The 85,090-nt window shown below is 54.8% G+C and carries 81 protein-coding genes, 1 other RNA gene and 1 pseudogene (1 of these 83 cut by a window edge); 37 read left to right on the forward strand and 46 right to left on the reverse strand.

Translation table 11 applies throughout. The annotated features are described in order from the left end of the window. From murC to rnpB, 12 genes are all read right to left on the reverse strand, one after another. A protein-coding gene (gene murC, locus NTH01S_RS02380; RefSeq protein WP_068168844.1) for a UDP-N-acetylmuramate--L-alanine ligase crosses the window boundary here: on the reverse strand, positions 1–376 show its start. 1,058 nt of this gene lie to the left of the window's left edge; the window shows 376 of its 1,434 coding nt (coding positions 1–376); the start codon lies at positions 374–376; its stop codon lies beyond the left edge, outside the window. 53 nt (positions 377–429) lie between these two features. Further along, the gene (gene murG / locus NTH01S_RS02385) at positions 430–1,527 is read right to left on the reverse strand and encodes an undecaprenyldiphospho-muramoylpentapeptide beta-N-acetylglucosaminyltransferase (protein ID WP_068168847.1); all 1,098 of its coding nucleotides are present in this window, start codon (positions 1,525–1,527) and stop codon (positions 430–432) included. Next, positions 1,524–2,735 carry an FtsW/RodA/SpoVE family cell cycle protein gene (locus NTH01S_RS02390; RefSeq protein ID WP_068168849.1) on the reverse strand — a complete coding sequence of 404 codons (1,212 nt, stop codon included), beginning with the start codon at positions 2,733–2,735 and terminating at the stop codon, positions 1,524–1,526. The genes murG and NTH01S_RS02390 overlap by 4 nt, the downstream gene beginning before the upstream one ends. A gap of 3 nt (positions 2,736–2,738) precedes the next feature. Further along, positions 2,739–4,079, reverse strand: a complete 1,341-nt coding sequence (gene murD, locus NTH01S_RS02395; protein ID WP_068168853.1) for a UDP-N-acetylmuramoyl-L-alanine--D-glutamate ligase — start codon at positions 4,077–4,079, stop codon at positions 2,739–2,741. Then, positions 4,076–5,167, reverse strand: a complete 1,092-nt coding sequence (mraY, locus tag NTH01S_RS02400) for a phospho-N-acetylmuramoyl-pentapeptide-transferase (protein WP_068168857.1) — start codon at positions 5,165–5,167, stop codon at positions 4,076–4,078. Before mraY ends, murD begins: the two co-directional genes overlap by 4 nt. 17 nt (positions 5,168–5,184) lie before the next feature. Next, positions 5,185–6,546: a UDP-N-acetylmuramoyl-tripeptide--D-alanyl-D-alanine ligase gene (locus NTH01S_RS02405; protein ID WP_068168859.1), complete on the reverse strand. Its 1,362-nt coding sequence runs from the start codon at positions 6,544–6,546 to the stop codon at positions 5,185–5,187. Beyond that, a complete protein-coding gene (locus tag NTH01S_RS02410) occupies positions 6,543–8,042 on the reverse strand; it encodes a UDP-N-acetylmuramoyl-L-alanyl-D-glutamate--2,6-diaminopimelate ligase (protein ID WP_068168862.1) in 1,500 nt (499 codons plus the stop codon). Before NTH01S_RS02410 ends, NTH01S_RS02405 begins: the two co-directional genes overlap by 4 nt. Positions 8,043–8,051: 9 nt before the next feature. Then, positions 8,052–9,998 (reverse strand): peptidoglycan D,D-transpeptidase FtsI family protein, encoded by a 1,947-nt coding sequence (locus tag NTH01S_RS02415; protein WP_068168864.1) that lies wholly within the window; start codon positions 9,996–9,998, stop codon positions 8,052–8,054. 82 nt (positions 9,999–10,080) lie between these two features. Next, on the reverse strand, positions 10,081–10,848 hold the full coding sequence (ftsL, locus tag NTH01S_RS02420) for a cell division protein FtsL (RefSeq protein WP_068168867.1): 768 nt from the start codon (positions 10,846–10,848) through the stop codon (positions 10,081–10,083). After that, positions 10,845–11,819: a 16S rRNA (cytosine(1402)-N(4))-methyltransferase RsmH gene (rsmH, locus tag NTH01S_RS02425; RefSeq protein ID WP_068168869.1), complete on the reverse strand. Its 975-nt coding sequence runs from the start codon at positions 11,817–11,819 to the stop codon at positions 10,845–10,847. Before rsmH ends, ftsL begins: the two co-directional genes overlap by 4 nt. Next, on the reverse strand, positions 11,816–12,286 hold the full coding sequence (gene mraZ, locus NTH01S_RS02430; protein WP_068168873.1) for a division/cell wall cluster transcriptional repressor MraZ: 471 nt from the start codon (positions 12,284–12,286) through the stop codon (positions 11,816–11,818). The genes rsmH and mraZ overlap by 4 nt, the downstream gene beginning before the upstream one ends. Positions 12,287–12,619: 333 nt before the next feature. After that, positions 12,620–13,026, reverse strand: an RNA gene (gene rnpB / locus NTH01S_RS02435) — RNase P RNA component class A. Positions 13,027–13,100: 74 nt separating this feature from the next. On the opposite strand from rnpB, the gene NTH01S_RS02440 reads away from it, so the two are divergent. Then, a complete protein-coding gene (locus NTH01S_RS02440; RefSeq protein WP_068168876.1) occupies positions 13,101–14,075 on the forward strand; it encodes an alpha/beta hydrolase in 975 nt (324 codons plus the stop codon). Positions 14,076–14,096: 21 nt separating this feature from the next. On the opposite strand, the gene NTH01S_RS02445 is transcribed toward NTH01S_RS02440, so the two are convergent. Together NTH01S_RS02445 and zwf are read right to left on the reverse strand one after the other, a co-directional pair. Continuing rightward, entirely contained in the window at positions 14,097–14,570 is a 474-nt protein-coding gene (locus NTH01S_RS02445) for a hypothetical protein (RefSeq protein ID WP_245642075.1), read from the reverse strand. After that, positions 14,567–16,030 carry a glucose-6-phosphate dehydrogenase gene (gene zwf, locus NTH01S_RS02450; protein WP_068168879.1) on the reverse strand — a complete coding sequence of 488 codons (1,464 nt, stop codon included), beginning with the start codon at positions 16,028–16,030 and terminating at the stop codon, positions 14,567–14,569. Before zwf ends, NTH01S_RS02445 begins: the two co-directional genes overlap by 4 nt. 287 nt (positions 16,031–16,317) lie before the next feature. Between zwf and NTH01S_RS02455 the strand changes: the two genes are divergently transcribed. Both NTH01S_RS02455 and NTH01S_RS02460 read left to right on the forward strand, forming a co-directional pair. Continuing rightward, positions 16,318–16,584, forward strand: coding sequence for a DUF2312 domain-containing protein (locus tag NTH01S_RS02455; protein ID WP_068169112.1), 267 nt, complete (start codon positions 16,318–16,320; stop codon positions 16,582–16,584). Positions 16,585–16,646: 62 nt separating this feature from the next. Beyond that, complete coding sequence (locus tag NTH01S_RS02460) at positions 16,647–17,021, forward strand: hypothetical protein (RefSeq protein WP_068168882.1); 375 nt, start codon at positions 16,647–16,649, stop codon at positions 17,019–17,021. Between the two features lie 47 nt (positions 17,022–17,068). Here the strand turns inward: NTH01S_RS02460 and NTH01S_RS02465 are convergent, their stop codons facing one another. From NTH01S_RS02465 to greA, 3 genes are all read right to left on the reverse strand, one after another. Continuing rightward, on the reverse strand, positions 17,069–19,513 hold the full coding sequence (locus NTH01S_RS02465) for a TonB-dependent receptor (protein ID WP_068168884.1): 2,445 nt from the start codon (positions 19,511–19,513) through the stop codon (positions 17,069–17,071). Positions 19,514–19,680: 167 nt separating this feature from the next. After that, on the reverse strand, positions 19,681–20,907 hold the full coding sequence (locus NTH01S_RS02470) for a threonine ammonia-lyase (protein ID WP_068168886.1): 1,227 nt from the start codon (positions 20,905–20,907) through the stop codon (positions 19,681–19,683). After that, positions 20,907–21,380, reverse strand: coding sequence for a transcription elongation factor GreA (gene greA, locus NTH01S_RS02475; RefSeq protein WP_068168889.1), 474 nt, complete (start codon positions 21,378–21,380; stop codon positions 20,907–20,909). Before greA ends, NTH01S_RS02470 begins: the two co-directional genes overlap by 1 nt. Before the next feature lie 180 nt (positions 21,381–21,560). Here greA and NTH01S_RS02480 point away from each other — a divergent pair, with 180 nt between their 5' ends. The 3 genes from NTH01S_RS02480 (at position 21,561) to NTH01S_RS02490 (ending at position 22,935) form a co-directional block, all read left to right on the forward strand. Next, complete coding sequence (locus NTH01S_RS02480) at positions 21,561–22,025, forward strand: TM2 domain-containing protein (protein WP_068168891.1); 465 nt, start codon at positions 21,561–21,563, stop codon at positions 22,023–22,025. A 152-nt stretch (positions 22,026–22,177) separates the two neighbouring features. Further along, complete coding sequence (locus NTH01S_RS02485) at positions 22,178–22,726, forward strand: hypothetical protein (RefSeq protein ID WP_068168895.1); 549 nt, start codon at positions 22,178–22,180, stop codon at positions 22,724–22,726. Beyond that, positions 22,726–22,935 carry a helix-turn-helix domain-containing protein gene (locus NTH01S_RS02490; protein ID WP_068168898.1) on the forward strand — a complete coding sequence of 70 codons (210 nt, stop codon included), beginning with the start codon at positions 22,726–22,728 and terminating at the stop codon, positions 22,933–22,935. Before NTH01S_RS02485 ends, NTH01S_RS02490 begins: the two co-directional genes overlap by 1 nt. A 65-nt stretch (positions 22,936–23,000) precedes the next feature. Here the strand turns inward: NTH01S_RS02490 and carB are convergent, their stop codons facing one another. Together carB and carA are read right to left on the reverse strand one after the other, a co-directional pair. Then, positions 23,001–26,255 (reverse strand): carbamoyl-phosphate synthase large subunit, encoded by a 3,255-nt coding sequence (carB, locus tag NTH01S_RS02495; protein ID WP_068168900.1) that lies wholly within the window; start codon positions 26,253–26,255, stop codon positions 23,001–23,003. Between the two features lie 3 nt (positions 26,256–26,258). Continuing rightward, positions 26,259–27,641, reverse strand: a complete 1,383-nt coding sequence (gene carA / locus NTH01S_RS02500) for a glutamine-hydrolyzing carbamoyl-phosphate synthase small subunit (protein WP_068168904.1) — start codon at positions 27,639–27,641, stop codon at positions 26,259–26,261. Positions 27,642–27,855: 214 nt separating this feature from the next. Between carA and NTH01S_RS02505 the strand changes: the two genes are divergently transcribed. The 9 genes from NTH01S_RS02505 (at position 27,856) to NTH01S_RS02545 (ending at position 36,700) form a co-directional block, all read left to right on the forward strand. Next, on the forward strand, positions 27,856–28,311 hold the full coding sequence (locus tag NTH01S_RS02505) for a GatB/YqeY domain-containing protein (RefSeq protein WP_068169114.1): 456 nt from the start codon (positions 27,856–27,858) through the stop codon (positions 28,309–28,311). Between the two features lie 106 nt (positions 28,312–28,417). After that, positions 28,418–29,902, forward strand: coding sequence for a methyl-accepting chemotaxis protein (locus tag NTH01S_RS02510; protein ID WP_084366890.1), 1,485 nt, complete (start codon positions 28,418–28,420; stop codon positions 29,900–29,902). 109 nt (positions 29,903–30,011) lie between these two features. After that, entirely contained in the window at positions 30,012–31,841 is a 1,830-nt protein-coding gene (gene dnaG / locus NTH01S_RS02515) for a DNA primase (RefSeq protein ID WP_068168907.1), read from the forward strand. Between the two features lie 108 nt (positions 31,842–31,949). Then, positions 31,950–33,899: an RNA polymerase sigma factor RpoD gene (rpoD, locus tag NTH01S_RS02520; protein WP_068168910.1), complete on the forward strand. Its 1,950-nt coding sequence runs from the start codon at positions 31,950–31,952 to the stop codon at positions 33,897–33,899. Positions 33,900–33,901: 2 nt separating this feature from the next. Beyond that, positions 33,902–34,486 (forward strand): GNAT family N-acetyltransferase, encoded by a 585-nt coding sequence (locus tag NTH01S_RS02525; RefSeq protein ID WP_084366892.1) that lies wholly within the window; start codon positions 33,902–33,904, stop codon positions 34,484–34,486. A gap of 189 nt (positions 34,487–34,675) precedes the next feature. Continuing rightward, on the forward strand, positions 34,676–35,149 hold the full coding sequence (gene rpsF, locus NTH01S_RS02530) for a 30S ribosomal protein S6 (protein WP_068168914.1): 474 nt from the start codon (positions 34,676–34,678) through the stop codon (positions 35,147–35,149). A 5-nt stretch (positions 35,150–35,154) separates the two neighbouring features. Next, positions 35,155–35,436 carry a 30S ribosomal protein S18 gene (rpsR, locus tag NTH01S_RS02535; protein ID WP_068168917.1) on the forward strand — a complete coding sequence of 94 codons (282 nt, stop codon included), beginning with the start codon at positions 35,155–35,157 and terminating at the stop codon, positions 35,434–35,436. Between the two features lie 10 nt (positions 35,437–35,446). Further along, positions 35,447–36,040 (forward strand): 50S ribosomal protein L9, encoded by a 594-nt coding sequence (rplI, locus tag NTH01S_RS02540; RefSeq protein WP_068168920.1) that lies wholly within the window; start codon positions 35,447–35,449, stop codon positions 36,038–36,040. Between the two features lie 114 nt (positions 36,041–36,154). Further along, entirely contained in the window at positions 36,155–36,700 is a 546-nt protein-coding gene (locus NTH01S_RS02545) for a DinB family protein (protein WP_068168923.1), read from the forward strand. Here NTH01S_RS02545 and NTH01S_RS02550 read toward each other — a convergent pair. The 10 genes from NTH01S_RS02550 to NTH01S_RS02595 all read right to left on the reverse strand — a co-directional run bounded on the left by NTH01S_RS02550 (position 36,697) and on the right by NTH01S_RS02595 (position 46,926). Next, a complete protein-coding gene (locus NTH01S_RS02550) occupies positions 36,697–37,038 on the reverse strand; it encodes a YnfA family protein (RefSeq protein WP_370664292.1) in 342 nt (113 codons plus the stop codon). The genes NTH01S_RS02545 and NTH01S_RS02550 overlap by 4 nt on opposite strands. Then, positions 37,028–37,609, reverse strand: a complete 582-nt coding sequence (locus tag NTH01S_RS02555) for a DNA-3-methyladenine glycosylase I (RefSeq protein WP_068168931.1) — start codon at positions 37,607–37,609, stop codon at positions 37,028–37,030. Before NTH01S_RS02555 ends, NTH01S_RS02550 begins: the two co-directional genes overlap by 11 nt. Next, entirely contained in the window at positions 37,606–38,427 is an 822-nt protein-coding gene (gene rsmA, locus NTH01S_RS02560; RefSeq protein ID WP_068168934.1) for a 16S rRNA (adenine(1518)-N(6)/adenine(1519)-N(6))-dimethyltransferase RsmA, read from the reverse strand. Before rsmA ends, NTH01S_RS02555 begins: the two co-directional genes overlap by 4 nt. 16 nt (positions 38,428–38,443) lie before the next feature. Beyond that, complete coding sequence (locus NTH01S_RS02565; protein WP_068168937.1) at positions 38,444–39,829, reverse strand: peptidylprolyl isomerase; 1,386 nt, start codon at positions 39,827–39,829, stop codon at positions 38,444–38,446. Positions 39,830–39,831: 2 nt separating this feature from the next. Then, entirely contained in the window at positions 39,832–42,138 is a 2,307-nt protein-coding gene (locus tag NTH01S_RS02570; RefSeq protein ID WP_068169120.1) for an LPS-assembly protein LptD, read from the reverse strand. 80 nt (positions 42,139–42,218) lie between these two features. Beyond that, entirely contained in the window at positions 42,219–43,406 is a 1,188-nt protein-coding gene (gene lptG, locus NTH01S_RS02575) for an LPS export ABC transporter permease LptG (RefSeq protein ID WP_084366894.1), read from the reverse strand. After that, a complete protein-coding gene (lptF, locus tag NTH01S_RS02580) occupies positions 43,403–44,548 on the reverse strand; it encodes an LPS export ABC transporter permease LptF (RefSeq protein ID WP_068168941.1) in 1,146 nt (381 codons plus the stop codon). The genes lptG and lptF overlap by 4 nt, the downstream gene beginning before the upstream one ends. 53 nt (positions 44,549–44,601) lie before the next feature. Next, on the reverse strand, positions 44,602–45,108 hold the full coding sequence (locus NTH01S_RS11705; RefSeq protein ID WP_157070836.1) for a hypothetical protein: 507 nt from the start codon (positions 45,106–45,108) through the stop codon (positions 44,602–44,604). Between the two features lie 43 nt (positions 45,109–45,151). Continuing rightward, positions 45,152–46,141, reverse strand: coding sequence for an L-threonylcarbamoyladenylate synthase (locus NTH01S_RS02590; RefSeq protein WP_084366896.1), 990 nt, complete (start codon positions 46,139–46,141; stop codon positions 45,152–45,154). Then, positions 46,138–46,926, reverse strand: coding sequence for a 3'(2'),5'-bisphosphate nucleotidase CysQ family protein (locus NTH01S_RS02595; RefSeq protein ID WP_068168952.1), 789 nt, complete (start codon positions 46,924–46,926; stop codon positions 46,138–46,140). Before NTH01S_RS02595 ends, NTH01S_RS02590 begins: the two co-directional genes overlap by 4 nt. A gap of 160 nt (positions 46,927–47,086) precedes the next feature. Here NTH01S_RS02595 and NTH01S_RS02600 point away from each other — a divergent pair, with 160 nt between their 5' ends. The 10 genes from NTH01S_RS02600 to NTH01S_RS02645 all read left to right on the forward strand — a co-directional run bounded on the left by NTH01S_RS02600 (position 47,087) and on the right by NTH01S_RS02645 (position 56,813). After that, on the forward strand, positions 47,087–48,550 hold the full coding sequence (locus tag NTH01S_RS02600) for a leucyl aminopeptidase (RefSeq protein ID WP_068168953.1): 1,464 nt from the start codon (positions 47,087–47,089) through the stop codon (positions 48,548–48,550). Between the two features lie 2 nt (positions 48,551–48,552). Continuing rightward, on the forward strand, positions 48,553–49,008 hold the full coding sequence (locus NTH01S_RS02605; protein WP_068168959.1) for a DNA polymerase III subunit chi: 456 nt from the start codon (positions 48,553–48,555) through the stop codon (positions 49,006–49,008). Positions 49,009–49,079: 71 nt separating this feature from the next. Beyond that, positions 49,080–49,925, forward strand: coding sequence for an aldo/keto reductase (locus NTH01S_RS02610; RefSeq protein WP_068168964.1), 846 nt, complete (start codon positions 49,080–49,082; stop codon positions 49,923–49,925). A 60-nt stretch (positions 49,926–49,985) separates the two neighbouring features. Beyond that, positions 49,986–51,281, forward strand: a complete 1,296-nt coding sequence (locus tag NTH01S_RS02615; RefSeq protein WP_068168967.1) for a hypothetical protein — start codon at positions 49,986–49,988, stop codon at positions 51,279–51,281. Further along, positions 51,278–52,174, forward strand: coding sequence for a hypothetical protein (locus NTH01S_RS02620; protein WP_068168975.1), 897 nt, complete (start codon positions 51,278–51,280; stop codon positions 52,172–52,174). Before NTH01S_RS02615 ends, NTH01S_RS02620 begins: the two co-directional genes overlap by 4 nt. Beyond that, positions 52,171–52,698: a hypothetical protein gene (locus NTH01S_RS02625; RefSeq protein WP_068168978.1), complete on the forward strand. Its 528-nt coding sequence runs from the start codon at positions 52,171–52,173 to the stop codon at positions 52,696–52,698. Before NTH01S_RS02620 ends, NTH01S_RS02625 begins: the two co-directional genes overlap by 4 nt. Beyond that, the gene (locus NTH01S_RS02630; protein WP_068168983.1) at positions 52,695–53,816 is read left to right on the forward strand and encodes a hypothetical protein; all 1,122 of its coding nucleotides are present in this window, start codon (positions 52,695–52,697) and stop codon (positions 53,814–53,816) included. The genes NTH01S_RS02625 and NTH01S_RS02630 overlap by 4 nt, the downstream gene beginning before the upstream one ends. Beyond that, positions 53,786–55,279, forward strand: coding sequence for an NADH-quinone oxidoreductase subunit D-related protein (locus NTH01S_RS02635; protein WP_245642077.1), 1,494 nt, complete (start codon positions 53,786–53,788; stop codon positions 55,277–55,279). Before NTH01S_RS02630 ends, NTH01S_RS02635 begins: the two co-directional genes overlap by 31 nt. Beyond that, complete coding sequence (locus tag NTH01S_RS02640) at positions 55,276–55,755, forward strand: NADH-quinone oxidoreductase subunit B family protein (protein WP_068168990.1); 480 nt, start codon at positions 55,276–55,278, stop codon at positions 55,753–55,755. The genes NTH01S_RS02635 and NTH01S_RS02640 overlap by 4 nt, the downstream gene beginning before the upstream one ends. Before the next feature lie 122 nt (positions 55,756–55,877). Then, a complete protein-coding gene (locus NTH01S_RS02645; protein WP_068168992.1) occupies positions 55,878–56,813 on the forward strand; it encodes an ROK family protein in 936 nt (311 codons plus the stop codon). Positions 56,814–56,950: 137 nt separating this feature from the next. On the opposite strand, the gene NTH01S_RS02650 is transcribed toward NTH01S_RS02645, so the two are convergent. Genes NTH01S_RS02650 through NTH01S_RS02660 form a run of 3 tightly spaced genes read right to left on the reverse strand, consistent with a single transcriptional unit; the run spans position 56,951 to position 59,279 of the window. Then, a complete protein-coding gene (locus NTH01S_RS02650) occupies positions 56,951–57,820 on the reverse strand; it encodes a CDP-alcohol phosphatidyltransferase family protein (protein WP_370664293.1) in 870 nt (289 codons plus the stop codon). A 23-nt stretch (positions 57,821–57,843) separates the two neighbouring features. After that, positions 57,844–58,521, reverse strand: a complete 678-nt coding sequence (locus tag NTH01S_RS02655) for a phosphatidylserine decarboxylase (protein WP_068169000.1) — start codon at positions 58,519–58,521, stop codon at positions 57,844–57,846. A 32-nt stretch (positions 58,522–58,553) separates the two neighbouring features. Further along, complete coding sequence (locus NTH01S_RS02660; RefSeq protein ID WP_068169003.1) at positions 58,554–59,279, reverse strand: class I SAM-dependent methyltransferase; 726 nt, start codon at positions 59,277–59,279, stop codon at positions 58,554–58,556. Between the two features lie 41 nt (positions 59,280–59,320). Here NTH01S_RS02660 and gloB point away from each other — a divergent pair, with 41 nt between their 5' ends. From gloB to NTH01S_RS02675, 3 genes are all read left to right on the forward strand, one after another. Beyond that, positions 59,321–60,031 carry a hydroxyacylglutathione hydrolase gene (gene gloB, locus NTH01S_RS02665; protein WP_068169005.1) on the forward strand — a complete coding sequence of 237 codons (711 nt, stop codon included), beginning with the start codon at positions 59,321–59,323 and terminating at the stop codon, positions 60,029–60,031. Positions 60,032–60,108: 77 nt separating this feature from the next. Next, positions 60,109–60,528: a hypothetical protein gene (locus NTH01S_RS02670; RefSeq protein WP_068169007.1), complete on the forward strand. Its 420-nt coding sequence runs from the start codon at positions 60,109–60,111 to the stop codon at positions 60,526–60,528. A gap of 157 nt (positions 60,529–60,685) precedes the next feature. Next, positions 60,686–61,105: a hypothetical protein gene (locus tag NTH01S_RS02675; protein WP_157070837.1), complete on the forward strand. Its 420-nt coding sequence runs from the start codon at positions 60,686–60,688 to the stop codon at positions 61,103–61,105. Positions 61,106–61,148: 43 nt separating this feature from the next. Here the strand turns inward: NTH01S_RS02675 and NTH01S_RS11710 are convergent, their stop codons facing one another. The 8 genes from NTH01S_RS11710 to NTH01S_RS02710 all read right to left on the reverse strand — a co-directional run bounded on the left by NTH01S_RS11710 (position 61,149) and on the right by NTH01S_RS02710 (position 68,336). After that, positions 61,149–61,304 carry a DUF2474 domain-containing protein gene (locus tag NTH01S_RS11710; RefSeq protein ID WP_157070838.1) on the reverse strand — a complete coding sequence of 52 codons (156 nt, stop codon included), beginning with the start codon at positions 61,302–61,304 and terminating at the stop codon, positions 61,149–61,151. A gap of 24 nt (positions 61,305–61,328) precedes the next feature. Next, positions 61,329–62,351: a cytochrome d ubiquinol oxidase subunit II gene (gene cydB / locus NTH01S_RS02680; RefSeq protein ID WP_068169040.1), complete on the reverse strand. Its 1,023-nt coding sequence runs from the start codon at positions 62,349–62,351 to the stop codon at positions 61,329–61,331. A gap of 20 nt (positions 62,352–62,371) precedes the next feature. After that, complete coding sequence (locus tag NTH01S_RS02685) at positions 62,372–63,796, reverse strand: cytochrome ubiquinol oxidase subunit I (RefSeq protein WP_068169043.1); 1,425 nt, start codon at positions 63,794–63,796, stop codon at positions 62,372–62,374. Positions 63,797–64,029: 233 nt separating this feature from the next. Beyond that, positions 64,030–65,082: a hypothetical protein gene (locus NTH01S_RS02690; RefSeq protein ID WP_068169046.1), complete on the reverse strand. Its 1,053-nt coding sequence runs from the start codon at positions 65,080–65,082 to the stop codon at positions 64,030–64,032. A gap of 237 nt (positions 65,083–65,319) precedes the next feature. Then, positions 65,320–66,063, reverse strand: a complete 744-nt coding sequence (locus tag NTH01S_RS02695; protein ID WP_068169048.1) for a lysophospholipid acyltransferase family protein — start codon at positions 66,061–66,063, stop codon at positions 65,320–65,322. A 41-nt stretch (positions 66,064–66,104) separates the two neighbouring features. After that, positions 66,105–66,746: a YdcF family protein gene (locus NTH01S_RS02700; RefSeq protein ID WP_068169051.1), complete on the reverse strand. Its 642-nt coding sequence runs from the start codon at positions 66,744–66,746 to the stop codon at positions 66,105–66,107. 10 nt (positions 66,747–66,756) lie between these two features. Next, positions 66,757–67,668 (reverse strand): cell division FtsX domain-containing protein, encoded by a 912-nt coding sequence (locus NTH01S_RS02705; RefSeq protein ID WP_068169053.1) that lies wholly within the window; start codon positions 67,666–67,668, stop codon positions 66,757–66,759. Further along, positions 67,665–68,336 (reverse strand): cell division ATP-binding protein FtsE, encoded by a 672-nt coding sequence (locus NTH01S_RS02710; protein WP_068169057.1) that lies wholly within the window; start codon positions 68,334–68,336, stop codon positions 67,665–67,667. The genes NTH01S_RS02705 and NTH01S_RS02710 overlap by 4 nt, the downstream gene beginning before the upstream one ends. A 164-nt stretch (positions 68,337–68,500) precedes the next feature. Here NTH01S_RS02710 and NTH01S_RS02715 point away from each other — a divergent pair, with 164 nt between their 5' ends. After that, entirely contained in the window at positions 68,501–69,022 is a 522-nt protein-coding gene (locus NTH01S_RS02715; RefSeq protein WP_068169060.1) for a zinc-ribbon domain-containing protein, read from the forward strand. A 39-nt stretch (positions 69,023–69,061) separates the two neighbouring features. On the opposite strand, the gene NTH01S_RS02720 is transcribed toward NTH01S_RS02715, so the two are convergent. After that, positions 69,062–69,481 (reverse strand): hypothetical protein, encoded by a 420-nt coding sequence (locus NTH01S_RS02720; protein WP_068169063.1) that lies wholly within the window; start codon positions 69,479–69,481, stop codon positions 69,062–69,064. A 216-nt stretch (positions 69,482–69,697) separates the two neighbouring features. Between NTH01S_RS02720 and NTH01S_RS02725 the strand changes: the two genes are divergently transcribed. From NTH01S_RS02725 to NTH01S_RS02735, 3 genes are all read left to right on the forward strand, one after another. After that, the gene (locus tag NTH01S_RS02725) at positions 69,698–71,497 is read left to right on the forward strand and encodes an ATP-binding protein (protein WP_068169124.1); all 1,800 of its coding nucleotides are present in this window, start codon (positions 69,698–69,700) and stop codon (positions 71,495–71,497) included. Next, a complete protein-coding gene (locus NTH01S_RS02730) occupies positions 71,494–73,389 on the forward strand; it encodes an ATP-binding response regulator (RefSeq protein WP_068169066.1) in 1,896 nt (631 codons plus the stop codon). Before NTH01S_RS02725 ends, NTH01S_RS02730 begins: the two co-directional genes overlap by 4 nt. 115 nt (positions 73,390–73,504) lie before the next feature. Further along, a complete protein-coding gene (locus NTH01S_RS02735) occupies positions 73,505–73,948 on the forward strand; it encodes a SufE family protein (RefSeq protein ID WP_084366900.1) in 444 nt (147 codons plus the stop codon). Positions 73,949–74,016: 68 nt separating this feature from the next. On the opposite strand, the gene NTH01S_RS12035 is transcribed toward NTH01S_RS02735, so the two are convergent. The 3 genes from NTH01S_RS12035 to NTH01S_RS02750 all read right to left on the reverse strand — a co-directional run bounded on the left by NTH01S_RS12035 (position 74,017) and on the right by NTH01S_RS02750 (position 77,763). Continuing rightward, complete coding sequence (locus NTH01S_RS12035; RefSeq protein WP_174523597.1) at positions 74,017–74,481, reverse strand: hypothetical protein; 465 nt, start codon at positions 74,479–74,481, stop codon at positions 74,017–74,019. 87 nt (positions 74,482–74,568) lie between these two features. Next, the gene (locus NTH01S_RS02745; protein WP_068169070.1) at positions 74,569–75,225 is read right to left on the reverse strand and encodes an energy transducer TonB; all 657 of its coding nucleotides are present in this window, start codon (positions 75,223–75,225) and stop codon (positions 74,569–74,571) included. A 120-nt stretch (positions 75,226–75,345) separates the two neighbouring features. Further along, positions 75,346–77,763, reverse strand: a complete 2,418-nt coding sequence (locus NTH01S_RS02750; protein WP_068169073.1) for a glucose/quinate/shikimate family membrane-bound PQQ-dependent dehydrogenase — start codon at positions 77,761–77,763, stop codon at positions 75,346–75,348. Between the two features lie 347 nt (positions 77,764–78,110). Here NTH01S_RS02750 and rpmI point away from each other — a divergent pair, with 347 nt between their 5' ends. From rpmI to lpxB, 5 genes are all read left to right on the forward strand, one after another. Continuing rightward, on the forward strand, positions 78,111–78,314 hold the full coding sequence (gene rpmI, locus NTH01S_RS02755; RefSeq protein ID WP_068169076.1) for a 50S ribosomal protein L35: 204 nt from the start codon (positions 78,111–78,113) through the stop codon (positions 78,312–78,314). A gap of 14 nt (positions 78,315–78,328) precedes the next feature. Continuing rightward, entirely contained in the window at positions 78,329–78,688 is a 360-nt protein-coding gene (gene rplT, locus NTH01S_RS02760) for a 50S ribosomal protein L20 (RefSeq protein WP_068169079.1), read from the forward strand. Between the two features lie 139 nt (positions 78,689–78,827). Next, positions 78,828–79,898: a phenylalanine--tRNA ligase subunit alpha gene (gene pheS, locus NTH01S_RS02765; protein WP_068169082.1), complete on the forward strand. Its 1,071-nt coding sequence runs from the start codon at positions 78,828–78,830 to the stop codon at positions 79,896–79,898. Position 79,899: 1 nt separating this feature from the next. Beyond that, positions 79,900–82,437, forward strand: a complete 2,538-nt coding sequence (gene pheT, locus NTH01S_RS02770) for a phenylalanine--tRNA ligase subunit beta (RefSeq protein ID WP_068169085.1) — start codon at positions 79,900–79,902, stop codon at positions 82,435–82,437. 43 nt (positions 82,438–82,480) lie between these two features. Beyond that, positions 82,481–83,671 carry a lipid-A-disaccharide synthase gene (lpxB, locus tag NTH01S_RS02775; protein WP_068169088.1) on the forward strand — a complete coding sequence of 397 codons (1,191 nt, stop codon included), beginning with the start codon at positions 82,481–82,483 and terminating at the stop codon, positions 83,669–83,671. A gap of 196 nt (positions 83,672–83,867) precedes the next feature. On the opposite strand, the gene trpS is transcribed toward lpxB, so the two are convergent. Together trpS and NTH01S_RS11845 are read right to left on the reverse strand one after the other, a co-directional pair. Then, a complete protein-coding gene (gene trpS, locus NTH01S_RS02780; RefSeq protein ID WP_068169090.1) occupies positions 83,868–84,857 on the reverse strand; it encodes a tryptophan--tRNA ligase in 990 nt (329 codons plus the stop codon). A 26-nt stretch (positions 84,858–84,883) separates the two neighbouring features. Next, positions 84,884–85,090: pseudogene (locus NTH01S_RS11845) on the reverse strand (c-type cytochrome); the annotation flags it as partial.

Below are 85,090 nucleotides of genomic sequence, written 5' to 3' on the forward strand. Positions count from 1 at the left end.
CAAGACTTGTGGTGGTGGTTTTGCCATGCGTGCCACCAATCGCGATGGACCAGCGTAGGCGCATCAGCTCCGCCAGCATTTCAGCGCGGCGTACAACGGGGATCAGTTTGGCGCGTGCTGCGACGACTTCTGGATTGTCACGTTTTACGGCAGTGGAGGTAACGACGACCTGTGCATCGCCAAGGTTATTGGCATCATGACCAATATGGATGGTGATGCCCGCTTGGCGCAGTCTTTGAACATTGGCGCTTTCTGCAATGTCAGAACCCTGCACTTTATAACCAAGCATGTGCAAAACTTCAGCAATACCGGACATGCCGATACCGCCGATACCGACGAAGTGGAGGGTTCCGATGTTAAGAGGCAGCGCGCGCATGGGAGGCAATACTTTCAGGTCGTCTAAGGGGCGGTGGTCAGGAAGGAAAAATGTTAGGTTGGTAGTGAGGCGATAATGAGGTCAGCAACACGGGCAGCGGCATGGGGCGTGGCAAAAGATTGCGCGGCTTTTGCTGCTGCGCTGAGTTGTTCGGGGTGTGTAAGTAACGTCATTAAACGTTCCGTCAACAGGCTTGGTGTCAGGCTTGGTTGCCGGACCATCCATGCACCGCCTGCGCGTTCAAGGGCTTGGGCGTTCGCGCCTTGTTCGTCGGATGCTGCAATGGGAAGCGGGACAAGGAGGGATGGGCGCCCCGCCATTGCTAATTCGGCCACGGAAGAACCACCAGCCCGACCGATGACCAGATGCGCATCTTTCAGGCGTTCGGGTACGTCATGAAAAAAGGAGGCGACGTGACAGGAGACGCCGGAGTGTGTGTAGAGCGCTTTCACGGTGTCTAAATCGTTCCCTCTGACTTGTTGGGTAACGTGTAGACGGTTGCGGAGTTCGTCTGGCAATGCGGCAATGGCTTGCGGGACGAGCGTTGAGAAGACGGAGGCCCCGAGCGAGCCGCCCCAGACCAGAAGATTAATCTTGTCTGTTGGTGGTGTGTAGGGTGTGCCGAAGAGCGCCTCAATGCCGGGGCGTACCGGCATGCCGGTTTGCTTATGAGTGACATCGGCGGGAAGGCGTGCAACGCTTTCGTAGGATGTGGCAATGACTGGATTAAAGCGTGCGATGAGGGCATTCGCCTGACCTAAAACGGCATTACCTTCATGAATGACCATGACTGGGCGTTTGGAGGCTGGAAGCAGGCGGGCCGCGAGGAGTGGTGGGATGGAGGGATATCCACCGAAGCCGATAACTGCGGCTGCATTCAGAGTGGAGAGGTGTTTACGGGCTGTGATGATGCCGCGCAGTAGGGCTGTGCCGCCACGGATTTTTGCGCCAAGGCCTTTGCCTGCAATGCCTGCGCCATCGAGAACATATTGGGGGCGATCTGCGAACACGCCTGTTTCTCGGCGGCCATGGCGGGCATCCGTCATGAGGATGAGTTCATAACCACGTTCAGCGAGAACCGTGGAGACGGCTTCGGCAGGGAAAAAATGACCGCCAGTTCCACCAGCAGCAATAACGATGGGTCGTGTCATGACCTACGTCCTTCGATCAAAGGGGCCTCTTGGAGAGGTACGTCGTTTAAGGGGGCATTCGCCGTTTGGATGACTTTCCCCTGTTTCGTGTGATGGCGTGTGAGGGCCAGCACCATGCCCAGTGTCAGCGCAACGGATACGGCTGAACTGCCGCCATAGGAAATGAAAGGTAATGTCATGCCTTTGGTAGGGATGAGGTGCAATGTTGAGCCCATATTCACAAAGGCTTGCAGGCCAAATCCCGTTACAAGGCCGGAAGCAGCGATGATGATGAAAGGGTCATCTTCGCGCATGGCTTTGAGCAGGGTGCGTAAAACAATAGTGCCAAAGACGGCGATGATGCCGACACAAAGCACGAGGCCATATTCTTCCCCAGCAACGGCAAACACAAAGTCTGCATGGGCATCTGGCAGCATGTCTTTCACGCGGCCTTCTCCCGGACCGCGCCCTGTGAGGCCACCATTACCGAATGCCCGCAGAGCGGTATCAATTTGGTAATGATCGCCGACATCAGGGTGCAAGAAGCGTTGAACACGTGAGCGAACATGGGGAAAGCTAATATAGGCCATGCCAAAGGCCCCCACCATGGAGGCGACGCAGCTTGTGACCCAATAGAGTGGCAGGCCATCTACAAATAATTGGGTCATGAAGACCATGGTGATGACCGACAGCATGCCGATATCGGGCTGGGATTTGAGCAAGGCCAGAATGATGCCGAAGCCGATAAAGGCCAGCAACATGCCGGGGAATGCGATATTGCCACGGAGGATGATGCGCCGCCGGGCTGAGAGCAGCCATGCGGTAACGACCGCAAAGCAGGGTTTGAGAAATTCAGAAGGTTGGACAGACATGACTGGAAGGGAGATCCACCGCCGGGCCCCTTTAATTTCCATGCCGTGGACAAGGGTCATGGCCGTGGCGCCGAGGGCAAGAAAGCCACCGATAAAGGCGAGGTTGCGTATGGCGCGGCGTGATAGAGTCGAAGTGATCAGAACGATGAAACCTGCGAGCGACAGGAAGGCCACCTGCTTGAATATGAACATATTCCGCGATGCGCCAATACGCGAGGCTACGGCGGGGCTGGCTGCGAGCATAAGAATATAGCCCAAGCCGATGAGAATGCCGACGCAGCCGAGCGTGACCCGGTCTAGGTTGCGCCACCACCGGGTGACAGCGCGGGTATCGATGCGGGACAGCTCCCTTTTCATGGCTTAAATCGCCTTGCCTTCATGCGGGGAGGGAGTGTTTTGCGCGAGTGTTGTGCAGGCTCGCTCGAACTGTGTGCCACGGTCTTCAAAACTGCGAAACTGGTCAAAGCTAGCGCAAGCGGGGGACAGCAAAACGGTTGGGACGCCGTGCTGCCGTGCTGTGGCGTATGCGTCAGGCACAGCACGGTTGAGTGTTTGGCTGATCGTGTAGGGCACGCTGTGCTCATCGAGTGTTTGGGCGAGGAGCGGGGCATCTTGCCCGATGAGAATAGCGTGAGAGACGCGGTTGAACCATGGGCTGAGGCTGCTGATTCCGCCAGACTTTGCCTGACCGCCTGCGATCCAGATCACGCGTGGGTAAGCATCCAATGCTTTGGCGGTGGCTTCGGCATTGGTGGCTTTGCTGTCATTGACGAAGGTCACGCCATGCAGGGTGCGAATAGCCTGTAAGCGATGCGCGAGGCCCGGAAACGTGGCGAGGCCACTGTGGATCAGATCATCACTGAGTTCAAGATGTTTGGCCATAGCCCAGGCCGTGGCGATGTTCTGGCGGTTATGTTGCCCAGGGAGTGCGGGCGCAGAAAAAGGTGGTAATGCTTCTGGTGCGAGGCGATGCGTGGGGATGCCACGTTGTGCAATCTCGTGTGTGATGGTGCGGCAATACGTATCATCTTGGCTGATCACTGCGAGGTCATCAGCGCTCATGCGGTCAAAGATATGCGTTTTTGCGGCGGCATATCCGGCCATGTCCCCGTGGCGGTCCAGATGGTCCGGCGTGAGGTTGAGCAGGCACGCGGTATCAGCGTGGAATGTCTGTAGCCGTTCCAGCATATAAGACGACATTTCAATAACATAGACGCCATCATCGCCGAGCAAAGGCAGAGCGAGAGATGCGGTGCCGAGATTGCCGCCAGCGGCGCACGGACGGCCAGCTTGGGTTAGAATATGGGCGAGCAAAGCCGTCGTCGTGGATTTACCGTTCGTGCCGGTAATGGCGGCGAAACGTGCTTTTGAGCCAGCACGGCGCACCGCTTGGAATAAGAGGTCTGCATCCGACAGAATGGGGATGCCAGCTTCTTGCGCTAAAAGTGCTGCGGGGTGTGGCTGCGGGAGATGATGGGGAATGCCCGGAGAGAGCACAAGTGCCGTGATGCCATCGAGTGACGTGATGGGCGCGACGGTGAGGCGCTCATGTTCCGGCAGGGATGGGTTTTTATCATCCCATGCTTGCACGCTCGCTCCCATAGACAGCAGCGCTGCTGCAACGGCTGCACCGTTACGGCCGAGGCCCAGAATGGCGAATTTCTCGCCCGCGAAGAGGTCGGGGGGGAAGGCGTTGCTCATCGGAGTTTCAATGTGGCCAGGCCGCACAGGCCGAGTACGATGGAGACAATCCAAAAGCGGATCACGATGGTGGGTTCTTGCCAGCCTTTTTTCTCAAAATGGTGGTGCAATGGGGCCATGAGGAAAACGCGGCGGCCCGTACGGCGGAACCAGAAAACCTGAATAACAACGGAGAGCGTTTCCGCAACGAACACACCACCGACAAGGCACAAAACCAATTCATGTTTGACGGCGACGGCGATGGAACCTAAGGCCCCACCGAGGGAGAGTGAGCCCGTATCCCCCATGAAAACAGCCGCTGGGGGAGCGTTGAACCATAGGAAGCCGAGGCCCGCTCCAATCAAGGCTGAGCAGAAGACGGCGAGTTCACCTGTGCCGGGAACGGGGTGTAGTTGCAGGTAATCGGCGAAGACATGATTGCCGACGAGGTAAGCGATCAGCGCGAAAACCAACGATGCGATGACGACGGGAACAATGGCGAGGCCATCAAGCCCATCGGTGAAGTTCACAGCATTACCGAAGCCGGTAATGGTGATCATGGCAAAGAGTGGGAAGGCATATCCCAAAGGTAGTAGGAGGTCTTTTACGAAGGGAAAGGCGACGGCGTTGCGGATTTCCGGCGGTGTTAAATGTTGCAGCCAGATACCCGCTAAAAGAGAGGCGGCAAATTCACAGCCGAGGCGCATGCGTTTGGAGACGCCTTTGGTGTTGCGGCGTGAGAGTTTCAAATAATCATCTGCAAAGCCGACCGCACCGAATGCAGCGGTTGTGAGCATGACGCCCCAGACGAAACCATTGGTGAGGTCGGCCCAAAGCAGGGTCGAGGTGAAGAGAGCAATGAGAATAAGCATGCCGCCCATGGTGGGGGTACCTGCTTTTTCAATGATATGGCGCTCTGGGCCGAGGCTGCGGATGGGCTGGCCACCACGCTGGATGCGTTTGAGTTGGGCGATGAAGGGTTTGCCCAGCACAAGAGAAATGACCAAAGCCGTGAGGCAGGCCCCGCCGGAGCGGAAGGTCAAATAATGGAACAGATTTGCCAGACCGCCATGCGAGGGCGCGTGCGAGGCGATCAAATTAAAGAGCATCGAGCGGGTACCGTTTCTTAAGCGTGGTCAAGGAAAGTGACGAGGTCGCGCATCCGGCTGCCATTACTGCCTTTGACTAATAAAAAGTCACCGGGTTTTAGGTAAGCGCGTAGCAGCGGTGCAAGTTGCCGCGAATCGGGGGCATAATTCCCCTGTAATTCGGGCGGAAGTGCGTCATAAAGGGCGCGCATATGTGGTCCACAGCAGAAGGCGACCGCTTTTGCCGCGATCACGGCTTCGGCCAGTGTGCGGTGTTCGTCTTCTGCAAAAATGCCGAGTTCAAGAATATCGCCGAGGGCGACGACGTGACGCTTGGCAGGCAGGAGGCTGAGTGTTTCTAATGTGGCGCGCATGCTGGTGCTGGAGGCATTATAGCTTTCATCCAGCAGGGTGACGCCGTCCAGAATAGTGCGCCGTGCACCGCGCCCCTCACCGGGGACAAAATCGGTCAGGGCTTGGGCGGCGGGAGTGCGTTCTACACTAAGTGCTGTGACGGCCCCGAGGGCGATTGCGGCGTTGCGTGCCATGTGGCGACCGGGTGCTGTGAGTTGTACAGGGAGGGGCGCCGCTTGTGGGGTTTCGAGCAGGAATGTACTGCCAGCTGCCTTGCAAATGAGGTTCTCAAGCTTGATATCTGCGCTACGAGAGACGCCAGAGCGCCAGAGTTGGCTGCTGTCAGGCACGGCGCTGCGCAGGACATTTTGGCCGGGGCAGTCATCGGGAATAATGGCGGTTCCGCCGGGGAGAAGGGCGCTGAAAAGTGAGGCTTTCTCCCGTGCAATGGCGGCGATACTGCCCATATTGCCCAGATGCGATGAGCCGACGGTCGTGACAATCGCCACATGTGGACGGACCTGATCCGCCAAGGGGCGAATTTCTCCCTCATGGTTCATGCCGATTTCACTAATGCAGAAGGCGGCATCACGCGGGAGGCGGGCGAGGGTGAGCGGCACGCCCCAGTGATTATTAAAGGACGCAACAGCCGCATGGGTTTTCCCAATGGCGGAAAGTGCGGTGCGCAGCATCTCTTTCGTCGTGGTTTTGCCGACGCTACCTGTAATAGCGATCACTTTGCCACCAAAGCGTGCCCGTGCGGCTTTGCCGAGGGCGACCATGCCGTCAAGCGTGTCCTGCACGACCAAGAGGCGCGGGTCTGTGCTGCTCATGCGGTCATGGACCATAACGCAGGCAGCGCCCGCGTTTAGGGCTGTCTCGATATGCGCGTGGCCGTCGCTACGGTCCCCTTTGAGGGCGATGAAGAGGTCCCCTTTTTGTAGGGTGCGCGTATCGATGGAGATACCAGTAACAGCGAGTTCTGCCGTGAGGGTTCCACCTGTCGCGTGACGGAGTTCATCGGAGGTCCAGAGAGGTGACGTCATGACGAACCCTTTTCTGCTGACGCGATGTCTTGCGAGGCGTTTTGAGTGAAACGTGCTGCTAAGTCACGTGTGACGGCACGATCATCAAAAGGCAAGACGGTTTGTCCGATGATTTGCCCTGTTTCGTGGCCTTTGCCTGCGATGACCAAAATATCCCCGGCAGAGAGACTTTCGAGGCCCGTAGCAATGGCGTCATGACGGTCTGCAATTTCGCTGGCATTGGAGGCCGTGGCGAGAATTTCAGCGCGGATTGTCGCGGCGTTTTCGGTGCGGGGGTTATCATCGGTGACGATGACGACGTCAGCATGGCGGGAGGCGGCTTCACCCATGAGTGGGCGCTTGCCGCGATCTCGGTCCCCACCGGCTCCGAAGACGACGATGAGGCGGCCATCGGTATGGGGACGTAGGCTTGTGAGCACGCGGGCGAGCGCATCGGGGGTATGTGCGTAATCCACATATGCGGCGGCGCCATTCGGGAGGGCCGCAACACGCTCACAACGGCCGGGGACACCGGTGAGGCGCGGGAGAAGTGCGAGCAACTCACGCGCTTCGTTTTCATCTTTCCAGATCATCGCGGCCGCGAGGAGCGCGTTTTCAAGCTGGAAGCGCCCGGGGAGTGGGAAGGTCAATTCAGGTAGTTCTTCACCGGAGAGGGCAAGGCGAATGATTTGCCCTTGCGGTGTTGGGCGCGTCTCGATGAGGCGTAATGTTTCCCCGGCTTCCCCAATGGTGCGGAGTTCAAGGCCACGGCTTTGCGCGATGTCACGCAGGGAGGATGCTGTGTCGGCATCCATATCGGCGTTTAGGGCGGCGCGGCCCGTGGTCGGCAGGAGAGTTTTGAAGAGGCGGAGTTTGGCTTCGCGGTAGGCTTCAATCGTGCCGTGATAATCCAGATGATCACGCGTGAGATTGGAGAAGCCGGCGGCGTCAAGTGTTACGCCGTCAAGGCGGTGCTGGATGAGGCCGTGGGAGGACGCTTCGAGTGCGACATGTGTTACGCCAGCTTTTGCCAGTGCGGCTAAGGTTTGTGCGAGCGAGACAGGGTCTGGCGTGGTGAGTGATGGTGGGGGCGGAATATCAACGCTGGTGTTGAGCCCTAAGGTGCCAAGGCTCGCGGCTTTATGGCCTTGAAGTTCCCAGAACTGACGCAGGAACTCTGCGGTACTGCTTTTGCCATTCGTCCCGGTGACGGCGGTAATATGCGCGGGCTGTGGGCCAGCGAGGATTGCGGCGGCTTTGGCGAGTGTATGACGCGCATTCGGATCTACGACATGGGGCAGGTCCGTGATGAGCAGATGGTCGCTGATGATGGCGTAGGCGCCAGCTTGTGTCGCGGCTTGAACGAAAGCGGCTCCATCGTGTTTGACGCCGCGCAGAGCAACAAACACGCTGCCGGGGCGCACGGCGCGGCTATCAGCGGTGATGGCACTGATATTGGTATCTGCGGTAGGTTTGGCCGTGACGTTGCAGAGCCGGAGGAGTTCAGAAAAGCGCATGGGGCAGGCTCAGCGAATTGTTTTGGTTTGGGGAGGGTGGCGGTTTGGATCACCCGGGTCATTGCCGGGGCCAAGCGCACGATAACCGGCGGGAACAGCAGGTTCCATCGCGATGGCCAATGAGGCATCAATGGTCTCTTTATTGGCCAGATCCGGGAATTGATCCAGCATAGGGCCAATACGGGAGATGATTTTCCCCACGGTCGGGGCGGAGTTCCATGCGGCCGTCGTCCAGCCATGTGTGGCTGCGGTGGGGTGCGGGCTATCCAACATGACATAGACTGCGTAGCGTGGGTTGTTCATGGGGAAGACGCTGGTAAAGGCCGCGACGTTGGTGTGCTTCAAGTAGCCACCATGAGCGCCGATTTTTTCAGCCGTACCGGTTTTCCCGCCGACGTAATAGCCCGGAACTTCTGCGGTTTTCCCGCTGCCTTCGGTCACGTCTAAACGCAGCAAACGCCGTAAGAGCGCGGAGGTTTTGGCTGAGAGGACACGTACACCAACGGGTGTTTCTGTGCCGACATCATCTGGCGTGGATGCGTCCAGAGAGGGGGGAAGAGTGCCGCGTGTTACATCTTGAACGATGTTCTGGTCTCGGGCCACGAGTGTAGGTTTGAGCAAGATGCCGCCATTTACGGTAGCGGCTGTGCCACGCACGATGGCGAGTGGCGATTCAGCAACGCCATGCCCGAAGCCTACGGTCATAACCGTGGAAAGGCCCCAATTCTTGTGTGATGGTACGAGTGGGCGGCCTGCTTCAGGCAGCTCAATTGGCACGCGCTTGAAAAAGCCCATGCTGTCCAGCCATTCTTGCTGGCGCTCAGCCCCGACATCAAGCGCAATATGCGCGGCTGCGGGGTTGGAGGAAAACGCCATAACGCCGGGCAGGGAGAGCCACGGGGCGAAATGATCGGATTTCATATCGCTGATGGTGAAGCGACCGACTTTAATGGGGATGGTTGAGAACTTATCCCAAACGTGGATGACGCCGAGTTGTAACCCCATGGCGGCTGTTTGCAGCTTAAAGGTTGAACCGGGTTCATACATGCCGGTGACGGCACGATTGAAGCGGGAGTCATTTGTAGCATGGCCAAAGTCATTGGCATCAAAGTCCGGCAAGCTAACCATAGCAATGACTTCACCGGTGCGGACATCCATGACAATGGCGCTCGCACCAATAGCTTGGAAGGTGGTCATGGCCGTTTGGAGTTCATCGCGCGCGGCGGCTTGAACGCGGACGTCTAAGGAGAGGCGGAGCGGCGTTTTGTCAGAGTTGAGACGATCATTGAAATAGCGTTCAACCCCGGCAATGCCGTGATCATCAATATCCACGCTACCCATGATTTGAGCTGCTGTGCGGCCCAGTGGGTAATGGCGGCGCTCTCCGGCTTCAAAATAGATACCGGGAATCCCAAGATTGTTGATGGCGATTTCTTGGACCGGTGAAATGTCACGCGCGATGTAAACAAATTGCTTTTTGAGCGAGAGGCGGCGGATGGTTTCAGCTTCATCCAGTGCAGGGATGGCATGATGGAGCTTTTTGGCTGCGTCTTGCGGGTCAATAAGTTCCATTGGGTTGGCGTAAACTTGTGCCACGGGGAGGGAGAGCGCAAGAATTTGGCCGTTACGGTCGGTAATGCTGGCGCGTTTGACCGATGGAAGTGAGAAATCACTCGTAAGGGAAGCGTGCGGGTCAATTTGGGGAATGACTGGAACTTGCGGCGCGATTTGCCGCGCTTCAGGCTCCATGGGCATTAGGACTGTTGCTAATGAGGCCTTAAGAGCGACGGCGCCATAAAGGACGAGAAATCCCATGCCAACCCAGAATAGGCGCCCATGTGACTGTTCAGTATCAAAGCTGCCGCGTTTGCGCTTGTCCTTGCGGGACGAGGACGGCTTGTTGCTGGGGGCCTGATCCGCATTCTGTGGCGGTGTTGGCTGCACGTCCTCAGGCATGTGGCGGCGCGATCTCCTGCTGAGATGGTGTGTCGCCCGGGAGTGGTTAAGGGGGATGCTCCCAGGGTGACGTCTTTAATGTTTAGTTAGCTAACGGAGCCGGTGGCGGCAATGTGTCGTTTGCGCTCTCAACAAATTTATGGCGGTTATGCGCGCGAATATCGGCTAAATGCGTCAGGTTAGGTGCCTGAGGTGTAGGGGCGGTGTGCCATGTGGTCGCGATGTTTGAAGCGTGACGTAGGCCATGGAAGCTGGCGAGGCGCACATGTGCCGTTTCCATTACGTTGGAGACTGGGCTGTGCGCGGGCTCGGCACTGGCAAGATCTGTCATGCGGGCATGGGCATGCATAATGCGGTCCGCATGAGAATGTGGAACATTTGCGGCTGAAATGGGAGTGTTTGAGGCCACGCGGAGGGGGGCGGCGATGCTGCGGGCCTCAGTGTGAGTTTCAGGACGTGTTTCAGGGCGGGACACAATGCGCGGTTCCGTTCGGGTTCCGTGTGGTGCTGGAACGTTAAGCGCCAGTGTTGCTTCCGCGTTATGTTCAGGGGCTTTCCCGCCCGGTGCGGGCAAGCGTGCCTCAGCAGCGCTGATCCGTACAAACTGATCCGGTGTCATTGGATGCAGGTTTGGTAAGAAGCGTGTGCTGAGCGTATTCAGGCGATCTGGCTGGTTGAGTAATGCCCATTCCGTACGCAGGGTAGCGGTTTGGGATTGAACCTTTTGCGTGTCACGCACAATTTGCGTGATGCTTTGGTCCAGCATGGTGGTGTTATGCTTCTTTGTGTAGAGAAATAGGCCAGATAGAGCGGCGAGAACAGCGCAGAAGAAGGTGAATGGCCGGGTCATGCGGGTGTTCCTGAGGCTGTCAGGTCGGTTGAAGGGGCGGTGCGGATGAGGGCGCGCAAGCGGGCGCTGCGTGCGCGTGGGTTAAGGCGAATTTCGTCTTCCGTTGCGGCACGTGGGCGCGTGTGCGCAAGGCGGAAGGCGGAAGACGCCTGTTCTTGTGCAATTGGGGCGTAGCGAGAAGGGTTAGAGACCCGCCCCGCATGGAGGGCCATGGCACGTTTGGCGAGGCGATCTTCCAAAGAGTGGAAGGTGACCACGACAAAGATGCCGCCGGGAGCAAGCAATTGCGGCGCGACTTCGAGGGCACGTTCAAGCTCACCAAGCTCGTCATTGACGGCAATGCGCAGGCCTTGGAAGCTGCGCGTTGCAGGGTCAATGCCAGAGCGATCACGCGGGACGCAGCGGCGGATGGTTTCCGCGAGTTGTCCTGTCGTCTCAAAAGGCGTGCTCAGCCGAGCTTGCACGATGGAACGTGCGATGCGGCGTGATAGCCGTTCTTCACCGTAGCGGTAGAGAATATCGGCTAGTTCAGCTTCCGGAAGAGTGTTGACGAGATCGGCAGCCGTTGGGCCTGTATCGCCCATCCGCATATCCAGAGGACCGTCATGGCGGAAGGAGAAGCCGCGCTCACCTTGGTCAATTTGGAAGGAGGAGACGCCGAGGTCCAGCACGATGCCATCAAATGGTGCGTAAGAACCGGCGAGTTCATCCATGGCGCTAAAGGGGCCTTGGTGCAAGAACAAGCGGCCTTCGGCTTCTGCGGCCATAGCCTTGCCGCGTTCAATGGCCGTGGGGTCACGGTCGATGCCATGCACGGTGCAGTCTGCCGCATTCAGGATGGAGCGTGTGTAGCCACCACCGCCAAATGTCCCGTCGAGATAACGTCCGCCATCGCGGGGTTTCAAGCTGTCGAGGACCTCGTTCAGCATGACAGGAAGGTGGCCTTCATGGACCAGAGTGATGGGCTTCATTGTGCGCCTCCTGTGGGGGCGTTTTTCTTGCTGGTCAGACTACGTGCCCGGCTGCGCGCTTGTTGGCGGCGCTCAGCAGCGGCGGCTGGGTTCCAAAGTTGGAACACACGACCTAGCCCCATGAATGCGACGTCATCCGTGAGGTCCGCATGTTGACGCAGCACGTCCGGCAGGATGATCCGGCCTTCTTTGTCACTGTCGAGCGGGTAGGCGTCTGCATAGAGGCTGGTGGCGAGGTCTTCGTGGTCTTCAGAGAACGGGTCGTATTCGTTGAGCGGCTCTGCGAGGGAGGCAAAGCCGGCTGCTGTCCATGCCTCAATGCATGGGTTCAGGTGTGACGGCCGCAGGATCACCAATGGTTCCTGTGGTTTGGCCTGATCCCTTAATGCGGAGCGGAATGGCGCAGGAATGGAGACGCGTCCTTTAGCATCGAAGCGGTTCAGGTGCGTGCCGAGGAAGATACTCACGGATGATGTGCCTCCCTACGCCGCCTTTGGGCTTCTTCAGGTTACGGGAATACTGATTTGGTATAATTTGGGATATCATGGGATTTTATGGGAGGTCAAATATAAAGCTAAGAAAAACCGCAGAAAACTGCGCCTTTTTTTGATGGCGGAACTGTGGCGGCGTTTTTTGCGTTCTTTTAAGCTTTTGGAATTAGAAGCGAAGAATTTGCTTTTATTTGGTCATTATTTGTTCGTGTTTTGTTCTCGTTCGTACTGGGAAAAGGGAACAAAAGGATTCGCTTACCTCGTGGTAAGGCAGCGTTTCGCATTCATGATGAAAAATCGAGTAGGAGAGGAGCCAGACGGCCTGTAAGCCGGGTTCTGTCCGCGATAAGGCGGGACGATCATTCCTCTGGGACCCACATTGCTGTGGGCCTCACGCAACCAACCCGAACAACAGGGTGAGACAGCCCTTGGCCACCGAAATGGCCGGTTGTTCCTATTCGGTTTTGCTCCCGGTAGGGTTTACCGTGTCCGAGACCGTTGCCGGCCTCGCGGTGCGCTTTTACCGCACCGTTTCGCCCTTACCCGCAAGTGACCTTAGAAACTAAGGCCGCTCCGGCGGGCGGTCTGTTTTCTGTGGCACTTTCCCTAGGGTCGCCCCCGCCGGCAGTTAGCCGGTACCGTTGTCCCATGGAGCCCGGACTTTCCTCCCGCATAAGGATCCGCATCCTTATACCAGCGATCGTCCAGCCGTCTGGCTGGCGCAAACTGCGTCTATTGTGCGTGCGCGTCAAGTCGAGACTTTTTGATGCGTATCAGGCATGGTCAGAGAATGAAGCCGACTTTTCTTTTGCGTGTTGTTTTATGTGTGATGGCTTGGCGGCAGCGAGACCGCTCTAGGGGGGCTGTTGATGGGGCCCATCCGGTCATTCCAGAAGTGCCGGGGCCTGTGCCTTCTGCTGTGGCGCTGCGTGATTTGCGCCGGGCGATGGGGCGGCCATGTTTTCCAGTGTGGCTCTCATCTTTGAGCGTGCGCCGTTGGACGGATGTGGTTTTATCTGGAGATGACAGTGCGTTAACCGCACGTGTATTTCGGCCGAAGGGGCGTGTGCGTGGGGTTGTGCTGTTTTTGCATGGTGGGGGCTTTGTGCATTGCGGTATTCGTTCGCATCATGGGATATGCTGCCGTTTAGCCGCAGAATCTGGCGCTCTGGTGGTTTCGGTGGATTATCGTTTGGCGCCCGAGCATCGCTTTCCTGCGGCTATGGATGATGCGCGTTTGGCATTAACTTGGGTGGCGCAGGCATTGCCAGATGTGCCGTTGGCTGTAGCGGGAGATAGTGCGGGGGGCACGTTATCCGCGGGGTTGGCGCAATGGGCGCGTGAGGCTCTGCCGGGGCGGGTAAAAGCGCAGGTGCTGTTCTATCCGGCATTGACTGGGCCTATTGCGCCATCATCGCGCTTTTTGTTCGCGCGGGGCTATATGCTGACGGAAGAGGTGATGAATTGGTATTGTGGCCAGACCTTATCGCAGTATCGAGAATTATTTGATCCACGCTTTGCGCCGGCTTTGGCGGATAATTTGGAAGGTTTGCCTCCGGCATTAACGGTGACGGCGGGTTTTGATCCGTTGCGTGATGAAGGGGGGATGTATACGCGCCTGTTACGGCAGAGCGGCGTAGAAGCGCGGCATGTGCATTACCCGCGTATGATCCATGGTTTTTTGAATGGGTATTCTTTTTTGAAAGATGGGCAACGTGCGCTGCATGTTGGCGGCATGTTCTTGCGTGATATGTTGCGGGGCTGAAAAGATGGCCCCGCAGAAAAATTAAGGTTGGATAGGGTGGAAGCTGCCCGGAGAGCCTGCATCACTTTGGATGGTGTGGGCAGTTCGGTCGATTCGTACAGAAAAGAGCTTCTCTGCGGAGGGTTTGTCCCCCGGGCACTCATGACCGTGGCGGCCATACACCATCATATCAACGATGTTATTGGACACATCACCGTTATCGAGCGCGAATACGAGGCAGTTACGGGGCAGGTCCGTCAGGCCGTCATGTGTCACGACGAGGCGTAAATGCTCCACGAGGGCCGTGTTGTCGAACCAGCTTAGCTCGTTAAAACGGATTTTGTCGTATGAGACATCCAGCCAGCCGGAGCGCATTAAAACGAACATCAGCAGAAACGCGGGCACGATGAACAGAAGGCGGCGCAGGAAATGCTGCTTCAGTGTTCGTGGGGCGCGCCGCCCCCGTCCAAGACGGGGAGCGGCACTGGTAGCGTTATTGGGGGGCTTAACGCTCACACCATATCCTCATGCCAACGGTCGCCGAGTTCAGCCAAGAGTGCCTTGGAGGCATCTGGGCCGTATGAGCCGGCAGTGTATGTGTGCATTGGGGCCTTTTTATCGGCCCATGCATTCAGAATAGACTCGGCCCAACGCCATGCAGCATCAACTTCATCACGACGGATGAAGAGGATGGGGTTTCCACGAACGGCATCCAGAAGGAGGCGCTCATAAGAGTCTGGGAAGGGGCCACCGTCAACCTTGATGGGGGCATCAAGCTTGACGGTTTCGAGTGTATATTCGTCCAGAATGGGGTTCTTGACGTTCAGGTTCAGCTCGACGCCTTCATTTGGCTGTACGCGGATCACCAAGCGGTTGCCGGGAACGGAGCCAAAGAGCGGCTGGGCCGTTTCACGGAATTGAATGACAATCTCACTGACCTTGCGCTTAGAGCGCTTGGCTGTGCGGATATAGAACGGCACATCTTTCCAGCGTGGTGTGTCCACCCATGTCCGGATGGCGGCGTATGTTTCCGTGTTGCTGTCTTGGCCCAGCTCTTCCAGATAGCCCGGAACGGCGTGGTCATCGACGGCGCCTTTGATATATTGCGCACGCACGGTTTCGTTAGCGACGTGATCTTCTTTGATCGGGCGCAGGGCTTGTAGGACCGCAAGTTTCGCATTGCGGACGCAATCAGCTTCCAGCGATTCAGGTTGTTCCATAGCGACCAAACATAGAACCTGTAGAAGGTGATTCTGGATCATGTCACGCAGGGCGCCAGACGTGTCGTAGTAAGAGGCGCGCCCCTCAACGCCGACGACTTCTGCTGCTGTAATCTGCACGCTTTTGATGTGATCGGCAGACCAAATTGCGTTGAGCAGTGGGTTGGCAAAGCGCAGGGCCAGAACGTTCTGGACGGTTTCTTTGCCGAGGTAATGGTCGATACGGTAGATTTGCTTTTCGGGCAGAAATTTACCGACGCCTTCATTGATGGCATCAGCCGTCTCAAGGCTCGTGCCAATGGGCTTTTCCAAAACAACACGTGATTGTTCGGTCAGAATACCTTTGGCATGCAAATTGGAGCAAATCGCTTCGTAGAGCTGAGGCGCTGTTGCGAAGTAGAAGACGCGAATGCGGCCTGCTGGTGATATGCTGAGCTCTGATGCGAGCTCGTCCCAGTTGCTCTCTGCATTTGTGCCATCAAGGGTGACATAGCTCACCATCCCGAGGAAGCGCTCAACGAGCTCCGGGAAGAAGAACTTTGCCGGAATGAAGTGCTGGAGGGCGTCACGGGCGCGCGTGATATAGGCATCACGGTCAAGCGCCGTGCGGGCAGTGCCGATAATGCGGGCATCATCGGGAACTTGGCCGAGGCGTAGCTTGTTGTACAGCGCAGGCAGAAGCTTGCGCATCGTCAGATCGCCGGTGGCGCCAAAAATAATGTAGTCGAATGGCTCGACCTGCTGAACTGATTCCATGTTGACTCTCCGACCTCTGCCCCGCGCCGTTATGCGGGAGTGAAAGGTATTAGGGTTCAGGTCTTCGCGGGCAAGTGGAGTAGTTCAGCCTCAGAGGGCTTTCTGTCAAGATGTTCTGGTATGTTGATCGCTGAGGTGTGAAGAGAGAGGGACGGCAAACAGCGGTGGTGATGTTCATGAAATGTACGTACAAGACCGTTGACCGCGCCTCCTTGAATCACGATAAGCGCGGCGTACATCGCATCTATGTGATGATGGATCGACGTTAAGAAGCAAGGATAATGAACATGGATGCAGATAATCGTCATGAAGACGCCGCAACGGGTGGTATTGCAGCAGACCGTTTGCGCTCTATCATCGAACGGGTTGAGCGCCTTGAAGAAGAGCGTAAGGCACTTGCTGGGGATATTAAGGATATTTTCTCCGAAGCAAAATCAGCTGGTTTTGACGTGAAAGTTATTCGTCAAATTATTAAGTTGCGTAAGCAAGAGCCAGCAGAGGTGGAAGAGCAGGAGACGCTGTTGGACATCTACCGTCGTGCATTAGGGATGTAAGGTTCTCTCACTGTGGGCATGTTCCCGATTAGGGTAGAGTGATGCATTTAAGGTAGACACGTATGTTTGATCTGACGTGGCTGCCTGACTGGCTTCTCGTTTTTGCAGGGCTTCTCATCGCATTAGGGCTGATTGCGTTTGTGCTCATGCCTTTTGCGGTACTGGGGGTGCGTATTCGAATCGCTCGTCTTGAAGAGGAAGTTCGATCTCTTCAGAGGGTGTTGAATAGTCCCGCATTTGCTTCTGTGGAGCGTAGGCCGACTGTGGTGGAGGGGTGGCATGCTCCGCAAGGGCGGGCCGATGTGCCGGATATGCCTTGGGGATGTTCTGAAAAAAACGTAGGGACTGCTGTGGAGCAGCGTTCTGCGGTGAGGGGCGGATTACCGGATGTCCGCTCTCGTGCCGAGCCACGGTTACGGTGGCCGCCTCCGAAATGAAGGCGGGAAGAAAGCCAGGCATAATGCCTGGCTTTCTGTTTTTAGCCTTACTGGAAGTGCTTGCGGATGGTGAAGAAGACCATGCGCGGTGCAGCAGCTTGAAGGGTTGCCAATGTTTGTGTTGGGTCGGCGGGCACGTAGCCGTTGGTCCCCATAGAGGCGACATAACGCTTATCAAACAGGTTGGTGACGTTGATTTGAGCATCAAGGCCACGCAGAACGACGTTCTGGCTGTGGAAGCGATAACCGACGTTGAGGTTGAAGACCGCGTTCGGGTCAATCCACTGATCGTTTGTGTACGTGTAGGTACGACGATCCTGGAATTGCATCAGCACGTTGCCCCAGACGGAGCCGTCGTCATAGCTCAATTGTACGTTTGCAAGGTTGCGCGGCATGGCCACAACGTTCTTGCCTGCGGTGCGGTAGACTGTTCCACCTGTGTTCAGGTCATCATTATAAAATGAATTGTTGAACGCATAAGATGCGTACACTGACCAGTTCGGTGCAAAGTTATAGTTGATAGCCGCATCAATACCACGAGCGGTCACGCTACCGACGTTTGCAATGATGGATTGCAGACCTTGAATACCGACACCTTGTGAAACAGCCAGAAGGCGGTTTTGGAACTCAACATAGTAACCGGTAAGCGAGGCTTGGACGATGGTATTATGGAAGCGGTAGCCCAGTTCTTCCGTATTGGAATGTTCTGGACGAATGTTTTTGGCCGTTGAGTTGAAGACATTTGCATTCATCACGAAGGGGCTCAGGCCCGTTGCGGATGAATCGAAAGCCGCCATGTTGCGGGCGAAATCAGCAAAAATTTCATTGTTATGGTTGATACGGTAGTTCAAGCCAGCTTGAGGCAGGAAGCCGTCAGATGTGCTCAATTTGCCGGTTGGGTATGTTGAAGCAACAGGTTGGCCCATGACGCTGCCGGGCAGCGCGGTGGCAGAGTTGTCTACGATAAGAGACTTGAAACCGTAATTGGCTTTAAGAGACGGCAGGATCTGCCACGTGTCTTGCAGGTGGACTTGATAAGTTTTGGTGTTGTAGCTGTTCTGCCAAGAGGTTTTGAAAGAATTGCCTTGGTACCAGAAGAGGGTGCCTGGCGGATTGTTCTGCGGCAGACCGTAGAAGCGGCGTGCTTGCTCGAAGTTGTTGTTCTCGAACCAGAAACCGCCTTCGATGAGGTGGTTTGCAATTTTGTAGCTCAGGCCACTCAGGAAACCGACACGGTGAATGTCATATTCCGTTGTACGCAGTGAAATTGGTGTGCCGCCTAAGGAGGCGGGTGTGGCTTGGTATGGGGTTGCCCATGCGCCTTCACCGCTATTGGTGTGGCCGTAAACCGTTGCAAAGCCCTTCAGGCGGTCATTGAAACGGAAGTCAAGGCGACCATAGCCGAGAGCATCTTGGCGCAAGCCAGCAGAGTTCCAGTAGGCAAAGTCCTGACAGTCACCATAGTTGGTGATGCCAATGCCGGCTGGGCACTGTGTCGTTGAACCGGCTGCGACTTGCTTAGCAAGGGCGTAATTCTTTGTAATGTTATCGACGTTATAGCCATATTTGTTGATCGTCGCGATGGACAGATCTTGGTAGTCGTTTTCTTTGCGTAGTGACCAGTCACCATAAACGGTCAGCTTGACGTATTCACCCAGAGGCTGAACGAATTTGATATTGGCTTGCTGCTGCTTTTGTTTGCCGTAGCCCTTCCACTTATCGGCATCTTGGTAATCATAAGATGCGTAAAACTTTCCGCCTGTCGGAAGGATGCCGCTATTGATGCGGGCAAAGGTACGCCACGTCGTTGCGGAGCCGATGGTGCCAGCAAGATCTGCGCCGAATTTATCGGTTGGGTCAATCGACGTGAACTGCATGGCGCCACCAAGGTCATTGGAAGCGGCAACGCCGACGGAGCCTGCGCCCTGAGCCAAGGATGATGGGCCGTTATTTTCAATTTGCAATGAACGGTTCGGGGACAGGCCGTTCGTATTGCCGTACGCCATGTTCCCCAAGGGAATGCCGTCCATGGTGTAACCAAGGCGACCTTGGTCAAAGCCGCGTACGAGGATTTGCTGTGACCACTCGTATGACCCAAGCGGATCGGATGAGCTGAACATGACGCCTGGCAGCTTGGACAGGGTCTTCATCGGGTTTGTGCCCGGTGCAACCTCTTGCAGAGCGCGACGAGAGACGGATTGTGTTTCACGTGCGGCACCAGCGCCAAGAACAACCATGGTTTCAGGCTGATTGCTGGCAGCGTTTACAGCGCTTGGCGCGTGTTGGCGAGCAGGGGTAGCAACAGCAACCGGCGTAGCGGCAACCGTGGTTGCTGCGGGTGCGGTGTTGGTTGGCTGTGTTGCTTTTGGAGCTGCCTTCACAGCATGGCGTGCTGTAGCGTGATGACGGGGCTGATGGCCGGACGTCGCGGCGACGGCATGTGTCGCCGCGATCGTGCAAAGGCAGGTCGTCAGCAGAAACGTCTTCTTCATCAGGTGTGCATTCCCTTGGGGTAACTCTAGGGGCTGCCGAAGGTGGCAGCGCGATCGCCCGCAACCTATGAAGAATAGTTTCGATAATCTTGTTATACTTTTATGAAACGGGGTTTAAAATCCCCTGTGTGATAATAAAAGCGCAGTATATATATGACATTTTTATGTCAGTCTCGTCGGGTAATGTAATGTTCGGATAGTTCTTTTTCAATTTCTGTGGCGTGGTGAGTGTCTCGTGCTTCAATCATGACCACGAGTTCTGCTGTTTGTACGGATGGTGCGGCGAATAGCCGATGATGTGACACTTCAATGACATTGCCGCCATGATCACCAATACGTTGCGCAATATCGGCCAATATGCCGGGGCGGTCTGGAATTTGGAAGACAAGGCGCAGAATGCGCCCGTCCCTGAGGAGGGAACGCAAAATGGTATTCGCAAGAATGCGGGCGTTGATATTGCCGCCGGATAAGGGGATGGCAATTTTGCGGCCACGGAAAAAGTCTGGATTGGCGAGTATGGCGGCAAGGCCGGTTGCGCCTGCGCCTTCACAGACTTGTTTGGCTTTTTCAGCGAGTGTGGTTACAGCGCTTTCGACCTGCAATTCACTCACGACCATCACTTGGGAGATATGCTGGCGAAAGCTATCAAGGCAGTGGTTGCCAAGGGTTTGTACGGCGATGCCTTCAGCAATGGTTGTACCGCCGAGGACGGGGCCACCCTCTTGAGGGAAGTTACTGAGGGATGCGTATGCTTCGACCTGAACGCCAATGATTTCGATGTCTGGGCGAAGGGCAGACATGACTGTGGCCATGCCGCCGAGAAGGCCGCCGCCGCCGATAGGCACAACGAGTGTGTCGATATCTGGGGCGTCTTCAAGGAGTTCGAGGGCAACAGTGCCTTGGCCTGCGATGACATCGGGGTCGTTGAAGGGGTGTAGAAGGACGCGTCCTTCTTCTTTCATGATGCGTTGAGCGACTTGGCTGGCTTGAGTAAAATCGTCACCCGCTAGGACGATATGCGCCCCCCAGCTTTTGGTGGCGGCGATTTTGGTGGCGGGCGTATATTTCGGCATGACGATGGTGGCATCAATGCCGAGAAGGCTCGCTTGGCGCGCCACACCTTGCGCGTGGTTTCCGGCTGAAGCAGCGATGACGCCGCGTTTACGCTCTTCCTCTGTGAGGAGGGCCATTTTATTGGCGGCACCTCGTTCTTTGAAGGAGCCAATGGGCTGAAGGTTTTCAAGCTTAAGCGTAATATCTGCGCCGGTAATGTGCGAAAGGGCCGGGCAGTTAATGGTTGGTGTGCGTACAATAGTCGGCGCTATGCGACGACGGGCGTCCTCCACGTCTTGAAGAGTGACGGAAGGGCGGAGCGTCGTCGCAGAGTGTGACATTATTTATAAGTAACCTTCAAGATTTCATAAGTACGGTCCCCGCCAGGGGCCGGAACGGACACGGTGTCACCAACATCTTTGCCAATCAAGGCCTTAGCGAGCGGAGATGAAATGGAAATTAAGCGTTGCTTGATGTCGGCTTCGTGGAGGCCAACAATTTGGTAGTTGATTTCTTTGTCGGTTTCTTCATCCACCAGCTCAACATAAGCGCCGAATTTGATACGGGTGCCAGTAATCGTTGAGGGGTCAATGACTTCGGCGGAAGAGACAATGCTTTCCAGCTCTAAGACGCGGCCTTCAATAAAGGATTGGCGGTCACGCGCGGCATGGTATTCTGCATTTTCCGACAGGTCACCGTGTTCACGTGCTTCGGCGATGGCGCGGATGACGGCAGGACGTTCTTCCGACTTGAGTTGGCGCAACTCGTCCTCGAGACGTTGGAGTCCCGTGGCGGTCATTGGGGTCTTCTGCACTCTATAATGTCCTTGAGAAGCTTACTGTCGGTCTGTAGTGAGCCGATGATTATGATGATTTTTGTTGAAAAAATCAAGTTTTTTATGATTGTGCAGATAGGATGAAAAAAGACTGTATCTACGGAGAAGGGGCGTACATATTGTTAGAGTAACACGATATATCAAAAAAGGTTTTTGACTATGCAAGGAAAAGTACTCGATTATAATCTCATGACGGCTGAGGGTTTGATCAGTGGTGAAGATGGAGAGCGGTATTCTTTTAAGGGAAGTGATATTCGTTCACAGGTTCAGCACATATCTGCAGGGGCTGTTGTCGACTTTAAGAAAAATGATGATCGGGCGGAAGAAATCTTCTTTGTTAAGACCAGCACAGACCTGTTTGCCGGGCAAGTAGGCGAAAAATCTAAGATGGTTGCGGCTCTGTTAGCGTTTTTTCTGGGTTGGCTTGGTATTCATAAATTTTACCTCGGTTATAATACGGCAGGTATTATTATGCTGCTATGTGCCGTCCCGGGGGCGCTGTTGTTTGGTATTCCAACGGCGGTGATTGCTTTGATCGCTTTTATTGAATTTATTATTTATCTGACGAAAAGTGATGAAGATTTTTATCAAACCTATGAGGTGAATAAGCGGGAATGGTTCTGATCCCTCTTGGTCTTATGGTGAAGTAGAGAAAAAGCGCTCCAGAAGGTGGAGCGCTTTTTTTTGTGCTTTAATTTATCGAAAAACGATAATTTTCTTGCGGCGCAACCTCCTGTGTGTTTTTATCGAAAAACAATAAATATGGAGGGTTGAGAGTGTACGTAGAAACAATCGCGCAAAAGCGTATTCGTTGGGCGAGATGGCTTGTTGAGGTATTATATTATTGGGCATGTTTTGTGGGTGCCGTGATGTGCCTTGTGGCAGGTTGTGTCGCTCTGCTGGCTGCTGGTGTGGTGCATTCAATACCGCATGAGGTGCAGAGCTGGCAGGGGGAATGTCGTAAGCTGTTATGGGATGTCCTTTTTTGTCTTCCTGAGGTGATATTAGAATTTTATATGGCAAAAACGCTTCGCTCTTTTGTAAAAGGATTGAAAGTTGAGCGTATTTTTTCGGAAGATCGAAAAATAATTGCTTATAAATACGCAGTTATTTGGGCTATGTCAGTAATATACTCTTTTCTTAAGGGTATTATAGAAGGATTTATCGGGTATAAAGAGAGTTTGTCGTCTTTTCATGTTTCGTTTGATTTCGATGATTCAAGTGACCTTGTTTTGTTTGCTCAAAAAATTATCTTCTTATTGGTTATTTTATTGCTGTACGATGCTGGCGTGCAGTTGCAAAAAGACATGGATGAGGTGATTTAATGCCGGTCTATGTCCATTTAGAAGCTATTCTCAAAGAGCGCGGCATGACGTTAACTGAGCTTTCTGAGCGGCTCGGTTTAACGATGGCTAATCTATCAATTTTGAAAACAGGAAAAGCGAAAGCTATACGTTTTTCAACGCTGGACGCATTATGCCGAGAGCTCAAGTGCCAGCCCGGTGATCTGTTGGCTTATGGTGACGAGGATTAAGCCGGTCGAGTGCGGCAAAGGGGAGGGCGGGTGGTCAGTGAGTATCTGACCACCCGTTTTTTCTCTTAGTATTCGCCGTGGAAGTAAGACTGAAGCGGTGCAACACTCATGTCATCATCGCGCAGAGCGTCAATGGCGTAGGTTGCGGCACGGGCACCGGCGATGGTGGTGTAGTGCGGAATGCCCATCGTCAATGCGCCGCGGCGGATGTCAAAGCTGTCACGCGTTGCTTGACCACCTTGTGAGGTGTTGATGACCATTTGCACATCGCCGGAGCGAATGGAGTCAACGCAGTTCGGGCGCCCTTGCATGACCTTATTGACATGCTTGACGGGGATATTGGCTTCTTCCAAGCGCGCCGCAGTGCCTGAGGTGGCAAGGATGGTGAAGCCCATTTCGACGAGTTTGCGTGCAATGGGTTGAACGTGGCGTTTGTCACTGTCACGAACGGAGAGGAACACCGTACCGCTATTGGGCAGTTTTACGCCCGCAGCAAGTTGAGACTTTGCAAATGCACGCTCGAAGCTGGAATCCAGCCCCATGACTTCACCGGTGGAGCGCATCTCTGGGCCAAGTACCGTGTCTGCATTCGCGAAGCGATGGAATGGGAAGACTGCTTCTTTAACCGCTACGTGTGGGGAGACCGCGCCGCCATCCAGTTGGAATTCTGGCAGCTTGGCACCGGCCATAACGCGTGCACCAATCTTCGCGACAGGAACGCCAGTTGCCTTAGCAACGAACGGCACTGTACGAGATGCGCGTGGGTTTACCTCAAGAACGAAGACTTCATCATCCTTAATGGCGTATTGCACGTTCATCAGGCCGCGAATGCCGAGTTCGCGTGCCATAGCTTCGGTTTGTTCGCGCAGCTCGGTGACCAGAGCGGGTGACAATGTGTAAGGCGGCAAAGAGCAAGCAGAGTCACCAGAGTGAATGCCGGCTTCTTCAATGTGCTCCATCACACCGGCAACATAGACGTTTTCGCCATCAGCAATGCAGTCTACGTCAGCTTCAATAGCGTCATTGAGGTAGTGGTCCAGCAGGACTGGGCCTGTCGATACTTCTGGGCCAGCTGCGGAGAGAACTTCGGTCAGATAGCGCTTGAGGCCAGCGCTGTCATAGACGATTTCCATGGCTCGGCCGCCCAAAACGTAGGATGGGCGCGCAACGACTGGGTAACCGACGTCTTCAGCGATTTTCTGCGCTTCGGCCGGGTTATGTGCGATGCCGTTTTTCGGCTGACGCAGGCCCAGCTTACGTAGCATGGCTTGGAAGCGCTCACGGTCTTCTGCGCGGTCAATCGCATCTGCTGGTGTGCCGAGCAGTGGGATGCCTGCTTCTTCGAGGGCATGGGACAGTTTGAGCGGTGTTTGGCCGCCATACTGCACGATGCAGCCGAGGATCTTGCCGCCTTTTTGCTCCGTACGGATAAGCGCGATGACGTCTTCGGCGGTCAGTGGTTCAAAGTACAGACGGTCTGATGTGTCATAATCCGTCGAAACCGTTTCTGGGTTGCAGTTGACCATGATGGTTTCAAAGCCAGCTTCGCGCAGAGCGTAAGCAGCGTGAACACAGCAATAATCGAACTCAATGCCTTGACCAATACGGTTCGGGCCGCCGCCGAGAATAACGATTTTATCGCGCGCTGTTGGGCGGCTTTCGCATTCTGGTGTGCCGTATCCGCCTTCATAGGTGCTGTACAGATAAGGCGTGTCAGACGCGAATTCTGCGGCGCATGTGTCGATGCGGCGGTAAACGGGGGTGACGTCTGCACTTTGGCGCAGTGTTGCAACGTCAGATGCGCTTTTGCCGCTCAGAACGGCCAAGCGTGCGTCTGAGAAGCCAAGGGCTTTCAGGCGGCGCAGGTTGTATGCGTCGTGTGGTAGGCCGTTGGCTTCGACGTCACGCTCAGCGGCGATGATGTCTTCAAACTGGCGCAGGAACCATGGCTCAAGGCGAGATGCCTCGTAGACTTCTTCAACGGTGAGGCCTGCGCGGAGTGCTTGTGCGGCCAGCAAAATACGCTCTGGGCGCGGTTCCGTGAGGGCTGCGCGGAAGGCATCATGGGAGCCATCGCCTGGTGCTTCGACTGGATCAAGGCCCGTTAGGCCTGTTTCCATGGAGCGCAGGCCCTTTTGGATCGCTTCTGCAAAGGAGCGTCCGACGGACATCGCTTCACCCACGGATTTCATGGATGTGGACAGCAGGGCTGGGGAGCCGGGGAACTTTTCGAACGTGAAGCGGGGGATCTTCGCTACGACGTAGTCAATGGTTGGCTCGAAGCTGGCTGGCGTGGTCCCGGTGATGTCGTTCTTCAACTCATCAAGCGTGTAACCAACGGCCAGCTTGGCCGCGATCTTCGCAATCGGGAAGCCGGTTGCCTTGGATGCGAGTGCGGACGAGCGGGAGACGCGGGGGTTCATCTCAATGACGACCATGCGGCCATCTTTTGGATTAACGCCGAACTGAACGTTCGAACCGCCGGTTTCAACGCCGATCTTACGCAGGCAGGCGATGGAGGCATCGCGCATGCGCTGATATTCTTTATCTGTCAGCGTCAGGGCAGGGGCAACGGTGATCGAGTCACCGGTATGCACGCCCATGGGGTCGATATTCTCAATGGAGCAGATGATGATGCAGTTATCCGCAACGTCACGGACCACTTCCATCTCAAACTCTTTCCAGCCGAGAACGGATTCTTCAATCAGAACTTCGGTTGTCGGGGACGCATCGAGCCCACCCGTGACGATTTGGTCGAATTCTTCACGGTTATAAGCAATGCCGCCGCCAGCGCCGCCCATGGTGAAGGATGGACGGATAATGGCTGGAAGACCAACATCCTTAAGAGCTTCACGAGCTTCTTCGATGGTGTGGGCGATGGTTGAACGCGGGCTTTCAATCCCGATCTCGTCCATAGCTTCACGGAATTGCTGGCGGTCTTCGGCGCGGTCGATGACGTCTGCCTTAGCGCCGATCAATTCAACGCCATGCTTTTCGAGGAAGCCGGAGCGATCCAGGGCCATCGCCGCGTTCAGAGCGGTTTGGCCGCCCATGGTGGGCAGAACAGCGTCGGGCTTTTCCTTGAGGATGATGCGCTCAACGAATTCTGGTGTGATCGGTTCGATATAGGTTGCGTCTGCCAAGCCCGGATCGGTCATGATCGTTGCGGGGTTGGAGTTGATCAGGATGACGCGGTAGCCTTCCTCACGCAGGGCTTTACACGCCTGTGCGCCGGAGTAATCGAACTCACAGGCTTGGCCGATAACAATGGGGCCAGCGCCGATGATGAGGATGGATTTGATATCTGTCCGTTTAGGCATGGCTCAAGCCTCCTTGCTGGCGGCGTTCTGGGTGGCGCGACGGTCCATGACCGCAACGAAACGTTCGAAGAGGTAGAAACTGTCAGACGGGCCGGGGCTGGCTTCTGGGTGGTACTGCACCGAGAAGGCGTCTTTCGTGGTGGACGCAATGCCTTCGTTAGAGCCGTCAAACAGGCTGGTATGTGTGACTTTAACGTCTGCGGGCAGCGATTTTTCATCCACTGCGAATCCGTGGTTCTGGCTTGTGATTTCGACCTTGCCGGTGGTCAGGTCTTTTACGGGTTGGTTAGCGCCACGATGGCCGCGATCCAGTTTGTATGTTTTGCCGCCAAGGGCTTGTGCCAGCAACTGATGGCCTAAGCAGATACCAAAGACAGGGACGTTCGCGTCCAAAACGGCGCGAATGGCCGGGACGGCGTAAGTGCCTGTGGCTGCCGGGTCACCGGGGCCATTGGAGAGGAACACACCTTCAGGGGCGAGTTCGAGAATTTCAGCGCCTGTTGCTGTCGCAGGCAGGACGGTCACGTCACAGCCGGCGGTGACGAGGCAACGGAGAATGTTGTCCTTAGCGCCGTAATCAAGCGCGACAACGCGGCGGCGGTTTTGTGTGCGCTCTGGACGGTTATTTTCCCAAACGCCTTGGGTCCAGCTACGCTTGGGGCGTGTGACCTCTTTTGCGAGGTCCATGCCTTCAAGGCCGGGCCAGCTTTTCGCGCTGTTCAGGAGAGCGGTAGTGTCGATCTGTCCATTCTCTGGGAAGGCCAGAATGGCCGTTTGAGGGCCTTTTTCACGAAGGATGCGTGTGATGGCACGCGTATCGATACCGCTAATGCCAGGACGGTTTTGTGTTTTGAGCCACGCGCTAAAGGGAGCGTGGGAGCGCCAGTTGGCTGGGGTCGTAATGTCTTCTTTAACGACGGCGCCAAGGGCCGCCATAGCGGCAGCTTCATCATCATCGGTATTGGTGCCGACATTCCCGATATGTGGGAATGTGAAGGTGACGATTTGCCCAGCAAAAGAAGGGTCCGTCAGGGTTTCTTGATAGCCCGTCATGCCGGTGGAGAAGCAGAGTTCACCAACGGAGCCATCGGAATAAGCGCCGAATCCGCGTCCCCAAAGGATGGTGCCATCCGCAAGGACAAGGGCGGCGTTTGCGCCGGGAGGGGCGGTGTTGGTCATGTCCATTTCCTTTGGAGTGGCGGTGGGAGGGTTAATATCGGTGAGATCTTGCACGGTAATGCCGGGGACGAGCAACAGGGCAGGCCAGTGCTTGGTGGGGACAGTGCGTGACTGACGCCATTTGCGCACGGCTTCCAGTCCGACGCCGGTGAGAGACGCTATTTTGTCTGCTCCGCCAGCTTTGTCGATAATGGTGTCGATGTCCATGTTGCGGACGTCTCCGGTTTTCATCGGTTGGGATGCTCTACATAGAGCGGATGGAGGTGTTTGGGAAGTTTTTTCCCACTCAAAATTTTCAGCAAATGGGGTGGGAAATTTTTTCTCTTTAAGGGTGTGTCGTTGTTGTCGCAGGTATTTTGTGCGAGTTCAGGGGCATAGCGTTCCGCATGGCTGCGGAATGATAAGATAAAGGAATGAGATGATGGCGCTGCGTACGCAAATTATGAATGATCTGAAGGCTGCTATGAAGGCTGGTCAGTCCGACAAAGTGGCGCAGATCCGTGGGATTACGGCAAAGCTGAAAGATCTGGACGTTAATGCACGCGCGAAGGGTGGTGACGTATCTGAAGCCGAGATCATTGCGACGCTGCGTTCTATGATTAAGTCACGCATTGAAGCTGCTGCGCTGTACCGTAAGGGTGACCGTCCGGAATTGGCGGAGAAGGAAGAGGGTGAGATCGCAACCATTCAAGCTTATTTGCCTCCTGCGTTGGATGAGGCGGCTTTAACGGCTGCACTGGAAGAGGCTGTGGCGGAAGTCGGTGCGACGAGCATGAAGGATATGGGGAAGGTTATGGGTGTCTTGAAGGCACGTTTTGGCGCGGAATTGGATCCTGCTGTGGCAAGTGGCAAGGTGAAGGCGCGTTTATCCGCCTAAGGTTTTTATAAAATACTGGCATTCTTTGCCTTCTGTTAAGAAAGTTTCGCTTAGGCTCCCGAGAATTATCAAGCGGCTACTCTGTCCGCCTCGGGGGCTTTTGACGATGTTAACGTGGTTTAAAAACGATGCGCCAATTCGGCGTAAAATGTGGATTTTTATAAGTTTATTGCTGGTGATCTCGTCTGTGCATTTTGTTGGCGTGGAGATTTTGCAGGCTGTTTTTTTTCAGGGGCGTTCTGCTGAATTATGGGTTCAGTGCGTAGGGCTGCTTGTGCAATGGGCGCTGGGCCTCTTGGTCGGTTATTATACAATCTGTGTCGTGTCAGCGCCGCTCGAAAAAGTGACGCGCCTATTTTCGGATGGGGGGGTTAGTTCTGCGGACTTTGAACTGGCAGAATTGGCGAGGCAGAAGGATTGTGCCGGGCGTTTAGCATCATCGTTACAGTTTGCTCTAAAAATACAAGAAGAGAAGTCGGCTTTGGAGGAGCAGGCTGCGCAGGAATCTGAGGTGGCGCGTAATACAGAGCAGAAACTCATGATCGAGAGTGAACGTCTGCGGAGTTTGCAAGACAGTATTATCGATGAAATTTGCGTGGGTATTTCATTGGTTGCAAAAGGCGATTTAACCTTTCTCTTTGAAAAGCCTTTTGAGGGTCGTTTTGAAGGGTTCCGCGTGAGTTTTAACCAGATGGTGAAGGCTCTTTCAAAAACGACGCAGAATATCTCATCTGCGAGCGCTATGATTGCCAGTGGTACGGCCCAAATTTCGGTGGCATCAGATGATTTGGCTGTACGAACAGCAAAGCAGGCCCAGAGTTTGGCCGATGCAGCCGCCACTATTAATGACATTACAACAACAGTGCAGCAAACAGCGACGGCCTCAGTGGAGGCGCGGAAGGTGGCCTTGGACGCGAATGTTCACGTGTCCGAGGTGTCTCAAACAATGCGGACAGCGAATCAGGCGATGGGGGAATTGAGGACATCGTCTCGGCAGATTGAGTCTATTATTGGTTTGATTGAAGAGATGGCATTTCAAACAAATTTATTGGCGTTGAATGCCGGGATTGAGGCGGCCCGTGCCGGTGAAGCGGGACGAGGGTTTAATGTTGTTGCTGTAGAAATTCGGGCGCTCGCACAGCGTTCAACGCAGTCCGCACGGGAAATACAAGAAATCATCGGTGCGTCTGTGCGCCAGATGGAAGAGGGGGTGGATTTGGTGGGGCGTGCTGATGGAGCAATGCATGTTATTAATCAGCATGTGGACGGCATTTCGAGTGTTTTAGGCGATATTGCAAAGGCCACAGCGAGTGAGGCGGAAAGTCTGGGGGATATCAATGTTGTGATTCGGGATATGGACCAAATGACGCAGCATAATGCGGCGATGGTCGAGGAAGTCACAACAGCATGCCGTAATTTGAAGCAAGAGGCAGCAGATTTAAACCATGAAGCCGGGCGTTTTAAATTTAATCATCATGACGAGCCTCGCATAGAGACGCGTAAGGGGGAAGAGGATGACGCCTATCATCGTCTCACGCGTGATTTAACAACGTCTGATGATGGGTGGGAAGATTTTGCGCGTGTGAGTTAGCGCTCTGTGAATGGCCGAGGGGTATTGCAAAATACGCCGCCCGTATAACATCTAAGGGCGCGCTTGAGGGGCGTTATGGGAATGTCTTGAGGAGTGGTGGTTTGTAATTATGGCGTTTGATACAGCCTTCCTTGATGAAATTCGGAACAGGACACCGCTCGCCTCTCTGATTGGACGGCGTCATAAGCTGGTTCGTTCAGGTCGGAATTGGAAAATTTGTTGCCCCTTTCACGGTGAGAAAACACCATCCTTCTATGTGTATGATGATCACTTCCATTGCTTTGGATGTGGTGCGCATGGGGATGCCATCACGTTTGTGATGCAAAGTGAGGGGCGTAGCTTTCCTGAGGCTGTAGAGCAATTAGCCGGTGAAGCTGGGCTGGAGGTGCCGAAGCAGGACATCCAACAGCAGCAGCGCGCTCAAGAGGCCAAATCTCTCACGGAAGTGCTGGATTTGGTCCAAGCGTCTTATCGCCGGCGTTTGTATCAAGCGGAGGGGCGGCGGGGCTTGGAGTATCTTCGAAAGCGCGGGCTGTCGGATGATACGATTGAGCGTTTTGGGCTTGGATGGTCTGGCGATGGACGCAACTTGGTGGATGAATTGCGCCCGTATAACGTGACGGCTGATATGTTGGTGCGGTCTGGTGTGTTGCGGAGTGATGAGCAGGGGCGGCCGCAGGGAGAGCTGTTTTTTAATCGTGTGACCTTCCCGATACGCGATCGGCGTGGGCGTTTAGTTTCCTTTGGTGGCCGTACGCTGGGAGATGGGCAGCCCAAATACCTCAATGGCCCGGAAACGGCGCTCTTTTCAAAGCGGCGTATGCTGTACAACGTCGATTATGCGCGTGAAGCCGTGCACCGTGGTGAAGAATTGATCGTTGTTGAAGGGTATATGGATGTCATCGCCCTAGATCAGGCAGGTTTCCATGGTGGGGTGGCGCCGCTTGGGACCGCGTTGGGTGATGAGCAATTTATGCTCTTATGGCGCATGGCAGCCTCTCCGATTTTGTGCTTGGACGGTGACGCAGCAGGGGCTCGTGCGGCGTTGCGTTCCTGCGAAGTGGCTTTGCCCTTATTGACGCCAGAGAGGCGGGTGCGCTTTTGCCGTTTGGAGGCAAAAGATGATCCCGATAGTTTGATTCGTCGCGCTGGAGCGGCGGCGATGCAGCATGCTTTGGATGGCGCAACGTCTTTAGCGGAAGAGTTGTTTAATTTGTTGGTTGGGGGGATGAGCTCTCCCGGGCCAGATGAACGTGCCGCACTGCGTGAACGTTTGGTTGCTCTCTCTCAGCTTATTCCAGATCGTAGCTTGGCCAGCGAGTATCGTAGCACATTATTGGATATGTTCTTTGCGCAGTTCCGGCGGCGTGGAGGCAAGGCGTCTGCGCCGGGGCAAAGAGCGCTAGTTTCATCTGCGGGACAGCATGTGGTGCCTGGTGGGGATCAGCGTTTGCGTTTGTTGACGGCGCTTGTGCTGCGATACCCGAACATTTTGCCGGACATTGAGCAGGCTTATAGCGGGCTTGAACTACCTTCAGATTTGGAGGAAATGCGGGCGGCGTTGTTTGACTGGATCTCACAAGATGATGGTGCGTTAACGCATGAGCGCTGTTTGCAAGGGCTGAAGCGGCATGGTTTAGAGCGCGCAGCGCGAGAGCTTTTGGCGCAAAATGGTGTGCGTGCGCGACAGAATCAAAGACCCGGTACTGAGGGGGAAGACCTCGTGCATGAAGAAATTATTGAGCGTTGGTGGCATTTTTATGGGTTTTTGAACTTTGAGGCCTTTGAAAAAGCTGTCACGCATGACATTGAAGCTGCGATTCGTTCAGCATATGCTGAAAACAGTGAAACCGGTGGGACTTTCCCTACGAAGTTACTGGCACGAATGCGAATTTTGGATGCATTGCGCCGTGGAGAGGTCCCTGAGGCTCATGATTGAGATGTGATTTAGTTTTTCTTTTGTAAGTTAATCTTGACTTTAGGCGCGTGATCGACCACCTGCACGCTGCCGAATTGCTTGCAGGCGGTGGGTTTGACGGAGAGACGCATGGCGACGAAAACAGCCTCGAATACGGAACGGAACGCGCAGGAGCAGGAAGGCGATGCTACGCTTCTGGATACGCAGTCCGCAGCCGTTAAGCGGCTGATCGCCAAAGGGCGTGAACGCGGGCATATTACTTTTGACGAACTGAATGCGGTTCTGCCGCAGGACCAGATGTCTTCAGAGCAGATTGAAGACGTTATGGCTGCGCTGTCAGAGTTGGGTATTCAAGTTCTGGATGCAGAAGAGCAGGAAGAGACGGAAACGGCTCGTACTGAAGCTGCGGAAACCGAAGAAGAGACATCTGACGAGCCGCAAGGCGGTAATGTCGATGCGGAAGCAGCGAGCCGTACCGATGATCCGGTGCGGATGTATTTGCGTGAGATGGGCACGGTTGAGCTACTCTCCCGCGAAGGCGAAATTGCGATTGCTAAGCGCATTGAAGCTGGCCGTGATGAAATGATTGGCGGGCTGTGCGAAAGCCCGTTGACCATTCGTGCGATCATTTCATGGCATGATTGCCTGAAAAATGGCGAGATGCTTCTGCGCGATATCGTCGATCTTGAAGCCAGTCAGGCTGGTGGTCCCGGCCCTGAAGTGGAAGAGGGTGAAGAAGGCGAGGAAGCTGCAGAGGACGAAGCGCCAGAGAATGAGGGTGAAGAAGGCGAGCAGCAGGAAGGCAGTGGCCTGTCTTTGTCCGCGCTTGAAGAGAAGCTTCGCCCGGAAATTCTTGAGCGTTTTGAGCTGATCGGGCCGCTTTATGAGAAGCTACGCACCATTCAGGTGCGCCGCCTAGAAGCTTTGGAAGCTGGAGCGGAGCAGTCCGTTGATGCTGAGCAAAGCTATGAAGTACTGCGGAGTGAGTTGGTCAGCATTGTTGAGCAGGTTCATCTGCACAATAATCGTATTGAAGAACTGGTCGCGCAGATTAAGCTGCACGTTCAGCGTTTGAACAGCATCGAAGGGCGGATGTTGCGCCTTGCGGAAAGCTGCAAAATTTCACGTGATGACTTCTTGTTGAAGTACCGTAACCGTGAAATGGACCCAACATGGATTGAATTCATCAGCAAGTTGCCCGGTAAGGGCTGGAAAACGCTGACGACGAAGCATGTTGCGTCGCTTGAGCACCTGCGGAACGAACTGGCGACTTTGCTGCATGAGACGGGTTTGCCGGTTGGTGAGTTCCGTCGTGTTTATGCCACGATTTCACGTGGTGAGCGTGATTCTACGCGTGCTAAGAAGGAAATGATTGAGGCCAATCTGCGTCTCGTTATTTCGATTGCGAAGAAGTACACGAACCGTGGTTTGCAATTCTTGGATCTGATTCAAGAAGGTAATATCGGCTTGATGAAAGCCGTTGATAAGTTTGAGTATCGCCGCGGTTATAAATTCTCCACCTATGCGACGTGGTGGATCCGTCAGGCCATTACACGCTCTATTGCCGATCAGGCGAAGACGATCCGTATTCCGGTGCATATGATCGAAACGATCAACAAGCTGGTTCGTACGTCACGCCAGATGTTGCATGAGATCGGGCGTGAGCCTGCTCCGGAAGAACTGGCTGAAAAGCTGGGTATGCCGCTTGAAAAGGTCCGTAAGGTTCTCAAGATTGCGAAAGAGCCAATCTCTCTCGAAACGCCGATTGGTGACGAGGAAGATAGCCATCTTGGTGATTTCATTGAGGATAAAACGGCTATTATTCCGTTGGATGCCGCGATTCAGACCAACCTACGTGAAGCGACAACGCGTGTTTTGGCATCGTTGACGCCGCGTGAAGAGCGTGTGCTGCGTATGCGCTTTGGTATCGGTATGAATACGGACCATACGTTGGAAGAAGTTGGTCAGCAGTTTAACGTGACCCGTGAGCGTATTCGTCAGATTGAGGCAAAGGCACTTCGTAAGTTGAAGCACCCAAGCCGTAGCCGCAAGCTGCGCTCCTTCCTTGACGATAATTGATCATGACGTATTGGCTGCGTGCATGCGGACCATCGGTTCGCTTGGATGTGGATGTTACGTTTCTTGAGTTGATACGAGGTGACACGGATGTGTCGCCTCTCCCAGAGGGGCTGGCCTTAACGAGGCTGGCCCCTTCTGCTTTGGAGTTGTATCGGCGGCTCTATGCTGCAGTGGGCGGCGATTACTGCTGGTGGATGCGCCGTAAAATGCCTGATGATGCGTTGTCTAGGCTTTTGCGGGAGAGCGAGCGTTCAGTCATGGTGCTGCACGATCAGCAGGGGGCACCTTTGGGGTTTTATGAGTTGGACCTCAGTCATCCTCATAGGGGGGAGTTGGCGTATTTTGGCTTGTTACCTTGTGCGATAGGGCGGGGTCTCGGCCGTTTTTTGTTGGAGCGTGCAATAGCGCATGCTTTTTCTGCGGGCATTTCTCGGTTGGGGGTTAATACGTGTACGCTTGATCATCCGCGTGCATTGCCGAACTATCAGCGGGCAGGCTTTTGTGTGACCCGCGTTGTCCGTGAGCAGTGGGATGTGCCGGTTGAGTTTCTCCCGGTTCGTCTCAATGAAAGGCAATGCGCTCTTTGAGGAGCAAAAGCGATTCGTTCTTGCTTTTCAGGATGGAATATGGTTTGTGCCGTTCTTCCCTGCTGGGCGATGTGGCGTCGCGCCGGCTATACCTGTGCTCCAATCATTAAGGTTTTTTACCTGCATGACAGGGCACTGTTCTGGCATGGGTCGGAACAGTTGGGTTGAACTTATCCGAAGGGAGAGCACATGCCATTGTATGAAAGCGTGCTTATTGCACGTAACGATGTGTCTCAGGCTCAGGTCGAGGCCATTGTAGAAACGATCGAAACTCTGCTGACTGAAAACGGCGGATCGATCAAGAAGCGTGAATTCTGGGGCCTGCGTTCGCTGGCTTATCGCATCAAGAAGAACCGTAAGGGCCATTACGTCCTGCTCGGTATCGAGTGTGCGGCCGATGTTCTGCGTGAAGTTGAGCGTCAGCTTGGTCTGAACGAAGACGTTCTGCGCGTTCTGACGCTGCGTATCGACGAAATCGACGAAACGCCGTCTCCGGTTCTGGCTCGTAAGGGTGATGACCGCGGTGATCGTGGCGAGCGTGGTTCTTTCCGTGGTGGCTCCAAGCCATCTGGTCGCTTTGAAAGCGGTCGTGGTGGACGTCGTGGTAGCGAAGATCGCGAAGAATATCGCGCACGCGCCGAGGCTGAGGCAGGAGCTGAGTAAGAAGAATGTCTGACATTAACACCACTGAAGTGAACCCAGCCGCTCGTCGTACAGCTGTTGGCGCACGTCGTCCGTTCTACCGTCGTCGTAAGTCTTGCCCGTTCTCCGGCCCAAATGCGCCGAAGATCGATTACAAAGACGTACGTCTGCTGAGCCGCTTCCTGTCGGAACGTGGTAAGATTGTACCGAGCCGTATCACGGCCGTTTCTGCTAAGAAGCAGCGTGAGCTGGCTCAAGCGATTAAGCGTGCGCGCTTCCTCGCTCTGCTTCCTTATGTCGTGAACTGAGGAGAGCATCATGTCCCAGACCGCATTGATCCTGCTGCAGCGGGTTGAGCATCTCGGCCAGATGGGCGATCTCGTCCACGTCAAGCCGGGCTACGCACGTAACTTCCTTCTGCCGCAAGGCAAAGCACTCCGTGCAACCGCTGCTAACCAGAAGCGCTTTGAAACTGAACGCGTTCAGCTCGAAGCTCTGAACCTGAAGAAGCGTGAAGAAGCTGAGCGCCTTGCAGAACGTATGCACGACCTCTCGGTCGTTGTCATTCGTCAAGCAAGCGACAGCGGCAGCTTGTACGGCTCCGTGAGCACCCGCGACATCGCGGTTGCAGCAACGGACGCTGGCCTGACGATTGCTCGTCAGCAGGTTGTTCTGGAACACCCGATCAAGGCTCTTGGCCTGACGATCGCTAAGGTTGTTCTGCACCCAGAAGTGTCTATCTCGCTGACGGTTAACGTCGCGCGTTCAGAAGAAGAAGCTGAACGTCAGGCACGTGGTGAAGAAGTAGGCGTGCAGGAAGAGGATGAAAACATCCTTGGTGATCTGCAGGCTGAAAATGCAGCTGAAGAAGCTGCTGCTGAAGCCGCTGTAGAAGACGCTGCTGCAGAATAAGGTATTTGCCTTCGGGTATGCTTTATTGTGTAGAATGAAAAGCCCGGTGGCAGGTTGTCCTGCCCCGGGTTTTTTGTGTTTATGGCTCTATAAAAATGGTGGGGAAGAGTTTTTATGGTGCGGGATATGCAAGATACGGTGTCTTTAGCATCACATATTCGCGTTAACACGCTGACGAAACTGCTGGAATATAAGAAATGGGCAGATGATTTGGCGTGTCATACTGTGAAGTCTATTCCGCAGGACGAGGCTTTTAGAGTTCGTAAGACAACGTTTGATAATATCGTGCGGACGATGAATCACAGTTGTGTTGTTGAGGATATTTTTAAGCATCATCTTTTGGGGGTTCGGCACACTTACCAAACGCGAAATACAGAGCATACGCCAAGCGTTGATGAGCTTGTATTCTTTGTGGAGCGTATGAATGATTGGTATCTTGCGCATGTCGGGTCATGGAGAGATGACGATCTTGATGTACTCGTGCATTTTGAGTTTCTCAATGGTCGTCCGGCTGCGATGACGCGGGAAGATATTGTGCTGCATATTGTTAATCATGCCACGTATCATCGCGGTTTTGTTGGGGATATGCTGAAGCAGATCCCGCATGACTGGCCCTCAAATGACTTTACTGTTTTTGTGTGTCCGGAACGTGGTGCTTAGTTGCGGTGTGGCGCGAAAAAGATAATGCCTGCGCCGATGAGGCAAAAGGCTGTGCCGCTCAGATCCCATAAATCGGGTTGTGTGCCTTCAACGCGCCAAAGCCAGATGATAGAGGCTGCGATGTAGATGCCTGCATAGGCGGCATAGGCGCGTCCAGCTTCAGCGGTATCAATCAGTGTTAAGAGAGCGGCAAAAGTGATGAGTGAAGCGCAGCCAGGGAGAAGCCACAAAGCTGACTTGGAGAGGCGCAGCCACATCCAGAAGGTAAAGCAACCAAAAATTTCGCATAATGCGGCGGCGGCATAGGTGAGGACGAAGAGCATAGCGTTATATGTCATGCTGTGAGGTTAATGCGTTATCGCGCCAAGCGTAGCATTGCGGCTCGTGGTCATTCAATCGGCCGATGGCTTGTAGCCATGAGTATACAATCGTTGGGCCGACAAATTTAAATCCACGCTTTTTCAGGGCGCTTGCGATTTCTTGGGAGAGCGGAGATTGCGTTAGAGGGGCTTCTGAGGGGTTGGTGATCGGGTACTGGGGAATATAGTGCCTGAGGAGAGTGTTTAAACTTTCTCCCTGCGTCCGCATGTCTAAATATGCGCGTGCGTTGGAGATGACACTGGTGATTTTGGTGCGGGAGCGGATGATTGTTTTATCTTGCATGAGGCGTTCGACATCATGCGGCGTGAAATGGATAAGTTTTTCAGGAATAAAATCTGCGAAGGCCGTTCGGAGTGCTGCACGTCGTTCGAGAATAATGCGCCATGAGAGGCCTGCCTGAAAGCCTTCTAATATGAGACTTTCCCAGAGTGCTCGGTCTTCAGTGATGGGGTTTCCCCACTCTTCATCATGGTAGTGTTGAAGAAGTGGGGTAGCCTCAGCCCATGTACAGCGTGGGCGGTAGATCACGACCGGTCGGCGTGATGCAGTGCGGCAAGGCGTGCGAATTCGTCCACAGAGAGGGTTTCTGCGCGGCGTGTTGGTTCGATTTCTGCACGCGCAAGAAGGGCTTCACCGCCGATGGATTTTAAGGAAGAACGCAGCATTTTGCGGCGTTGCCCAAAGGCAGCAGCAGTGACGCGTTCCATCGCTTTGAAGAGAGCAGGAGCGGGCTGTTCAGCATGTGGAATAATGACAGCAACGGCAGAGTGCACTTTTGGAGGCGGAGAAAAAGCGCCTGGTGGAATTTTGAGTGCGACGCTGCATTGAGCGCACCACTGCGCGAGAACAGCGAGGCGCCCATAAGCGGATGTTCCGGGCGCTGCGCAAATGCGTTCTGCGACCTCAAGTTGGAACATGAGTGCCATACGCTCCCACGAAGCCGCTTGGCGAAGCCAGCCGACTAAGAGAGGGGTCGCGACGTTATAGGGGAGATTGGCCACGATTTGGCGTGGAGCAGGGCCGAGGGTGGCGGCATCAAGCGTGAGGGCATCTTGCCGTACGATGTGGAGGCGGCCATCCGCATAGCCGGCGAGTTCTTCCAGCAATGGCCATGCGCGCTCGTCGATTTCAACAGCGTCGATACGGTCTGCGGGCGTGTTGATGAGGGCGCGGGTGAGGCCACCGGGGCCGGGGCCGATTTCGACAACGCTGCGGCCTGTGAGGTCACCACCGAGGGCGGCAATCCGGGCGCAGAGGCCCGGATCAAGAAGGAAGTGCTGTCCAAGGGCTTTTTTGGCATCAAGCCCGTGTTGTTGGATGCTGTCCTTAAGGGAAGGAAGGGTCACGATATATAGGGGCCTGTTAGTTCAGGATTGAGCGTGCTGCAGGGCGCATATCAATCACGGCACGGCGTTGCAGGTCACGTTGCAACTGACGTGATGCTTGTTCTACGCGCTCGTTCATGAGCTGATCAGCAATTTCGCTGGGGGATTGTTGAGCCAGATTTTTCTGTTGGCGTTGGCAGACCATCAGCAGAGCAATGCCGTCTACAGAGATGAGAGGGTGGCTTGCTTTGTTCAGTGGGAGAGGCTCAACAATTGAGCGCATCTGCGGCATCAGGCGCTCAAGAATTTGCGTGCCGGGGTTGCTAGGACGCTTTTCCCCGAGAGATTTGTTGAGGGCTTCCATTGCGTCACAGCTATGCAAGCTTTGTGCAGCTTTGGTCGCGCGTTCGAGCATGCCGCGTTGTTGTGGGGTTGGAGCCTGAGGGTTCAAAGGTGCATCAAACGGGAAGAAGGCTTGGCGCATGGAAACGAGGGTTCCCATTTGCTTGCCAACAGTACGTTTGGCCTGAACGGTCGCAATGACGAAGCCCCCCGCAACTTGGATGGGGTTTGAGACGGCACCAATAGGCATTTGGCGTACGATATTCACGACCTGCGGATCAAGACTGTCTTCTTGTACCCAGCCTTTTGAGCCACCATCCAGAGCGGACTGATCTTGTGAGAATTGTGCCGCTACGATGGGGAATGGTGCCCCTTCACGCAGTTGAGAAATGATTGTGCGTGTAAAGGCGAGTTCGCTTTCGTCGTGGCGTGGGTCTGGCACGGGAACGAAAATTTCGCTCATCATGTATTGCGGGCGGCCTTGTTCCGCTTGGAGGGCTTGTTCACGCTGTGCAATTTGCACGGCGGTGATGCGCCCACCTTCACCAAGCTGCTCACGCAGGACTTGCATCCAGCCGATTTGTACGCGGATCTGGTCAATCAGCGTGGTGAGGGAAACGCTGTCTTTGGCAAGACGATCACGCAGGGCATTTTTGGGCATGCCGTTACGCGATTCGATACCAGAAATAGTTTCCGCAATCTGTTCTGGTTCAACATTGATGTGGCGTTTGAGGATCTCTTGCGTTTTCAAACGTTCGTCAATGAGTTGATGTACGATTGGGCCGCGCATGCGCTTGAGCACGTCTGGGCTGATAGGAAGGCCGGTCGACAGCACGAACAGGCGTTCACGGTTATCGACATCACGCTGGGTCAGGACTTGTCCGTTGATGACGGCAAGGATTTGATCATCCGGCGGTGTGGATGTGGAGGCGTCAGGTGCAGCTGTGGCCTTTGTTGGAGCCACATGGGGCTTATGAGCCGCCAGCGCAGTTGAGGCCATGGCCAAGGACACGCTCAGAGAGAGAGCTGCGCAAACAGCTGTCGTTACGCGCGGGAAGAGGGTGCGTGAAGTCATGAACATGCTCAACCGTTAATTCCGAAGGTGCCGATCGTCTTGAACGTAAAATTGAAGAGGATGGTCGTATTGCGCTGAATGCCGCCGATACGGGTATATTGTTTGATGTACATTACATCTAGCCCAAAGCAGTCATTGCTGTACCCGATGGTACCGCCATTGGCGACGAATTGCTTGCGCGAGAGGGAGCGGCGGAAGAAGCCTGACGCGTGATAATTGCGCCAACGTGTTGAAAAACCACCAGTAATTTCATTTGTCTTCTGGAGGTAAGGCGCGTTTGGAGACTGTGTGACGTAATCTGTCGCGTAATAATAATATGGTGTTACAGGCGCGTACACATACCCCGCCGTGAGGCGTAGGATGGGTGCACCAGCGCTGATAAGGCCTTCGCCGTAGTCAAATTGGTGCGTCCAAGGGTTGTAGCGTCCGCGCGCTGTCATATCGAACGCGTTATTGGGGGTAATTCGAATCCGGGCAACGGGATCCGATAGGTGGTGGTCTAACCCAGAATAAGGGATGCGGTTATGGTCGATATGCTCTTGGATGCTTTCACCTGCGAGCATATCCACTTCGTGACCACGCCAATTCCAGCTTTGGTGGATACCGAAATTCGCACGCAACCCGCCGTCCAAGCGGTCCGTTCCCATGTAACGGTTCAGAGAAAACAGGGTCGTGTCACTGAATTCGTAGGCAAGGCTGTCTTCGTTGGGGCGGTTGCGTGTGGAGGAGTTGCCGCTATTCGGGGCAGCAATGACTTGTGCCATGGGCTCAAAGATTTGCGCGCCATTGCCCTGTGCGAAGCTGCGTAAGAAGGGCCAGTTCATACGTAATGCAATGGTGGGCAGCGCTTGGCCCGTGACGGCATGGTCCGTTCGGGCGGCGTAGATCGGCTGCATATAGAGGTTTGTGGCGCGGTACACGTTGGAGTCAACCCGTGCCGTGAACAGCCATTGTTGCCCCAAACGGTTTTGGAAGGGGCGGTCCCATTGCAGTGCGAGTTGTGCACGTTGGTCTGACGTGCCGACGGAGCGAAAGACGTTGAAGTCTGTTGTTTTGACGCTGAGGCGGCCACCAAGGGCATCAGGGCGTCCTTGGAAGGCATAGGTAAAGCGGGGCAAAACCCATGGGAGTTGGGAGTTTTGAATAACGCCTTGGTTCAAGCCTTGATAGGCTTGGGCATCAATCCGCGTATAGGCTCCGACGCCATAGCCTTCAGCATAGACGTTCGAGTTTAGAGTTTCTTGCCCGTAACCCGAGACGCGGTAATCGCGCATATAGTTGGCGGAAGAGGCGAGGTTGATATTTGCACCCGCTTGCCAGTGTTGATTAATGGCAAAATTGGCGCGGCCGAAGAAATACCCCTGTAGCCCATACTCGCTCGAGGACCCGACACTATTGCCAAAAACATTGACGTATTGGTTAGCGCGATGTGTGTCGAACGCAGTGCCCGCAGTGATGTTGATGGTGCCGAAATTGAGGCGGTTCCGGTATTGGCCTGTGATCTCTGGACCGGTGCGCGATGATGCGAGCAGACGGATTGTGGCGTCTTGGTGCTGATCAATGGCCCAGAAATAGGGGATAGTGAAATAGGTGCCCAAGAAGCGATCATGCGGGCTGATGCCGGGCATGAGGAAGCCGCTTTGGCGTTTGACGGATGGGTCCGACATGGAAAAGAGCGGGAAGTAAAAGACCGGAATCCCGAGCATCTGGAGCCAAGCATGGTCAAATTCAATGCGTTTATGCTGCGTGTCTTGCGTCGCATTATAGGCTTTGAATTGCCAGAATGGCAGGGCGTTTGGGTCTTTGCTACAGACTTCGCATGCTGTGTATACGGCTTTAGACAGGTCGTTGATGACGCCATGTGTACGCCGTAGACCGTTCCCAGCGAGCTTGGCATTATCTTCCATGCGGAGATATAGCGCGGTGCCAATACCGTCATGCATGCCGTGGCTGAACTCTAGCGTGTCCGCATAGGTTGTGCTGCCATCGGGTTCCATGATGGCGACATGGCCTTTGGCAGTCAGGGTGCCGGTGTTTCGGTCATAGCGGATCATATCAGCGCGGAGAGCATGATCGCCCTGCCATACGCGGACATTGCCGCTCCATGTCGCGACGCCGTTTTTGTCGTACTCTTCGTGGTCTGTCAGATAGGTCAGGGGATCACCTTCTGAGGAAGGCCGGCCTACTATGACGACATGGCTGCTGTCGCGGTGCATGGAACTGGCATCCGCTTGGAAGGGAGAGGCAAGTGCAGTCCCGGTTAACGCTGCTGCGGCAAGGGATGCACGGTACCGGCGAGGAGACCGTTGCTTCATGCTAGACTGCTTTTTGCTTGTGCAGGTGTGAGTGTTGCGCACGAAATCCTGCTTCTTGTCTTGCCCACGGGGCGACGCCATTAACCATCCTCCATGTACAGCAAGAGTGCAAGGGCGAGGCAAAGACCTGCGCCCGTGGGTGCCCATGCTGCGAGTACCGGCGGCAATGCACCGGATTCACCAAATTTTTCTGCGACTTTTGAAATCGTAAACAAAGCAAAGCCGGCTGCAACCCCTGAGCCCAACATTCGCGCGACACCGCCGCGACGTGTGGGGCGCATGGAAAACCCTGCTGATACCAATGCCATGGTTCCAGCTAGAATAGGAAGAGCTAGTAGTGACTGTAAATGCAGTCTGTGGCGTATCGACGGAAAACCTGAGCGCTCCATGAGGTGAATGAAGCTAGGGAGAGCGAACACAGAGAGCGTATCAGGGGAGGCAAAGCTTTCTTGAATACGTGAGATTGTGAGGTCTGAGGGGAGTGAAAATGTGCCGACGGGGGTGGGAAGATGGTCCGGGCGTAAAGAAATAGCATTTTGAAAGCGCCATTCATTATTGAGGAGGACCGCTTCTGGTGATTCGACCCGCACAATCAGTGCATCATGTGTATCAAGGCGGAAGAGTGTTACGTCATGGAGGACGAGTTTTTCGTGGGATAGTTCAACATTTTGACTATGTAAAATAGCGACGCCATGTTCGGTCAATGTGTCGTCTGCTTGGCGTAACCAAAGAGAGCCGCTTTTGAGGCTGAGAGAGCTGCCACCGGTTCGGAGGTATTTTTGATCGAGCTGCTCGGCTTTACGATAAAAGGTTGAAGAGAGGTATGAGACGCCCGTGGTGGTCAAGATCCCCATGAGAAGAGCGCAAGCGAGGGGGCTTGCGAGGAATTGCCACGCTGAAATGCCTGCTGCACGCGCTACAATAAGTTCCGAAGAGCGTGTTAGGCGGAAGAAACAGATAATGCCGCCAAGCAGAATGCCAAATGGCAAGACGTAGATAAGGTAAAACGGAATATGCAGCGCGGCAATTTCCAAGGCGAGTGTGCTTGGAGAGGCCGGGTGGGCAGCGACGCGGCGCAGGAGGTCAATAAAATCAAACAGGGAGACAAGCCCCGTTAGGGCGAAAATAGTGCCTACTGTGCTGAAGGTGAAAACGCGCGCGATATAGATGGCGAGCGTTGATGAAAAGCCGGATTGCCCGTGTGTCTCTGTTATCAGGTTACGGGCAGCTTCTAATAAATGGCGGGTCGTACGGGGTAGAGATGTCATGAAGGCCGGTTCCCGGAACGACGGAATGAAAAGCCGAGGTTATCGCCAGAGCGGGCGAGTAATATGAAGCCAATAATGCCGGGCAATAAGCTTTGTAGCCATATGAGTGGCGTAAGGCCCGGGGTCCGGTTGGCAAGATTTTGCACAATTAAGGACAGTGCGAGAAGGCCAACAACGGTAAAAATAGCGGTTAGGGGGCGCGTGATATTGCCATGGCGTGAGAAAGCGCCGCGCAAGACGGCGACTAAGGCGATCATAGCATAAGAGAAAACGCTAAACGGTGTTGTAAGGCGGTGCGTTGCTTCAGCCAAAAATTTTGTGTGCTCGGGCTGTCCGTGAGAGTGGAGCAGTTGGAAGAGGGAGCGTTCTTCTGCGGTTCGGTCTAGGTGCGTGCTCTTTTTGGCGGCGGCAAGTTCAATGGTGTTGCGCCCAAAGGTCAGCACGTTGAGGCGGCCTGTTTTAGAGTCAATTTGTTGACGTGAGCCATTGTAGAGCACAACGCGGGGTAAATCATTGACCATGATGACTGCGCCACTTTCGGCAAGAATCGTGGCATGTGTCTTGGGGTCACGGTCATCTTCGATGAGGACGCCTTGTAGTTGGCCACCCGCATCACGGGAACGCACATAGACCGTAAGATTATTGCCTACGGATGTAAAAACCCCCTCTTCGATCAATAAGGCAGCAACACGGTTGGTGATGGCCATTTGTTTCTTGCGGAAAGCGTAGTCAGAGGCAGGGACAAGCCACAGCGTGAGAGCAAAGCTGATGAGGACGACTGCGCTTGCACAGAAAATACCGGGGCGGGCGAGCTCTAACGGGGAGCGGCCTGCGGCTTTCATGACCGTGAGTTCGCGGTCCTGCGCCATGCGTTGATAGGCGAATAAAATGACCAAGAAGGTTGAAATAGGCAGAATAACGGTGAGCAGATTGGGTAATAAGAGGCCCGTAAGCTCGATAAATACTGTGAGAGAGAGGCCATGCTGCACAATGACGGGAATGAAGTGCAGTGACTGGATAAGCCAGATCAGTGCAACGGCACCGCCTGAGAGTGCGCAAAGCGCGACAATGAGTTGCCGCACAATATAGCGGTCAAGAAGCGGGGGGCTGTAGCGCAGGGATGTACCCTTGGAAGTGGCCATGCTTTCGTCTAGCGGTCAGGGGCGTTTGGGGGAAGCCTAAAACGCGTTCTGTTTTAGCGGAAATAAAGCGGGCGAGGCTGTATGGGGGCTTCGGTGAAGGTATGCACGATTTCCGCGCCGGCGATTCCAAGTAAAACACCGCTCAATAATGTCACGATGAAGAGGGTCTTTGACCACGAAAACGATGTGGATTTGTTGGATAAAGCGTGGCGGAGATGGGCGTGTTCTTGCTTGGTACTGTGCAACGCGGTGCGGAGGGCTTGAATGTGCTGTTCGGCACGGCGCGCGTTTTCGTCCGCTTTTTGGAGGCGCTGTGTGAGGTGCGTTATGCGGCGCCGAGTGTGGGTTTGATCGGTGCTGCTGTGAATGAGGTGGTTAAAAAGATTTTTCAGTGCGCCGCCTGTTGTTTGGTTACGGGCGGCGCGTAGTTTTAATGCGTGTAGGGCGTTCGCAGAAGTGCCGGGCTGTTCGTCTAGGACTAATGCAAGAATGTCAGAGAGCGTTTTGATCTCGCGCGGGTCAAGCTGTGGGGAGCCCGAATCGGGGCGATGTGAGGACATGGCTCTGACGAGCTCCCGTAATGAGGTCGCGTGGGGGGGGGAATTACGAACGCGGCTCTGATGCGCGGCGCAGGCGGTCACGAATGGCGAGGCCAAGTCCGTGCCGGGGGATGGTTTGTGCGGCAATGCGGGTCAAGCCACGGCGGGCGCCTTCGGAATCGAGGAAGCGTAAACCCGCGAAAAGCCGGGCTGCGGCTTCTTCTAGATTGCCTTGCTCACTCAGATTCCACGTTAAGGCGGCGTCTGGCGTCTCGGGGCCGAAGGCGAGCAGGGCTTCACGCGGTTCTACGCTGGTAGCGTCAAGCCTGACGGGAAGTTCCGGCGCGTAATGTGAGGCGAGGCGACCGGGAGAGCTTGGTAGAAGGTCAGCGAAGTCATCCGGGTGGGCAACCTTGCCGCAGATGGCGGTGAGTTCTTCAAGGGTAATGCCGCCGGGACGAAGTAGGGTGGGTGTCTCGCGCGTGAGATCCAAGACGGTGCTTTCAACACCGACGGAGCATGGACCTGAATCTAAGACAGCATCAATGCGCCCCCCAAGCGAACGCAGCACGTGGAATGCGTCTGATGGGCTGACGGTGCCGGACAGGTTGGCGGAGGGAGCCGCTACGGGGGCATTGACAGCGCGGAGCAAGGCGCGGGCCGTTTGTCCGCGTGGAACGCGCAGGGCGATGCTGTCAAGGCCCGCCGCCGTCAGGTCGGAAATGCTGGAGGAGCGGGCACGGGGCAGCACGAGGGTCAGTGGGCCTGGCCAGAAGGCATCAGCGAGTTTGTGCGCGAGTTCTTGGATCGGCCCTTGGAGGTCCGCTTGAGCCAAGGCGCTGTCGGCATCGGCGAAATGGCTGATCAGCGGGTTAAACTTTGGGCGGCCTTTGGCAGCAAAGATACGGGCAACGGCTTGGTCCGAAGATGCAAGAGCGCCCAGACCGTAAACGGTTTCCGTCCCGAAAGCGACGAGGCGCCCTTCACGGATCAGGGAGGCGGCGTGTTCGATACCAGCAGGTGTGGCGTAGAGATGTTCTGTATGCAGTGTCATGCGGTGCGGCCCAAGCAGTAAAAAGCGGGGTTGCATCGGCCGGGCTTACCATAACGTAGGGGCGTATTATTAGCCTCTAGGAGTTGGCCGCCAGCGGCTTCAAGGATGGCTTGTGGTGCGGCAGTATCCCATTCCATGGTGGGGCCGAAGCGCGGATAAAAATCCGCTTCGCCTTCAGCAACACGCATGAATTTAACGGATGATGCCATTTTGGTGAGAGAAAGAACGCTTCGGCCATTGAGCCAGCGTTCTAAAAGAGCGGGGTCCCCATGATGGCTGGATGCGAGGACGCGCAGTCCATCCGGGGAGGCAATGGCGGCTTGAATAGGGGTTGTCTTACCGTGTTCAGTACGGAATGCGCCGAGATTTTTGCCGCCAGTATAGAGTGTCCCATAACCGGGCAGCGCTACGGCGCCGAGTGCTGGGCTGTCTCCGCGGATAAGGCCAATATTGACGGTGAAGTCTTTGCCACCACTGGCGAAGCCGCGCGTACCGTCCAGCGGGTCAATGAGCCAATAGCTTTGTGTGGCCTCGGGTTGTGTGCCTGCCGCGAACTCTTCTTCACTGATGGCTGCAATGTCAGGGCATGCTGCGCGTAAATGAGCGAGAATGTGGCGCTCTGCGGCGGTATCCGCTTCGGTAACAACGGATTGGTCCGCTTTAAGCTCAGTATGAAATCCGCGCGCACGAATAGTATTGATAATGTCTCCGGCTTCCTGAGCCAAGCGTGCAGCGAGGTTCAGCAAAGAACGGTCGTCGTCAGGGGTAATCCGAGGTGTTGTCATGGTGTTACGCTAGCGCATGAGCGGCACTCCGTCATGGGGGAAACGGGGAGGCGGACGCAGAAAGGTGATCTTTCTTTGTGACTTGCCTCTTGTGCGCGGAGGGGCGCTCTCCGATAACGGGCAAGATTATTGAAGACAAACGTTTTGGAGATTGGTCATTATGCTCGACGTATCTTTTGTTCCCTCATTGGCTCTTGATGACGCGACGCCTCGTGCGGTTGCGTTCTTGTGTGCATCAGCATCCCCAGAAGATTTGAAGAGCTTGGATGCGCTGTGTGGCGGTGCTGTCCTGCGTGCTGTTGCGCAAAAAGAGTTCTGCGGGGATGTGGGGCAAGTGTTGTCGTTAGTGGCACCGTCTCCGGCGTTTACGCAGTTGGTGCTGGTTGGTGCAGCTGAGAAGGGCGCGTCTAAGGTTGCTCCAACGGGGATGGAACAAGCGGGTGCAGCGGCGGCTCGTGCGCTGGAAGGCGTTGAAGATGCCGTGTTGATGCTGGCGCCGGGGCTTGAGAAGTTTGCTCCAGAAGCAGCACTTGGTGCGGTGTTGGGGGCATATAGCTTCACGGCATATCGTACGAAGAATGTGCCAAAGAAGGTTTTAACGCGCGTTGACGTTGTGGCTGATGATGCGGCAGCAGCACGCTGGGCTGACCTGAGTGCCGTAGGCAGCGGTGTGTCTTTGGCGCGTGATTTGGTGAATGAACCAGCGAATGTGCTGAACCCAGTGACGTTTGCTGACCGTATTGTTGAGCTGGAAGAGCACGGTCTGAAGGTTGAAGTGCTGGACGAACAAGCCATGGCCGAGTTGGGTTTTGGCGCTCTGTTGGGCGTGGCGCAGGGCAGTGCAACGCCGCCGCGTTTGGTCATCATGCGTCATGACGGCGGTGGTGATGAAGCACCGCTGGCGTTCGTGGGTAAGGGCGTCACCTTCGATAGCGGTGGGATTTCAATCAAGCCAGCGGCTGGCATGGATGAAATGAAGGCTGATATGGGCGGCGCTGCTGCGGTGGTTGGCCTGCTTTCAACGCTGGCGCAGCGTAAGGCGAAGGTGAATGCCATCGGTGTTGTTGGGCTTGTGGAGAATATGGTTTCTGGCACGGCGCAGCGCCCGGGTGATGTAGTGATGAGCCATAGCGGTCAGACCATTGAAGTGTTGAACACGGATGCGGAAGGCCGCTTGGTACTGGCGGATGCGCTGTCGTACACGAAGGAGCGTTTTGATCCGCGTGTCATCGTAAACCTTGCTACGCTGACCGGGGCAATTGTTGTGAGCCTTGGGACAGAACATGCTGGTCTGTTCAGCAATAATGATGGTTTGGCGTCTGCCCTTTCAGGGGCAGGAACAAGCGTGGATGAAAAGCTGTGGCGTATGCCGATGGGCGCTGCTTACGATAAGCAGATTGATACCGATATTGCGGATATGAAGAATATTGGTGGCCGCCCGGGGAGTGCTATTTTGGCAGCATGCTTCTTGCAACGTTTCGTGGGTAAGACGGCGTGGGCGCATTTAGACATTGCGGGTACGGCGTATAAGAGCAAAGCTGAAGCCGTCACGCCGAAGGGGGCAACCGGCTTTGGCGTGCGTTTGTTGGACCGCTATGTGCGGGACATTGAAGCACAAGGCTAACGATGTCTTCAGCTGTTGAGATTGGGTTTTATCACCTCACGCGTACGACGCTGGATCAGGTCTTACCGACATTGCTCGGTAAGACCTTAGATGCGGGGGAACGTGCTGTTGTGTGTTGTTCGAGCGTAGAACAGGTCTCGGCGCTGGATGCTGCTTTATGGGCGGTAAAAGAGCCTGTATGGCTGCCGCATGGCACGGAGAAAATGGGCCATGCGGCATGGCAGCCTATCTGGTTAACGGCAGGAATTGACGTGCCGAATGGGGCAAAATTTTTGTTCCGTATTGATGGCGCTGGGCCGGAGCTCTTAGAGCCTTTCACACGTGTTTTTGATGTGTTTGATGGGCATGATGAGGCGCAGGTGCAGCGTGCTCGCCAGCGTTGGAAAAACCTCAAAAACGCGGGTCATCGTCTTGTGTATTGGAAGCAGGGCGAACGAGGGTGGGCTAAGGCGGGCTAAGATGCGGCTTTTGTCCTGTGAGGAACGGGCGTAGCATTTGGCATACTCTGGTATGCGTAGAGGAATGCCCAATGAAGACCGTAACATTTCGCAATGGCGTCACGGTTCCTGCTCTTGGAATGGGGACGTGGAATGTCGGCGATACGCGCGCACAACGACATAATGAAATTGAGAGTTTGCGAGCGGGTCTTGAAGCCGGTTTGCGGGTCATTGATACGGCGGAAATGTATGGTTCTGGCCGGTCGGAAGCGCTGGTTGGGGAAGCTGTTGCAGATTGCCGCGATGATGTCTTTTTGGTCAGTAAAGTTTTGCCGTCGAATGCGTCTTATGAAGGGACGCTGAAGGCGTGCCAGCGTTCGTTGCGTTATCTTGGGGTGGAGCGTTTAGACCTCTATTTACTGCATTGGGTCGGAGGGGAGCCTCTGGACGAAACGATTCGTGCTTTTGAAGCGTTAAAGCAAGATGGTTTGATCGGCGCGTGGGGCGTGTCCAACTTTGATGTTGATGACATGGAAGAGGTCCATGCCTTGTCTGAGCACTGTGTGGCCAATCAGATTTTATATAGTTTGGAGCATCGGGGGGTAGAGTTCGATCTATTGCCGTATGACCGGCAAGAAGGTGTGGTGACCATGGCCTATTCTCCGTTGGGGCAAGGTGGGGCTTTGTTGCGGCATCCTGCCTTGGCTCAGGTGGCGGCACGGCATGAAACCTCTCTTGGACCAGCAACGGCGGCGCAAATTGCTTTGGCCTTTGTTTTGAACAGAGACAATGTCTTAGCTATTCCAAAGGCGGGTCAGGTTGAACATGTGCGGCTGAACTTGGCTGCGCAGGAGATTGTTTTGCAAGTAGAGGACCTTGCTGTGTTGGAACGTGCTTTCCCTGCGCCGCGCCGCAAGCTATCTCTCGCAATGATTTGACAAGCTTGGCATGAGGCCAGCTGTAACAGACTGGGTACGGGTGGCGTTCTGACGGCTTTCATGGATTTTATAACCCGCGATGTGGTGTCTTATTGCTTGGCGGCGCCGAGTATCTGTGCGGCATTAGGCGATATGCGGCGTGTGCGTGGGGTAGCATTACTCGTCTGTGTGCTGGGGGTAGGTCTTTTAACCTCTCCTCTGGTGTCGGCCCTTTTGCTGGGGGGCGTCACGGTATTTGGTGTGTCAGGCGCACCGCCGTGGTGGCGGGTGATTTCCTTAATAATCTTTGCCTTGTTGCCCGGGCAGGTATGGGGCTGTGCGGCTGTTTTACCCGTTGTGTTTTGGCCGTGGCTTGCAGAGGAGAAGGCGACGACACGCGCAGCTTTGTCGCGTGGAGGCAGTGTTCCGCCGGGCATGGCGGGTTTAGCCGCTCTTTTGGTGTGGCATAGTGCTGCTTCTGCACCGCTATGCACGGTTGTCTTATGTTGTTTGATGGCTGTCGTGTTGGCCATGCGCACGGTGCAGGGCGTTGTGACAGATGTTGCTGCGGCAGGTATGGTGCGGCCTGCTTTATTGGTGGCGTTGTCTGCTGCGGCCCAGCATGAGGGGTTGGATCAGACCGGGCAAGGCGCCATTATGGCGGCGGTGCTTGATTTGGTCGTGCAATGGTTGCGGTCTTGGCCTGTTAAATACATTGGGGTTGCGTCTGTTTTGGCTGCTCCCTTTCCACCTATGCCGGGTTTTATTGTGTTGTGGGTGGGGGTGCATGCGGCGTTAAATTTGGCGGCGGCGGCTTCGGGTTGGGCTGTGCCTGCTATGCTGTGTGCTTTGGTTTTGGGCGTGCTTGCTGTGTTGGAACTTTGGCATGTGTGCCGTATGCCGCGTCAAGGTGATGCTCTTTCTTTGAGAGAGGTCCGAAAGGCTGGGGGCTTGTTAGGGGCGCTAACGGTTATCTTGGTTGTGATCCAAAAATACGGTCTTGGTGGGAATGGTTTGCCTTTTGCATCCTTAGGTGGGGGGGATGGTGCGTTTTTGCATATTGGTTTTATCGCTTTGTTTTTAAGTCTTTTTTATTGGATTCTTGTGCGCCGTGGAGGCGGAAGTGTCTTTTTTGGGCGCGGCCTAGTGTTTCCTCGTGGGCCGATTTTTCCGGTGCGTCGTGGGGCGGTGCCATGGTCTTGGCGGCGGTATCTGGTGGTTGTGCGGAAGGTCATGCGTGATGTTGCCTTCTTTGGTGGACGTGGTGGGGCGCGTTTATCCGCCGTGGGGCCAGCGTTGCGGGAGGGGGGCGCGTCGCTTGGGTGGTGGCTTGTAGTCCTGACGATTATTCTTGCCGTGTTGGGAGCGCAGGCATGATGGATGCGTATGTGCTTCCGGTCATTTATGCGCTGCTGCAAGCTCTCATTTTTATGGTGTGTGTGCCATGGCTACAGTGGTGCTTGCGTGATGCCCCACGTTGGGTGGCGGGTGAAGCGGTTTCGGGGCCGCAGTGGTTTTGTTTTTGGCAAGGTTGGCGGAGGGTGTGGTGTCAGCGTTTGTCTGTCATGCAGGCATTTGCGCTGGCTGCGGCATGTATGGCGTTTGTCTCTTTGCCGATGGTCGGGAGTACGCATGGCTTAGCCAATATGGCGGACCCATTGCTGTTAGGTAGTTTTCTGTTGGCGGGGCGTTTGGCGCTGGGTGCATGGGGGGTGTGGGCCGGTGTGCCGCAGAGCAGTATGACGGCGCTCCGGCGTGAATGGCGTGGTGCTGGGCTGGGCTTTATTATTTTAGGTGTGATTGAAGCGTTAATTGCATTGACGGCTCCGGGCAGTGATGGGTTGGCAGGGTTGTGTGCCAATTTGCAAGTGGAGCCGGTGCCCGGGCTTGAGGGGGCGCTTGCATGTGCAGCCGTGGCGCTAGCGGTAGTGTGTCCGCCTTTGCGGCCCATAGCACCGGGGCGTGGCCTCGCGGAAGGGGCGCCGATGTTGCGTTTGGAAGCAGATATGGCGCGGCATTTGGCGTTATTACTGGATAGTGCATGGCTTTTATTGCTGGTTGATGTGGGGCTGCCGGGGTTCATTGGGGCGCTTGATAGTCATGCGCTCTCGTGGGGCAGTGCTCTATTAGGGTTGGTCGTGCGTTTAATGTTGGGGCTTGTGGTGTTTGCTGTACTGCGTCTGATGCAGCAGGAGCGCTCGGGGCGTATTGCTATTTTATTTATTGGGATGGCGTTGTTGCTGGCGCTTTCGGGAAGGGCTGCAACGTGATTTTGTGTTTTGGTGTGCTTCTTTTATTGGCCTTGGCGAGCATCGGGCGTGATGGGCGGACCCTGCCTATATATGGGGTGGTTTGTGCGCTAGCGGCTGGGACCGTCAGTACGGGGTTTTTGTGGTTCTGTTCGGCCATCGTTATTCTTGCTGTGACAGTGGGTATGTGGCGCTGGCTGCAACAATTCGCGCCACATAGGCCGGGGGGGGCGGCGGTCTGGCCTGTTGTTGGAGCGATGTTTTTATTGCTTGCTCTTGGGTTGAGTGGTGCATCGGTTGGTTTGGACGCTACATTAGCGACGGGTGTGGTGCTGGCGGGTGTGTGTGGTGCTGTGAGTGGTCCGGTGTTGGTACAATTTTCGGGCTTTATTCGCTCGGTTATTGGGCTTTCAGTCTTGGCCTGTGTCCTGCATTCATGGGTATTCTTGCTTGTCGCAACGGTATTATCTGGTGTGTTTGTTGTTTTTGGATTGGTGTTGTTACCGCGCTTGGCGTGGCGTCGGGTTGAGGAGGATGCGGGGTGATCCATCCGGGGCTCTTATCTGCGGTAACCGTATGGCCGTGGTTGGCGGCGTTTTTGTTGTATTTAACACCGTCTGACCGTCAGTTTCCTGCGGCGGTCACGTTTGCTGTGGCTGGTGGAATCTTAACGCCTTTTGCTGTGTGGTTATTGCCGAGCAGTGATCCGCTTTCTGCGGCGTGCTCGTCTTTGGTGGCGCTGGTGCCTGTGCTGTTGTTGTTAGGGGGGGAAGAAAGAACAGCGCCAAGCAGCACGGTTTTGTCCTTTGCGGTGACGGGGTGTGCGTTACAGGCGCTGAATGTACGGGATGTTTTTGCCGTAACGGCGTTCTGTGGGGTGGGTTTTGTACTATCCGCATGGCGCGCGGCACGTCGGGCGCAGCGTGCATCTTTTGTCTGGGACATGACGCGCAGTCGCTTGGCTGGTGTGATTATTGCGGCTTTGGGGGCAGCATGGTTGGCGTTGGGGCAGCAAGCTGGAGGTGATATTCTGTCTGGAAATGGCGGAATGTTGGGAAGTGTTTTTCTCGCTGCGGGACTTGGGATGATGGCGGGTCTTGGTCCGGCTCCGGTGCGGGAAGAGCATGACGATATCGCTGAAAATCTATTGGAAATTGCTCTTCGTTTTGCGGCTATTGTGTTGATCTGGCGCCTGAATGCGGTGCTTGTTGTGCGTGATATTGTGCTTGCGGCAGGGTTTGTCACGTTGCTGATGATGGGGCTAGGCCGGGTACAAAGTACTGTGGGTTTGCTGAGCGGCGTTATGGGGTTGGCGGCTGTGGCTGCGGCTTTTGGCGCGGGTAATGCTGTTGTTTTGCTGTGTTTGGCGGCTTTGGGGTTAGCTGTTGGGCAGCGTTGGGTCAGGGCTGAGCGCTTATTACAATTAGGGGCAGGTGTGCCGCCGTCACCGGTTTTCGTTGCGTTATTAGCGATGGGGCTGGCGCTGCCTACCATGTGGTTTGTTGTGGTGATGGTGTTGTGGTTGCCGGCATTATGGCGTGTGGGTACAGAACATTATGCTGCGGGGGTATGGATGAACCGCTTTGAGCTGGGGCTCATTCTTATCGGATGTGCGGGGCTTTACCTGCTGCAATGGCATCCAGAACCGGTGTGGAAACCATGATCCCTCTGTCTTCTATGGGCCGTTTGGTGCGGGGTGGAGAGCGGCTGTCTTATGGGCATTATGCGGTGGATGCCTCACAATGGCAGGCGTTATGGCATATGTCTGCAGTGGCCTTGCCGATGTTGTCTTTTTGGGCGGATGAGCTGCGAGCTTATGGGCTGTTTTTAGAAGGGGATCAGCCCCTTTTGGTCAGCACGGCGATTGATGACAAACGTTATGTCGGGCCATCGCAGCGTTATCCGGTGGCGGAATGGGGAGAGCGCGTTGCGTTCGACTTGTATGGTGTTGAGGCCATGGACGTTCCGGGGGATGGCCGCTCTGCATTGGATGGTGGGGCATGGGATATTACATGGCCATTAGCGCAGCGCCCGGGGCCCGGTGGGAGCCATGGTGGAGCGTTGAAGGCATCTAAGGCGCCATTTTGGGTTGATGGTAATGGTGTGAGTGGCGTTTTTGGCTTGGTGCCTGATGGGCAGCAGGGGGGGATTTGCGCTGAACAATGTGAAGCGGGGCTCGGGCACCGGGGGGTTATAGCGCAGCTTTTGGGGCGTACGCCGGATGAAGCGATGGGGCTTGTTTCTCGAATGTCTGCGGGGGGGTATGTGGCGTATCCTTTGGCCTTGGCGCGGGCATTCATGCAGGCCGAAGGGCGCTCTATTGAACCGGCTATTCGTGATGGTTGGATGGTCCTCCTCGAAATTGAGCGTATTTCGGTTCATTTGCATGATGTGATGTTAACGGCGTGTGCGATGGATGCGGGCGTCTTGGCGGCGCATTGCACACATGCGCGTGAAGCGCTAGCGCGTGTTTGTGTGGATCATGGGGCGACGCGGCGTTTGACGGATATGATCCGCAAAGAGGGTTATCGGCGTGGGGTAGAAATCGTGCCTTTGGCGCAGGCGGTTCTGCGTGAGATGAAGCCGCGTTTATCGAAGTTGGCGCTTTTGGTGGATGTCTATGCACCGCGTTTAGCAGGGCTTGCTGTCTTACCTGTTGATCTTGCGCGGGGCCTGGCTATTGGCGGGCCGTTAGGGCGGAGCAGTGGGCGTAGTCTCGATTTGCGGCGTGCTGAAAATGGAATGCGGCTCGATGCTCTGCGCGCTACGGGAGCGAGTGAGGGTGATGCGCGGGCACGACAAGCGGTTCGTATGACCGAGATGTTTGATTCTTTGCGTTTGCTCGAGCGTATTTTGAGTAGTTTTGGTTTGGGGGATGCGGATGAGGCTTATCCCGCGATTCCTCAGGCCATCCATCAAGAAGGGCTCGGCGCAGCCGAGGCTGCGCGTGGTGATGTGTGGGTTTGGGTGCGCTTGAAGGAGGGGCGGATTGACGCAGTGCATATGCGTGACCCGGCTGTGCCGGTCGTGGCGGCATTAGGGCGTATCATGATGGATATGGATGTTACGATGATGCCGTTGGCCTTACGTTCGTTGGGCCTCTCGACGGCTGGGGTGGCGCAATGAAAAGCCGTACGGTTAGCCTGATTAATGCATTTTTGGATGTACGGCGCTGGCGTGCGCACGCTCCTGCGGGGGGAGGGCATCACCTGCCTATTAGTCTGTACTTTTTGGAAACAGGCAGTTGTGAAGGCTGTGCTATGGAGTTGGAGACTTTATGCGGTGGCGCTTATGCTTTGGAACAGAATGGCTTTCGGCGCGTTTTGCAGCCTGAAGATGCAGACTGGCTGTTAGTGACGGGGGCGGTATCGCGCCGTTGTGCCGAGCGGTTGGATCATGTGTGGCGAGCGATGCCGGCAGGCAAGTCGTTAATTGCGATTGGTCGGTGTGCAGTCGATGGCGGGCCGTTTGCTGGGGGATATGCCACATTAGGCGGGCTGGCAGGATTGACGCGTGTGCAGCGTTCTGTGCCAGGGTGCCCGCCCGAACCAGCCGCAATTTTGGCTGCATTGGTCGCATTCCGGGAGGGGAAAGCAGCATAGTCGCGGTAATTTGTCCGGCAAAAATGCTTTCCAGCCCTTTCAGAGTGCACCAGATCGTCGCATAAGCGGCATGTGTTTTTTTACCAACCGACGTTTGGACCTTTCAGGTAACGGGGTACACGATGGCTGATTATCGTCTTGGCATCGATCTTGGTGGAACGAAGATCGAGATTGCAGCGCTTAACCGACAGGGTGATTTGGTCCTGCGTGAGCGCATTCCTAATCCGGGTGTTTATCCCGAAATGGTTCTGGCTATTCGTGATTTGGTCGCGGGTGTGGACCACCGTCTTGGCTCTGTTCCGAGCCATCGCGTGTCGGCTGGGCAGCATACATCTACTTTGGGGATTGGTATTCCGGGGTCTATTTCTCCGGAAACTGGCTTGATCAAAAATGCGAATGCAACCTGGTTGAACAATCAGCCTTTTGGTCAGGATTTAGAGTCTGCTTTGGCCCGCCCTGTGCGGACAGAAAATGACGCGAATTGCTTTGCCTTGTCCGAAGCTGCGGATGGTGCAGGGAAAGGTGCGACAACAGTTTTTGGTATCATTGTCGGCACAGGCATGGGCTCCGGCATTGTAAACCGTGGGCGTGTGTTGGAAGGGCAGCATCATATTGCGGGTGAGTGGGGGCATATTCCACTGCCATGGCCAGCGCCTGAAGATCAGCCGGCACGCGCCTGTTTTTGTGGCAATACCGGCTGTATGGAGCGGTATTTATGCGGTCCAGCTTTAGCTGCGGACTGGTTGGGGGAAGGTAACCGTAATACAGCCGGTATTGAAGATGCCGCGAAGAACGGTGACCAAGCAGCGATTGGTGCTCTGAACCGCTATATGGAGCGTTTTGCACGCGCCTGTGCGTTGGCAATTAACTTCCTTGACCCGAACGTGATTGTTGTCGGTGGTGGGATTTCAAACCTGAAGTCACTGTATGAGCGTGTGCCGCCGCTTTTGGCGAAGCATGTGATTACCCCAACCTGCACAACGCCTATCGTGAAGAATATTCACGGTGATAGCTCTGGCGTGCGTGGTGCAGCGTGGCTGTGGGATGTGACTGAGTAAGAACGCGTTTGGCGGGGTTTGATGGCCCCGCTTCCACCTGCTGAGGTTTGCTTTCAGCAGAGAGATGACCGTGGGTCTATTATGTGGGCGCGTTGATTGCTTTTGCGCTCATATGTTGAGTGCCAACGCCCGCAGAATTATGCGGGCGTTTCATCATCAATGCGTTCACTCATTTCTTCTGCGGCTTGACGTAAGCGGCGGTAGGAGCGTTGTGAAAACGGCATCATGATGATGTAGAGCACGCCAGCGCCTGCGAGTGCTCCCCAAGGATCAGCGACCAGAAAGCCTGTATAAAGCCCTGTTCCGAGTAGGAGGGGTAAGACAAAACGTGATGGAACTTTAAAGTTTTTAAAAGACCATACGGGCACGGTTGAAACGAGCAAAATCCCGGTGAATGCAAGGCATAATGCCGAGACCATGGGAGAGTGCGCGAAGGCTGCCAAGCTCGGTATTTTTAGGCGGTCCGCTTCTAAACCTAAAAAAATGGGGAATAGGACAATGCCCGCTCCAGCAGGTGCAGGGACGCCAGTGAAGAAGTTGGCGGAGTAATCTGGTTTATCGTCATCATCGAGGGCGGCGTTAAAGCGAGCTAAGCGCAGCGCCATACAGACGGTGAACATCATGCAGGGAATGAAGGCGTAGCGTCCCGCATTTTCAAGGGACCACATGAGCAATGCAAAAGAAGGCGCTACGCCGAAACAAACGAAGTCTGACAAGCTATCAAACTCGGCACCAAAGCGTGATGTGCCGCGGAGAAGACGGGCAATGCGGCCGTCTAGTCCATCAATGCACGCGGCGATAAGTAGGGCAATCGCGGCTTTTTGAAAGTTATGCTCCAGTGCAAAGCGCATGCCGCTTAAGCCGGAGCAGAGCCCTAACATGGTTAAAATGTTAGGGATGAGACGGTTAAAAGACGGGCCGCGCACACGCACGCGTGCAGGACGCCCCATGCGGCGGAGGCGACGGCGGATGCGCCGTTTCTGGCGTGGGGTTTGTGTATCGTGCATGGGCGCGGCGGCGTCCTGTTTCATTATAAGCGGGCGAGGACGGTTTCACCGCCGGTCATGGTTTGGCCTTTTTCGACCAAGGGTTCGATTCCTGCTGGCAGGTATACATCGGTGCGTGAACCGAAGCGAATTAGGCCAAAGCGTTCACCCGCTTCGACGGCATCTCCTTCGTTGACGAAGCACAGAATGCGGCGCGCAATCAGGCCTGCAATCTGGACCACGCCGATATTGCGGCCATCAGCTAAGGTGAGGCGTAATTCATTACGTTCGTTATGCTCGGAGGCCTTGTCGAGGCTGGCATTTAGGAATTTGCCAGCGTGATAGGCAACTTTCGTGACCTTACCGGCGGCTGGCATGCGGTTAATATGTACGTCCAGAACAGAGAGGAAGATGGATACGCGCCAGACTGGTGTGTTTCCCATTTCCAATGCTGTTGGTGGTGCGACGAGAGAAATGCCCGTAACGCGGCCATCTGCTGGGGCAATGACCAAGCTATCATCTTGTGGCGGGAAGCGGTTCGGGTCCCGGAAGAAGTAGAGGCAGAATGCTGAGAAAGCGAGGCCCGCTTTGCCGAGAGCGCGTGTGCAGCGCCAAGGCGTCAGGCGACCAAGAAGTGCAACGGCTGCACCTGCTGCGAGGAAGGGGGTCGCGGCGCGATGCGGGGGCGACAGGACGAGCTTAAAAGATTGGATCAAAGACATAGGTCACTCTTTGGCGTTGCTGAGCGGGTGGGTCAAGACGCGGAAGGATCCTGTTGGCTCCATGCTGCGGCGGTAATCTGTCGGGCCGAGGGCACAGCTTTGTGCGATACGGCTAATGGAAGGCCAGCGTACAGGTTCTTGCGCACGACGAGAAGATGCAGGCCAGCACAGGGCGAAGGCAGGTAAGTGGCTAGGTATTCTATCATACGGCCAGAACTGTGGGTGAGCATGCAGGGGGGCGCGATGAGGGTTGAACGTTTATAGTCTGTTTTAAAAAGATTTTGCGTAAGAAGGCGTTGAATTTGTTGAGTGCTAAAGGGTGTGCCGTGCCCGAAGGGTGTTCGGTCCGAATGAGCCCAAAGCCCTGAACGGTTGGGAATGACGAGGATGAGGTGGCCGTCATCGCGCAGGCTTTTCCATAAGGCGCGGAGAAGCTCTGAGGGGGATGGTGCAAATTCGAGGGCATGTACCGCAAGAATAAGAGGCACGGAGCAGTCATCGAAAGGAAGTCGTGTTGTATCGACGATGCAGTGTTTTTGGCCTGCTTCTTGGTGAGATGGGGGTGTGAGATGTGCGAAAATTGTGTTGTCAGGCAAAGCGCGCCGATAGGGGGTGGCATGGCCAAGTGCGATGGCCTGTTGGCAGGGTGGAAAAGGTAAAGACTTGATGTGCCGTTGGAGTAGGGTTTGTACCCTTTGTCCAACCGGGGTCCTATAAAACGCAGAAATATCCGGGGTGTGGAGCCTGTTTGTCTGCATACGCTTTATGTAGCGTTTTACGGTGGGGAAAGGAAATAATCATGTCTTACAATGTGCAGGGAATCCCTGTTTTGAGTGATAATTATGCGTGGTTGGTGACGTGCCCTGAGGGGCAAAGGGTTTTGATTGATCCTGGCTCTGCGGAAGAGTGCGCAAAGGTTTTGGCAGATGGGCGTCTCGATTGGATTTTATTGACGCATCATCACGCTGATCATGTGGGGGGCACGGATGCGCTGCGTAAGCGGTATGGGGCCCGTGTGATTGGCGCCGAAGCACCAGCTATGCCGCGATTGGATACAATTATACGCGGTGGAGAGACGTTAGAACTAGCGGGTTTGACTGTGCAGGTTTTGGCCACGCCGGGGCATGCTGTTGGGCATGTTTCGTATGTTGTGCCACAGGTTCCAGCGCTATTTTGTGGTGATGTGTTGTTTAGTGCTGGGTGTGGGCGCCTGCTTGAGGGGACGGCTGCGGAGTTGTTTGCGAGTATTGCTCAGTTCGAGGCACTACCCGGTGAGACATGGGTGTGTGCTGGGCATGAATATACGGAATCAAACGTTCGTTTTGCGCGCCGGGTAGATCCCGAAAATACGGCTTTAGAAGCGTATGAAGCAGAAGTACTGCGCCTTAGAGCAGAGGGGCGTGCAACTTTGCCGGTGCGTTTGGTTAGTGAGCGAGCGATTAATCCTTTTGTGCGCGCAAAAACGGTTGAGGAATTTGCTGCGTTACGGCGGGCTAAAGATGTGAGTTGAAGAAGGTTACGGGGTTTTTAGTGCTCAGACACGCTGAGTGCCGCATAGGGTTGTGATGTTAGGCGAAGGAGTTTTCTATGAGTGTGTCTGTGATGAGGCTGCGGCTCGGTGTGTTGGGGGGGGCTATTCTGTTTCTTATGACGCCGGTGATTGGGGCGCATATACGGAGTGTGCCTCCGTCTCAGCAGAAGGCCATTAATATGTTTGTTTCCCCTCATATTAACGGCGATTTCGCTGAGCAATCTGGCCATTATATGAAGAGTAGTGTGTCCTCTGTCTATGCCGCTCATGGGCCGACTTTGCATTATACGGCTATTGGGCAAGGGGTGCAGATGTGGAAAGCTATGACGCGTGATAGGACTGAAGATCATTCATTTCCGGATGGAACACCTATGTTGCACGACCCTATGACGGGAACTGCGATCGGACAGTTCGGGGCAGCTTATTTTATGAGTGGTCCAATGGGAACGGATGGTATTGCTTCTCACGGCAACTGAAATAAATACTCCGTAACTGCGTGAAAACGTGAGAATGGCAGTGGTCTATGTGTATTTTTTGTTCACGTTTAAAGAGTATACTATTGAGTAGGTGAAGTTATTTGATGTCTATGCGTTATTGAATGGTTGTGTTGCGCGTAAAGGGAAGGGGAAAGTCATGTGTATACGTGGTTATGTACTATGTTTTACTCTTTTTTGTGCAGTAAATTGTGCCAGTATTAATCCGGTTTTGGCGCGTGGGCATACTATTGGATTGAAGCGTGGGAACGCGATTAATACTTTTGTGGAGCCGATGGTGACGGCCCATTTTATTGATGGCGGAAAGTTAAATTTACATGAGAATGTGGTGGGGGAGCGTGTGCTGGTTCCTCCGGCCTTGCATTACACGTGGTTGGGTAAGGTGGTGCAGTGGTGGAAACGAAATGTGGCCGCGGCGTCAGCTGAGCCGTCACTGCCGGATGGAACGTTGTTCCTGCATGACCCTGTGACAGGGGCCGCTATAGGGAGATTTGGTGAGGCCTATGTGATTGCGGGTCCTATGGGGAGCGGTAGTGCAGGAACCCCGGGCGGACATTGATGCCAATAAAAAACCCCACTCTTCGCAGAGTGGGGTTTTTCTTTTAGTGCATGCCGGAGAAGATAATTTTCTTCAGCAATTCAGCAGTGCAACTCACGACGACGACGCCACCAATCCAGAAGACAAGAAGCCAGCCGACGCGTTTTAGCCAACTGAAAAAGCCTTTTCCTTGGGTTGGGCTTCCATACTCAATCTTCATCGCGAGTGCTCCTGCCGAGTGGCCTTAGTGGTAGTGATGTTCTGTCGTCACTTTCCCGCGGAACACGTAGTAAGAGTAGATCGTGTACGCAAGAATGATCGGCAGAAGGAACATGGCACCAACCAGCAGGAAGGCCTGTGATTGTGGCGGTGATGATGCTTCCCAGATGGAGATGGATGGCGGCACGATGTTCGGCCAGACATTGATCCCCAACCCTGTGAAGCACAGGAAGAACAGCAGCAATGTTGCTACGAATGGCAGCAGTTGCGAAGGCTTGTGGCGCAGGCCCAAGAAAAGGGCGGCAGCGACGACAACTGTTGCGACTGGTACCGGCGCAATCAGTGCGATTTGTGGCCACATCAACCAACGGTCCATGTAGGTGGTGTGCAGGTTCAGCGTCCACACTGAGACGGCGACAATGCACAGCAACATGAGCACGCCAAGGCTGTAGGATGCGCGGCGCATGGTTTGTTGCAGTTCACCTTCACAGCGCCAAATCAACCATGTTGCACCCAGTAGGGTATAGCCGATGGTTACTGCCAAGCCGCAGAACAGGGCAAACGGCGTGAGCCAGTCTAAGGATGAGCCAACAAAAACATGGTTTTTGGTTGGGATGCCTTGGACCAGTGTGCCGAGGATGATGCCTTGCATGAAGGAAGCGACGATGGAGCCACCACAGAAAGCGCCGTCCCACAGCATCTGGCTGGCGGAAGACTTCATCTTGAAGCGGAACTCAAACGCCACACCACGCATGATCAGTGCCAAAAGCATGAACAGGATTGGCAGGTACAGAGCAGGCAGGATTGTGCCGTATGCGACGGGGAAAACGCCGTAGAGCGTGGCGCCGCCAAAGATCATCCACGTTTCGTTGCCGTCCCAGACAGGGGCGACTGTGTTGACCATGACGTTACGGTGGTCGTGGTCCCGTTCCTTAAGGAACAGGACACCGATACCGAGGTCGAACCCGTCAAGAATGACGTAGAGGAAGATGGCTGTGGCCGCGAGAACGGCCCATACCACGGGAAGCCAGTAGGCTGATTCTAACATCGATACTTCTCTCTGACTTCTTACTCTGCCAGGCCGTGGCCATGGGGGTGGTGAGAGACTTGCGTGGTGCCAGCAGACATATGCGGCTGATGCTCGTCTGGGCCTTCTTCATTGTTATGAGGCTCATGACGGAATGCGTTCAGCAGAATGCCCATACCACCCGCGAAGACGATGAAATACACGATCACGAAGGCGACCATCGAGGTTTCGATGCTGCCAAGGGAGATCGGGGATGCACTTTCATCCGTACGCAGAAGACCGTACACCGTGAAAGGCTGACGCCCGACTTCGGTGGTGATCCAGCCGCACAGCAGAGCGATAAAGCCAGCAGGGGACATCAGCAGTGCAACGCGGTGCAGAAGTGCTGTGTTGTACAGCCGCCCCTTCCAGCGCAGCCACAAGGACCACAGACCGACCAGTACCATCAGCATGCCCAGAGCGACCATGATGCGGAAGGAGAAGAACAAGAGTGGTGAATACGGGCGAATGTCCTTCGGGTAGTCTTTCAGGCCCGGCACTTTGCCATCGAGGCTGTGCGTCAGGATCAAAGAACCAACCAATGGCAGTTCGACACGGTATTTCGTTGTTTCGGTTTCCATATCTGGAATACCGAACAGGATTTCCGGTGCGCGACCTTCGGACTCCCAGTCACCTTCCATCGCGGCGATCTTAGCAGGCTGATATTCCAGCGTGTTTAGACCTTGCGTATCGCCTGCCAGAACTTGGATCGGGGAGACGATTGCGGCCATCCACATGGCCATGGAGAACATCAGGCGTACTTGTTCTGATGCTTGACGGCCTTCACGGCGCGCCTTCAGCAAGTGCCAGCCACCAACGCCAGCCACGATGAAGGCAACGCACAGGAATGCGGCCAGACCCATGTGGACCAGACGGTATGGGAAGGATGGGTTAAAGACGATTTGCAACCAATCCTTCGGGAGGAAGCGGCCAGTTGCTTGGTCAATGATATAACCCTGTGGCGTCTGCATCCATGAGTTGGAAGACAGAATCCATGTCATGGAAATCAGCGTACCGATGGACACCATACAGGTGGAGCCGAAGTGCAGCCCTTTACCCACGCGGTTGAGGCCGAACATCATGACACCAAGGAAGCCTGCTTCCAAGAAGAAGGCGGTCATCACTTCATAAGCAAGCATCGGGCCGAGGACCGGGCCAGCTTTTTGTGAGAACTGAGACCAGTTCGTGCCGAATTCGTAGGACATGACTAGCCCGGACACCACGCCCATCGCGAAGACGATGGCGAAGATTTTGAGCCAGTATTTAAAGAGGTCGAGGTAGGCGCCACGGCCGGTCTTCAGCCAGAGGCCTTCGAGAACGGCGAGGTAGGCAGCTAGCCCGATAGAAAAGGCCGGGAATACAATATGAAACCCGACTGTGAACGCGAATTGAAATCGCGCCAAGAATAAAGCGGATAGGCCAAACATAGCCTGTAAGCCTCCTGGTTAGTCGGCAGATCGGCATAGTGAGGCGGTCTGGCCCCGTTTATACCGAGATCGCGTCATGGGCGTCACGGCACCGCGCTATATTCAGTTTTCTGGGAAGAAAACGTCACACAACGGACTCCGCGTGGTCGGTGAGCCGGGAACCTCACCCCGAAGGGAGAAGCAGGCCCAAGCATCAAGGAGATTTGATCCAAATCAAAACTATGAGAGGTCGTTTACTCTCCCTCGTTGGTAGCGTCAATTTTTCGTGTGCTGATTTGGCGGAAAAATTCAGGAAAATTGGGTTCTAGCTGACCGTTCAGGATGCGGAGCTGGAATGAAAGTGGGTTTTCCGCGAGGTTGGTGTTGGGTGGGGGGGTGAAAAAGAAAGTGTGTAGTTTTTGTTGCAATGCAGGATCAAGAAAAGGGTGTTCTGCTGCCGTGAGATTTTGGGCTGTTTGTCGCCAGTGAGGGAAAGTGAGGGTAAAGCTGCCATTCATGCTCGGGCGCTGTAGTGTTCCGGCGGCAGTAAAGGGGATGTTGCCTATTGGGGTGGTGATGGTCATGGAGGCGAGGGGCAGGCGGATGTTGCTGTTGTATAAGGCGTCATGTGCGGAGGGAGCTGTGCTGGTGACAGCCAAAGAAACATGTGTGAGCCGCGAAAAGCTTGCGCTGTCGGTGAGGATGGCAGGGGATTCGACCATCACACCGAAGGTCAGAGGAGGCGTTGTACCCGGCAGCATCAAGGTCAGCTTTGGGGCAGTACTGGTGATGCTATGTGTAAAATTGGATGCATTGATGCCTATGGAAAGAATGGGGGCAGAAAAGGCGAGATGTGTGTTTGAATCGCTTGGGGTTAGAGTTGCGTCACGGGTGAGAAGCGTGACGCTTTGGTTGTTTAGAAGGGCGCGGGCTGCGTGGTTGCCGATGAGATGTAGAGCATGTGGGTGGCGTATAAATGCTGGCCAGTATGCGCCGAGTTGTGCGCCCTCACCATGCCACACGAGAGTGAGCGTTTTATCCGATGTTTGATATGTGGCGTGGATGATGGGGAAGGTGAGTGTCGCACCAAAAGGCCACTCGCCTGCGTATGGAGGTGCATGTTCAATATGCCAGCCTGCTTGTGTGGCGTTTTGTATGAGATTCTCTGCTTGTATGGAGAGTGTGTGCTGGGCGAGGAGCCAGCAAACGGTATCTCCAAGAATAATGAGCGCAATAGTGAATATGAATGTATAAAGAGTAATACGCTGTCTTTTTGAATGGTTTACTATGTTTTTTGCGTATTTCACGGCGTTATGTGTGCGCGTTTTCTTGGTGGTTCATGAAAATTATCCCCATGAGGTCAGTGGGTTGAAGAGAGTGTTTCAGTAATGTGTAGATCGGTTATGGGAGGCGTTGAAGGTCAAGATTGAAGAATTAAGACTTTGAAAACTATGTATTTTTATAGTGTGTGCTCTTTGTTGGGTGTGTTGAATTTTGGCAACAGCTATTTTGGGGTATGTTTCAAGTAAGGGATTGATCTTGCATCAATCCCCAGAGTTATTCACAGAATCACGCGGGATTTGATGCTTTGCGCACAGGTCATCCCATGCCTTATCCAAAGAGGCGACGAGCGCTTTACGGTCTGTCTTTCGAGGGAGCGCGGGGCCAATTGCAACGGTAATTGTGCCAGAGACTTTTTGCCATGGGTTTTTAGGCCAGCAGTAGCCGGAATCTGTGGCGACAGGTAAAATCGGAGCCGTGCTTTGGCGAGCAAGGGCGACAATACCGGGCTGAATGGCGTGGCGTTCGCCGGGGTTGGTACGCGTGCCTTCAGGAAAGATAACGACTTGGCGCTTATGTTCATGGGCCGTGTTGACGGCTTTGAGCATGGAACGCATGGCGCTTGTGCCAGCGCTACGTTCTACGGGAATCATGCCACTGAGCTTCAGCATAGGGCCGACGAGTGGGATGCGTGTGAGCTCCTGTTTAATAATATAGGAGGGCTTATCTGTAAGGCTCATCCAGATAAAGCCATCAAAAAATGACTGGTGCTGGGATGCAATGAGAAGTGGGCCTTGGTGGTTCACGTGCTCTGCGCCGTGGATGGCAATACGAATGTTGCAGATGGTGCTGAGGCCGCGCAATACGGCGCGTGACCATAGTTGGGCATAGCGTAAGGCCAGCGCGTCTCGCTTAAGTAGGCGTATGGGTATGGCGCCAATACCCATAATGAGGGTTAGCCAGAAGAGGTAGAGGTTAAAGGCGAGGCCGCGCAGGAACGTAAGCATAAACATGTCCTGACCAGAAAATACCGTGAGAGGCAAGGGGATTATTGTGTCGTGTGTGGTGGGGATGGTGCATCTTTTAGGGCGTGGCGTAGGCCGTCTTTTCCGTCGGGAAGGCCTGTGAGCAGGCTACATTCGGCGCCTAAAAATTTGAGATATTCACGCACTAGCAGTCGAAAGGATGAACGGGAGAGGAGACTGTGGAGGGCGGCGGGCTGTACGGGATAGGGGGTGATGAGCAGGTCTGGGGCGGTGCGTTGGAGTTCAATCGTTGCGCGACGTATATGATAGCCTGCTGTGACGAGTATGAGGTGCTGTGCATGTTGAGCATGTGCCCATTCAGCCGTTTCATGGGCATTACCGATGGTGGTGTAGGCACGGCGGCCGAGAATGATTTTTTCTGAGAGTTCTGGTGGCAAATCTGGCTGGTGTACGCCCGGTGCAGCGATGAGTTTTTGGAGTGTGACATGAGGGCCTACGCCGGACACGAGCAAGATGGGGGCATAGCCTGAGCGCAGTAGGTCAATAGCGGTATTAACCCGCTTTTCGCCGCCGGTGAGAGCGATAATGGCATCTGCTTGTGGGAGATGTGAGGGGGGCGGGCGACAGGAATCCGCTACGAAAACAAGAAAACCTGCTCCTAATAGGAGCAGTAGGCAGCAGAGTAGGCGGAGGGCGGTTGTCATTGTAGCCTGTTTAGGGAAGGCGCCGCAGCCAGATAAGGATGACGCATTGTGTTGTGGCCCAAGCGATAGCGCTGCACATGAGCGGTAATGCAAAGATAGTCCAAAAATGCGGCGAGAAAAGGCTCGTATAGTTTTCTAGGGTGAAAAAAGCAGGACCATCGGCGGCGGGGCTGGATGATGAGAGGAGTAATGGACTGAGCGCATGGGCTAATGTTGCGAGGGTTGGGGCAAGGAGTATGAGGCCGAAAACGCTACCAATGAGGGCGAGCGCTGCTGCGTGGAGTGCCATGCGGTTGGCCAGTGTTAGGGGGAATGAGCCTAAGCTGTGCAGAATGGTCAGGTTGGTGCGTTGTGTGGTGACGGCGCGCCGAATAACGATGGCTGTTGTGAGGGATGTTGTGCCGAGGGTGATGGCGAGGATGAGTTCAGCGCAAGAGGTGAGTGTGCTGATGAGGGTATGGAGGCGTTCTGTCCAATGGCTGTTTTCTTCGACGACAGCGCTTGGAGTGTGGGTGGCGATGAGTGGTGCGAGTGATAGGCTGGCGGTGTGCTCTGCGGTTATTATGAGAGGTAAGGAGGTTGGTGGGATTTGGGGGGGGCTGTCAGTATGGCCCTCAGTGCGGCCTTGATCCAGCCAAGGGGCCAAGAGCGTTTGTGTTTCTTCAGAAGAAAATTGGTGCACATGTAAAACGCCACTGGTCTGGTTGAGCAGTTCTAACAGTGCCTGTGCTTGCTGGTTTAGATCGGGGAGGTCTGGTGGCAATTCAATCGTGGCGGTGTTGGGTGTTTCTTGTGCCCAGATATGTTCGAGTGTTTGAAGGCCAGACAGGCCTGCTAGGGCGAGGCCCGCCAGTACGGTCATGAATGCGCATAAAAGCGGGAGGCTTCGTGATTGGAAGCTCGGGGCGAGGCGCTTGCTCATAATGTGCCCTCTTGGTGCATGAGGGAGCCATTGTTTAAGGTGAGTGTCGGTGCAGGGTATGAGCGCATAAGGGTACGGCTATGCGTGGCAACGATCACGGTGGTACCTAGTGACACAAGCTGCTGCATGGCGTCGAGCAGGAGGTGTGCTTGATCTTCCCCCAAGGCGTGGGTTGGTTCATCTGCGATGAGCAATGCAGGGCGGCCTATGAGGGCGCGGGCGATGGCTACGCGTTGCTGTTCTCCGCCTGAGAGTTGCGGCGGAAAAGCGTCTATATGCTGGGGCAGGCCGAGCCAATGAAGGATGGCATGTACTTCACGGCGGATATCTGCTTCGCGGTGCTTGTGAAGGCGAAGAGGAAGAGCCGTGTTGTCAAAAACGCTCCACTCCGGAATGAGGCGGTAGTTTTGCGGAATAAAGCCGATCCGCCTGCGTAAATGGCGCAAGGTAGAGCGAGATGCGTTGTCTATGCGTGTTTCCAGCAGGGTCATGTGTCCGTGTGACGGGAGGGTATTGAGCGATAAGAGCTCAAGAAGGCTTGATTTCCCGGCACCGGAAGGGCCAACGAGCCATGAGAAGCTGCTGCGTGGGAGAGAAAAGTTAAGGTCACGGAGGGCGAAGCCGCGTGTTCCCTGGCGTGATAGGGTCACGTTGTTAAGATGGATCATGGAAAGAACATGACAGTTGTTGCCTCGCCGTTTACGTTAAAATAACGAGTATATGTTAGGTTGGATAGGTAAAACCTATGTCTTCATCCACTCATTGCGTATGAATAAGACGATTAAGTGGTTAAAGTTTTGTTTTTGGATTGACGAATTGGGATGAGAGATCAATGCGCATTGAGTGCTTGAGCTGTTACGCCGTTTTTGAGGTGTCAGAGCAGCGTTTAAAAGCCGCGCGCACGGTGCGTTGTGGTTTTTGTCAGCATGCTTGGGCAGCGCCAGCCGTTGAGGCGCGTGGTGTGTCTTCTCTTGAGGCGGGCCACAGCGCAAGGCATGTTTCTGATGTTCAGGAGCGTTTTGATGCTGTGCTGGCAGGGGCTGAGCCTATGCAAGAGGCGCTGGATATGCCTACTGCGAAGCCAGAGCCAGAGCCAGAGCCAGAGCCAGAGCCAGAGCCAGAGCCAGAGCCAGAGGTTCGGCGTGGTTTATCTTTTCATGGAGCGTCTGAAACGCCGTGGCAGCGTTCAGCAGCGCGGGTTTCAGAAGAGAAAAAAACTCTGGGCAGCCAACGTGCATGGACGGCGGCTTGGGCAGTTAGTGTCTTATGTGTGTGTGGGCTGGGGGGGCTTGCGTGGTATCATTATGCCGGGCCAGTTCAGCATATGATGCATAATGTTTTGCACACAGCCTGATAGGGAAGCGTTAAGAACGCGGCCCTATCAGGTGGCGTATCACATATTGCGCGCAGAAAGCGCTGAGAGTGTGGCGCCAATGGCAGCGAGGCCCATAAGGAGGATGCCATCAAAGATAAGGCCACCGGGCGTCATGACATGGCCGTTTAGGACCAGTTGGCTAGGGATTGTCCCTGCAACGTGATTCATGATGTCACGTGCTTGAGGGTCTGCATTGGCGGCAGATGTGGTGATTGCCCCTACGATATGCGGCAGCAGATACCATCCGATCCCGATGATCAGTAACAATGGCGCGAGCAGTTCTGCAATCTGCTGTGCGAGATAGAAGGCAAAATGGCAGACTGACCAAACTGTGGTGCGGATCATCGCGCTGTTTGAGGCCGTTGCATGGAACGAGGCACTCGAGAGGCGATCACCTGCATGGTTGGTTTGGGAGTTCTGGGAGGGCGTCATGTCCATAGATACGGCTTTCACTGATCCAAAGATGGACGTTAGGCTCTGCCCTTCCGCATGCGGATGGACGTCTGCAACGGAAGTAGCGGTTGAAGGCGGGTAATGCAAATTTTCCGTAACGTAAGGGTGTATTGGGCGCCTGAGAGTGTTGGAGGGGGCGCTATAATGGATTCGTCGTTTGAAGCATTGATGCGTGAAGAAGTGCAAGCAGTGGCGCGGGCTATGGGGGATGATGCCATCGCCGGGGAGGCGGCGTTGACGCGTGTTGTACTGGTTGATCCTTTGCGCGCAGATGCTCAACATATTGGTGATGTACTCAAACAACATGAGTTTGACGTTACTATTGTTGAGAATGGAGAGGAGGCGCTTTCCGTTATTGGGGAGGTGCGGCCAGACCTTGTGGTGATGGCGAGTGCGCTGGTGGGCATGACGAGTAGTCAGCTGGCACGTAGTCTTCATTTGGACCCGAATACGCGTTCTATTCCGATTCTTATGCTGACAGGGGATGCGTCTTCCGTTCTGGAGCGTGAGGGGCTTCAGAGTGGGGCGGATGCGTATATTTCTAAATCGGCCCATCCGGACCTTATGGTGCTGCGTTTGCGGGCTTTGTTGCGTGAAGGGCCTGATCTGCCGCGAGGAGACGGTCTACGTAAGGCGCGTATTGTTATTGTTCAGCTTCCTGTGGGGGAAGAGGACGATGTAGAGGGGCGGATTGAGCCAAGTGGGCCGAGTTTGGGTGAGCTGTTATGGCGTGACGGCCATACCGTTACGACGATTGAGCGCTCGGACAATTTGATCGAAGGGAGTTGGCTGCAAGGGGCGGATAGCCCTGATTGTCTGGTGCTCGAGCTGGAGGGGCATGAAGAGGACTTGAACTTCTGCCGCTTGTTGGATGTACGGCGGCAAGCCGTACTGGCCGGTGGAGGAGTGCCGTTTCGGACGTTGGGCGTCATTGCTACGGAGCGCTTTCGCGATCAATCAGCGGTTGGGTTTTTTGAGGGGGGGATTGATGATCTCGTCCCGAGTGATATCGCGCGTGAAGCGTTGGCGATGCGCATTCGGACCTTGGCGCAGCGGCGGATGGCGCAGGATGATTTCCGGCAGCAAGAAATTGAACGTCAGCAAAGTGCCCTTATTCTAGAGGCAACGCGTGGCAAGGCTGAAATGGCAGAGGCTTTGGCGCAAGCGAATATGGAGTTGGCGCGCGCAAATGATCAGTTGATCCAGACGCAGGCCAAGTTGGTGCAGACCGCGAAGATGGCATCGCTCGGGGAATTGGTGGCGGGTATTGCGCATGAAATCAATAATCCGCTGGCGTTTACCATCGCCCATGCGGACACGGTGGCACGGGTCATTATGGGGTTAGAGCGCACGCAGGATCCGGATGATGCCAGCCGTTTGCGCGGAAAGGCGACAAAACGCTTAGAATCCATGAAGGTAGGGCTACAGCGTATTCAAAACTTGGTGCAGCGTTTACGGCGCTTTTCTCATTTGGATGAGGGGGCTTTTCAGTCCATTGATGTGCCTGTTGCACTAGAGACGGCTCTGGATCTTTTGGCGCATAAAATTGGGCATGATGTTGTTGTGGAGAAAGATTTGCAGGCTCCGTCACGATTGATTTGTCAGCCTGCTTTTTTGAACCAAGGGGTGATGAACGTGATCTCTAATGCGGCTGATGCTTTGCGTGAGGGCGCCGTGGATGGTGTGCCGCAGGGGCGTATTGTGATTGGGTCACGTCTGGATGCTGGGCGTTATGAAATATGGGTCAAGGATGATGGTCCCGGCTTGCCGGAAGATATTCGGGCGCGTGTCTTTGATCCATTCTTTACGACCAAGCCCGTTGGTACGGGAACGGGGTTAGGCTTGGCGATTGCTTACAGTGTGATGCAGGCGCATAACGGAACGATTGATATTGAGGATGCTCATCTGGCGGGTGGCCGAGGTCTTGGCGCATGCTTCCGGTTAAGTATGCCGGTGCATGAAACGCCTGAAGGGCTGTCTGCTGAAGGACGTACGGTATGACGATTTGGTCGCCTAAGCTGGTTGAGCGGCCCACGGTTTTGTTGGTGGATGATGAAGAGGAAATCCTCGTTGCGTTGGAGGATTTACTGGATGAAGAATACGATATTATCGCCACGACAGACCCGCAATACGCGTTAAAGCTTCTCTCAGAACGTACTGATATTGCGACTATTATTTCAGATCAGCGTATGCCGGGTTTGAATGGGGATGAACTGCTATATCGGGCGAGCCAGGTTTCGGATGCGCGTAGCCTTTTGCTGACAGGGTATGCGGATTTGGATGCAGTGGTTTCGGCTTTGAACCAAGGGCATATTCAGGGCTATGCGCATAAGCCTTGGGAAGAAGAAGGGCTGCGCTCTTTGGTGCGTGAAGTCACGGAAAATAGTCTTGCGCAGCGTGCTTTAAAAACAGAACAGGCGCTGCTGCGGGGGCTTATGGAATCTTCTCCCGTAGGGTTGGCGTTTACGACGGCAGATGGGCACTGCATTCGGAGTAATCGGCGCGATGGTTCTGCGGAGAGTGGGCGTGAAGAAGCGGCTCATTTTGTACCGGCTTTGCATCGTGATTTGGAAGAAATGCGGGAGGCTGTACGGCATTCACGGTACGAGGAACGGTTGGTTGTAGAGCCATTGCCCGCCGGGCAAGGCGAGGCTGCGCAGCGCTGGCATGAAATTTCACGTTCCGCTTTGGCGTGGCCGCAGGATGTGCCGCCGGAGGATGCGTGGCAGGTGATTTTGGACCGGGATGTGACATCGCGCGTTATGATGGAAAACCGTTTGCGGCAGACGGATAAGTTGCAAGCTTTAGGGACTTTGGCTGGTGGTATCGCTCATGACTTTAATAATCTTTTGGGGGCGATTGCTGGTTCGTTAGAATTGTTAGAGGATTTGGTAGAGATTGGGCCTGAGGCGCAGGGGCTATTGGAAAATGCGCGCGGTTCTGTTCAGCGTGGAGCTGTGATTACGAAGCGGCTTTTGCAGTTTGGGCGCCCGCAAGTGGCGCGGTTAGAAGCTGTGGCGATTGGTTCATTTTTGGATGGCTTGCGCTTCATTTTGGCGCAGGGGTTGAAGGTTAGCGGTGGTGTTAGCGCGTCTTTAGACGTGGTGCCTGTGCCGGAGGATTTTCCTGCAATATGGACAGATCCTGGCCAGCTTGAGATGGCATTGTTGAATTTATGTGTGAATGCGCGCGATGCGATGCCGCGTGGTGGCGTGGTGCGTATTTCTGTGCGTGCCGTGGCGTGTTGTCGGGATGGATTGCCGTCAGAATGTGAGCGAGAGCAGGCAATCGCCATCGATGTTCAAGATGAGGGTGAGGGCATGTCACCCGAAGTGGTGGCGCGGGTTTTTGATCCTTTCTTTACAACGAAGCCGGTTGGTAAAGGTACGGGACTTGGGCTGTCGAGTGTTTATGGTTTTGTGCGGCAGTGTCATGGGGATGTGGAAATTGACAGTACGCCGGGCCAAGGGACGCGGATGACGTTGGTGCTACCTATGGTGCGGTCCGAGCAGGAGACTGTAGACTTAGAGGTCGGGCCGAAGCGTGGTTTGCGTGTGTTGGTGTTGGATGATGACGCCACGGTCTTACGTGTGACGTCTGGTTTTTTAAAACAAGATGGCTGTGACGTTGCTGTTGCTGTGACATTGAGTGAGGCGGTGGAGCATGTGAAACGGGCGGCATTTGATGTTGCCGTTATTGATATGCGTATGCCGGATCAGGATGGTGTGAGCAGTGCAGCCGCTTTATCTGCGCTACAGCCGGGTTTGAAGGTGTTGTTCGTGAGCGGGTATAGTCATGAAGATGCTTTGCCGGATGGGACAGCACTATTACCGAAACCTTTCGGGCGTGAAAATTTACAGCGTGCTTTGCGGCGGCTTTTGGCAGCGGCGTAAAGCTTTGCTGCATGGTGCTGTGGTGAGGAAATAAGCAGCGTATGGTTGTAGATATGCGCTGTTGGGGCGATGTAAGTTCGGAATGCTCTGCGAACAAAGAGAAGAGGTATTGATTGTGAGTGATGTCTTTTACCGGCCGCCGGAAGAGAATGCAGTAGATGCGATTGAAGAAATTCGCGCTGAACTGGATATGTTTGATGATTGGATGGAACGGTATCAGTACATTATTGAAATGGGGCGCAAGCTGCCGGCATTCCCGCAAGAGTGGCAGGATGATAGCCATCGTGTGCCGGGGTGCCAGAGCCAAGTCTGGTTAGAGGCCAAGGAAGAAGAGGGTGCTCTATTTTTCGCTGGGGCGTCTGATGCGGCTATTGTGCAGGGGTTAGTCGCGTTGCTGTTGCGGGTTTATTCGGGGCGTACAAGTGCAGATATTTTGCAAACGGAGCCGGTTTTTTTGCACGATTTGGGGCTGGTGAAAGCGCTGTCTACAAATCGCGGGAATGGGGTTGAGGCTATGGCCCAAGCCATTCGGCAGCGTGCGGCGCGTAACGCGGCGTAAACTGTTGTTTGTGAGGTTGTTAAAAAAAGCCCTGTCGGTTTGATCTGACAGGGCTTTTTATTTGGCCTTTAGTGAGGCAGGCCGATGCTTGGCGCAGAAATTTTAGGCGCCGTGATGGAAGGAGCCTTGATGTTAGATGCTGCGTCTTTCGCAGAAGAAACAGCGGAATCAGCCTTGGCGGAAACTGCGGCTTTTGCAGCAGAGGCTTTGTCGGAGATCGCAGATTTAGCAGAGTCAGCTTGTGCTGAGATAGCTGCCTTAGCGGAATCAGCTTGTGCAGAAACAGCAGATTTAGCGGAAGCTGCTTGAGCAGAGACGGAAGACTTTGCCGCGTCTGTGCTGTTGCTTACGGCTTCTTTTGCCGTTGTGCTGGAGCACTTGGCAAACTTGCCGGCTTTGTCACGGCATGGAGCTTTTTTGACCGTTTCACATTTTGTGAACTTACCAGCTTTATCGCGGCATGGCTTAGCATGAGCGACCTGGCCGCCCAGTGCGAGGAGAGCGAGCGCAGCAACGGTATATTTGCGGATCATTATTTTTCTCCGGTCTTCAAAGGGTTCCATGATTGGTACCCCTCAGATGCGGCATGATTATGACGTGATGGAGTGGATGAGACAAGGTTAGTGGCTTTTGAAAGGGTCTTCGTCATTATTGTCGCTGCGCCATGTCATGGAGCCGGAGTAGCTGTGGGTAATTGGATTGCCGTCTTGTAGAGCGGGGATATACCGCGCGGTTGTAAAATATCCGAGCGCTGTTTGACGTAGAATTTCAGGGCCACCAGTTGCTTCGCAATCATGAGCGATCCCCATAGGGTCAATGGTGCAATGCACTTTTACTGTGCCGCCAAGATGCGCTTCTTCTGCTGTTGGTGGGTATGAGGGATGGTAGGGGTGTGACGTATCAATGATAGGGCTGGAGGCATCAGGCCAGTGTCTTTGGAAAACGTAATGCTGGTGCCGTGTGGTGGGAATGGGGTGGTTGTCCTCAAAATTGGGCAGCATGATAGAATTTATGGCTGCATAGAGGGATGATTGTCCGAACGCCGGTGAGGTTGCTTGGTCAATCTGACAGCTTTCGGCCAAGCCGTTTTCTCGTAAATGGCAGGTGATATCTGCGGTGCCGTTCCGGTGGAGGAGCAGCTCTGATGGTGGATATAGGGGCGCTATGAGGTGTGTTTTGAAGTTGCTGATTGTGGAGGGCTCATCTGCGTAGAGGTGCGGCATGAGCGCGCAGGCGCTTAATGTGCAGATAAGGAAATAAGCTTTTCTTCTCATCATGTTGCTCTCAATGTCGTCCGTAATGGAATGTGACTAAGCGAGGACGTTTTGAGGCATTGGTCAACAAAAAAGGGGCACCCGAAGGTGCCCCTTTCCGTGTCCGAGCATTAATCGTAGTGATTATTGCAAGGTGTAGGCGATGAGGTCATCACCCATACGCGTTGGGAAGGAGTTATGGCCGCCTGCATAGGTGAGGACATACTGCTTACCATTGACGGCATAGGTCATTGGTGTGGACTGCCCACCTGCTGGGAGGCGGTCCTGCCACAGAACCTGGCCGTTCGTCAGGTTATAGGCGCGGATGTAGTAGTCCATGGTGCTGGTGAGGAATGCGACGTTACCAGCGGTTGAGAGCGGGCCACCAAGGCTCGGTACACCGATCTTGATTGGCGGCAACGGAACAGGGACGGAACTGCCATACATGGAGTCACGCAGTGTACCGTTGCGGTGCTCGTAAACCACTTTGTTTGTGCGCAGGTCGATACCAGCAACCATGCCCCAAGGTGGCGTGCGGCAAGGCATCTTGATGCCGAGTGGCAGCAATACTGGGTCCATGAAGGGGTGCAGATCAACAGCGAACGGGATGCCGTAATTGTGCTGCAGGCCTGTTTCGCCGCCTGTGCCCTTTTCTTCCTTTTCAGGCCAGAGCGGGTTGCCTGGGCCGCGTGGGACAAGGCGCGAGACGAATGGCAGGGAGATCGGGTTTGCGAAAGCAACCTGACGTTGCGGGTCTACAGAAAGACCGCCCCATTCGAACATGCCGAGGTCACCTGGGAAGACCAATGTGCCTTGCGTTGATGGAGGCGTGAACGGACCGTCGTAACGCAGCGAATGGAAGTAAATGCTGCAGAACATTTGGTCGAACACAGTGCCGCCCCAGATGTCAGCATCTGACAGTGGGTTCTTTGGGCGTAGGGTCAACTGAGATTCTGGCTGCGTTGGGCTGGTGTGGTCACCCGGTGCGGCGCCGCCTGGAACCTTTGTTTCTGGTGCAGGAACGATTTCCTTACCTGTACGACGGTCCAGAACGAAGATGTCACCCGTCTTTGCTGGCGCATAGATGGCAGGAACAAGAGTTCCGTCCTTTTGGGTGATATCGACAAGGCTCATCTGGGAAGGAAGATCCATGTCCCACAGGTCATGGTGCACGGTTTGGTAGAACCAAGCGAGCTTGCCTGTATCTGCGTTCAGAGCGATGACGCCTGGCGCATAACGCTCAGAGTACTGAGTACGATCGCCACCCCATTGGTCAGGCGTACCAACGCCCATTGGGATGTAAACGAGGTTCAGGTTTTTGTCGTAGGACGAGACGCTCCAAGAATTCGGAGAATTCGGGTGGAACGTTGGGTGGTCAGCGTCAGGCATCTGGTTCGGGTCAGGGTTCGATGCATCGAAGACCCAAACGCGCTTACCTGTGTAAACGTCAAAACCTTGTGTCGCGCCAGAAGCTTGCTTGACGGAACCGTTATCGGTCACCGCGCTGTTCGCGACGATGATACGGTCGGTTACGACAGGCGGAGACGTTGGTTCGTACTGACCTGGTGTGGTGTAAGGCTGGTTTGGCGTGCGGAGTTCAATTTCACCGTTATTGCCAAAGCCTGTGCACTTTTGGCCGGTTTGCGCGTCAACTTCGATCAAGCGGCCGTCATTGACGGGCAGGATGATGCGTTTTGCGCAATCGGTTGGTGCTGGGTTGCCATCGCTATCAACAGCATTAGCAGGTGTTTGGTGGAAGCTGACGCCACGGCATGCCATGTGCTGGAAGCCAGGGTTGATTTGCAGCTTCGGGTCATAGACCCATTTAACGTTGCCGGTAGCAGCATCAACAGCAAACAGCTTTTGGTGCGTTGAGCAGAGGTAAAGCGTGTTATCGAATTCGAGCGGTGTCGCTTCGTTAACCGTTTCACCCGGATCATTGGCTGTCATCAGATCTTTTGTGTGAATGTGCCATGCAACCTTCAGGTTGTGGACATTCTCAGAGTTGATCTGCTTCAGCGGGGACCAGCGGTCACCAGCACCTGTACGGCCATAAGCATGCCACTCGCTGTCAGGCACGCCTTCCGGGTCGCTCGGAGCTGCGTTGGCAATTTCTTTGGACAGGTTGCCGCTAATATCGTGCGGGTCTGTGAACAGAGAAGCCAGCAGAGCCAAAATGGCAAGGCCGGTTGCGCCTGCGAGAGGGACTGTGGATGCACGTGTTGCGCCGAGCTGGCGTGATACGAATGGCAGCAGGAGCCAAACCGCCAGAATCAGCAGAACGTCAAGCGCGGGGATCAATGCCCACAGGTCGAGACCGACGAGGGACAATGCCCAGATCAATGTGCCGAGAACTGTTGCAGCGTATAGCCACAAAGCTGCCTGATTTTGGCGCCATGCTAAAATTGCCGTCCCCAGAAGGGCGAGGCCGAAAATAAGATAATACAGTGGGCCGTTATGGGCGACGTCAATCGCGCCGCCAATAGCCAAGAACGCGCCGCAAAGCGCGAACACGGCCGCTGTTATGAGGGTCCAGAGCCCTCGTTTTGATGTCGTGCTCATGATTTTCCTAGGTAGCTGTTTTGGGTCCAGCACTCACATTGTGGAGAAAGCACATGATCTGGGTTCAGGGTCAAGCACTCGTTGGTGCTTCATGTTCACGAGGTTGTGAAGTTTCTAAATCCGATATGAGAAAATCTCCTTTGTATTTTGCGCTACGACAGCTCCGCTTATTTTTATGCGCGGGATAGAAGTGTATTTCTCTTGTTTTCTTGAATAAAATGAGGTAAGCACCCCGCTTCTCGCACGCGACCGGGCCATATTGTGGCATGCCCGGCCGTGCTGTGCCCCTCTATAAGTGGATGTCTTGTCTGCTTTTGGGGCCAACGTTTACGGCGAGGGAGACCGAAATGCCCAAGATGAAGACCAAGTCGTCGGTCAAGAAGCGGTTCAAAATCACCGCGACCGGCAAAGTGATGTGCGGCCCAGGCAACAAGCGCCATGGCCTTATCAACCGTTCGCAAAAGATGAAGCGCACCAATCGTGGCCCGCAGACCATGACAGACATGGATGCAAAGACCGTGAAGCAGTGGGCGCCCTACGGGCTTTCGTGAGGAGATAAGGTAAGATGGCACGTGTTAAACGGGGCGTAACAACGCACGCCCGTCATAAGAAAGTTCTGGACCTTGCTAAGGGTTACCGGGGCCGTTCCTCCACGAACTACCGGATTGCGCTTGAGCGCGTCGAGAAAGCGCTGCGCTATGCGTATCGTGACCGTCGCAACAAGAAGCGTGATTTCCGTGCACTCTGGATTCAGCGTATTAACGCTGCTGTTCGTGAACACGGTCTGACGTACAGCAAGTTCATCAACGGTCTGGATAAGGCTGGCATCGAGATCGACCGTAAGGTTCTTGCTGCTATTGCTTTTGATGATTCCGCTGCTTTCGCAGAAATCGTTAAGAAGGCACAAGCTGCTCTGGCTGCTTGAGCTTTTAACGGATAACTGCCCCTCTCGGGGGGTAGCGACCGGCGGGCTGTCCTGTTATCAGGGCAGCCCGTTTTTTATTTGTGCGGTCGGTTCTGGTTTGAAAGGATCGGCCCTGTATCATGTTTGAGGCATTGGCGTGATGGCAGACGATCTTGAGACGTTAAAGCAGGACACTCTAGCGGCACTGGAGGCTGCTCAGGATCGTACGGCATGGGATGCTGTTCGGGTTGGGACGCTGGGTAAATCTGGCGCGTTGACTGGGCTTTTAAAGCAATTAGGGCGTTTGGCGCCGGATGAACGTAAGGCGCGTGGCCAAGCGCTGAACCGCCTGCGTGATGAGTTGGGCGCAGCGATTGAAGCCCGTGGGCAGGCGTTAGAGGCGGAAGCTCTTGCCGCGCGTTTGGCCTCTGAGAAAATAGACGTCACGATGCCAGCACCGGAAGAGGTTCTGGGAGGAATCCATCCGATTAGCCGTACCGTTGAAGAAATGACGGCTATTTTTGGTGCGATGGGCTTTACGGTTGCTGAAGGGCCGGATGTTGAAAGCCAGTGGCATAACTTCTCAGCCTTGAATACGCCGGATCATCATCCCGCTCGGACAGAACATGATACGTTTTATCTGCCGGCAGAAGATGGCGTAGAAGAGCCGCGCGTATTGCGGACGCAGACATCAGGCGTGCAGATTCGCACGATGCTGGGCAATAAGCCGCCAATCCGCATTATTGCGCCGGGGCGGACGTATCGTGCTGATCATGATGCGACCCATTCACCGATGTTCCATCAATGTGAAGGCTTGGTCGTTGACCGCAATATTACGCTTGGGCATCTCAAAGGCTGTCTGATTGAGTTTTTGCGGGTTTATTTTGATAAGCCTAACCTGCCAGTGCGCTTTCGTGCATCGTATTTCCCGTTCACTGAGCCGTCCATGGAAGTTGATATCGGTTGGTCTAAGGCGACAGGCGAGATTGGTGGCGGAAGCGATTGGTTGGAAGTGCTGGGTGCCGGTATGGTTCACCCGCGCGTTCTGGCCAATTGTGGCTTGGATCCGGCGGAGTGGCAGGGTTTTGCCTTCGGGATGGGGATTGAACGTCTGGCGATGCTGAAGAATGGTATCCCGGATCTACGTTCATTCTATGAGAGTGACCTGCGCTGGCTGCGTCACTATGGTTTTTCAGCTTTTGCTCCGGCCAATTTGACGGAGGGTGTGTGAGATGAAGTTTTCCCTTTCTTGGCTCCGTGAGCATCTGGACTTTACGGCTTCTGTTGAGGATGTGTGCAAGCGTCTGAACGAAATCGGCCTTGAGGTCGAAGGGGTGGATAACCCCGCGCAGCGTTTGAGCGGCTTTCGGACGGCAAAGATTTTGGAGGCTACGCGCCATCCAGATGCTGACCGTTTGCAGGTATGCCGTGTGGCGGCTGGCGAAGGTTTCGAGGAAGTTCAGGTGGTGTGTGGCGCGCCGAATGCGCGTACGGGCCTGAATGTTATTTTTGCGCCGCCAGGGACGTATGTACCGGGTCTCGATATTACCATTAAGAAGGGTAAGATTCGCGGCCAGGCGAGTGGTGGCATGCTGTGCTCATTGCGTGAATTGGGCATTGGCGAAGAAAGCGATGGCATCGCGGAACTGCCAGAAACAGCTCCCTTGGGGCAGGCTTATGCTGCTTATGCGGATTTGGATGATCCAGTCATTGAGATTGCGATTACGCCGAATCGTGGTGATGCGTTGGGTATCCGTGGGATTGCGCGTGACTTAGCCGCTGCGGGTCTTGGTACGCTATGTCAGTGGGGTGATCGTGACTGGGCGTTTGAAAAGATACGGGGTGATAACGATGCGGTCTTGTGGCGCATGCCGAGATTCTATGGCGAAAAAGTTAGCGATGATGCGCCGCTGAGTTGGAAGATTGATCATGCGGGCTGTACGCAGGTTGCTGGTCGTGTGATCCGTGGTGTGAAGAATGGCCCCAGCCCCGAATGGCTGCGTAAGCGCTTGGAAGCGGTGGGCGTTAAGCCAGTTTCGGCTCTGGTCGATGTCACGAACTATCTCGCCTATGACATTGGGCGGCCGCTGCATGTGTTTGATCTGGCCAAATTGTCAGGTGATACGCTGAGCGTGACTCATGCTGCGCATGAGACATTCACGGGCTTGGATGATGGTGAGTATGTCCTTGGAACTGAGGATATGGTCATTGCTGATGATGCCGGTGTGCAGTCTCTGGCGGGGCTGATCGGCGGTAAAGCAAGTGGTGTGGATGAGAACACCGTTGATGTGTTCGTGGAATCTGCGTTGTTTGATGCTGTACGGATTGCGCTGACGGGGCGTCGTCTGGCGATTCATACGGATGCGCGTCAACGTTTTGAGCGTGGTGTGGACCAAGCCTTGGTGCGCCCCGGCTTGGACGCCGCGACAAATCTGATTGTCCAGTTGTGTGGTGGCACGCCTGGTGCCGTTGTTGAAGCAGGTGCAGAGCCAAATTGGGGCCGTGAAGCGACGTTACGTTTTGAACGCTTGGCAGCGTTGGGTGGTGTTGATATTGCACCCGACGCGGCTGTGCAGTCTTTGGTCGGTCTGGGTTTCGAAATTGTGCAGAGTGATGATGCGCGGGTGACATTCCGCGTTCCATCATGGCGCAATGATATTGCGATGCCGTGTGAAAATCTGGCGTTTCGTGATGGTCTGGATGATGCGAAAAAGGCCGCTTTGACAGAAAGCGTACAGCGCATTGAGCCGGAATGTGACCTTTTGGAAGAAGTGCTGCGTTTATACGGTTTGGATAATGTGCAGCCACAGGCACTGCCGCAGGTGAGCATGGTACCGGCGCCTGCTGTGAATGGCTTGCAAGCACGTAAGGCGTTGCTCCGCCGCGTCTGTGCGGCGCGTGGGTTGATGGAGACGGTTGGCTTCTCCTTCGTCGCGTATGATGATGCGGTCTTGTTTGGCGATGCGCCTGAAGCTTTGCGTTTGCTCAACCCGATTGCAACGGATCTGGATCAGTTGCGTGCAACGCCGCTGATTAATCTGGGGCGTGCGTTAGGGCGTAATGTTGCACGTGGCCTGGCGGTTTCTGGTGATGGGGCGTTGTTTGAACTGGGGCCGGTCTTTGATGCGGCCGGTCAGAAAACGGTTCTTGCTGGTATCCGTGGTGGTTTGAGTGCGCGTGCGCCGGGGCAGAAGGCTCAAGAGCCAAGTGTGTGGGATGTCAAAGCGGATCTCGTTGCGGTGTTGGCTGCTTTGGGTGTGCCGGATGCATCTTTGTCGGTTACGGCGGATGCGCCTTCTTACTACCATCCGGGTCGTTCGGGGCAGGTGCGCCAAGGGCCGAAATTGGTTTTGGGGCGTTTTGGTGAACTGCATCCGGCTGTTGTGAAAGCATTGGGCTTGAGTGGTAGCGTTGTGGCTTTTGAGGTTTTGTTGGATCAAATCCCGCAGCCAAAAGTGAAGCGCAAAGCCGCTCCAGCCTTGTCAGTATTGCAGCCGGTACGGCGTGATTTTGCCTTCTTAGCGGGGCCAGACGTTGAAGCCCAGGCTGTGTTGCGTGCTGCACGTAATGCGGAGCGGAAGCTTATTCAAGATGTCCGCTTGTTTGATGTATTCGAAGGTGGTTCGCTGCCAGAGGGCTATCGCTCTTTGGGTGTAGAAGTGATTTTACAGCCTCAGACGGAAAGCCTAACAGACACGCAGATTGAGGCCGTGTCTCAAGCGGTGGAAGCGGCTGTTGAGAAAGCAACGGGCGCAACATTGCGTCGTTAACGCTTTATTGGAGAGCGCCTCATCGGGGCTGGGGGAATGAAACATGCCAGATAGCTTTTTCCATCCACCCGGCCATGAAGAGGCGCATGGCCGGGTCATATGGCTTTTGGCGGGTGAAGCCAGTGGCGATGTGATCGGTGCGCGCTTAATGGTTGCACTGCACGCGCAGGACCCGGATTTGGTGTTTGCGGGTGTTGGCGGGGGCCGTATGGAGGCGCTTGGCCTGCGCAGCTTGTTCCCGATGCGGGACTTGGCCGTGATGGGGCTCGTGGAAGTGCTGCCTCGTATGCGGCAATTATCGCAGCGTATGCTGGAAGCGGTGCAGGATATTGAACTGCGTAAGCCGGATATGGTGATTACGATTGATAGTCCGGGTTTTGCCCTGCGACTGTTGAAGCGTATTGACCATATTGGCACCAAACGCGTGCATTATGTTGCGCCGCAAGCATGGGCATGGCGGGCTAAGCGCGTCAAAAAATTCCCCGGTCTATGGGATCGGATGTTGTGTTTGCTGCCGTTTGAATCCGATTGGTATGCGGCTCGCGGGTTAGAGGCCCGTTTTGTCGGACATCCGGTATTGCAGTCGGGTGTGAAGGAAGGGGTGGCCGAGCGTTTTCGGATGCGTCATGCGATTCCGGAAGATGCACCGATTGTGGTGTTGATGCCGGGGAGCCGCCGTTCAGAGGTGCCGCGCCTTTTGCCTGTGTTCCGCAAGATGTTGGATATTCTGCGGAAAAAACATCCGAATGTTTGTCCCGTGATTCCGCTGGCTCCCGTTATGGCGCCGGTGGTGCGGAGTATGATCCGTAAATGGCCTGTGCAACCGGTTATTGTGACGGATGTGCATGATAAGCATGATGCTTTTGCGGCGGCTTCTTGTGCGTTGACGAAATCGGGAACATCGACGTTAGAATTGGCGATGGGCAAAGTGCCGATGGCGGTGACGTATCGGGTTAACCCGTTAACGGCATTTTTTGCTCGTCGTTTGATTAAAGTGCCGTATGTCGCGATGGTGAATTTGCTTGCTGGCCGAGAGGTTGTGCCTGAATTGCTGCAAGAGAATTGTACGCCGGAGAAATTGGCGGAGATGGTCTCTGTACTGTTGTCTGATGAAGAGGCTGTGGCGGCGCAGCGTGAGGCTTTTGCAGATGTGTTGGCACGTTTAGCACCCACGCATGGGACACCATCAGAAGCGGCTGCGCGTGAGATTATTGATCTTCTAGACGCATCCTGAAGGGAGGAGTGCGTTGAGAGGTTAGGGCGTTCTTTTTTGCAGAAAAGAACCCAAAAACCCTTAAAAACTTAAGGGTGAGATATGCGAATTGCTTCAGGTTTGAAGTGTTCGTATGCTGATCGTTTATCGAAAAACTATGCTCTAGAGTTGGGCAAAAACTCTAGAGCATGGTGTGTAGGACTAATGTATTCCAGCTTTAGCGTAGGAAACCAACAAGGCGTTCGGCTTCTTGCACGATGGGTTCTGAGATGCTGCGGGCGCGGTCTGCGCCTTGGCGTAAGACGTTGAGAAGGTGGTCTTCATTCTCCAATAGGCGGCGCGTTTCGAGGGCGACGGGGCCCAGGCTTTCGACGAGTAGGTCAGCTAAGGCTGTTTTGAAGGGGCCAAAGCCTTCGCCGCCAAAGCGTTGGAGGGTAGCGTCGATGCTTTCATCGGCCATAGCAGCATAGATAGAGACGAGGTTACGGGCTTCAGCGCGCCCATCTAAGCCAGCAGCTTCAGAGGGGAGTGCTTCAGAATCTGTGCGTGCGCGGCGGATTTTGAGCGCGATTTCGTCTGGTGTGTCTGTCAGCGTGATGCGGCTTTGCTCGGACGGGTCAGACTTGGACATTTTTTTTGTGCCATCACGCAAGCTCATCACGCGGGCGGCGGCAGGTGGAATGAAGGCTTCGATTTCGGGGAAGAAATCTGTACCCATGTCATGGTTGAACTTTTGCGCGATATCGTTAGCGAGTTCGATATGTTGGCGTTGATCATCCCCGACAGGAACGCGCGTGGCGTGGAATGCGAGAATATCGGCGGCCATGAGGTTGGGGTAAACATAAAGACCCGCAGAGTGGTTTTCGCGGTTTTTACCGGCCTTGTCCTTAAATTGTGTCATGCGGTTGAGCCAGCCGAGGCGTGACACGCAGTTAAAGATCCAGCCAAGGCGCGCATGGGCGCTGACAGCCGATTGGTTGTAGAGGCGTGTTGGCTCGATCCCGGCAGCGAGGAGGCAGGCGGCAGAGCCAAGGGTTTGCTGGCGTAGGGTCTCAGGCTCCCACGGCATGGTGAGGGAGTGCATATCGACAAGGCAAAACACGCAGTCATGATCCGCTTGGAGAGTGGCCCAGTTGCGGATGGCGCCGAGGTAATTGCCAAGGTGAGGGATGCCGGTTGGCTGGATGCCAGAAAAGACGCGTTTCATGCGGTGTGTTGCCTTGGTGAAAGGGATCAGGGAATGGGATGTGTCTGATCAAGGGTTGTACGGAGTTTGAAGCTACTTGTGGGCGTGCCGGGGTGGCTCCGTGCTGCAGCGATTTCAGCGTCAGTGATCTGTGGGGCGGGCTTTGTGTTCCCGCGTTCGATCAGCCAGTTGAGTACTTCAGCAATGTCATGATCGCTGAGCTGTGCAGCGAAGCCCGGCATGGAGTAATTGTA

The sequence above is a fragment of the Neokomagataea thailandica NBRC 106555 genome, from assembly GCF_001598495.1.
Taxonomy (GTDB): Bacteria; Pseudomonadota; Alphaproteobacteria; order Acetobacterales; family Acetobacteraceae; genus Gluconobacter; species Gluconobacter thailandicus_A.

Bases quoted from the DNA above. Each gene is read 5' to 3' on its own strand.
- NTH01S_RS02490 (WP_068168898.1), top strand. From the start codon at position 22,726: ATGCCGGTCTATGTCCATTTAGAAGCTATTCTCAAAGAGCGCGGCATG.
- NTH01S_RS02545 (WP_068168923.1), top strand. From the start codon at position 36,155: ATGGTGCGGGATATGCAAGATACGGTGTCTTTAGCATCACATATTCGC.
- rplT (WP_068169079.1), top strand. From the start codon at position 78,329: ATGGCACGTGTTAAACGGGGCGTAACAACGCACGCCCGTCATAAGAAA.
- NTH01S_RS02590 (WP_084366896.1), bottom strand. From the start codon at position 46,141: ATGACACTGCATACAGAACATCTCTACGCCACACCTGCTGGTATCGAA.
- carB (WP_068168900.1), bottom strand. From the start codon at position 26,255: ATGCCTAAACGGACAGATATCAAATCCATCCTCATCATCGGCGCTGGC.
- rpmI (WP_068169076.1), top strand. From the start codon at position 78,111: ATGCCCAAGATGAAGACCAAGTCGTCGGTCAAGAAGCGGTTCAAAATC.
- NTH01S_RS02635 (WP_245642077.1), top strand. From the start codon at position 53,786: ATGGCATCCAGAACCGGTGTGGAAACCATGATCCCTCTGTCTTCTATG.
- NTH01S_RS02565 (WP_068168937.1), bottom strand. From the start codon at position 39,829: ATGTTCATGACTTCACGCACCCTCTTCCCGCGCGTAACGACAGCTGTT.
- NTH01S_RS02525 (WP_084366892.1), top strand. From the start codon at position 33,902: ATGACGTATTGGCTGCGTGCATGCGGACCATCGGTTCGCTTGGATGTG.
- NTH01S_RS02460 (WP_068168882.1), top strand. From the start codon at position 16,647: ATGTTTGATCTGACGTGGCTGCCTGACTGGCTTCTCGTTTTTGCAGGG.
- trpS (WP_068169090.1), bottom strand. From the start codon at position 84,857: ATGAAACGCGTCTTTTCTGGCATCCAGCCAACCGGCATCCCTCACCTT.
- ftsL (WP_068168867.1), bottom strand. From the start codon at position 10,848: ATGACCCGGCCATTCACCTTCTTCTGCGCTGTTCTCGCCGCTCTATCT.
- lptG (WP_084366894.1), bottom strand. From the start codon at position 43,406: ATGACATCTCTACCCCGTACGACCCGCCATTTATTAGAAGCTGCCCGT.
- rpsR (WP_068168917.1), top strand. From the start codon at position 35,155: ATGTCTGACATTAACACCACTGAAGTGAACCCAGCCGCTCGTCGTACA.
- NTH01S_RS02745 (WP_068169070.1), bottom strand. From the start codon at position 75,225: ATGATGAGAAGAAAAGCTTATTTCCTTATCTGCACATTAAGCGCCTGC.
- NTH01S_RS02710 (WP_068169057.1), bottom strand. From the start codon at position 68,336: ATGATCCATCTTAACAACGTGACCCTATCACGCCAGGGAACACGCGGC.
- NTH01S_RS02655 (WP_068169000.1), bottom strand. From the start codon at position 58,521: ATGTCTTTGATCCAATCTTTTAAGCTCGTCCTGTCGCCCCCGCATCGC.
- NTH01S_RS11710 (WP_157070838.1), bottom strand. From the start codon at position 61,304: ATGAAGATTGAGTATGGAAGCCCAACCCAAGGAAAAGGCTTTTTCAGT.
- NTH01S_RS02700 (WP_068169051.1), bottom strand. From the start codon at position 66,746: ATGACAACCGCCCTCCGCCTACTCTGCTGCCTACTGCTCCTATTAGGA.
- NTH01S_RS02730 (WP_068169066.1), top strand. From the start codon at position 71,494: ATGACGATTTGGTCGCCTAAGCTGGTTGAGCGGCCCACGGTTTTGTTG.
- lptF (WP_068168941.1), bottom strand. From the start codon at position 44,548: ATGGCCACTTCCAAGGGTACATCCCTGCGCTACAGCCCCCCGCTTCTT.
- murG (WP_068168847.1), bottom strand. From the start codon at position 1,527: ATGACACGACCCATCGTTATTGCTGCTGGTGGAACTGGCGGTCATTTT.
- NTH01S_RS02705 (WP_068169053.1), bottom strand. From the start codon at position 67,668: ATGAGCAAGCGCCTCGCCCCGAGCTTCCAATCACGAAGCCTCCCGCTT.
- dnaG (WP_068168907.1), top strand. From the start codon at position 30,012: ATGGCGTTTGATACAGCCTTCCTTGATGAAATTCGGAACAGGACACCG.
- NTH01S_RS02550 (WP_370664292.1), bottom strand. From the start codon at position 37,038: ATGACATATAACGCTATGCTCTTCGTCCTCACCTATGCCGCCGCCGCA.
- NTH01S_RS02720 (WP_068169063.1), bottom strand. From the start codon at position 69,481: ATGGACATGACGCCCTCCCAGAACTCCCAAACCAACCATGCAGGTGAT.
- rpsF (WP_068168914.1), top strand. From the start codon at position 34,676: ATGCCATTGTATGAAAGCGTGCTTATTGCACGTAACGATGTGTCTCAG.
- NTH01S_RS02465 (WP_068168884.1), bottom strand. From the start codon at position 19,513: ATGAAGAAGACGTTTCTGCTGACGACCTGCCTTTGCACGATCGCGGCG.
- murD (WP_068168853.1), bottom strand. From the start codon at position 4,079: ATGAGCAACGCCTTCCCCCCCGACCTCTTCGCGGGCGAGAAATTCGCC.
- cydB (WP_068169040.1), bottom strand. From the start codon at position 62,351: ATGTTAGAATCAGCCTACTGGCTTCCCGTGGTATGGGCCGTTCTCGCG.
- NTH01S_RS02480 (WP_068168891.1), top strand. From the start codon at position 21,561: ATGCAAGGAAAAGTACTCGATTATAATCTCATGACGGCTGAGGGTTTG.
- NTH01S_RS02645 (WP_068168992.1), top strand. From the start codon at position 55,878: ATGGCTGATTATCGTCTTGGCATCGATCTTGGTGGAACGAAGATCGAG.
- NTH01S_RS02650 (WP_370664293.1), bottom strand. From the start codon at position 57,820: ATGCACGATACACAAACCCCACGCCAGAAACGGCGCATCCGCCGTCGC.
- NTH01S_RS02455 (WP_068169112.1), top strand. From the start codon at position 16,318: ATGGATGCAGATAATCGTCATGAAGACGCCGCAACGGGTGGTATTGCA.
- carA (WP_068168904.1), bottom strand. From the start codon at position 27,641: ATGGACATCGACACCATTATCGACAAAGCTGGCGGAGCAGACAAAATA.
- NTH01S_RS02750 (WP_068169073.1), bottom strand. From the start codon at position 77,763: ATGAGCACGACATCAAAACGAGGGCTCTGGACCCTCATAACAGCGGCC.
- NTH01S_RS02725 (WP_068169124.1), top strand. From the start codon at position 69,698: ATGGGGGATGATGCCATCGCCGGGGAGGCGGCGTTGACGCGTGTTGTA.
- NTH01S_RS02440 (WP_068168876.1), top strand. From the start codon at position 13,101: ATGAAGCCGACTTTTCTTTTGCGTGTTGTTTTATGTGTGATGGCTTGG.
- NTH01S_RS02505 (WP_068169114.1), top strand. From the start codon at position 27,856: ATGGCGCTGCGTACGCAAATTATGAATGATCTGAAGGCTGCTATGAAG.
- NTH01S_RS02670 (WP_068169007.1), top strand. From the start codon at position 60,109: ATGAGTGTGTCTGTGATGAGGCTGCGGCTCGGTGTGTTGGGGGGGGCT.
- NTH01S_RS02390 (WP_068168849.1), bottom strand. From the start codon at position 2,735: ATGAAAAGGGAGCTGTCCCGCATCGATACCCGCGCTGTCACCCGGTGG.
- mraY (WP_068168857.1), bottom strand. From the start codon at position 5,167: ATGCTCTTTAATTTGATCGCCTCGCACGCGCCCTCGCATGGCGGTCTG.
- NTH01S_RS02640 (WP_068168990.1), top strand. From the start codon at position 55,276: ATGAAAAGCCGTACGGTTAGCCTGATTAATGCATTTTTGGATGTACGG.
- NTH01S_RS12035 (WP_174523597.1), bottom strand. From the start codon at position 74,481: ATGATCCGCAAATATACCGTTGCTGCGCTCGCTCTCCTCGCACTGGGC.
- NTH01S_RS02715 (WP_068169060.1), top strand. From the start codon at position 68,501: ATGCGCATTGAGTGCTTGAGCTGTTACGCCGTTTTTGAGGTGTCAGAG.
- NTH01S_RS02610 (WP_068168964.1), top strand. From the start codon at position 49,080: ATGAAGACCGTAACATTTCGCAATGGCGTCACGGTTCCTGCTCTTGGA.
- NTH01S_RS02415 (WP_068168864.1), bottom strand. From the start codon at position 9,998: ATGCCTGAGGACGTGCAGCCAACACCGCCACAGAATGCGGATCAGGCC.
- NTH01S_RS11705 (WP_157070836.1), bottom strand. From the start codon at position 45,108: ATGTCCTCACATCGCCCCGATTCGGGCTCCCCACAGCTTGACCCGCGC.
- NTH01S_RS02405 (WP_068168859.1), bottom strand. From the start codon at position 6,546: ATGACGTCACCTCTCTGGACCTCCGATGAACTCCGTCACGCGACAGGT.
- NTH01S_RS02695 (WP_068169048.1), bottom strand. From the start codon at position 66,063: ATGCTTACGTTCCTGCGCGGCCTCGCCTTTAACCTCTACCTCTTCTGG.
- NTH01S_RS02600 (WP_068168953.1), top strand. From the start codon at position 47,087: ATGCTCGACGTATCTTTTGTTCCCTCATTGGCTCTTGATGACGCGACG.
- zwf (WP_068168879.1), bottom strand. From the start codon at position 16,030: ATGGAATCAGTTCAGCAGGTCGAGCCATTCGACTACATTATTTTTGGC.
- NTH01S_RS02510 (WP_084366890.1), top strand. From the start codon at position 28,418: ATGTTAACGTGGTTTAAAAACGATGCGCCAATTCGGCGTAAAATGTGG.
- NTH01S_RS02570 (WP_068169120.1), bottom strand. From the start codon at position 42,138: ATGAAGCAACGGTCTCCTCGCCGGTACCGTGCATCCCTTGCCGCAGCA.
- pheT (WP_068169085.1), top strand. From the start codon at position 79,900: ATGAAGTTTTCCCTTTCTTGGCTCCGTGAGCATCTGGACTTTACGGCT.
- NTH01S_RS02470 (WP_068168886.1), bottom strand. From the start codon at position 20,907: ATGTCACACTCTGCGACGACGCTCCGCCCTTCCGTCACTCTTCAAGAC.
- lpxB (WP_068169088.1), top strand. From the start codon at position 82,481: ATGCCAGATAGCTTTTTCCATCCACCCGGCCATGAAGAGGCGCATGGC.
- NTH01S_RS02595 (WP_068168952.1), bottom strand. From the start codon at position 46,926: ATGACAACACCTCGGATTACCCCTGACGACGACCGTTCTTTGCTGAAC.
- pheS (WP_068169082.1), top strand. From the start codon at position 78,828: ATGGCAGACGATCTTGAGACGTTAAAGCAGGACACTCTAGCGGCACTG.
- rpoD (WP_068168910.1), top strand. From the start codon at position 31,950: ATGGCGACGAAAACAGCCTCGAATACGGAACGGAACGCGCAGGAGCAG.
- NTH01S_RS02615 (WP_068168967.1), top strand. From the start codon at position 49,986: ATGGATTTTATAACCCGCGATGTGGTGTCTTATTGCTTGGCGGCGCCG.
- rplI (WP_068168920.1), top strand. From the start codon at position 35,447: ATGTCCCAGACCGCATTGATCCTGCTGCAGCGGGTTGAGCATCTCGGC.
- NTH01S_RS02620 (WP_068168975.1), top strand. From the start codon at position 51,278: ATGATGGATGCGTATGTGCTTCCGGTCATTTATGCGCTGCTGCAAGCT.
- rsmH (WP_068168869.1), bottom strand. From the start codon at position 11,819: ATGAAGCCCATCACTCTGGTCCATGAAGGCCACCTTCCTGTCATGCTG.
- NTH01S_RS02675 (WP_157070837.1), top strand. From the start codon at position 60,686: ATGTGTATACGTGGTTATGTACTATGTTTTACTCTTTTTTGTGCAGTA.
- NTH01S_RS02685 (WP_068169043.1), bottom strand. From the start codon at position 63,796: ATGTTTGGCCTATCCGCTTTATTCTTGGCGCGATTTCAATTCGCGTTC.
- NTH01S_RS02410 (WP_068168862.1), bottom strand. From the start codon at position 8,042: ATGCGCTTTTCTGAACTCCTCCGGCTCTGCAACGTCACGGCCAAACCT.
- gloB (WP_068169005.1), top strand. From the start codon at position 59,321: ATGTCTTACAATGTGCAGGGAATCCCTGTTTTGAGTGATAATTATGCG.
- NTH01S_RS02605 (WP_068168959.1), top strand. From the start codon at position 48,553: ATGTCTTCAGCTGTTGAGATTGGGTTTTATCACCTCACGCGTACGACG.
- NTH01S_RS02660 (WP_068169003.1), bottom strand. From the start codon at position 59,279: ATGCAGACAAACAGGCTCCACACCCCGGATATTTCTGCGTTTTATAGG.